General features: G+C 71.9%; 99 protein-coding genes and 1 tRNA gene. 59 read left to right on the top strand and 41 right to left on the bottom strand.

From position 1 onward, the window contains the following. Positions 1-99: 99 nt before the first annotated feature. Positions 100-648 carry a cysteine hydrolase family protein gene (locus AB0927_RS29640; RefSeq protein ID WP_366670828.1) on the bottom strand — a complete coding sequence of 183 codons (549 nt, stop codon included), beginning with the start codon at positions 646-648 and terminating at the stop codon, positions 100-102. Between the two features lie 58 nt (positions 649-706). Here AB0927_RS29640 and AB0927_RS29635 point away from each other — a divergent pair, with 58 nt between their 5' ends. Then, the gene (locus AB0927_RS29635) at positions 707-1,261 is read left to right on the top strand and encodes a GNAT family N-acetyltransferase (RefSeq protein WP_366670831.1); all 555 of its coding nucleotides are present in this window, start codon (positions 707-709) and stop codon (positions 1,259-1,261) included. Here the strand turns inward: AB0927_RS29635 and AB0927_RS29630 are convergent. From AB0927_RS29630 to AB0927_RS29595, 8 genes are all read right to left on the bottom strand, one after another. Further along, positions 1,250-2,800, bottom strand: a complete 1,551-nt coding sequence (locus AB0927_RS29630; protein ID WP_366670827.1) for a type IV secretory system conjugative DNA transfer family protein — start codon at positions 2,798-2,800, stop codon at positions 1,250-1,252. The two genes, AB0927_RS29635 and AB0927_RS29630, sit on opposite strands and share 12 nt — an antisense overlap. 14 nt (positions 2,801-2,814) lie before the next feature. Further along, entirely contained in the window at positions 2,815-4,227 is a 1,413-nt protein-coding gene (locus AB0927_RS29625) for an ATP-binding protein (protein WP_366670826.1), read from the bottom strand. A gap of 14 nt (positions 4,228-4,241) precedes the next feature. Further along, positions 4,242-5,801 (bottom strand): SCO6880 family protein, encoded by a 1,560-nt coding sequence (locus AB0927_RS29620; RefSeq protein WP_366670825.1) that lies wholly within the window; start codon positions 5,799-5,801, stop codon positions 4,242-4,244. Beyond that, positions 5,798-7,135 (bottom strand): hypothetical protein, encoded by a 1,338-nt coding sequence (locus AB0927_RS29615; protein ID WP_366670824.1) that lies wholly within the window; start codon positions 7,133-7,135, stop codon positions 5,798-5,800. Before AB0927_RS29615 ends, AB0927_RS29620 begins: the two co-directional genes overlap by 4 nt. Next, the gene (locus AB0927_RS29610) at positions 7,125-7,952 is read right to left on the bottom strand and encodes a hypothetical protein (protein ID WP_366670823.1); all 828 of its coding nucleotides are present in this window, start codon (positions 7,950-7,952) and stop codon (positions 7,125-7,127) included. Before AB0927_RS29610 ends, AB0927_RS29615 begins: the two co-directional genes overlap by 11 nt. Before the next feature lie 124 nt (positions 7,953-8,076). After that, the gene (locus AB0927_RS29605) at positions 8,077-8,385 is read right to left on the bottom strand and encodes a hypothetical protein (RefSeq protein WP_014673544.1); all 309 of its coding nucleotides are present in this window, start codon (positions 8,383-8,385) and stop codon (positions 8,077-8,079) included. A 329-nt stretch (positions 8,386-8,714) separates the two neighbouring features. Next, positions 8,715-10,013, bottom strand: a complete 1,299-nt coding sequence (locus tag AB0927_RS29600; protein WP_366670822.1) for a S53 family peptidase — start codon at positions 10,011-10,013, stop codon at positions 8,715-8,717. A 381-nt stretch (positions 10,014-10,394) separates the two neighbouring features. After that, positions 10,395-11,738 (bottom strand): S53 family peptidase, encoded by a 1,344-nt coding sequence (locus AB0927_RS29595; RefSeq protein ID WP_366670821.1) that lies wholly within the window; start codon positions 11,736-11,738, stop codon positions 10,395-10,397. 399 nt (positions 11,739-12,137) lie between these two features. Between AB0927_RS29595 and AB0927_RS29590 the strand changes: the two genes are divergently transcribed. The 5 genes from AB0927_RS29590 to AB0927_RS29570 all read left to right on the top strand — a co-directional run bounded on the left by AB0927_RS29590 (position 12,138) and on the right by AB0927_RS29570 (position 16,961). Further along, a complete protein-coding gene (locus AB0927_RS29590; protein ID WP_366670820.1) occupies positions 12,138-13,097 on the top strand; it encodes an oxidoreductase in 960 nt (319 codons plus the stop codon). 13 nt (positions 13,098-13,110) lie between these two features. Beyond that, on the top strand, positions 13,111-13,899 hold the full coding sequence (locus AB0927_RS29585) for an SDR family oxidoreductase (RefSeq protein ID WP_366670819.1): 789 nt from the start codon (positions 13,111-13,113) through the stop codon (positions 13,897-13,899). A 150-nt stretch (positions 13,900-14,049) separates the two neighbouring features. Beyond that, the gene (locus AB0927_RS29580; protein ID WP_366670818.1) at positions 14,050-14,820 is read left to right on the top strand and encodes a trypsin-like peptidase domain-containing protein; all 771 of its coding nucleotides are present in this window, start codon (positions 14,050-14,052) and stop codon (positions 14,818-14,820) included. Between the two features lie 253 nt (positions 14,821-15,073). After that, on the top strand, positions 15,074-16,081 hold the full coding sequence (locus AB0927_RS29575; RefSeq protein WP_366670830.1) for a bifunctional lytic transglycosylase/C40 family peptidase: 1,008 nt from the start codon (positions 15,074-15,076) through the stop codon (positions 16,079-16,081). 175 nt (positions 16,082-16,256) lie between these two features. Continuing rightward, entirely contained in the window at positions 16,257-16,961 is a 705-nt protein-coding gene (locus AB0927_RS29570; protein WP_366670817.1) for a phosphatase PAP2 family protein, read from the top strand. A 131-nt stretch (positions 16,962-17,092) separates the two neighbouring features. Here AB0927_RS29570 and AB0927_RS29565 read toward each other — a convergent pair whose 3' ends face one another. Continuing rightward, the gene (locus tag AB0927_RS29565; RefSeq protein WP_366670816.1) at positions 17,093-18,682 is read right to left on the bottom strand and encodes an FAD-binding oxidoreductase; all 1,590 of its coding nucleotides are present in this window, start codon (positions 18,680-18,682) and stop codon (positions 17,093-17,095) included. A gap of 328 nt (positions 18,683-19,010) precedes the next feature. Here AB0927_RS29565 and pstS point away from each other — a divergent pair, with 328 nt between their 5' ends. The 4 genes from pstS (at position 19,011) to pstB (ending at position 23,174) form a co-directional block, all read left to right on the top strand. Then, positions 19,011-20,144 carry a phosphate ABC transporter substrate-binding protein PstS gene (pstS, locus tag AB0927_RS29560; RefSeq protein ID WP_366670829.1) on the top strand — a complete coding sequence of 378 codons (1,134 nt, stop codon included), beginning with the start codon at positions 19,011-19,013 and terminating at the stop codon, positions 20,142-20,144. Positions 20,145-20,268: 124 nt separating this feature from the next. After that, positions 20,269-21,273, top strand: a complete 1,005-nt coding sequence (pstC, locus tag AB0927_RS29555) for a phosphate ABC transporter permease subunit PstC (protein ID WP_366670815.1) — start codon at positions 20,269-20,271, stop codon at positions 21,271-21,273. After that, complete coding sequence (gene pstA, locus AB0927_RS29550; RefSeq protein ID WP_366670814.1) at positions 21,270-22,322, top strand: phosphate ABC transporter permease PstA; 1,053 nt, start codon at positions 21,270-21,272, stop codon at positions 22,320-22,322. Before pstC ends, pstA begins: the two co-directional genes overlap by 4 nt. A 75-nt stretch (positions 22,323-22,397) precedes the next feature. Beyond that, a complete protein-coding gene (pstB, locus tag AB0927_RS29545) occupies positions 22,398-23,174 on the top strand; it encodes a phosphate ABC transporter ATP-binding protein PstB (protein WP_366670813.1) in 777 nt (258 codons plus the stop codon). A gap of 119 nt (positions 23,175-23,293) precedes the next feature. Here the strand turns inward: pstB and AB0927_RS29540 are convergent, their stop codons facing one another. Then, positions 23,294-24,292 carry an inorganic phosphate transporter gene (locus AB0927_RS29540; protein WP_366670812.1) on the bottom strand — a complete coding sequence of 333 codons (999 nt, stop codon included), beginning with the start codon at positions 24,290-24,292 and terminating at the stop codon, positions 23,294-23,296. A gap of 7 nt (positions 24,293-24,299) precedes the next feature. After that, entirely contained in the window at positions 24,300-24,920 is a 621-nt protein-coding gene (locus AB0927_RS29535; RefSeq protein WP_015493282.1) for a DUF47 family protein, read from the bottom strand. A gap of 233 nt (positions 24,921-25,153) precedes the next feature. On the opposite strand from AB0927_RS29535, the gene AB0927_RS29530 reads away from it, so the two are divergent. After that, positions 25,154-25,498, top strand: a complete 345-nt coding sequence (locus tag AB0927_RS29530; RefSeq protein WP_366670811.1) for a metal-sensitive transcriptional regulator — start codon at positions 25,154-25,156, stop codon at positions 25,496-25,498. Between the two features lie 36 nt (positions 25,499-25,534). On the opposite strand, the gene AB0927_RS29525 is transcribed toward AB0927_RS29530, so the two are convergent. Continuing rightward, positions 25,535-25,732 carry a hypothetical protein gene (locus AB0927_RS29525; protein WP_366670810.1) on the bottom strand — a complete coding sequence of 66 codons (198 nt, stop codon included), beginning with the start codon at positions 25,730-25,732 and terminating at the stop codon, positions 25,535-25,537. 121 nt (positions 25,733-25,853) lie between these two features. Then, complete coding sequence (locus tag AB0927_RS29520; protein ID WP_366670809.1) at positions 25,854-26,723, bottom strand: hypothetical protein; 870 nt, start codon at positions 26,721-26,723, stop codon at positions 25,854-25,856. A gap of 114 nt (positions 26,724-26,837) precedes the next feature. On the opposite strand from AB0927_RS29520, the gene AB0927_RS29515 reads away from it, so the two are divergent. Then, complete coding sequence (locus AB0927_RS29515) at positions 26,838-26,993, top strand: hypothetical protein (RefSeq protein ID WP_366670832.1); 156 nt, start codon at positions 26,838-26,840, stop codon at positions 26,991-26,993. A gap of 6 nt (positions 26,994-26,999) precedes the next feature. Here AB0927_RS29515 and AB0927_RS29510 read toward each other — a convergent pair whose 3' ends face one another. From AB0927_RS29510 to AB0927_RS29465, 10 genes are all read right to left on the bottom strand, one after another. Next, positions 27,000-27,419: an NUDIX hydrolase gene (locus tag AB0927_RS29510; RefSeq protein WP_366670807.1), complete on the bottom strand. Its 420-nt coding sequence runs from the start codon at positions 27,417-27,419 to the stop codon at positions 27,000-27,002. Next, positions 27,416-28,453 (bottom strand): CHAD domain-containing protein, encoded by a 1,038-nt coding sequence (locus AB0927_RS29505; protein ID WP_366670806.1) that lies wholly within the window; start codon positions 28,451-28,453, stop codon positions 27,416-27,418. The genes AB0927_RS29510 and AB0927_RS29505 overlap by 4 nt, the downstream gene beginning before the upstream one ends. Continuing rightward, entirely contained in the window at positions 28,434-30,665 is a 2,232-nt protein-coding gene (locus tag AB0927_RS29500) for an RNA degradosome polyphosphate kinase (protein ID WP_366670805.1), read from the bottom strand. Before AB0927_RS29500 ends, AB0927_RS29505 begins: the two co-directional genes overlap by 20 nt. Positions 30,666-31,024: 359 nt before the next feature. After that, positions 31,025-31,951 carry a mycothiol synthase gene (gene mshD / locus AB0927_RS29495; protein WP_366670804.1) on the bottom strand — a complete coding sequence of 309 codons (927 nt, stop codon included), beginning with the start codon at positions 31,949-31,951 and terminating at the stop codon, positions 31,025-31,027. A gap of 90 nt (positions 31,952-32,041) precedes the next feature. After that, the gene (locus tag AB0927_RS29490) at positions 32,042-33,523 is read right to left on the bottom strand and encodes a HAMP domain-containing sensor histidine kinase (protein ID WP_366670803.1); all 1,482 of its coding nucleotides are present in this window, start codon (positions 33,521-33,523) and stop codon (positions 32,042-32,044) included. Further along, positions 33,520-34,254, bottom strand: coding sequence for a response regulator transcription factor (locus AB0927_RS29485; protein ID WP_366670802.1), 735 nt, complete (start codon positions 34,252-34,254; stop codon positions 33,520-33,522). Before AB0927_RS29485 ends, AB0927_RS29490 begins: the two co-directional genes overlap by 4 nt. Positions 34,255-34,379: 125 nt before the next feature. Then, a complete protein-coding gene (locus AB0927_RS29480) occupies positions 34,380-34,622 on the bottom strand; it encodes a hypothetical protein (RefSeq protein WP_366670800.1) in 243 nt (80 codons plus the stop codon). A gap of 49 nt (positions 34,623-34,671) precedes the next feature. Continuing rightward, positions 34,672-35,742, bottom strand: a complete 1,071-nt coding sequence (locus AB0927_RS29475) for a trypsin-like peptidase domain-containing protein (RefSeq protein ID WP_366670799.1) — start codon at positions 35,740-35,742, stop codon at positions 34,672-34,674. 159 nt (positions 35,743-35,901) lie between these two features. Further along, positions 35,902-36,927 (bottom strand): LacI family DNA-binding transcriptional regulator, encoded by a 1,026-nt coding sequence (locus AB0927_RS29470; protein WP_366670798.1) that lies wholly within the window; start codon positions 36,925-36,927, stop codon positions 35,902-35,904. Between the two features lie 149 nt (positions 36,928-37,076). Continuing rightward, on the bottom strand, positions 37,077-37,856 hold the full coding sequence (locus AB0927_RS29465; RefSeq protein ID WP_366670797.1) for a response regulator transcription factor: 780 nt from the start codon (positions 37,854-37,856) through the stop codon (positions 37,077-37,079). Between the two features lie 179 nt (positions 37,857-38,035). Between AB0927_RS29465 and AB0927_RS29460 the strand changes: the two genes are divergently transcribed. The 4 genes from AB0927_RS29460 to AB0927_RS29445 all read left to right on the top strand — a co-directional run bounded on the left by AB0927_RS29460 (position 38,036) and on the right by AB0927_RS29445 (position 40,889). Then, positions 38,036-38,860 (top strand): alpha/beta fold hydrolase, encoded by an 825-nt coding sequence (locus AB0927_RS29460; protein ID WP_366670796.1) that lies wholly within the window; start codon positions 38,036-38,038, stop codon positions 38,858-38,860. A 50-nt stretch (positions 38,861-38,910) separates the two neighbouring features. Next, a complete protein-coding gene (locus AB0927_RS29455) occupies positions 38,911-39,165 on the top strand; it encodes a MoaD/ThiS family protein (RefSeq protein ID WP_366670795.1) in 255 nt (84 codons plus the stop codon). A 4-nt stretch (positions 39,166-39,169) separates the two neighbouring features. Continuing rightward, positions 39,170-40,435: a hypothetical protein gene (locus AB0927_RS29450; protein ID WP_366670794.1), complete on the top strand. Its 1,266-nt coding sequence runs from the start codon at positions 39,170-39,172 to the stop codon at positions 40,433-40,435. Between the two features lie 91 nt (positions 40,436-40,526). Then, entirely contained in the window at positions 40,527-40,889 is a 363-nt protein-coding gene (locus AB0927_RS29445; protein ID WP_366670792.1) for a DsrE family protein, read from the top strand. 6 nt (positions 40,890-40,895) lie between these two features. Here the strand turns inward: AB0927_RS29445 and AB0927_RS29440 are convergent, their stop codons facing one another. Then, positions 40,896-41,159 (bottom strand): DUF3099 domain-containing protein, encoded by a 264-nt coding sequence (locus AB0927_RS29440; RefSeq protein ID WP_366670790.1) that lies wholly within the window; start codon positions 41,157-41,159, stop codon positions 40,896-40,898. A 360-nt stretch (positions 41,160-41,519) separates the two neighbouring features. On the opposite strand from AB0927_RS29440, the gene AB0927_RS29435 reads away from it, so the two are divergent. The 10 genes from AB0927_RS29435 (at position 41,520) to AB0927_RS29390 (ending at position 48,825) form a co-directional block, all read left to right on the top strand. Next, positions 41,520-42,260 (top strand): DUF2993 domain-containing protein, encoded by a 741-nt coding sequence (locus tag AB0927_RS29435; protein ID WP_366670789.1) that lies wholly within the window; start codon positions 41,520-41,522, stop codon positions 42,258-42,260. A 206-nt stretch (positions 42,261-42,466) separates the two neighbouring features. After that, positions 42,467-42,547 carry an Ms5788A family Cys-rich leader peptide gene (locus AB0927_RS29430; protein WP_350751515.1) on the top strand — a complete coding sequence of 27 codons (81 nt, stop codon included), beginning with the start codon at positions 42,467-42,469 and terminating at the stop codon, positions 42,545-42,547. 125 nt (positions 42,548-42,672) lie between these two features. After that, positions 42,673-43,518 carry a sulfurtransferase gene (locus AB0927_RS29425; protein ID WP_366670788.1) on the top strand — a complete coding sequence of 282 codons (846 nt, stop codon included), beginning with the start codon at positions 42,673-42,675 and terminating at the stop codon, positions 43,516-43,518. 30 nt (positions 43,519-43,548) lie between these two features. Then, complete coding sequence (locus AB0927_RS29420) at positions 43,549-43,836, top strand: DUF1416 domain-containing protein (protein WP_366670787.1); 288 nt, start codon at positions 43,549-43,551, stop codon at positions 43,834-43,836. 186 nt (positions 43,837-44,022) lie between these two features. Continuing rightward, positions 44,023-44,847, top strand: coding sequence for a hypothetical protein (locus AB0927_RS29415; RefSeq protein WP_366670786.1), 825 nt, complete (start codon positions 44,023-44,025; stop codon positions 44,845-44,847). Continuing rightward, the gene (locus AB0927_RS29410; RefSeq protein ID WP_366670785.1) at positions 44,844-45,587 is read left to right on the top strand and encodes a hypothetical protein; all 744 of its coding nucleotides are present in this window, start codon (positions 44,844-44,846) and stop codon (positions 45,585-45,587) included. The genes AB0927_RS29415 and AB0927_RS29410 overlap by 4 nt, the downstream gene beginning before the upstream one ends. Further along, on the top strand, positions 45,584-46,549 hold the full coding sequence (locus tag AB0927_RS29405) for a hypothetical protein (protein WP_366670784.1): 966 nt from the start codon (positions 45,584-45,586) through the stop codon (positions 46,547-46,549). The genes AB0927_RS29410 and AB0927_RS29405 overlap by 4 nt, the downstream gene beginning before the upstream one ends. A 211-nt stretch (positions 46,550-46,760) precedes the next feature. After that, positions 46,761-47,336 (top strand): FABP family protein, encoded by a 576-nt coding sequence (locus AB0927_RS29400; RefSeq protein ID WP_366670783.1) that lies wholly within the window; start codon positions 46,761-46,763, stop codon positions 47,334-47,336. Positions 47,337-47,411: 75 nt separating this feature from the next. Further along, positions 47,412-47,849 (top strand): transcriptional repressor, encoded by a 438-nt coding sequence (locus tag AB0927_RS29395; RefSeq protein ID WP_366670782.1) that lies wholly within the window; start codon positions 47,412-47,414, stop codon positions 47,847-47,849. Positions 47,850-47,859: 10 nt separating this feature from the next. Continuing rightward, positions 47,860-48,825, top strand: a complete 966-nt coding sequence (locus tag AB0927_RS29390; RefSeq protein ID WP_366670781.1) for a folate-binding protein — start codon at positions 47,860-47,862, stop codon at positions 48,823-48,825. A 24-nt stretch (positions 48,826-48,849) separates the two neighbouring features. Here AB0927_RS29390 and dtd read toward each other — a convergent pair whose 3' ends face one another. Continuing rightward, positions 48,850-49,275, bottom strand: a complete 426-nt coding sequence (dtd, locus tag AB0927_RS29385; protein ID WP_366670780.1) for a D-aminoacyl-tRNA deacylase — start codon at positions 49,273-49,275, stop codon at positions 48,850-48,852. Between the two features lie 159 nt (positions 49,276-49,434). On the opposite strand from dtd, the gene AB0927_RS29380 reads away from it, so the two are divergent. From AB0927_RS29380 to AB0927_RS29370, 3 genes are all read left to right on the top strand, one after another. Next, entirely contained in the window at positions 49,435-50,025 is a 591-nt protein-coding gene (locus tag AB0927_RS29380) for an aerial mycelium formation protein (RefSeq protein WP_366670779.1), read from the top strand. 94 nt (positions 50,026-50,119) lie between these two features. Continuing rightward, the gene (locus tag AB0927_RS29375) at positions 50,120-51,355 is read left to right on the top strand and encodes a GNAT family N-acetyltransferase (protein WP_366670778.1); all 1,236 of its coding nucleotides are present in this window, start codon (positions 50,120-50,122) and stop codon (positions 51,353-51,355) included. Between the two features lie 363 nt (positions 51,356-51,718). Then, the gene (locus AB0927_RS29370; protein ID WP_366670777.1) at positions 51,719-52,624 is read left to right on the top strand and encodes a winged helix-turn-helix domain-containing protein; all 906 of its coding nucleotides are present in this window, start codon (positions 51,719-51,721) and stop codon (positions 52,622-52,624) included. A gap of 34 nt (positions 52,625-52,658) precedes the next feature. Here the strand turns inward: AB0927_RS29370 and AB0927_RS29365 are convergent, their stop codons facing one another. Further along, complete coding sequence (locus AB0927_RS29365) at positions 52,659-52,847, bottom strand: hypothetical protein (protein ID WP_366670775.1); 189 nt, start codon at positions 52,845-52,847, stop codon at positions 52,659-52,661. Between the two features lie 162 nt (positions 52,848-53,009). Between AB0927_RS29365 and AB0927_RS29360 the strand changes: the two genes are divergently transcribed. The 6 genes from AB0927_RS29360 (at position 53,010) to AB0927_RS29335 (ending at position 60,290) form a co-directional block, all read left to right on the top strand. Continuing rightward, positions 53,010-53,891 carry a winged helix-turn-helix domain-containing protein gene (locus AB0927_RS29360; protein ID WP_366670774.1) on the top strand — a complete coding sequence of 294 codons (882 nt, stop codon included), beginning with the start codon at positions 53,010-53,012 and terminating at the stop codon, positions 53,889-53,891. Further along, a complete protein-coding gene (locus AB0927_RS29355; RefSeq protein ID WP_366670773.1) occupies positions 53,891-54,628 on the top strand; it encodes an HAD family hydrolase in 738 nt (245 codons plus the stop codon). The genes AB0927_RS29360 and AB0927_RS29355 overlap by 1 nt, the downstream gene beginning before the upstream one ends. A 276-nt stretch (positions 54,629-54,904) precedes the next feature. Then, positions 54,905-57,010, top strand: coding sequence for a phosphotransferase (locus tag AB0927_RS29350; RefSeq protein ID WP_366670772.1), 2,106 nt, complete (start codon positions 54,905-54,907; stop codon positions 57,008-57,010). A gap of 20 nt (positions 57,011-57,030) precedes the next feature. Further along, positions 57,031-57,657 (top strand): TetR family transcriptional regulator, encoded by a 627-nt coding sequence (locus AB0927_RS29345; RefSeq protein WP_366670771.1) that lies wholly within the window; start codon positions 57,031-57,033, stop codon positions 57,655-57,657. Between the two features lie 50 nt (positions 57,658-57,707). Next, the gene (locus AB0927_RS29340) at positions 57,708-59,747 is read left to right on the top strand and encodes an AAA family ATPase (protein ID WP_366670770.1); all 2,040 of its coding nucleotides are present in this window, start codon (positions 57,708-57,710) and stop codon (positions 59,745-59,747) included. Positions 59,748-59,813: 66 nt separating this feature from the next. Further along, positions 59,814-60,290: an HAD domain-containing protein gene (locus AB0927_RS29335; protein WP_366670769.1), complete on the top strand. Its 477-nt coding sequence runs from the start codon at positions 59,814-59,816 to the stop codon at positions 60,288-60,290. Here AB0927_RS29335 and AB0927_RS29330 read toward each other — a convergent pair whose 3' ends face one another. After that, positions 60,291-62,660: an excinuclease ABC subunit UvrA gene (locus AB0927_RS29330; protein WP_366670768.1), complete on the bottom strand. Its 2,370-nt coding sequence runs from the start codon at positions 62,658-62,660 to the stop codon at positions 60,291-60,293. A 95-nt stretch (positions 62,661-62,755) separates the two neighbouring features. Between AB0927_RS29330 and AB0927_RS29325 the strand changes: the two genes are divergently transcribed. From AB0927_RS29325 to AB0927_RS29310, 4 genes are all read left to right on the top strand, one after another. Continuing rightward, on the top strand, positions 62,756-64,027 hold the full coding sequence (locus tag AB0927_RS29325) for an MFS transporter (RefSeq protein ID WP_366670767.1): 1,272 nt from the start codon (positions 62,756-62,758) through the stop codon (positions 64,025-64,027). 90 nt (positions 64,028-64,117) lie between these two features. Further along, complete coding sequence (locus AB0927_RS29320) at positions 64,118-64,546, top strand: helix-turn-helix transcriptional regulator (protein ID WP_366670766.1); 429 nt, start codon at positions 64,118-64,120, stop codon at positions 64,544-64,546. 78 nt (positions 64,547-64,624) lie between these two features. Then, positions 64,625-65,242 carry a hypothetical protein gene (locus AB0927_RS29315; RefSeq protein WP_366670765.1) on the top strand — a complete coding sequence of 206 codons (618 nt, stop codon included), beginning with the start codon at positions 64,625-64,627 and terminating at the stop codon, positions 65,240-65,242. Positions 65,243-65,354: 112 nt separating this feature from the next. After that, entirely contained in the window at positions 65,355-65,699 is a 345-nt protein-coding gene (locus AB0927_RS29310; RefSeq protein ID WP_366670764.1) for a DUF2516 family protein, read from the top strand. Between the two features lie 40 nt (positions 65,700-65,739). Here AB0927_RS29310 and AB0927_RS29305 read toward each other — a convergent pair whose 3' ends face one another. From AB0927_RS29305 to AB0927_RS29295, 3 genes are all read right to left on the bottom strand, one after another. Further along, a complete protein-coding gene (locus tag AB0927_RS29305) occupies positions 65,740-67,035 on the bottom strand; it encodes a fused response regulator/phosphatase (protein ID WP_366670763.1) in 1,296 nt (431 codons plus the stop codon). Between the two features lie 326 nt (positions 67,036-67,361). Next, entirely contained in the window at positions 67,362-68,447 is a 1,086-nt protein-coding gene (locus tag AB0927_RS29300; RefSeq protein ID WP_366670762.1) for an NlpC/P60 family protein, read from the bottom strand. 282 nt (positions 68,448-68,729) lie between these two features. Continuing rightward, positions 68,730-69,515 carry a class I SAM-dependent methyltransferase gene (locus AB0927_RS29295; RefSeq protein WP_366670761.1) on the bottom strand — a complete coding sequence of 262 codons (786 nt, stop codon included), beginning with the start codon at positions 69,513-69,515 and terminating at the stop codon, positions 68,730-68,732. Between the two features lie 234 nt (positions 69,516-69,749). Here AB0927_RS29295 and mshA point away from each other — a divergent pair, with 234 nt between their 5' ends. Together mshA and AB0927_RS29285 are read left to right on the top strand one after the other, a co-directional pair. Continuing rightward, on the top strand, positions 69,750-71,087 hold the full coding sequence (gene mshA / locus AB0927_RS29290; protein WP_366670760.1) for a D-inositol-3-phosphate glycosyltransferase: 1,338 nt from the start codon (positions 69,750-69,752) through the stop codon (positions 71,085-71,087). Further along, the gene (locus tag AB0927_RS29285; protein ID WP_366670759.1) at positions 71,080-71,580 is read left to right on the top strand and encodes a YbjN domain-containing protein; all 501 of its coding nucleotides are present in this window, start codon (positions 71,080-71,082) and stop codon (positions 71,578-71,580) included. The genes mshA and AB0927_RS29285 overlap by 8 nt, the downstream gene beginning before the upstream one ends. A 4-nt stretch (positions 71,581-71,584) precedes the next feature. Here the strand turns inward: AB0927_RS29285 and AB0927_RS29280 are convergent, their stop codons facing one another. Beyond that, the gene (locus tag AB0927_RS29280) at positions 71,585-72,415 is read right to left on the bottom strand and encodes an AraC family transcriptional regulator (RefSeq protein ID WP_366670758.1); all 831 of its coding nucleotides are present in this window, start codon (positions 72,413-72,415) and stop codon (positions 71,585-71,587) included. A 49-nt stretch (positions 72,416-72,464) separates the two neighbouring features. Here AB0927_RS29280 and AB0927_RS29275 point away from each other — a divergent pair, with 49 nt between their 5' ends. After that, positions 72,465-72,932, top strand: a complete 468-nt coding sequence (locus AB0927_RS29275; RefSeq protein ID WP_366670757.1) for a DUF2000 domain-containing protein — start codon at positions 72,465-72,467, stop codon at positions 72,930-72,932. A 909-nt stretch (positions 72,933-73,841) separates the two neighbouring features. On the opposite strand, the gene AB0927_RS29270 is transcribed toward AB0927_RS29275, so the two are convergent. Then, positions 73,842-74,315, bottom strand: coding sequence for a carboxymuconolactone decarboxylase family protein (locus AB0927_RS29270; RefSeq protein ID WP_366670756.1), 474 nt, complete (start codon positions 74,313-74,315; stop codon positions 73,842-73,844). A gap of 98 nt (positions 74,316-74,413) precedes the next feature. Continuing rightward, a complete protein-coding gene (locus tag AB0927_RS29265; RefSeq protein WP_366670755.1) occupies positions 74,414-75,706 on the bottom strand; it encodes an MFS transporter in 1,293 nt (430 codons plus the stop codon). Positions 75,707-75,860: 154 nt separating this feature from the next. Between AB0927_RS29265 and AB0927_RS29260 the strand changes: the two genes are divergently transcribed. From AB0927_RS29260 to AB0927_RS29235, 6 genes are all read left to right on the top strand, one after another. Then, complete coding sequence (locus AB0927_RS29260; protein WP_366670754.1) at positions 75,861-76,622, top strand: phosphoglyceromutase; 762 nt, start codon at positions 75,861-75,863, stop codon at positions 76,620-76,622. 240 nt (positions 76,623-76,862) lie between these two features. Then, the gene (locus tag AB0927_RS29255) at positions 76,863-77,687 is read left to right on the top strand and encodes a hypothetical protein (RefSeq protein WP_366670753.1); all 825 of its coding nucleotides are present in this window, start codon (positions 76,863-76,865) and stop codon (positions 77,685-77,687) included. Beyond that, entirely contained in the window at positions 77,684-78,127 is a 444-nt protein-coding gene (locus AB0927_RS29250) for an FAD-dependent oxidoreductase (RefSeq protein ID WP_366670752.1), read from the top strand. Before AB0927_RS29255 ends, AB0927_RS29250 begins: the two co-directional genes overlap by 4 nt. After that, complete coding sequence (locus tag AB0927_RS29245; protein WP_366670751.1) at positions 78,049-78,642, top strand: hypothetical protein; 594 nt, start codon at positions 78,049-78,051, stop codon at positions 78,640-78,642. The genes AB0927_RS29250 and AB0927_RS29245 overlap by 79 nt, the downstream gene beginning before the upstream one ends. Then, complete coding sequence (locus AB0927_RS29240) at positions 78,525-79,238, top strand: hypothetical protein (RefSeq protein WP_366670750.1); 714 nt, start codon at positions 78,525-78,527, stop codon at positions 79,236-79,238. The genes AB0927_RS29245 and AB0927_RS29240 overlap by 118 nt, the downstream gene beginning before the upstream one ends. A 145-nt stretch (positions 79,239-79,383) precedes the next feature. Next, positions 79,384-80,157: a GAF and ANTAR domain-containing protein gene (locus tag AB0927_RS29235; protein ID WP_366670749.1), complete on the top strand. Its 774-nt coding sequence runs from the start codon at positions 79,384-79,386 to the stop codon at positions 80,155-80,157. Between the two features lie 118 nt (positions 80,158-80,275). Here the strand turns inward: AB0927_RS29235 and AB0927_RS29230 are convergent, their stop codons facing one another. Then, positions 80,276-80,431 carry a hypothetical protein gene (locus AB0927_RS29230; protein ID WP_366670748.1) on the bottom strand — a complete coding sequence of 52 codons (156 nt, stop codon included), beginning with the start codon at positions 80,429-80,431 and terminating at the stop codon, positions 80,276-80,278. A gap of 152 nt (positions 80,432-80,583) precedes the next feature. Next, positions 80,584-81,273: a phosphate signaling complex protein PhoU gene (gene phoU, locus AB0927_RS29225; protein ID WP_366670747.1), complete on the bottom strand. Its 690-nt coding sequence runs from the start codon at positions 81,271-81,273 to the stop codon at positions 80,584-80,586. A gap of 225 nt (positions 81,274-81,498) precedes the next feature. On the opposite strand from phoU, the gene AB0927_RS29220 reads away from it, so the two are divergent. Continuing rightward, positions 81,499-82,803 (top strand): ATP-binding protein, encoded by a 1,305-nt coding sequence (locus tag AB0927_RS29220; RefSeq protein WP_366670746.1) that lies wholly within the window; start codon positions 81,499-81,501, stop codon positions 82,801-82,803. Next, positions 82,800-83,480, top strand: coding sequence for a response regulator transcription factor (locus AB0927_RS29215; protein WP_037653407.1), 681 nt, complete (start codon positions 82,800-82,802; stop codon positions 83,478-83,480). Before AB0927_RS29220 ends, AB0927_RS29215 begins: the two co-directional genes overlap by 4 nt. Before the next feature lie 90 nt (positions 83,481-83,570). On the opposite strand, the gene AB0927_RS29210 is transcribed toward AB0927_RS29215, so the two are convergent. Further along, entirely contained in the window at positions 83,571-84,275 is a 705-nt protein-coding gene (locus AB0927_RS29210; protein ID WP_366670745.1) for a DUF461 domain-containing protein, read from the bottom strand. Between the two features lie 615 nt (positions 84,276-84,890). On the opposite strand from AB0927_RS29210, the gene AB0927_RS29205 reads away from it, so the two are divergent. The 7 genes from AB0927_RS29205 to AB0927_RS29175 all read left to right on the top strand — a co-directional run bounded on the left by AB0927_RS29205 (position 84,891) and on the right by AB0927_RS29175 (position 91,912). Then, on the top strand, positions 84,891-85,373 hold the full coding sequence (locus AB0927_RS29205; protein ID WP_003953493.1) for a CarD family transcriptional regulator: 483 nt from the start codon (positions 84,891-84,893) through the stop codon (positions 85,371-85,373). Positions 85,374-85,740: 367 nt separating this feature from the next. Then, positions 85,741-86,514, top strand: coding sequence for a 2-C-methyl-D-erythritol 4-phosphate cytidylyltransferase (gene ispD, locus AB0927_RS29200; RefSeq protein WP_366670744.1), 774 nt, complete (start codon positions 85,741-85,743; stop codon positions 86,512-86,514). After that, positions 86,504-86,995: a 2-C-methyl-D-erythritol 2,4-cyclodiphosphate synthase gene (ispF, locus tag AB0927_RS29195; protein ID WP_366670743.1), complete on the top strand. Its 492-nt coding sequence runs from the start codon at positions 86,504-86,506 to the stop codon at positions 86,993-86,995. The genes ispD and ispF overlap by 11 nt, the downstream gene beginning before the upstream one ends. A gap of 86 nt (positions 86,996-87,081) precedes the next feature. Further along, the gene (locus tag AB0927_RS29190; RefSeq protein WP_366670742.1) at positions 87,082-87,486 is read left to right on the top strand and encodes a PPOX class F420-dependent oxidoreductase; all 405 of its coding nucleotides are present in this window, start codon (positions 87,082-87,084) and stop codon (positions 87,484-87,486) included. A 124-nt stretch (positions 87,487-87,610) separates the two neighbouring features. Then, positions 87,611-89,011, top strand: a complete 1,401-nt coding sequence (cysS, locus tag AB0927_RS29185; RefSeq protein WP_366670741.1) for a cysteine--tRNA ligase — start codon at positions 87,611-87,613, stop codon at positions 89,009-89,011. Positions 89,012-89,112: 101 nt separating this feature from the next. Next, positions 89,113-90,054 (top strand): 23S rRNA (guanosine(2251)-2'-O)-methyltransferase RlmB, encoded by a 942-nt coding sequence (rlmB, locus tag AB0927_RS29180; protein ID WP_366670740.1) that lies wholly within the window; start codon positions 89,113-89,115, stop codon positions 90,052-90,054. Between the two features lie 139 nt (positions 90,055-90,193). Then, entirely contained in the window at positions 90,194-91,912 is a 1,719-nt protein-coding gene (locus AB0927_RS29175) for a DoxX family membrane protein (protein ID WP_366670739.1), read from the top strand. A 141-nt stretch (positions 91,913-92,053) separates the two neighbouring features. On the opposite strand, the gene AB0927_RS29170 is transcribed toward AB0927_RS29175, so the two are convergent. The 3 genes from AB0927_RS29170 to ugpC all read right to left on the bottom strand — a co-directional run bounded on the left by AB0927_RS29170 (position 92,054) and on the right by ugpC (position 94,577). Next, on the bottom strand, positions 92,054-92,785 hold the full coding sequence (locus AB0927_RS29170) for a nucleotidyltransferase family protein (protein ID WP_366670738.1): 732 nt from the start codon (positions 92,783-92,785) through the stop codon (positions 92,054-92,056). 35 nt (positions 92,786-92,820) lie between these two features. Beyond that, positions 92,821-93,279, bottom strand: a complete 459-nt coding sequence (locus tag AB0927_RS29165; protein ID WP_366670737.1) for a hypothetical protein — start codon at positions 93,277-93,279, stop codon at positions 92,821-92,823. Between the two features lie 161 nt (positions 93,280-93,440). Then, positions 93,441-94,577: a sn-glycerol-3-phosphate ABC transporter ATP-binding protein UgpC gene (gene ugpC, locus AB0927_RS29160; protein WP_366670736.1), complete on the bottom strand. Its 1,137-nt coding sequence runs from the start codon at positions 94,575-94,577 to the stop codon at positions 93,441-93,443. 207 nt (positions 94,578-94,784) lie between these two features. Between ugpC and AB0927_RS29155 the strand changes: the two genes are divergently transcribed. Continuing rightward, positions 94,785-94,858 (top strand) — tRNA-Thr (locus AB0927_RS29155). Positions 94,859-95,030: 172 nt separating this feature from the next. Continuing rightward, positions 95,031-95,738 carry a carbon-nitrogen hydrolase family protein gene (locus tag AB0927_RS29150; protein ID WP_366670735.1) on the top strand — a complete coding sequence of 236 codons (708 nt, stop codon included), beginning with the start codon at positions 95,031-95,033 and terminating at the stop codon, positions 95,736-95,738. A gap of 82 nt (positions 95,739-95,820) precedes the next feature. Here AB0927_RS29150 and AB0927_RS29145 read toward each other — a convergent pair. Further along, the coding region (locus AB0927_RS29145; RefSeq protein WP_366670734.1) for an Ig-like domain repeat protein at positions 95,821-96,791 on the bottom strand (971 nt) is incomplete at its 5' end.

Here is a 96,791-nt window from a genome sequence, read left to right as displayed (position 1 = left end):
TGCAGGGGGGACCCTGTGGGAGAGTAGGACGCCGCCGAACAATTTTTGGGGAAACCCCCGCACCTCTGGTGCGGGGGTTTTCTGCGTTCAGGGGAAGTTTCAGAACGTGACGTCCGCCGTCTTCACCGTCCCGGCCTCGCGGCCGGGCGCGGACTGGTTGCTCCAGTACAGATTGGTGTGCGCGATCACCAGCTCCGGGGCCGGGGCACCGTACGCCGTGAGGTCCTCCGTGGTGTGGGCATCGGCGACCAGCGTCGCGTCGTAGCCGCGGACCAGGGCACCGTGCAGCGTGGAGCGGACGCAGCAGTCGGTCTGTGCGCCCGTGACCAGCAGCCGGCCCACCCCGTGCGCGGCGAGGACGGACTCCAGGTCGGTGTCCTCGAAGGAGTCCGGGTAGCCCTTGGCGACGAGGGGCTCGGAGTCGAGGCGCTTCAGTTCGGGGACGTACTCCCAGTCGTCGGTGCCGGGCACCAGGTCATCGTCCTGGTGCTGCACCCACACCACCGGAACACCCGCCGAGCGGGCCTTGTCGAGCAGGGTGTTGATGTTCGCAACGACGCCGTCGAGACCGTGGGAGCCGGTGACGACTCCGTTCTGGACGTCGATGACGAGCAGGGCGGTATGGGGTCGTTCCTGAAGGGTGGTCATGCGGTCAGATTATGGGATGCCGAGGGCGGAGCGCAGCACTACGGTGGCGGGCATGACCATGGTGACCAGCGAAGACTACGACGTACGGGCCATACGCCCCGAGGAGTGGGAGAAGGTGAAGGCGCTGCGGCTGGACGCGCTGCGGGATCCGGCCGCGCCGCTCGCCTTCCTTGAGGGGTACGAGGAGGCGGCCGCGAAGGCGGATCTCTTCTGGCAGGACCGGGCGACCGGTTCGGGCAAGGGGTCGGCGACGGCGCAGCAGTTCATCGCCGAGCTGCCCGACGGGTCGTGGGCCGGTTCGCTGACCGTGCTGATGGAGGAGGCCGGCACCCAGGACTGGGCCGGGTTCCCGGTCGAGCGGCGGCAGGGGCATGTGGTCGGTGTGTACGTGCGGCCCGAGCACCGGGGGAACGGGCTGATCAAGGCGCTGTTCGACGCGGGTGTGGCCTGGGCGTGGGGGCGCGGCGCCGAGCGGGTGCGGCTGCTGGTGCACGAGGCCAACGAGCGGGCCCAGGGCGCCTATCGCAAGGCGGGGTTCGCGCCGAGCGGGGTGCGGGTGCCGTTCGTGAAGGACGAGTCGCAGAGCGAGCTGGAGTTCGTCCTAGACCGTTAGCCCCGGAAGTCCGGGCAGGCCCGGCAGTTCCTGGTGCGGCCAGCGGGCGCGGGCCTGTTCGCGCGAGCGGAGCAGGGCGAGCGTCGGCAGTCCCTGATCGTCCCCGGTGGCCAGCAGGTCCGGGAGCTGGGGGAGGGGGGCGACGGCGGCGATGTCGTCCAGGACCAGGGTGAGTGGTGGGTCGAGCCGACCGGAGGATGACCGTTCGGCCATGCGCCAGCCGTGCTCGACCACGCTGGAGACGAGGGCCGTCAGGAGGGGCATGGCGCCGGGTGTGCTCCTCGGGTCCTCGATGGATTCACCGACTACGTAAAGCGTGCCCCCTTCGTCGGCAAAGGAATCCAAGGCGAGGGCATCGGTTCGGTTGGGGGTGCAGGCCTCGCGGATGTTGACCGTGGAGAGCGCGGCGAGCGCTCTGCCGATCAACTCCTGGGCGATGTCCCGGCGTTCCGGGTGCGCGGTGAGGGCGGCTTCGAGTTCACCGGCGGCTCCGGGGGCGGCCTTGGGGTGGGTGCGCAGGATGCGTACGGCGTCCTGCACCTGGGTGCCCTGGGCCCAGCGGTGGACGTGGCGGACGGTGCGGTTCTCCAGGGCGGCGGCGTGCAGACAGCTGCGCAGGAGGGTGGTCGCGGTGTCCGCCACGGCCTGGTCGATACGGGCGGTGGGGCGCACGGGGGCGAGGAGCGCGGTCGCGCGGTGCAGCGCGGTCTGCTTGTCCTCGCAGCCGGCCGCGGGGGTCCAGTGGAGGCGGGCCGGGGTGTCGCAGCGGTGGGTGGGGTCGTAGAGGTGGGTGGGGCCCAGTTTGGCCCTGGCGTCCTTGGTCTCCGCCCACAGGGACGGGTCCGAGGTGACGACGAGGACGGGGCCGGCCGCGTCCCGCACGGCCTGAACGGCGGCCGTGCGGCGGGTGTCCGCGGGCGCGATCAGGATCTTCTCCCGCCCGCCGAGTCGGGGGCCGTCGGCCGGGTGGTGCGCCGGCGGCTCCGGCGGTGCCGGCTGTTCGACCGCGGCCGCGACCGTGGCCGCGGCCCCGATCGGAGGCTGTGGCAGCTCGTGCCGCTGCACCGGAACCTCGTACCTCTGCGGGGTCTCCACCGGGGCCGGTGTCGGTACCGGGTTCTGCTGGTGTTCCTGCGTCGCCCGTGCCCGTGCTCTCGCTCGGCCCGCCCGCCAGCGGGCCACCGAGCCCAGGACGAACACGGTGAGCACGAACAGGACCATCAGCTGGGCGATGAACAGGCCCCAGAACAGGCCCCAGCCGGAGAGTCCGGCGGCGGGGGCCTCGGGCCAGGCGCCGGCGAGGTCGTGCGGCCGGCTGATCAGGTGGCGCATGGCCAGGGGGGTGCGCAGGAAGGTGACGCCCTGGGGCCAGGCGCCGTGGGCGAAGAGTGCCGCGAGGCCCGTGGCCGTCCACACCAGCACGGTGATGCCGAGGAGGAAGGCGAGGATGCCGAGCAGCAGCCCGTCGGGGATGCCGCCCTGGCCCTGGCTTTCCTGCGGCCGCCGGTTTTCCCGGGGTGCGCGAGCGTCCGGTCTCACCCGTCCGTGCCTCCCTACGCCACCGTCGACTCGGAGTCGCCGAGATGCTGTTCCACGAAGGCCGCGGCCCGCTGCTCCGCTTCCAGTTCGGCGGCGCGCAGGGCGTCGTCCACCGCGTGGTCGCTGGAGGACTCGGTCATCGCGCGGTCGGTGAAGACCAGCGGGCGTTCGGACTCGGTGATGAGGTGTTTGACCACCTGGACATTGCCGTTGACGTCCCAGACCGCGATGCCCGGGGTCAGCGTCGGGATGATCTCGACCGCCCAGCGGGGCAGGCCCAGGACGCGGCCGGTGGCCCGTGCCTCGTCGGCCTTCTGGGCGTAGATCGTCCTGGTGGAGGCCATCTTCAGGATCGCCGCCGCCTCCTTCGCGGCCGCGCCGTCCACCACGTCGGACAGGTGGTGGACGACCGCCACGAAGGACAGGCCGAGGCGTCGGCCGAACTTCAGCAGGCGCTGGAACAGCTGGGCCACGAACGGGCTGTTGATGATGTGCCAGGCCTCTTCGACCAGGAAGATGCGCTTCTTGCGGTCGGGCCGGATCCAGGTGTGCTCCAGCCACACGCCGACGATCGCCATCAGGATGGGCATGGCGATGGAGTTGCGGTCGATGTGCGAGAGGTCGAAGACGATGAGCGGGGCGTCGAGGTCGATGCCGACCGTGGTCGGGCCGTCGAACATGCCGCGCAGGTCACCGTCGACCAGCCGGTCCAGGACCAGGGCGACGTCCAGGCCCCAGGCCCGTACGTCGTCCAGGGCGACGTTCATCGCCTCGGCGGACTCCGGCTCGGGGTGCCGTAGCTGCTCGACGATGTCGGTGAGGACCGGCTGGCGGTCGATGATGGTCTCGTTGACGTAGGAGTGGGCGACCTTGAGGGCGAAGCCCGAGCGCTCGTCCAGGCCGTGGCCCAGCGCCACCTCGATGATGGTGCGCAGCAGCGCGAGCTGGCCGGTGGTGGTGATCGCCGGGTCCAGTGGGTTGAGGCGGATGCCGTGGTTCAGGGCGGCCGTGGGGTCCAGCCGGATCGGCGTTATGCCCAGCTCCTCGGCGATGAGGTTCCACTCGCCGACCCCGTCCTCGCCCTGCGCGTCCAGGACGACGACCTGGCGGTCGCGGAAGCGCAGCTGGCGCAGGACGTAGGTCTTCTCCAGCGCCGACTTGCCGTTGCCGGACTCGCCGAGGACCAGCCAGTGCGGGGCCGGGAGCTGCTGGCCGTAGAGCTGGAAGGGGTCGTAGATGTAGCCCTTGCCGGAGTAGACCTCGCGGCCGATGATGACGCCGGAGTCCCCGAGGCCGGGCGCGGCCGTGGGCAGGTAGACCGCCTGGGCCTGGCCCGTGGAGGTGCGCACCGGCAGCCGGGTCGTCTCCACCTTCCCGAAGAGGAAGGAGGTGAAGGCCTCGGTGAGGACGGACAGCGGATCCCGCATCGGCGAATCAGCCCCTACCTTCGGATGCCGGTGGCGAAAGGAAGTGTGTTCACGAAGGCGCGGTGGTGCTCCCGGTCGCACCACTCCAGCTTGAGGTACGACTTTCCGGCCGAGGCCCTGATCGTCCGCTTGTCGCGGGCGAGGGATTCGGGGGTGCGGGCGGAGACGGTGATGTAGCCGACGAGGTTGACGCCCGCGGCGCCGCTCGCGAGGTCCTCGCCGCGCTGGTCGAGGCGGTTGTGCGCGGCGATGTCGCGGGGGTCGACGGTGCGGTTCATCTTGGCCGCGCGGGAGGCCTCGGCCTCGTCGTTGGTCTTCTCGGTCAGCATGCGTTCGATGGCGACCTCGGTGGGTTCGAGGTCCATGGTGACCGCGACCGTGCGGATGACGTCCGGGGTGTGGACCAGGAGCGGCGCCAGGAAGTTCACGCCGACCGGGGTCATCGGCCACTCCTTGACCCAGGCGGTGGCGTGGCACCAGGGGGCGCGGGTGGTGGACTCGCGGGTCTTGGCCTGGAGGAACGTGGGCTCGGTGGCGTCCAGTTCGGCGGGCCACGCGTTGCGCCGGGTCATCGCCTGGATGTGGTCGATGGGGTGGTCCGGGTCGTACATGGAGTGGATCAGGGAGGCGAGCCGGCCCTGGCCGAGCGGCTGGCGGACGCGGATGTCGGCTTCCTGGAGGCGGGAGCAGATGTCGGTGAGCTCACGGGCCATGACGACGGCGAGCCCGGCGTCGCGGTCGAGCTTGCGGCCGGCCTGGGGGCTGGCGGCGCGGGCCATCGCCTGGGCCTCGGCGGCCAGTTCACGGCTGTAGTGCATGCAGGCGACGAGGTAGGCGCGGTGCTGCTCGCTGCTCGTGGACACCATCGACTGGAGCTGGTCGTAGGACCGCTGGAGCCAGGCCGGGGAGCGGTCGTCGCCGCGCTGGGCGACGTCCTTGGCGTGGGCGTCGGGGTCGGCGGGCAGGGTGCGGGCGAGCATCTGGATCCGGGTGACGAACCCGTCGCCGTTGGCGACGTGCTTGAGCAGGGTGCCGAACCGGTCGACCAGGGCCTCCTGGTCCTCGGAGTCGCGCAGGCCGACGCCGGGGCCCTCGATCTCGATGGCGGCGGTGACGGTCTTGCGGTCGGCGTGCAGCAGTACGGCGATCTCGTCCGGCCCGAAGGGGGCGGCGAGCCAGCTGATGCGGCCGATGCCCGGGGGCGGGCCGATCTCGACCTCCTGGCCGTCGATGCGGGTGCCGGCCTCCATGACGGCCGAGCGGTAGGTGGCGCCGCGCTTGACGGTGCGCTTGTAACTGCGGTTGATCTCGAACCACTTGTAGAAGGTGCGGCGCTTGTACGGCACGTACACCGCGGCGAGCGCGAGCAGCGGGAAGCCCATCAGCAGCACGATCCGCAGCGAGAGGGTCGGCACGAGGAGGCCGCACATCATGCCGAGGAACGCGCCCGCGATGATCAGGGCGATCTCGCCGGACTCGCGGTTGCGGCCGACGATCGCGTTCGGCCGGGCGCGGCCGATGAGATACGTACGGCGGGGCGCGACCGGATGGGACAGGTGGGACTCGGTCGTCAACGCCCTTCACCTCCCGTGCGGTTGTTGCGGTTGTTGCCTGCGTGCGGTGTGTTGACCGGGCTGGGTGCCCGGGGCGCGGGGGTGGCGGAGCCGCCGCTCCCGCCGGGGGTGCGGTTGCCGTGGGCGGTGACGCCGCCGGTGGCGGGGTTGGCCGGGCGGGGGGTGCTGGAGCCGCCGCCGCTCTGTGCCGCGTTGCTGTCGGCGCGGGTGCTGTGGGTCTTGATGCCCTGCGCGACGAGGGTGGCGGGGGAGCTGATGACGGCGGCGGCCTTGCCTTCGGCGCCCTGCATGATGCGGTTGTTGCGGCCGCTCGCGATCTCGTCGCCGAAGCCGGGGACGAAGCGGTAGATCGCGGCGCTGGCGAAGATGGCGAGCAGGATGATCGCGAGGCCGGAGACGACGGCGGAGAAGGCGTCGGGGCCGTTGCCGGAGGAGAGGGCGCCGGCGAGGCCGAGGACGATCACGATCACCGGTTTGACCAGGATCACGGCGATCATGATGCCTGCCCAGCGGCGTACGTGTCCCCACAGGTTCTTGTCGACCAGGCCCGCGTAGACGACGGTGCCGAGGAGGGCGCCGACGTAGAGGAGGGCGGCGCGGATGACCAGCTCCAGCCAGAGGACGCCGGCGGCGAGGATGCTGACCAGGGAGACCACGATCAGCATGATGGGGCCGCCGCCGATGTCGGTGCCCTTGTTCAGGGCGCCGGAGAAGGTGCCGAAGAAGGTGTCGGCCTGGTCGCCGGTGGCTTTCGCCAGTACGTCGGTCACGCTGTCCGTCGCGGAGACGACGGTGTACAGGATCAGGGGGGTGAACGCCGAGGCCATCACCGTCAGCCAGAGGAAGCCGACGGCCTCGGAGATGGCGGTCGTCAACGGCACGCCGCGGACCGCGCGCTTGGCGACCGCGAGGAGCCAGAGCAGGAGCGTGAGGATCGTGGAGGCGGCGAAGACGATGGCGTACTGCTGGAGGAACTTCTGATTGGTGAAGTCGACGTTGGCGGTGTCCTTGACGGCGACGCTGAGCTTCTTGACCGTCCAGGCAGCGGCTTCGGCACAGCCTTTGGCGAGCGAGGACAGGGGGTCCATGGTGGAGGTGTCCGGGACGCTTGCACCTCCCGATCCGCTGGGGGTGTTGCCGCGTTCGCAGTACTTCTTGGCGTCCCCGGTGATGACACCGCAGTTGTACTTGTGTCCCGAGGACGAGGGCGACGGGCTGCCCGAAGGATCGGGAGAGGGGGCGGCGACGGCGCGCGTGGCCAGCAGTACGGCCGTGGTCTGGACGGCTGCCACGATTCCGGCGAGCCTGAGCGCACGTTGCGGGTTACCGGGCATACGTGAACCCTCCGTACTCTTCGATGGCCTTGGAGATCTCGTCGGAGGTGGCGGCCGGGTCGTCGCCGGGCACGGGGGAAGGGCCGTCCTTCTGGGTGTCGGTGGCGATCTTCCAGTCGCCGTCGGACCATCGCAGGTCGAAGGTCCACGTCTTCCATGACGAGGTGACCGGATCGGTCGAGCTGTTGCCGGCCATGCCGATGAGTCCCACGCACCAGACGGCGACCTTGGCGTTGTCGTCCGTGTACTGCTGCACCGTCGCACCGATCGGGCTCACCCGGGAGACGAAGGTGCTGCCCTTGGGCGCGTTGCCGCCCGCGTCGAGGCCCATCTTGGCGAGGAAGTCCGCGGTGTAGGCCTGGTCCATCTCGTCCTGGAGGCGGGCCGCCGCATCCGGGACATACAGGAGTTGCAGCAGCGTGTGGCGGCTGTCCGTCTTGAACATGGCCGTCGACCCCAGCGCGACGGCGTAGTTCGAGGCAGCCGATTGTGCTCCCTGTTCCGAGTGGGCGAATCCCGTCGGCACGCCCATGGACTTCGTGTCCACCGGGCGGGTTCCACTGGCCGATGTCGGAGAAGTCGCAGGCTTGCCCGCCGCGCCGGCCGGCTTGTCGGCAGACGAGTGGTCTCCCCTGTTCGCGAACGCGATGGCTGCGATCAGGAGGACGACCACGCCGACGACCGTGATGAGGCCGCGGGAGGGGGAGCGGGTGGGGCGGCGGGGGGCGCCGCCGTAGGGGTCGTGGTCGGGGAGGCGGGTACGGGTGTGGCCCGTGTCGCCGTAGTCGGAGTAGCCCTGCTCGTCTCCGTGACTCATGCCGTGTACGCCCCCTCCGCCTCGTAGACATACGACGGTAGCCGTGCTGGTTCCCGCGCGGGGGCGGTGTGGTGACTCGACATCAGGGAGACGCAACCTCTAAGGGGAGGGGAACAGGGGTGCGCTAGACCGCCATGCCGTAGACGATGGTGAACAGCGTGCCCAGGGAACCGATGATGAAGACCCCGGTGAGGCCGGCGATGATGAGGCCCTTGCCCTGTTCCGCGCTGAAGGTGTCGCGTAGCGCCGTCGCCCCGATGCGCTGTTTGGCCGCACCCCAGACCGCGATGCCGAGGCAGAGCAGGATGGCCACCGCCATCACCACCTCGATCATCACCTTGGCCTCGTTGCCCAGGCTGCCGAAAGGCCCCCAGTCCGGAGCGATCCCGCCGATGATGGTGTTGATGTCTCCCTTGTCGGCCGCAAAGAGCATGTAAGTCACCGCCCCTGGTGGGTAGTTCCGCGAGCCCTCTGCGGTGTGCAGAGGTCAGGCCTCATTGTCGCCGACAACGTCGCCGTCGTATGTCGACTTGACGTCATTGACTGGCGGGTTTCGTACGAATACCTCGTACGGTCACTCTGTGTATCACGGCAGGTCACCCCGGGCAATGAGGTCCGACCGGAACCTGCCACGTGGTTCCGTCGTTGACCCCCTTTACGAGAAGCCGCTTCGATGGTCTCACGGGCCGGGGGTGGGAAAACGGCCGCAGGCCCCGGCGGCGGACGCCACCGGGACCTGCGGACATGCGGGTTGACGAGAGGTCAGCCGGTGAAGGCCGAGAGGCCCTCGGGGGTGCCGAGGCCGGTCGGGCCGTCGTAGCCCGCGCCGGCGGTGCACAGGTAGCTGGTGGTGCAGGAGCCGTTGCTGCCGCTGGTGACGTCGTTCAGCGCGGAGGTGCCGGCCGACTTGTACGGGAACTGGGCCGGGTAGCTGCTGCTGCTCGGGGTGCCCGCCAGGGCGTAGACACCGGCGATGATCGGCGAGCTGGCGCTGGTGCCGCCGAAGGTGTAGAAGCCGGCGGTGACGCCGTAGGAGTCGTACACCGAGACGCCGGTCGCGGGGTCGGCCACGGCGGAGACGTCCGAGATGGTGCGCTTGGCGCAGCCGGTGTCGGTCTGCCAGGTCGGCTTGGCGTCGTACGCGGAGCAGCCGGAGCCGGTGCCCTCGGTGCTGGAGGTGTTCCAGACCGACTCGGACCAGCCGCGGGTGGTGGAGCTCTTGGACAGGGCGGTGCCGCCGACCGAGGTCACGTACTGGGAGGCGGCCGGGTACTCGGCGCCGTAACCGGCGTCACCGGCGGAGACGGTGATGGCGACGCCCGGGTGGTTGAAGTACGAGGAGTCGTAGCTGGTGTCGGAGGAGGACTCCGAGCCGCCGTAGCTGTTGGAGACGAACTTGGCGCCCAGCTTCACGGCCTCGTTGACCGCGGTGCCGAGGTTGGCCATCGTCGGCGTCTTGGCCTCGACCAGCAGGATGTTGCAGTTCGGGCAGATCGCGGAGGCCATGTCGAGGTCGAGGGAGATCTCCTCGGACCAGCCGGCGTCGTTGGTGGGCAGCGAGGTGGTCGAGCCCGTCTGGCTGACCTGCTTGAAGCAGCCGCTCGCCTTGGTGCAGGCCGGAAGGCCGTAGTACGAGCGGTACTTGGCGAGGTCGGCCTCGGCGTTCGGGTCGTTGTAGGCGTCCACGATCGCTATGGTCTCGCCGGCGCCCTTGGAGGCGGCGGCGGAGGTGAGGCCGTACGCCGACTGGAGGTCGGAGGGGCCGTAGCCGGAGGGCGTCGCGGCCTTGGGGGTGATGCCGTCGGCGGCCTGCTGCTTCTGGAAGGCGGTGAGTCCACCGGTCACCCGAAGCGAGTTGCAGGTGAGTTCGCCCTGGTGCTTGGGGGTCGCACAGGGCGTCTTGGTCCAGGTCGCCTTGGCCGGGGCGGCGGTGGCCGCGTCGGCCTGGACGGCGGTGCCGAGCCCGGCGAGGGCCAGCGCGGCGGTGGCCGCGAAGGCGGTGCCGATGCGGCGCCGGCGGCCGGGGGTGACCGTGGGTCCGTCGGCGGGGGTCGTACGCATGTGCAGCCTCCTGGTGTTCCGGATGTGGGGAAGGAACGGCGATGTCGCTGGTGGGCGCGGTGGTACGACGAAGACGATGGCTTGTTGAGTACGCGACAACAAGAGGGGCAGGGCAACGCTTGGGAATCCTGGGATTCGCCTTACCGATCGTTGCCGAGGTTTTGGCCCAACTCACAGGTGGCGGAGGGGTAAACGGCAGGGTGAGGGGAAAGGCCCGGCGGATGGCGACGGGAGGGTGGCGCAACGGCCGGAGGGCGGATCGCGGCTGGGTGCCGCGATCCGCCCTCCTTCTTTCCCTGCCGCCGAGGGGACCCCACGTCCCCCTCTTTGTCGGCGGCGCCCCGTGACCCGACGGGGTGGTCACCTCCGCGGGTCGGCGGCTCAGCCCGTGAAGGCGGCCGTGCCCTCGGGGGTGCCCAGGCCGGTCGGGCCGTCGTAGCCCGTGCGGGCGGTGCAGAAGTAGCTCGTGGTGCAGGAGCCGTTGCTGCCGCTGGTGACGTCGTTCAGCGCGGTGGTGCCGGCCGACTTGTACGGGAACTGGGCCGGGTAGCTGGTGCTGCTCGGGGTGCCCGCCAGGGCGTAGACCGACGCGATGAGCGGGGAGCTGGCGCTGGTGCCGCCGTAGGTGTTCCAGCCGCTGGCGCCGTAGGTGTCGTAGACGGAGACGCCGGTGGCCGGGTCGGCCACGGCGGAGACGTCCGCGATCATGCGCTTGGCGCAGCCGGTGTCGGTCTGCCAGGTCGGCTTGGCGTCGTAGGCGGAGCAGCCGGAGCCGGTGCCCTCGGTGCTGGAGGTGTTCCAGACCGACTCGGACCAGCCGCGGGTGGTGGTGGCCTTCTTGAGGGCGGTGCCGCCGACGGCGGTCACGTACCGGGAGCCGGCCGGGTACTGGGCGCCGTAGCCGGAGTCGCCCGCGCTGGCCGTGATGACGACGCCCGGGTGGTTGAAGTACGAGGAGTCGTAGCTGGTGTCGGAGGAGGACTCCGAGCCGCCGTAGCTGTTGGAGACGAACTTGGCGCCCAGCTTCACGGCCTCGTTGACCGCGGTGCCGAGGTTGGCCATCGACGCGGTCTTGGCCTCGACCAGCAGGATGTTGCAGTTCGGGCAGGTCGCGCTGACCATGTCGAGGTCGAGCGAGATCTCACCGGCCCAGCCGCTGTCGGCGGCGGGCAGCGAGGTGGTGGAGCCCGTCTGGCTGACCTTCTTGAAGCAGCCGCTGGCCGCCGTGCAGGCGGGCAGGCCGTAGTACGAGCGGTACGCCGCGAGGTCGGAGGCGGCGTTCGGGTCGTCGTAGGCGTCCACGATCGCGACGGTCTCGCCGGCACCCTTGGAGGAGGCGGCGGAGGCGAGGCCGTACGCCGACTGGAGGTCCGAGGGGCCGTAGCCGGTCGGGGTGCTGGAGGTGGCGTCCGGGCTGATCGTCTGGGGCGCGACGCCCTTGATCGCGGCCTGCTTCTCCATGAAGGCGGTGGTGCCACCGGTCACGCGCAGCGCGTCACAGGCGGCGTAGCCCTTCTTCGGGCTCGTGGCACACGCGTTCGTGTACTGCACGTGGGCCTTGGCGACCTGGGTGGCGATCGTCTGGGCGCTGACCTTGTGGGGAGTGGCCGCGTCCGCCTGGGCGGCGGCGCCGAAGCCGGCGAGGGCGAGCGCGGCGGCGGCAGCGGCGGCCGAGCTGACGCGGCGCCATCTGCCCGATATGTGGGGGGTGTTGGTCGTACGCAAGGTACAGCCTCCTGAAAGTGATTGGGCCAGAGGCCTGATGTGGGGGACCACCAGCGTGTTCGCCGGTGGGGGCGGCGGCCCGCGACGACCATCGCTTGTTGAGTACGCGACAACAAGAGACTTTCGGAATCCTGACTTCCGCGTTACCCAAATGCGGCGCCCGGCTTACTGATCAATGACGGTGAGATGGCGCGGAGATGACTGAATCGGCAGGTCAAGTGGGGTCTGCGGAGCAGTGGTTGAGGTCGCTCGGGGCCGCTCGAAGCCCGGAGCCGGGCCGTGCGCCCCGGTGGGGGCGTGCTCCGGTCGCTCGTGCCCTCCTCCACCGCCAGGGCGCCGGTTCCCTCTCCCGCGGGGTTCACTCGGCGCTCTCGCGCGGGTGCTGCCTACATTGAGGTCATGGCTGAGACGACCGGCGCGCGCGGGGCGCGCAAGTGGAACGTGGACCGCATTCCCGACCAGACCGGCCGTACGGCCGTGATCACCGGCGCCAACAGCGGCCTCGGACTGATGACGGCCACGGCGCTGGCCCGGGCGGGCGCGCACGTGGTGTTCGCCGTACGGGACGTCGCGCGGGGCGGTGCCGCCGCGGCGCGGGTGGGCGGCAGCACCGAGGTGCGCCCCCTCGACCTCGCGGATCTGGACTCGGTGCGCGCCTTCGCCGCCGGCTGGGACCGCCCGCTGGACCTGCTGATCAACAACGCGGGCGTGATGATGCTGCCGGAGCAGCGCACCGCGCAGGGTTTCGAGCGGCAGTTCGGGACCAACCACCTCGGGCACTTCGCGCTGACGAACCTGCTGCTGCCGTACGTCACGGACCGCGTGGTCACGGTGGCCTCCTCCGCCCATCGCTGGGGTGATCAGCGCATCCACTTCGAGGACGTGAACCTGCGCGGCCGCTACACCCCGACCCGCGCCTATGCCCAGTCCAAGCTGGCGAACCTCCTGTTCACGCTGGAACTCCAGCGCCGCCTGGCCGAGGCCGGCTCCGGGGTACGGGCCCTCGCCGCCCACCCCGGCTACGCCGCCACCAACCTTCAGAGCCACCATGCGAGCGCCCTGGCCCGGGTCGGTATGGCGGTCGCCAACCGGCTCGTCGCGCAGAGCGACCGGGCGGGCGCCCTGCCCACGCTGTACGCGGCCACCCAGGACCTCCCCGGCGCGGCCTACGTCGGCCCCGACGGACTCGGCGAGGTCCGCGGCGCCCCGGCCCTGGTCGCCCGCAGTACGGCGGCGAGCGATCCGGAGGCGGCGCGGCGGCTGTGGACGCTGTCGGAGGAACTGACCGGGGTGACGTGGAAGGCGGGGACCGGGAACGGGACCGGGAAGGGGAACGGGATCGGGAAGGGGAACGGGTGAACGAGGTGGCCCGGTGAGCGGTGGCGGAGCCGTGAGCGGTGGCGGGCCCGTGACCTTCCGGATCGACGGCCGTACGGCCCTCGTGACGGGGTCGGCGCGCGGCCTGGGCCTGGAGATGGCGCGGGGTCTGGCCGGGGCCGGGGCGCGGGTGGTCCTCAACGGCCGTGACCCGGTGGCCCTCGCGGCGGCGGCCGGGCGGCTGCGGGCGGAGGGCGGGTACGCGGTCACGACCGCCGCGTTCGACGTCACGGACCGGGCGGCCGTGGAGGAGGCGGTCGAGGAGCTGGGCGCTCTCGACATCCTGGTCAACAACGTGGGGCACCGGGACCGGCGGGGCGTGGCGGAGATGACGCCGCAGGAGCTGAATGCGCTGCTCGACGTGGACCTGACCTCGGCGTACGCGCTGAGCCAGGCGATGGCCCGGGGGCTGGCCGCGCGCGGGGTGCCGGGCCGCATCATCAACGTGTCGTCGGTGGTGGGGCAGTTGGGCCGTACGGGTGATGTCGGTTACGCCACCGCGAAGGCGGGTCTCGACGGTCTGACGCGGGCGCTCGCGGCGGACCTCGGCCCGAGCGGTACGACCGTCAACTCGGTGGCGCCGGGCACCTTCGCCACCGAGATCAACGCCGAACTGGCGGCGGACCCCGGCTGGGAGCGCTGGCTGCGGACCCGTACGGCGCTGGGGCGCTGGGGCCGGCCGGAGGAGATCGCCGGGGTCGTGGTGTTCCTGGCGAGCGACGCGGCGTCGTTCATCACCGGGCAGACCATCGCGGTGGACGGCGGGATGACGACGACGTTCTGACGCGGGGTGACCGCGGGGAGGCGGGTGCGGCGGAGGGACAGTAGCGTGGTGCCCGCACCGGCACCGGCACCGGCCATCGGGAGGTTTCCGCAAGGATTCTCAGCGAAGCCGGGGCGGGTTTCTCACCTTCGTGGGACAGAGTGAGGGCTGATGAAGCGCATCTCACGTATCCCGCTCACCTCGCGTCCCGCGTTGCTCGGGGCCGTGGTGATGCTCGCCCTGACCTCCGCGTCCGTGGCCTCCGCCGATGACGGGCCGGGCCCGCTCGGGGTCACCGCGGACGTGGTCGCGTCCGTGCGCGAGGCGCGGGTCGGCGCGCTGTTCGGCGCGGACCGGGCGGGACGGCCGGCCGGATCCCACTTCTGCACGGCGTCGGTGGTGCACAGCCCGCGGGGCGATCTCATCGCCACCGCCGCGCACTGTATGACGGGCGTCGGCGGCGACCTGGTGTTCGTGCCGGGCTACCGCGACGGACGGGCGCCGTACGGGGTGTGGCGGGTGACCCGGCGCTTTCTGCCGGACAGCTGGGCGAGGGACCAGGACGAGGACGGCGACCTCGCGTTCGCGAGGGTGGCCGGGGCGCACGGGCGGACGGTCGAGCAGGTGGTCGGCGGCAACCGCTTCGTCACCGGCGCGACGACCGGTGCCACCGCGGTGACGGTCACCGGCTACCCCGACTCGCGTGAAGTCCCCATCCGCTGCACCAACAAACCCCGCCGCCAGAGCCCCACCCAACAGCGCATCTACTGCCCCTCCTTCACCAGCGGCACCAGCGGCAGCCCCTGGATCAACGGCGACCACCAGGTCGTCGGCGTCCTCGGCGGCCACGAGGAGGGGGGCTCGACGGACGACGTGTCCTACAGCGTGGTGCTGGGCAGGGAGGCGGGGGAGCTGTACCGGGACGCGACGACGGCGGGCTGACCGACGCGCTCGATTCCCGGCGCGCCGACAGGCGTTGGCGGCCTTGCGGGGCCCTCCCGTGCGCCTGTCCAGCGGCGGGCCCGGCCGGTTGCCCCGCCGCTGACGCATGCGCTCGCCTCGCCTGCCCGGCATGAACCTCTGCCTGCCGCGGTAGGGCCCATCCCGAACCGGGGAGGTTCGGACGGGCGTTCTCGTGCTGGGGCGTTGGGACTTCTACACTGCTGTCGGCGGACTGGCCGACGGCGAGGGGCGGTTGACGGTGCGTAAGGCGTGGATCGTCGGTGGTGCCGTCGTGGCGGGCGGGCTCGGGTTCGTCATGGTGCTCGTGGTCGGGGTCTATCTGGTCGCCGGGAACCTCGTGGGCGGCATGGCCGCGGGCGGGCGGGCGCTGGCCAAGGGCGCGGTGCCGGCGGCGTACCAGCAGTTGGTGCAGAAGTGGGGGAACCTGTGTCCCGCGCTGAGCCCCGCGTTGCTCGCCGCGCAGCTTTACCAGGAGAGCGGCTGGAACCCCACGGTGGTCAGCCCGGCCGACGCCCGCGGGATCGCGCAGTTCATCCCGAGCACGTGGGCGACCCACGGCATCGACGGCAACGGTGACGGCAAGCGGGACATCTGGGATCCGAACGACGCCATTCCGTCGGCGGCGTCGTACGACTGCGAACTGGCCAAGTACGTCAAGGACGTTCCGGGCGACGTCTCCGACAACATGCTCGCCGCGTACAACGCCGGGGCGTACCGGGTCATCCAGGCCGGCGGGGTTCCCGGCATCAGCGAGACGCAGAACTACGTGCGGCGCATCCGCAGCCTCGCGGAGAGCTTCGCCGCGCCGCCCAGCCGGCTCGACCCCACCCGGCAGGCCGCCGGCGCGATCGACTTCGCGCAGAAGAAGCTCGGCACCCCGTATCTGTGGGGCGGCGAGGGCACGGCCGCGCAGGGCGGGCGCTTCGACTGTTCGGGGCTGACCCAGGCGGCCTACGCGAGCGTCGGGATCACGCTGCCGCGCGTGGCCAACGACCAGTACAACGCCGGTCCGCACCCCTCGCGCAGCCAGCTGCTCCCGGGTGACCTGGTGTTCTTCTCCAACGATCTCGGCGACTCCCGGGCCATCCACCACGTGGGGATCTACGTCGGTGGCGGGTACATGATCGACGCGCCGCGCACGGGGGCCGTGATCCGGTTCGACCCGATCGACAGCGCCGATTATTTCGGTGCCACCCGAGTGACCGAAGATGGCGCAAAAGCGCTCCCCACGTCGGTGTAAACCGTGCCTGAACCTGCCGTCTGAACTGCGATGATGAGTCTCTCTTCGATAACGTCTGCGTGATCTTTCGGTGGAGAGCGGAACGCATTGGCGGTGTCCGTGCGTTCCTGTTGACGGGGGTCGGTGCGACGCACACGAGGTGCGTCCGGGAAGACGACGAAGGAGCCGCAGCACCATGGCTGTACTCGCCGAATCCGGATCGAACCCCGACGTCGAATTGCTCTATGACATCAACGGTCTGGCCAAGAGCGCGCCGCACTGGTTCGACCGGATCATGGAGTTCGCGGGCGAGTACGGGCTGCTGCTCGCGATGGTGCTGCTCGTGGTGTGGTGCTGGTGGTCCGTGCGGCGGCGGGGCGGGGAGGACGCGGCGACGTCCGTGGCCGCCCTGGTCTGGGCGCCGCTCGCGGCCGGGATCGCGGTGCTGGTGAACATCCCGATCCGGGGATTCGTGTCACGGCCGCGGCCCTTTGCCGACCATCAGGGGCTCGATGTCCTCGTTTCCGGCAAGAACGACTTCTCCTTTGTCAGCGATCACGCGACTTTGACGATGGCGCTCGGCGTGGGGCTGTTTGTCGCCAACCGCAAATTCGGGCTCGTGGGGATCGGCCTGGCCCTGTTGGAGGGGTTCTGCCGGGTCTATATGGGCGTGCACTATCCGACGGACGTGGTCGGGGGGTTCGCGCTCGGCACGGCGGTGGTACTGCTGCTCGCTCCCCTGGCCTCGGCATTGCTCACGCCGTTGACGAAGGCCGTGGAGAAGTCGCCGAGGGCGGGCTGGATCGTGCGGAGCCGGGCGGCGGCCGAGGTTCCCGTGGTGCCGGGGGCGCGCCGGGCCGTGGAGCCGGCGGATTCCGGGGAACGGGATCTGGCGGCCTGATCACCGGTTCGGCGGCGGCTCACCGGGGCGCGGGAAGCCGACCGAGCGGCCCACGGGATCTGGCGGCGTAACCGGCCGGGCGTTTCGCCAGGGGCGCGGGAAGCCGGCCGAGCGCCCGCGGGGCGCCGCCCCTACACCCCCTGCGCGTACGAGAAGAACCGCTCCGGGTCGTACTGCGCCTTCACCTTCTCCAGCCGCTCCGCCGCGTCCCCGTAGTACGCCTTCCGCCAGTTCGGCAGCGTCGGGTCCGTGTAGTTCTGGTACGCCGCGCCGGAGGCGTACGGCGCCATCGCGTTGTGGGCCGAGGTCAGCCAGGACTGTGCCGTGCCGCCGGTGCTTCCCGCGGGCCAGGAGGCGATGTACTGGGCCAGCATGCGGGACCGGCGGTGCACGAAGGCCGTCGCCGTCGGCGCGACCCGGTTCACCGCACCGCCGAGCGCGGTGAACGCGATGCTGCCCGACCCGCCCCGCACCGCCGCGATCTGCCGCAGCACCGTCTGGATGCCCGCCGCGGACAGTGAACGGTCGAAGAAGTCGGAGCGGGCGGCGTACGTCTCGCGCCCGAGGGCGCCCTGCGCGGAGCGGCCCGGTGTGCTGCCGGGCAGATGGCACTGGGCCGGGGCGGAGAAGGAGGAGCACCCGGCGTAGATCTCCATCGCCTGCTCGTAGCCCCGCCGGTGCAGGGAGACGGCAGAGGCGTCGGCGCCGGCCTGATGGGCGAGGCGGTCCACCGCGTTCTTCAGCTCGCCGTAGGTGCCCAGCGAGAAGCAGGAGACGGAGACGGACGGCGTCCGGCCCGGGGCGCACTCCAGGTGCAGGGACGACCAGATCTCGTCCGGCTGCGTCGGCCCCCACTCCTGCCACGCCCGGAGCACCGCCGCCGCCTTCGACCACGGCCAGGACAGGTACCCGGTGACCGCCTGCGGCGCCGGGTGGGTGCGGAAGCGCAGCTCGGTGACGACGCCGAAGTTGCCGTTGCCCGCGCCGCGCAGCGCCCAGAAGAGGTCGGCGTGGTCGGTGGCGTCGGCCGTGAGCTGCTTGCCGTCGGCCGTGATCAGGGTGGCCTGGGTGAGGCTGTCGCAGGTCAGGCCGTACGCGCGCGAGACGACCCCGTGGCCGCCGCCGAGCACCAGGCCGGAGATGCCGACCGTGGGGCAGGAGCCCGCCGGTATGGTCACGCCCTTCGCGGCCAGCCCCCGGTAGACGTCGATCAGCTTGGCGCCGCCGCCGACCACCGCTTCGTCGCCGCTCACCCGGATCCGGTCGAGGCGGGAGACGTCGACGACGAGGTGGTCGTCGCCGGAGGAGTAACCGGCGTAGGAGTGGCCGCCGTTGCGTATCGCCACCCGTATCCCGTGGGATCTCGCGTACGACAGGACGGTGCGGATGTCGGCGGCGTGCGCGACGTAGGCGACCGCGGCGGGCCGCAGGGCGTCGAAGCGGGTGTTGTAGAGCCGGTGGGCGGTCCCCCACTGGGCGTCGCCGGGCCGTACCAGGGTGCCGTCGAGGTCGCGGGCGAGGGCGCTCCAGTCGGCGGGGCCGCTCGCGTCGGTGCTCCTCATCGGCGTGAGCGACGACGGGGAAGCCCCGGACGTGCCCGAGGGACGCCCCGCCGGGTGCGTCGAGGCCGCGGCGGAGTGGCCCCCGCCCGAGCCGCACGCGGTCAGTGCCGTCGTCGTCAGCGCGGCCGCGCCGCCCGAGATGAACGTTCGCCGTTCCATGTCTCCGTCACCCTCCCGCGGCCCACGTGGCCGCCTGGGAACGAGACGACGGCGCGCCCGACCGGGTTCCCGCCACGGGCGCCGGACATCACCCACGTCCCTGTCCGCCCGGCTCGCCGGAATCGGAGCGTGCCCTCCCCGTGAGCGTTCCGTGACCTCACCGGGCTGACGGCAGGGGTTCACCCGCCGTTCACGTCCGACCTTCGGCGGCTTCACCTGATCTGCCTAATTTCGGCCTTACCCGGTGCGGAGTGCGGTTCGGATGCGCTCCCGTGCCACGACTTCGCACGCCGCCGACAGCGGCGGCTCCTGGAAGGAACTCCCGAACGTGAAGCTTCAGCGCAAGAACCGGCTGCGCGCCCTGACTCTCGGTGCTGTCGCCGTCTCCGGCGCCCTGGCCCTGACGGCGTGCGGCTCCGACGACAACGGTGGCGGTTCCAAGGCCTCGGGCAACCCGTCCTCGGCGACCAACGCTTCCTCCATCAAGTGCGACGGCGCCAAGGGTCAGCTGCTGTCGGACGGCTCTTCCGCGCAGAAGAACGCGATCGACGCCTGGGTCAAGAACTTCTCGCAGGCGTGCGGCGTGCAGATCAACTACAAGGCCGGCGGCTCCGGCGCGGGCGTGACCTCCTTCACCCAGGGCCAGATCCCGTGGGCGGGCTCCGACTCGGCGCTCAAGCCCGAAGAGGTCGCCGCGTCCAAGAAGGTCTGCTCCGGCGGCCAGGGCATCGACCTCCCGATGGTCGGCGGCCCGATCGCCATCGGCTTCAACCTGAACGGCGTGGACAACCTGGTCCTGGACGCCCCGACCCTCGCCAAGATCTTCGACGGCAAGATCACCAACTGGAACGACGCGGCGATCAAGAAGCTGAACCCCTCGGCGAAGCTTCCCGACCTGAAGATCCAGGCCTTCCACCGCTCGGACGACTCCGGCACCACGGACAACTTCACCAAGTACCTGAAGGCCGCCACCCCGGCGAACTGGAACTACTCGGGCGGCAAGACCTGGCAGGCCAAGGGCGGCCAGTCCGCCGCGCAGTCCTCCGGCGTGGCCCAGCAGGTCAAGCAGACCAACGGCGCCATCGGCTACTTCGAGCTGTCGTACGTCGGTGACGGCGTCAAGGCCGTGAGCATCGACACCGGTGCCGCCCAGCCGGTCGCCCCCAGCACCGACAGCGCCACCAAGGCCATCGCCGACGCCAAGGTCGTCGGCACCGGCAGCGACCTGTCGCTGCAGCTGAACTACAACACCAAGGCCGACGGCGCCTACCCGATCACCCTGGTGACGTACGAGATCGCCTGCGACAAGGGCAACAAGGCCGACACCCTGCCCACCGTCAAGGCGTTCCTGAACTACATGGCCTCCGAGGACGGCCAGAAGCTCCTCAGCGGCATCGACTACGCGCCGATGCCCGACACGATCATCGGCAAGGTCCGCACCACCATCGCGGGCCTGAGCTGACCTGATCCGAGAGTGCGGCCCGGACCCACGCCTCCCCGCGGGCCGGGCCGCACCGTCCGGTGCACCGCCGCCACGAGTCGCCCGCCCCCGCCGGGGCGAGCGGCTCCGCAGACCGGAGAACCCGATGGACATAACGAAGACAACCGACGCACCACCCCCCACCTCCCCGCCGGCCGCCGGCCCGGGGAAGAGCGTGAACCGCGGCGCCACCCGCGCCGGTGACCGCGTCTTCCTCGGTCTGTCCCGCGGTTCCGGCATCCTGCTGCTGGTGATCATGGCCGCCATCGCGGTCTTCCTCACCTACCGCGCCTGCCTCGCGATCAGCAAGGACCACGGCAACTTCCTGACCACCTTCGAGTGGAACACCAACCTGGTGCCGCCGTCCTTCGGCATCGCGGTCCTGGCTTTCGGCACGGTGGTCTCCTCGGTCATCGCCATGGTCCTGGCCGTGCCGGTCGCGGTCGCCATCGCGCTGTTCCTCACGCACTACGCCCCCCGCCGGATGAGCGGCCCGGTCGCCTACGTGATCGACCTGCTCGCCGCGGTGCCGTCCATCGTCTACGGCCTGTGGGGCGCCCTGATCCTCGTACCGCACCTGAACGGCCTGTTCGGGTGGCTCGACGAGTACCTCGGCTGGACCGGGATCTTCTCCTGGCAGGGCGGCGCGCCCCGCTCGATGCTCACCGTGGGCATCCTGCTCGCGATCATGATCCTGCCGATCATCACCAACGTGAGCCGCGAGGTCTTCCGCCAGGTTCCGCGGATGCACGAGGAGGCCGCGCTGGCCCTCGGCGCCACCCGCTGGGAGGTCATCCGCATGTCGGTGCTGCCCTTCGGGCGCTCCGGCGTGATCTCCGCCTCGATGCTCGGCCTCGGCCGCGCGCTCGGCGAGACGATGGCCGTGGCCACGGTCCTCTCGCCGACCTTCGACATCCAGACCAGCCTGCTCGACCCGGGCGGCGGCACCTTCGCCCAGAACATCGCCAGCAAGTTCGGCGAGGCGACGCAGGACGGCCGGGACGCGCTGATCGCCTCCGGCCTGGTCCTGTTCGTCATCACCCTGCTGGTCAACGGCGCGGCCCGCGCGATCATCGCCCGCCGCAAGGAGTACTCGGGGGCCAACGCATGAGCACCGCAGCCGTCACCGACAAGCGCGGCGGTTCGCTGCGCAGCGCCAGCCTGCCGAAGTGGTCGCCGTGGGCGATCGCCGCGGGCGCGATCGTGGTCGCGGTGGGCATCGGCGCGGGCGCCGGCCTGAGCAGCCACGTCCAGTGGGGCGTGATCGCCGCGCTGCTGTTCATCCTCGGCACCTACGTCATCGCCTCCGTGGTGGAGGGCCGGCGGCAGGCCAAGGACCGCGTCGCCACCTCGCTGGTGTGGGTCGCCTTCCTGCTCGCCGTGGTCCCGCTGGTCTCGCTGATCTGGACCACCGTCAAGCGCGGTGTGAAGGTCCTCGACCCCTACTTCCTGACGCACTCCATGGGCGTCGTCGCCGACTCCGAGCCGGGCGGCGGCATCTACCACGCGATCATCGGCAGCCTGGAGCAGGTCGGCCTCGCCACCCTGATCGGCGCGCCGGTCGGGGTGCTCACCGCGATCTACCTGGTGGAGTACGGCCGTGGCGGGCTCGCCCGCGCGGTCACCTTCTTCGTCGACGTGATGACGGGCATCCCGTCGATCGTCGCGGGCCTGTTCATCCTCAGCCTGATGCTGATGGCCGACATGCAGCCCTTCGGCTTCGCCGGCTCGCTGGCCCTGGCCATCCTGATGATGCCGGTCGTGGTCCGCTCCACGGAGGAGATGCTCAAGCTCGTACCGAACGAGCTGCGCGAGGCGTCCCTGGCGCTCGGTGTGCCCAAGTGGCGCACGATCCTGAAGGTGGTCCTGCCGACCTCCATCGGCGGCATCACCACGGGCATCATGCTGGCCATCGCCCGTATCGCGGGGGAGACGGCGCCGGTCCTGCTGCTGGTGTGGGGCAACTCCTTCATCAACAACAACCCGTTCTCGGGTGCCCAGCAGGCGCTGCCGCTGTACATCTACCAGCAGTACTCGCAGAGCTCCGGTTCCACGGCGGCGTACGACCGCGCCTGGGCGGCCTCGCTCACGCTGATCGCCTTCGTGATGATCCTCAACCTGGCGGCCCGCGGCATCGCCCGCTGGAAGGCCCCCCGCTGACAATGTGCGGCTATCGCCGCGTGACCGGTCGCTGACGGCGGCCTCCACAGCGACTGACGGAAGTGAAGTAAGACAATGGCCAAGCGAATCGACGTAAGCGGACTGACCGCCTACTACGGCTCCCACCGGGCGATCGAGGACATCTCGATGACCGTCGAGCCGCGCTCGGTGACGGCGTTCATCGGGCCCTCCGGCTGCGGCAAGTCGACGTTCCTGCGCACGCTGAACCGCATGCACGAGGTCACCCCGGGCGGCCGGGTCGAGGGCAAGGTGCTGCTGGACGACGAGGACCTGTACGGCACCGGGGTCGACCCGGTGTCGGTGCGGCGCGAGGTGGGCATGGTCTTCCAGCGCCCGAACCCCTTCCCCACGATGTCGATCTTCGACAACGTGGCGGCCGGTCTGCGTCTGAACGGCAACTACCGCAAGAGCGAGCTGAACGACATCGTCGAGAAGTCGCTCAAGGGCGCGAACCTCTGGAACGAGGTCAAGGACCGCCTGAACAAGCCGGGCGCCGGGCTCTCCGGTGGTCAGCAGCAGCGGCTCTGCATCGCCCGCGCGATCGCGGTCGAGCCGAAGGTGCTGCTCATGGACGAGCCGTGTTCCGCGCTCGACCCGATCTCGACGCTCGCGATCGAGGACCTGATCGGGGAGCTGAAGGAGCGGTTCACGATCGTCATCGTCACGCACAACATGCAGCAGGCGGCGCGTGTCTCCGACCGTACGGCGTTCTTCAACCTCGCGGCGGTCGGGCAGCCGGGCCGTCTGATCGAGATCGACGACACCGAGCGCATCTTCTCCAACCCGTCGGTCCAGGCGACGGAGGACTACATCTCCGGCCGCTTCGGCTGAGCCGAGGGACGAAGAACTCCTCGCGGTGCTGCATGGCGGTGCCACCACGAGGACCCAAGGGCCCGCCCCCACTCCGGGGGCGGGCCCACCGCATTCCCACGATCTCGGCGGCCTGAGGGTCAGAGGACGGTCAGTTTCACCAGGCCGAAGGCCAGGGCCGCGACCAGGGCGGCGGCCGGCATGGTGATGAACCAGCCCAGGACGATGTTCTTGGCCACGCCCCAGCGGACCGCGTTCAGGCGCTTCGTCGCGCCGACGCCCATGATGGCGGAGGTGATGACGTGGGTCGTGGAGATCGGCGCCTTGAAGAGGTACGCCGTGCCGAACATGATCGACGCGCCGGTCGCCTCCGCGGCGAACCCCTGCGGCGGGTCCAGCTCGATGATCTTGCGGCCCATGGTGCGCATGATCCGCCAGCCACCGGCGTACGTACCGAGCGACATCATGATGGCCGAGACCAGCTTCACCCAGACCGGGATCGGGTCACCGAAGGTCTCCTCGCCGGAGATGACCAGGGCCATCACCACGACACCCATCGTCTTCTGGGCGTCCTGGAGACCGTGGCCGAGCGCCATGCCCGCCGCGGAGACCGTCTGCGCGATGCGGAAGCCCCGCTTGGCCTTGTGCGGGTTGGTCCGCCGGAAGAGCCACATGATCAGCAGCATGACCAGGTAGCCGACGATCAGACCGACGACCGGGGACAGGAACATCGGGATGATGACCTTGTTCACCACGCCGTCCCAGTGGACCTGCGTACCGCCCGCGAGCGCCGCCCCCACCAGGCCGCCGAACAGCGCGTGCGAGGAGGACGAGGGCAGGCCGAAGTACCAGGTGACCAGGTTCCAGGCGATCGCGCCGAGGAGCGCGGAGAAGAGGATCCCCATCCCCGTGCCGCCCGACGGCGTCTCGATCAGTCCCTCGCTGACCGTCTTGGCGACCCCGGAGCCGAGGAACGCGCCGGCGAGGTTCATCACGGCGGCCATCGCCAGCGCCGCCCGCGGGGTCAGCGCCCGCGTGGAGACGGAGGTGGCGATCGCGTTCGCCGAGTCGTGGAAGCCGTTGGTGTACGTGAACAGGAGCGCGACCGCTACGGTCACGACCAGAGCCAGGGTGTCCATCGACGCCTCAGGACTCCTTGACGGCGATGGTCTCCACCGTGTTCGCCACGTGCTCGAACGCGTCCGCCGCCTCTTCCAGCACGTCCACGATCTGCTTGAGCTTCAGCACCTCGATCGCGTCGTACTTGCCGTTGAAGAGGTGCGCCAGCAGCTTGCGGTGGATCTGGTCGGCCTGGTTCTCCAGACGGTTGACCTCGATCCAGTACTCGGTGAGGTTGTCCATGGTGCGGAGGTTCGGCATCGCCTCCGCGGTCAGCTCGGCCGCGCGGGCCAGCACCTCGATCTGCTGCTCGACGCCCTTCGGCAGCTCCTCCACGTTGTAGAGGACGACGAGGTCGACGGCCTCCTCCATGAAGTCCATGATGTCGTCCAGGGAACCGGCGAGGGCGTAGATGTCCTCGCGGTCGAACGGCGTGATGAACGAGGAGTTCAGCTGGTGGAAGATCGCGTGCGTGGCGTCGTCACCTGCGTGTTCCGCTGCCCGCATGCGTTCCGCGATCTCGGCCCGGGCGGAGGAGTCCGCCCCGAGCAGTTCCATCAGGAGCTTCGAGCCGGTGACGATGTTGTCCGCGGATGCGGCGAACATGTCGTAGAAGCTCGTCTCCCTGGGGGTCAGACGAAAGCGCACGTGGGGTCCTCGGGGTGCTTCGGTTTCGGTCAGGCTGATGCTAGGCGCATCATCCGGCCACGGCTATCGGGCCGCCCTCCAGTGTCGCCCATCGAGCACGGCGATCACCACGGGGGCGTACCAAGGCCCCCATACCCAGCAAAATTCGGTACCATATACCCAGTAGGGGTATGCCGGGCGTTATGTCCCCCGGTATGTGATCGAGAACACCCGTCCCGAGATGGAGGCCCGCTATGACGACCACCGAGGCCGGCACGACGGCACCCTCCGAGCAGACGGAGTGCGGTGACCACGCCACGCACGGTTACCACAAGCAGAAGGACGAGCACCTCAAGCGGCTGCGCCGGATCGAGGGCCAGATCCGGGGCCTCCAGCGGATGGTGGACGAGGACACCTACTGCATCGACATACTCACCCAGGTCTCGGCCTCCACCAAGGCGCTGCAGTCCTTCGCGCTCCAGTTGCTGGAGGAGCACCTGCGGCACTGCGTGGCGGACGCGGCCCTCGCGGGCGGGAACCAGATCGACGAGAAGGTGGACGAGGCGACGAAGGCGATCGGGCGGCTGCTGCGCACCTGAGCCCCACCGCCGCCCGGAGCGGACCGCTCAGGTCGCTCAGGCCGTGTGGCCTGTTCGATCCGTCCGGTCCGGGCGTCGCTCGCGTTCCACCCGGAGCACCTGGTCGATGCTCTCCAGGCTGAGCCGGTCCTCGGCGGCCGAGGCCGCGATGATCAGCTCGCCGCACAGCTCGATCTCGGCGAGGGCCACGTGGTCCTGAACCGCCGTACCGCCGACCGCCGCCACCCGCCTCACCTCTTCCCTGACGTCACCGAACTCCTAGGGTAGGAGGCGGTTTACCTACCGCGCATGGCACGGACGGGCTACTTACCGGGTGGCGTCATGGGACTAGTGCCGGGCCGGGGCATGGCCGGATTCAGGCCCCGTCGGCACCTGTGTCCTCCGCGATGCGGCCGGCGTAGATGTCCCGCTCGGGCGGCAGATCGACGACGGCGGGGGTGCCGAAGTCGTACAGCAGGGTGGTGGAGGTGACGGCGACCGGTGTCTGCTGCCGGCCGTTGACGAAGCTGAAGCGCTGGCGCAGCTTGCGCAGGCGGCCCTGGTCGTCCAGGTAGGCGTCGAAGGGCACCTCTGCCGTGGCGAACCCTTTCGCCGCGGCCGCCAGGGAGTTCCTGACGTCGGCTGGGGCGTACCGGGCCGCGTGGGCCAGGTCCGCGGTGCCCCGGTAGTGCCGCACCGGAGTGCCGCCGACCTCGGTGCGGCCGACGTAGCTCGCCCGCCGGGTGCCGCGCAGCACCTCGGCGGCGACGTAGGGGTCGGTGACGCCGCCGGTGACGAGATTGCCGTCGGAGAGCGTGGCGGTCTCCACCCGCACCCACTTGTCGGCGGGCACCCCGGCCCCCCGGTTCTTCATGAACAGGGCGCCGGGCGCGAGGAGTTCGGTGAGCGGGCGGTGCTCGGCGGCGCCCGTCGGATCCGAGGGGAGCACGACGGTCAGCCGGCCGAGCCGGTGGACGTAGTCGTAGACCCCCTTGCCGCGGATGGTGACCCGGGTGCCGCCCGTGGCCATCTCCATGGCGGTGCCGGTCTTGGAGCTGCCCGCGTCGGTCAGGGCGCCGGCGGCGCCGGTCAGGACCCTGACCGGATCGCCCGCGCCGCTCTTGACGTCCTCGGCGGGGAGCCCGGGGAGCGAACAGCCGCCGGTGCCCGCCCCCAGTGCGAGCGTGAGACCCACCACGACGGCCGTTCTGCCCGGGTGCGCCTGCCTGTACTGCCGCCGTGCCATCGCCCTGCCTTCCCCCAGCCGGTACGTCCGTTACGGCCCCCCTGTCGCCGGGTTAACGACGAGTAGGGGACTGCCGTCACGCTCCACCCGCGGCCGCTCGGTACGGTGGACGGCGTGGCGGAGCAGGACGCGCGGGAACCGGACCATCTGACGACGACGACCGAACAGGGCCGCTTCTGCGTGGCCCGCTGCACCTGCGGCTGGCGCGGCCCGGCCCGCAGGGCCCGCAGCCAGGCCAGAACGGACGCCGCCGGGCACGCGAACGGGTGAGGCGGGCTAGCGCGGCGCTGTGCCGATGGCCGTGAGGGCCGGGGGGATCAGGTCCCTGTCCCGGGGGTGGGTCAGGCGGTCGTGGGCCTCGGCCGGGGGCAGCCAGAGCAGCTCGGTGACCTCGTCGTTGGGCACGAAGGCGCCGCCCGTCGACTCCGCCGCCCAGTAGGCGACTTCCTTCCCGCGGCCCGTGTGGTCGACGTAGCGGGCCGTCGGCAGGCGCGGGCCGAGCCGGCAGGTGTGGCCCGTCTCCTCCCGCACCTCGCGCAGCGCCGCCGCGCGGGCCTCCTCGCCGCGCTTCAGCTTCCCCTTGGGCCAGGACCAGTCGTGCCACTTGGGCCGGAAGACCAGGGCCAGTTCGATGCCCCCGGAGGGCGAACGGCGCCACAGCACACAGCCGGCGGCCAGCACGGGGGTGTCGGTCATACCGTCTCCACCGGGTCTCTCTGCCAGGCGCGCTGGAAGGCGAACCGGGCCGCCTCCACCTCGTGGCGCTGGTCGGCGTGGAGGACGCCGAGGGCGTAGGCCGTGGCGGGGGCGATGCGCGGGGTGCGGGCGGCCTGGGCCGCGGCGGCGGCCGCCTCCGAGGCGTCGCGGTGCCGGTCCAGACACTGGCCCGCCGTCAGCACCCGCGTGTCCGCGGCGGCGTCGGCGCCCAGCACCTCGCAGGCGTAGCGGTGCAGCCGCAGCAGCAGCCGTACCTGGTGCCAGGAGCCGTCCTGGGGGTGCGGGGCGGGATCCGGGGACAGGCCGTGGACCAGGGCCTGCGCGTTGTAGGGGTGGCCCGCGGTGACCAGCGGCAGCGCGGTGACGGCGTCGGTGAGCCGCTCCCGCGCGGCGCCGGCGAGGGGGCGCAGGTCGGTGGTGGGGGCGGTGGGGGTGAGGGGCACCTCGCTGGCGAGTAAGGCGACCTTGTCGGCGACGGCGTGGAAGCGGCTGGAGCCCAGGGCCTGGAGGGCGGTGGAGTGGGCGCGGGTCCGGGCGAGGGTGAGCTGGCGTTCGAGCAGGGCGCCCGCCTTCGCCGCGCCCACCGTGAGGTTGCCGCGGCCCGGCGGGGACGGTGCGGGGCCGCCGGGCACCGTCGCCTGCTCGGGAATCACCGCCGCCCCCGACAACCGGTGCAGCGCCTGCAACAGCCGCTCCAGCCGCGCCTCGTACGCGTGCTCGAGCGCCAGCGTGCCCGACAGCCAGGCCAGTTCGGGCCGCATCGACTCCGACCACGCCGCATCCAGCAGGGGACGGTAGGTGTGCAGGCTGCCGCTGATGCGCCGGGCCGAGCGGCGCAGGGCGCGGGCCGCGTCGACGGATTCCGGGCCGGTGCCCGTGGCGCCCCCGGTCTCCCGGTGCAGGCGCAGGGCGCGCAGGAACTCCGTGGCGTGGGTGCGCAGATAGCCCGCGAGGGCGTTCCCCGTCGCCACCTCGGCCGTGGGGTCCTTCGGGTCAAGGTGTCGCTGTGCCACGCCGGCGCCTCCGGGCGTCTATGAGCGTCTCCTGGATGTTGCGCAGGGGCTGGCCGTCCGCGTCGGTCGCGTGCCGCGTCCACTCGCCGTCCGGGCCGAGGTGCCAGGAGGCGGTGGTGTCGGACATGCCGGTGTCCAGCAGCCGGTTGAGGGCCGCGCGGTGGCCGGGGTCGACGACCCGTACCAGGGCCTCGATGCGCCGGTCGAGGTTGCGGTGCATCATGTCGGCGCTGCCGATCCACACCTCGGGCTCGCCGCCGTTGCCGAAGGCGAACACCCGCGAGTGTTCGAGGAAGCGGCCGAGTATGGAGCGGACCCGGATGTTCTCCGAGAGGCCGGCGACGCCGGGCCGGACGGCGCAGATGCCGCGGACCCAGATGTCCACCGGCACGCCCGCCTGGGAGGCCCGGTACAGGGCGTCGATGACGGCCTCGTCGACCATCGAGTTGACCTTGACGCGGATGAAGGCCGGGCGGCCCGCGCGATGGTGCTGGACCTCCTTGCCGATCCGCGATATCAGGCCGTCCCGCAGGGACTTGGGGGCGACCAGCAGGCGGCGGTAGGTCTCCCGGCGGGAGTACCCGGACAGCCGGTTGAACAGGTCGGAGAGGTCCGCGCCGACCTGCGGGTCCGCGGTGAGCAGGCCGAGGTCCTCGTAGAGCCGGGCGGTCTTCGGGTGGTAGTTGCCGGTGCCGACGTGGCTGTAGCGGCGCAGGGTCTCGCCCTCCTGGCGGACCACCAGCGACAGCTTGCAGTGCGTCTTCAGGCCGACCAGTCCGTAGACGACGTGGCAGCCGGCCTCCTCCAGCTTCTTCGCCCACTTGATGTTGGCGTGCTCGTCGAAGCGGGCCTTGATCTCCACCAGCACCAGGACCTGCTTGCCGGACTCGGCGGCGTCGATGAGCGCGTCCACGATGGGGGAGTCGCCCGAGGTGCGGTACAGGGTCTGCTTGATCGCGAGGACGTCCGGGTCGTCGGCGGCCTGCTGGAGGAAGGCCTGCACCGAGGTGGAGAAGCTGTCGTACGGGTGGTGCAGCAGCACGTCCCGCTGGCGCACCGCCGCGAAGATGTCGGGCGGGGACGCCGACTCGACCTCGGCGAGGTCGCGGTGGGTGCCCGCGACGAACTTGCGGTACTTCAGCTCGGACCGGTCCAGGCCGTGGATGCGGAACAGGCCGGTGAGGTCGAGCGGGCCGGGCAGCGGGTAGACCTCGGCCTCGGAGATCTTCAGCTCGCGCACCAGCAGGTCGAGGACCTCGCGGTCGATGGACTCCTCCACCTCCAGGCGCACCGGCGGCCCGAAGCGGCGCCGCATGAGCTCCTTCTCCAGGGCTTGCAGGAGGTTCTCGGCGTCGTCCTCCTCGACCTCCAGGTCCTCGTTGCGGGTGAGCCGGAAGGCGTGGTGCTCCAGCACCTCCATGCCGGGGAACAGCTCTTCGAGGTGCGCGGCGATGACGTCCTCGACGGGCACGTACCGGCCGGGGCTGGACTCCAGGAAGCGGGAGAGCAGCGGCGGCACCTTGACGCGCGCGAAGTGCTTGTGGCCGCTGACCGGGTTGCGCACGACGACGGCCAGGTTCAGGGACAGGCCGGAGATGTACGGGAACGGGTGCGCGGGGTCGACGGCCAGCGGGGTGAGGACCGGGAAGATCTGGTGCCGGAACAGCGTGAACAGGCGGGCCTGCTCCTTGTCCGTCAGCTCGCTCCAGCGGACCAGGTGGATGCCCTCCTCCGCGAGTGCGGGGGCGACGTCCTCGTGGTAGCAGGCGGCGTGCCGGGCCATCAGCTCGCGCGAGCGGGCCCAGATCATCTCCAGGACCTCGCGCGGCTGGAGCCCGGAGGCCGACCGGGTGGCCACGCCGGTGGCGATACGGCGCTTCAGGCCCGCGACCCGGACCATGAAGAACTCGTCCAGGTTGCTGGCGAAGATCGCGAGGAAGTTGGCCCGCTCCAGCAGGGGCGTGTTCGGGTCCTCGGCGAGTTCCAGGACGCGTTCGTTGAAGGCGAGCCAGCTGCGCTCCCGGTCGAGGAAGCGGCCCTGGGGCAGCGGGACACCGTCGGCCCGGGACTCCTCGTACACGTCGAGATCCGCGTCGAGGTCGGGTTCCAGGTCGGAGACCGTGGCGGCCACCGTGTGCGGGCGGCGCGCGGCGATGGAGCCCACGGGGGGCTGCGGGTGCTGTACCTCTGCCTGGGCGTCTTGCTGGCTCATGAACCCATTCTTCCGCGCGACCGGCGTAACGGGCGCGTCGGAACGTGCGGGCGGCAGCGTCAGGGTCCCGTTCCCCGCGGGCCCCTCGGGGGGCGGCGAAGGCTCTGGCACGACGGGTTTCATTGGCAGAGCCTCGCAAGCCCGTCTGAATCGATGGTTACGGAGACATGACGTGCGGGATAGCGCGGGGCGGCTCCCGGGGGTCCGTGCCGCGAAAGCGACGGATTCCGCGGCGGCCCGGGCACGGTCGTGGGAACGCGTATGAGACCGGGCCACGAGGACGGGTCCGCCCGAATTGTGGTCCTACCAGTCTTCGTCGGAGACGACCCGCCCCTGCCCGGTGCCCGGGGCGGTCGGCGTCACGTCTCGGTGCGGTACATCAGGTCCGTCTCGTAGGTGCGGAAGCCCAGCCGCTCGTACACCGACACCGCGGCCTTGTTGTCGGCGTCGACGTAGAGCATCGCGGTCGGCACGCCCTGTGCGGCGAGGTGGCGCAGGCCGATGGTGGTCAGGGCCTTGCCGAGGCCGCCGCCCTGCTCGCCGGGGCGGACCCCGAGCACGTAGACCTCGCCGAGGCCCTCCTCGGCGTGCACCTTGGTCCAGTGGAAGCCGATCAGTTCCCCGCGCCGCTCGGCGAGGAAGAACCCGGCCGGGTCGAACCACGGCTGGGCCTTGCGGTCGTCCAGGTCGCGCTGGGTCAGCGAGCCCTGCTCGGGGTGATGGGCGAACGCGCCCGCGTTGACCGCGAGCCACGCGCCGTCGTCCGCGCCGGGCTCGAAGGTGCGCACGCTCACCCCCTCGGGGAGGTGCGGCTCGGGCAGCTCAAGACCGGTCAACGCCCGCCGCATCTGGCGCAGTTCGCGGAACAGGGTCAGGCCGAGCACCTGGGCGAGATGGCGGGCGGCCGGATGTCCGCCGTGCGCCCACACCCGAAGCCGCTTGCCGGAGGCGGCGAGCAGGGCGGAGCCGAGCGCGCGCCCGTGTCCGTGCCCGCGGTGCGCGGGGTGGATGACGAGTTCGGCGGCCGGCGCCTCCACCGGGTCGGTGTCCTCCAGCTGGGCGTAGCCGACGAGTTGGCCGTCGAGGTGCAGCAGCAGATGTGAGACGCCCGCGCGGGCTCCTCCGCGCAGTTGCAGGCGGCCCTGTTCGGACACCGGCTGCTGGCCGTCGACCCGCGCGGCCTCGCCGAGCAGGGTGAGCACGGCCTCGGCCTGCTCCGGGGTGAGCGCGGAAAGGGTCTCGATGGAGCGGGCGGGAAAGGCCCGTACGGTGTCGTCGCTGCTCATGCGTATGAGGGTACGGGGCGCACGGGGAACGCGGGCGGCGGCGCCCGGCCTCGGCCGGTACCGCACCCCCGTGTGCAGCAGCCGGTACGGCTACCCCGTCACCTCGGCGGCGGCCGTCTCCGGCGGCGGCACCGGCGCCCCCGGAAGCCGTACGGTCGCCACCGAGCCGCCGCCCGGCGCCGGGGTCAGGGCGACCTCGCCGCCCGACTGCTGGACCGTGCGCGCGACGATGGACAGGCCGAGGCCGGAGCCCGGGAGGGCGCGGGCGCTGGGAGAGCGCCAGAACCGGTCGAAGACGTGCGGGAGTTCGTCCTCGGGGACCCCGGGGCCGTGGTCGCGCACGGTGAGCACGCCGTCGGCCAGCCGGACCTCGACGGTGCCGCCCTCGGGGCTGAACTTCACCGCGTTGTCGAGGATGTTGACCACCGCGCGCTCCAGTGCGGACGGTTCCCCGACCACGAACCAGGGCTCCAGGTCCGCCGTGATCGTCAGCTCCGGGCCGCGCAGCCGGGCCCGGCGCAGCGCCGCCTCCACGGTGTCCCGGAAGGGCACCACCTGCACCCGCTCGCCGTGCTGGCCCTCCGAGCGCGACAGCTCCTGGAGGTCGCCGATCAGGGAGGCCAGTTCCGTCATCTGCGCCTTCACCGAGGACAGCAGCGCCTTGCGGTCCTCCGGCGGCAGCGGGCGGCCGGTCTCCTCGCTGCGGGTGAGCAGTTCGATGTTGGTGCGCAGCGAGGTCAGCGGGGTGCGCAGCTCGTGCCCGGCGTCCGCGATCAGCCGCTGCTGGAGCTCGCGGGAGCCGGCCAGCGAGGCCGTCATGGAGTTGAAGGAGCGCGACAGGCGGGCCACCTCGTCCTCGCTGTCGTCCTCCACCGGGATCCGGATGGTCAGGTCCTCGGTGCGGGAGATGTGCTCCACCGCCTCCGTGAGCTTGTCCACCGGACGCAGCCCGGCCCGGGCCACCGCGAGGCCCGCCGCCCCGGCGCCCAGGACGCCCACCCCGGACACCAGCAGCAGGATGAGCGCCAGGTCGTTGAGGGTGGTCTCGGTGTTCTTCAGCGGGACGGCGATCATCATGGCCGCGCCGGGGTAGAGCTGGGGGCCCACGTTGGTGTCGATCACCAGCGGCATGGTGAGCACCCGCACGTCGTTGCCGTCGGTGTCCGTGCCGTTGCGCAGGATGCCGCTGCTGCGGGTGCCGGCGTCGCGCACCACGGCGCGGTCGGCGCCGGTGGTCTTCACCGTGCCCGGCGAGTCGGAGGGCACACAGGCCGTGCCGTCCGGCTTGACCAGTTGCGAGTAGACGGTCTCGTGGGTGCGCAGGCCCCCGTAGGGGGAGGTCTCCGTCGGCTTCTGCGGGCACGTGGAGAGCAGCTTGTACACGGTGTCCGCGGCGGGGCGCGGCGCCGATCTCTGGAGGTCGTTGTCGATCTGCTCGTACAGCTTGCCCTGCACGATGAACCAGCAGGTCACGGAGACCGCCGCCACCGCGAACGCCACCGCCGCCGCGACCAGCACGGCCAGTCTGGCCCGGATCGGCAGCGAGCGGTAGCGCCGTACCAGCTTCCTCACTCGGCGCCGCCCTGCCGCAGCACGTAGCCGACGCCCCGCACGGTGTGCACGAGCCGGGGCTCCCCGCCCGCCTCGGTCTTGCGCCGCAGGTACATCACGTACACGTCGAGCGAGTTGGAGGAGGGCTCGAAGTCGAAGCCCCAGACCGCCTTGAGGATCTGCTCCCGGGTGAGGACCTGGCGCGGGTGCGCCATGAACATCTCCAGGAGCGTGAACTCGGTGCGGGTCAGCTCCACCTGCCGCCCGCCCCGGGTGACCTCCCGGGTCGCGAGGTCCATGCGCAGGTCGGCGAAGGAGAGGGCCTCGTCCGCCTGAGCCGCGGGGGAGACGGCCGCGGCGTAGGAGCTGCGGCGCAGCAGGGCGCGGATCCGGGCGAACAACTCGTCCAGTTCGAAGGGCTTGACCAGGTAGTCGTCGGCGCCCGCGTCCAGGCCGGTCACCCGGTCGCCGACCGTGTCGCGGGCGGTGAGCATGAGGATGGGCAGGGTGTCCCCGCCGCCGCGGATGCGGCGGGCCGCCGTCAGGCCGTCCATCCGGGGCATCTGGATGTCCAGGACGATCAGGTCCGGCCGGTACGCCGCCGCCTTCTCCAGCGCGTCCGCGCCGTCGACGGCGACCTCGGTGCCGTACCCCTCGAAGGCGAGACTGCGCTGGAGCGCCTCGCGTACGGCCGGCTCGTCGTCGACGATCAGGATGCGCTGGGTGTCACGGTCGCCTTCGGCGGGGCTCATGCTCGTGATTCCTTGTGGGTGGGTCTTCTGGTGGAGTATGTCCGCGTTCGCGTGGTTCGGGTGTCTTGGTGAAGGTGTCCTACAGCCTCCCATGGTGCCGGGCCGGGGGGCGTGGACGCCAAGGGTCAGGCGCTGAGGGCCGCGAGGTTGCGCATCGCGGTGAGCCGGTGCAGCGGCACCTTGCGGCGGTGGTGCCGGTCGGCGGAGCTGCGGCGCAGCCCCATCAACTGAGGGACGTGCGCCGGGATGATCTCCGCGGCGCGGGGCTCGGGGGCGGCCGGCGCGTGCAGCCGGCGCGCGATGGCGAGGGCGAGGGAGACGTCGGCCGGGCCGCGGCCCGCTTCCTGGTGGAAGGCCTGCTGGATCATGATGTTCCTCCAGACACTGCGAGTAACGCTGAAAGGCCCTGGTGAGAAGCTAGTTCTGGCCGCCCGACCGCAGCTTGGCCAGGTCGGACTTGACCGTGTCGATGGGGATCGCGAAGCCGAGGCCGATGCTGCCCGCGTCCGAGGACGAGGACGCCTGCTGGCTCGACGAGTACATCGCGGAGTTGATGCCGATGATGTTCCCGGCCGCGTCGATCAGCGCGCCGCCGGAGTTGCCGGGGTTGAGGGAGGCGTCCGTCTGGATCGCCTTGTACGTGGTGGTGGAGGAGCCGGTGTCGCCGTTGAACTGGCGGCCGCCGAACTGGAACGGCCAGCTTCCGTCGCCGCCGCCCTGGCCCTGCGCCTGGCTCTCGTCGGTGGGCACGGTGACGTCCCGGGCGAGCGCGGAGACGATGCCGCTGGTCACGGTGCCGGTCAGGCCCTCGGGCGAGCCGATCGCCACGACCGAGTCGCCGACCTGCACCGCGCCGGAGTTGCCGAGGCTCGCCGCCTTCAGGCCCGAGGCGCCCTCCACCTTGATCAGCGCGAGGTCCTTGGAGCTGTCGGTGCCCACGACGTCGGCGGTGTAGGCGTGCCCGTCGCTGGTGCGCACCTTGACCGACTCCGCGCCCGCGATGACGTGGTTGTTGGTGACGATCTCACCGCCGGACGAGATGATCACGCCGGAACCGGTGGAGGAGCCGTTGGCGAGGGTGGCGTTGATCTCCACCACGCTCGGGCTGACCGCGGCCGCGATGGCGGCGACGTCGCCCTTCTTGCCGGCCGGCACCACGGCGGTGCTGGTCCCGGTGGCGGCGACGTCGTCCTTGCCGGTCAGTTCCTGGAAGCCGTAGGCGGTGGCGCCGCCGACCGCCGCCGCGACGATCGCGACCGCCGCGAGGAGGGCGACGGAACCCCGGGTGCGCTTGCGCCCCGGCGCCGGCTCCGGCGCCGCCTGCGGCCCATCGGCCGGCAGGGGGGCGGTGGCGGTCGCCGCCGGCTCGTACGACGGCGGGGGCGGCCACTCCGGGTTCACGGGAGCGGAGTAGCCGTACTGCTGACTGTACGGACCCTGTGGATCGTCGTAGTCGTACTCGCCGCTGCGGTGGAGGCTCTCGGTCATGCAAGAAGCGTCCCCGGTGACCATGAGAGCTTCCTGAGTGCTCGCTGAGAAGCCCGGCAGAACCTCGTTTGCCCGATATAAAGGCGCCTCTCGGCGGTTGGCCACGGCTCTCACGGGCCTCTCAGACCGCGACGCCGGGACGCCGCGGCGACGGCGTCGTCAGATCCCGCAGCCGCAGGAGGGGCGCACCACCAGCCGGGAGGGGAACGTCTTCAGCCGCTCGCGCCGGGACCCGGCCACCCGCAGCCCGTCGTCCAGCACCAGGTCGACCGCCGCCCGAGCCATCGCCTGGCGGTCGGAGGCGACCGTGGTCAGCGGCGGGTCGGCGAACGCGGCCTCCTTGATGTCGTCGAAGCCCGCCACGGCCAGCTCCCCGGGCACGTCGAGGCGCAGCTCGCGGGCCGCCCGCAGCACGCCGATCGCCTGGTCGTCGGTGGAGCAGAACATCGCCGGCGGCCGCCTGGGCCCGGACAGGATGTCCAGGGCGACGCGGTAGGCGTCGTACCGGTTGTACGGCGCCTCGAACAGCCGGCCCTCGGTGCTCAGGCCCGCCTCGGCCATGGCCCGCTTCCAGCCCTCCACGTGGTCGGAGACCGGGTCGCCGATGGCCGGGGTGTCCTCCGTGCCGCCCATGCAGGCGACGTACGGGTGGCCGTGCTCCAGTAGATGGCGCACGGCGAGCTGGGCGCCGCCGAGGTCGTCCGTCACCACGGCGACGTCGTCGATGGCCTCGGGCCGCTCGTGCAGCAGCACCACGCGGGCGTCCCAGGCGTCGATCTCGGCCGCGGCGAGGTCGTTGAGCGCGTGGCTGACCAGGATCAGACCGGACACGCGCATGCCGAGGAAGGCCCGCAGATAGTGGACCTCGCGCTCGGCGATGTAGTCGGTGTTGCCGACGAGCACCATCTTGCCGCGCTCGGAGGCGGCCTGTTCCACGGCGTGCGCCATCTCCCCGAAGAAGGGCTGGCGGGCGTCCGGGATGATCAGGCCTATGAGGTCGGTGCGCCGGGAGGCCATCGCCTGCGCGACCCGGTCGGGGCGGTAACCCAGCTCCTTGATCGCGGCGAGGACACGCTCGCGCGTGGCCGGGGCGACCGGCCGGGGTCCGTTGTTGATGACATAACTGACGACGGCGGTGGAGGTCCCCGCCAGCCGCGCCACATCATCCCGAGTCACCTTGGCCACGCGCGGAGTCTACGCGGATTGACCCAGTGCGGGCAGGGCGTTCCACATCCTCGCGATGGACAGGCGATGCCCGGGGACGACGCTTTCCATACCCGGGCCGCATGTTTCACGCACGGAACTGGCGAGAAATCGCCGGAACACGTGGCGGATCAAGCGTCCGCGTGGACCTCGGCCTCGATCGGGGCATCGGTCGCGTCCGCGTTGTCCGCCTTGGACTGGTTCGCCTTGGCCTTGGTCTCTTCCCCGGTCCGCTCGGCCTTCTCCGGGGTAACGAATCGATAACCGACGTTCCGTACGGTGCCGATCAGCGACTCGTGCTCCGGGCCGAGCTTGGCCCGCAGCCGCCGCACGTGCACGTCGACCGTCCGGGTGCCGCCGAAGTAGTCGTAGCCCCACACCTCCTGGAGCAGCTGGGCGCGGGTGAAGACGCGGCCCGGGTGCTGGGCGAGGTACTTCAGCAGCTCGAACTCCTTGAAGGTCAGGTCGAGGACCCGGCCCTTGAGCTTGGCGGAGTACGTCGCCTCGTCCACGGAGAGGTCGCCGTTGCGGATCTCCATCGGCGAGTCGTCGTGCGTGAGCTGCTGGCGCCCCATGGCGAGCCGCAGCCGCGCCTCGACCTCCGCGGGTCCCGCGGTGTCGAGGAGCACGTCGTCGACGCCCCAGTCGGCGGTGACGGCGGCGAGGCCGCCCTCGGTGACCACGAGCAGCAGGGGGCAGCCGGGACCGGTGGAGCGCAGCAGCTGGCACAGGCTGCGCACCTGTGGCAGGTCGCGGCGGCCGTCGACCAGGATGACGTCGGCGCCGGGGGTGTCGACCAGGGCGGGGCCCTCGGCGGGGGCGACCCGCACGTTGTGCAGGAGCAGGCCGAGGGCCGGCAGGACCTCCGTCGACGGCTGGAGGGCGTTGGTCAGGAGCAGCAGAGAACTCATACGTATGGTTCCTCCTCGGTCCCTGCGAGAACTGTGCGAACGGGCACTGCTCTGCGTTCCCGAAGGCCCGTACACCGGCGGACACCCGGGGAGGTCCGCTCCGTATACAACGCTTCCGAAAGCACAAAAGGACCCGGTGGCTACGCTGCCCGAGTCCTCTGCCCAGCAGAATAGCCCACATGAACAACCGTCCGGCAGGTCATGTGGCAGCTTCCACCGTACGTCCGAATGGCGAGACAGGCAGATCAGGACCCGTCAGGACATTCCTGCGCACAGTGGACGGCGTTCCGGTGGAGGTCGTATACGACCCGGGCGCGGCCGTATACGACCCCGGCGCCCCGGTCCTCGTGATGGCGCACGGCTTCACGGGGGACGTGGACCGGCCGCACGTACGAAGGGTGGCGGCGGGGCTCGCCCGGTACGGCGCGGTCGTGACCCTCTCCTTCCGGGGCCACGGGCGCTCGGGCGGCCGCTCCACGGTCGGCGACAAGGAGGTCCTCGACCTGGCCGCCGCGGTCGAGTGGGCCCGCGGCTTCGGGCACGAGCGCGCGGTGACCGTCGGCTTCTCCATGGGCGCCTCGGTGGTCCTGCGGCACGCGGCCCTGTACCCGGGCACGGTGGACGCGGTGGTCTCGGTCAGCTCGCCCGCACGCTGGTACTACCGGGGCACCGCCCCCATGCGCCGGCTGCACTGGCTGGTCACCCGCCCCGAGGGCCGCCTGGTCGGCCGCTACGGCCTGCGCACCCGCATCCACCACCGCGACTGGGACCCGATACCGCTCTCCCCCGTCGAGGCGGTCCCGCGGATCACCCCCACCCCCCTGCTGATCGTGCACGGCGACCGCGACGCCTACTTCCCGCTCGACCACCCGCGCATGCTCGCCGACGCCTCCGCCGGCCACGCCGAACTGTGGCTGGAGCCGGGCATGGCCCACGCCGAGCACGCCACGGACGACACCCTGGTGGCACGCATCGGGGACTGGGCCGCCCGCCGGTCCGGCTAGCCTGGCCCCGTTACTTACTCAGTTTTTCCAGCCGTCGATTGAGGAACCCGATGCCCAAGGTCACGGTGCGCTACTGGGCCGCCGCCAAGGCCGCGGCCGGTGTCGCCGAGGAGCCGTACGACGCGGCCACCCTCGCCGAGGCGCTCACCGCCGTGCGCGCCCGGCACCCCGGTGAACTCACCCGAGTGCTCCAGCGCTGCTCCTACCTGATCGACGGCGACCCCGTCGGCACCCGCGCGCATGAGACGGTACGGCTGGCCGAGGGCGGCACGGTCGAGGTGCTCCCGCCGTTCGCAGGAGGGTGAGTCGATGACCGACCAGCCGTATCAGGGCGGCCCGTACGAGGGCTACGACGCGTATCAGCAGGGCGCCGCGGGGGGTTACGACCCCCAGCAGACCCAGCAGTGGCAGGGCCAGACCTGGGAGACCCGGACGCACGCACCGGTGCAGGCGGCGGAGGCGACGGCGTATATGCCGCCGGTGACGGACTATCCGCAGCAGGGGTACCAGCAGAGCTACCAGGGCGGCTATCAGGACGGCACGCACGGTCAGGGCTTCGCGGGCCCGCAGCCGCAGCACCAGCAGGTGGCTCAGCCGCAGATGCAGATGGGCCAGCCGCAGCCGCAGCCGGAGCCGATGGCGCAGATGCCGCAGCCTCATCCGATGCCGCAGCCGTACCCGACGGCGGGACCCGCCTCGCAGGCCGCCCCGCCCGCAGGCTCGGCCGCCGCACCCGCCGCCGCGCCGGTCTCCGCGCCCGAGTCCCCGGCCGGTGACGGCCCCGGCTACGGCCCCGCGACGCTCGCCGGCAACTCCCGGATCACCGACGCGCAGCGGGCCCGCCTGGAGGGCCGTTCGCCGATCATCGAGCCCGGGATGCAGCCGGCGCTGCTCACCGCGCTGCTGGGCCTGCTCCTGGCGGGGGCGGCGGGCTTGGGCTCGTACGCCCTGGTCGTTCCGCTGGTGCTGCTCCAGGCGGTGACGGCGGCGGGCTGGTTCCGGCTGAACGGCATGTGGCCGGCCCGGCAGGGCATCGCGCTGGCGTTCCTGGGCGGTCTCGCGGCCGACGTGGGGGTCCTGGCCGCGGGCCGCGACAACGCCCCCGCCGCGATCCTGGGCACCCTCGGCGTCTGGGTCCTGCTCTCCCTGGTCCTCCAGCTCCGCTCGCACGCCTCGCCGGACGAGCGGATGTACGGCCTGATGGCGACAGTCGCCTCCGCGGCCCTGGCGATCCTGGCCACCGGCTACCTGGGCGCCGACCCGCACGCCACCTCGGTGGGCGCCGCCGCGGTGGCCGTCGCCGCGCTGGCCCGCGCGCTGCCCCTGCCGACCCCCGCGTCGGTCGTGGTCTCGCTGCTCGCCGCGGTGGGCGCCGGCATCGCGGTGGGCGGCATGACCGGCCTCGGCACCAAGGGCGCCCTGCTCGGCCTCCTGGCCGGCGTCTGCGCCCTGATCGGCCACCGCGTCGCCGCCTACGACTACCCCTCCCGCTTCGTCCACTTCACGGCCGGCGTCGCCCTGCCACTGTCGGCGGCGGCACCGGTGGTGTGGGCGCTGGGGAGGGTGCTGGGGTAGCCACTGCCGGGTCGTCCAAGATCGCCCCGGTTGCGGGCGGCCCCGCTGGTGGCGTTCTGAGCGTGGTCGTACGGCGGGCTAGGCTTCCCGCATGGCGAAGAAGCTCGTGATCAAGGTGACGGCCGGGGCCGATGCCCCCGAGCGCTGCTCTCAGGCGTTCACGGTGGCGGCGGTGGCCGTGGCCAGCGGGGTCGACGTCTCGCTGTGGCTGACCGGTGAGTCGTCCTGGTTCGCGCTGCCGGGGCGGGCCGCCGAGTTCGAGCTGCCGCACGCGGCCCCGCTGCCCGACCTGCTCGACTCCCTCCTCGCGGCCGGCCGCGTCACGCTGTGCACCCAGTGCGCGGCCCGGCGAGAGATCACGGAGAAGGACGTCATCGAGGGCGTACGCATCGCCGGTGCGCAGGTCTTCGTCCAGGAGTCGCTGGCCGACGACACCCAGGCGCTCGTCTACTGACACCCGTTACCGGCGCGGGCGCTTCTTGCCGTCCAGCTCGTCCCACCACTCGTCGGACTGGGGATCGCCTGAGGGGTCGTCCCACCAGCGGTCCTCCGGCCCCCGCCGGTTCGCGATCATCGCGGCGACCGGCGGGATCACCATGGCGACGACACACATGCCGACGGCCGCCGGGACGGACCAGATCCGCACGACCCCCCACGCCAGGACGAAGAGGCCGATACAGATCCCCATCATGGCGAAGTACACGTGACGTCGCCGTGCGTACATGCTTCCAGGGTAGGACCGGGTGTGCCGTTCGGCGCCATGGTGGGTGGCGGCTCGTCGGGGGAAGGTGTCGGGCGTGGAGGCCGTGTGGCACGCGGGTGCGGAGAGGCGGCGGGCGGAGTCCGGCGCAGCGGCTCCGAAGCCTGCGAAGCAGTGCGAGGGCCGCGTCAGGGAGGGGTCACGTGACGTCGCCGTGCGTACATGCTTCCAGAGTAGGACCGGGTGTCCGGCTCGGCGCCATCGGTGTAAGTGGCCGCAGCGACCCCGTCCCTGTCACAGGTGATCGACAATTCCGCTCGCCGAAGCCGCGCGGCGTTACCGTGGCGTAGCCGTGACCTACGTCGACCCAGGGGGAAACACCACATGCGCGCCCTGCGAATACTGCTGATCATCGTCGTGATCCTGGGCGGGCTGTTCGTGATCGTGGACCGGGTGGCGGTGCACTTCGCGGAGGGGCAGGCCGCGGACAAGCTGAAGTCGTCGCAGGGGCTGGCGTCGACACCGGACGTGAACATCAAGGGTTTCCCGTTCCTCACCCAGGTCGCCGGCGGCTCGCTGGACGACGTCGAGGTCGGCATCAAGAGCTACGACGCGGCCACCGGTGAGGCCGGGAAGACGATCCGCATCGAGGACCTGAAGGCCGACATGAAGGGCGTCTCCTTCTCCGGCGACTACAGCTCGGCCACCGCCTCCAGCGCCACCGGCACCGCGACCGTCTCCTACGACGAGCTGATGAAGACCGCCAAGTCGCAGCCCACCGACATCGGCCTCGGCGTGCAGGCCAAGGTCGTCGGCCTCTCCGACGGCGGCAACGGCAAGATCAAGGTCGCGGTCAAGGTGAGCGGCACCGTCGCCGGCGCCGTCCCCGTCGACCGCACGGTCTCCGTCCTGAGCACCGTCAGCGTCGTGAACAACAAGGTCGAGGTGCACGCCGACTCCCTCCCCTCGGTCGCCGGGCTCGCCGAGGACCGGGTCCGTACGATCACCGACTTCCAGCAGGTCATCGACCAACTGCCCGGCGGCATCAAGCTGGACAAGGTGGAGGCCGCCGAGGACGGTGTGAAGATCACCGTGAAGGGTTCGGACGTCAAGCTGGCGGGGTAAGAGCCGCGAAGCGGCACGGATGGGCGCCGTTCGTCCGAGGGGCGAGACGGTGACGTCCGTACCGCAGATGTGAGGGCGCGTCCGAGCGCCCGGAGGCCCCCGCGACGGCCGCCGGGCGCTCTTCTTGTCCCGCCATTCGGACGATCGTGTCTCGACATACGACATGCCGGTGACACGCCCGCCCTCACATCCCTACGATCGACGGCATGAAGCGACAGGCGGATCTCACGAAGCGGCGGGCAGTCGACCTGTGCCGCGTTGCCGCCATGCTCTGTCGCCCCTTCTGAGCGGAAGTTCCGCTTCCGCGTCTTCACCCCCTGCCCTGCTGGGCACCCGTGCGCCGCCCGCATTCCGGACGCGCGCCCCTTCGCACTCGCACGCCCCGCCGTAACTGCCCCGGAGGAGAAAGAGCATGAGTCGCAGCGACGTCCTGGTCGACGCCGACTGGCTGCAGGAGCACCTGGACGACCCGACCATCGCGATCGTCGAGGTGGACGAGGACACGTCCGCCTACGAGAAGAACCACATCAAGAACGCGATCCGCATCGACTGGACCAAGGACCTCCAGGACCCGGTGCGCCGTGACTTCGTCGACCAGGAGGGCTTCGAGAAGCTCCTGTCGGAGAAGGGCATCGCCAACGACCACACGGTGGTCCTCTACGGCGGCAACAACAACTGGTTCGCCTCGTACGCCTACTGGTACTTCAAGCTGTACGGCCACGAGAACGTCAAGCTCCTCGACGGCGGCCGCAAGAAGTGGGAGCTGGACGCCCGCGAGCTGGTCGCCGGCGACGAGGTCCCGAAGCGCGCGAGGACCGAGTACTCGGCCAAGCCGCAGAACTCCGCGATCCGCGCCTTCCGCGACGACGTCGTGAAGGCGATCGGCGTCCAGAACCTGGTCGACGTCCGTTCCCCCGACGAGTTCTCCGGCAAGCTGCTCGCCCCGGCCCACCTGCCGCAGGAGCAGTCGCAGCGTCCGGGCCACGTCCCGAGCGCGCGCAACATCCCGTGGTCGAAGAACGCCAACGACGACGGCACCTTCAAGTCGGACGACGAGCTCAAGGAGCTCTACGCCGCGGAGAAGGTGGACCTCGCCAAGGACACGATCGCCTACTGCCGCATCGGCGAGCGCTCGGCCCTGACCTGGTTCGTGCTGCACGAGCTGCTCGGCGTGGAGAACGTCAAGAACTACGACGGCTCCTGGACCGAGTACGGCTCCCTCGTCGGCGTGCCGATCGAGCTCGGCGCCAACAAGTAAGCGACCCCAAGCGACCTCTGGAGAATCAGCATGTGCGGAGCGAAGGCAGGCGGCCCCGACGCCTCGACGATCAAGCCCGGTGAGACCACCATCCAGGGTCAGGTGACCCGCGACGGCGAGCCGGTGACGGGCTACGTCCGGCTGCTGGACTCGACCGGCGAGTTCACCGCGGAGGTTCCGACCTCGGCGACCGGTCAGTTCCGCTTCTACGCGGCCGAGGGCAAGTGGACCGTGCGCGCGCTGGTGCCGGGCGGCACCGCCGACCGTACGGTCGTCGCGCAGCAGGGCGGGCTCGCGGAGGTGGCCATCGCCGTCTGACGGCACCGCGGAAGGGCCGTACCCCTGGGTTGGACGCCAGGTGGGGTACGGCCCTTCGGCGTGTCCGGGGCACCTCCGCGCTTTCCCGAATCGTGACCATCTCCCCTGCAACTCCATGCACATGTCATGAGTCTGCTGTGCGTGCGCGGTTCTCCGGATCCGTGTGCCGTACAGGGAGGGGATGTCTTGGAAGCGCTGGAAGTGCCGGAACCGGAAGCCGGGCCGGCGGAGCCTGAAGCGGAGCCGGAGGACGGACCGGCGGAGCCGGAAGCGGAGGCGGGGGAGACGGAGGGGCCCGTGCCCCCGGTGCGGCGGCGCGGTCGTACCGCCGGGCTGATCGCCGGGGCCGTCGCCCTCGGGGTCGTCGCGGGCGGCTGTGTCGGGTACGTGGTGCAGGCCGGCCGGGCGCCCACGAAGCTGCCCCCGCTGTCGCAGCCGGTGCTGCGGCAGGGCAAGGGGACGGTCCCGGTCCTGACGGCGGCCGAGGACCGGCGGGTCAGGACCGACGGGGATCTGCGCAAGCTGCTGCTGCCGAAGCCGCGCGGGGCGCGGGACAGCGTTCTCGAAGAGGGCGTGGACGGCTGGCTGGACCTCCCGGAGTACGCGGGGAGCTTCAAGGACCCCGCGGGCGCGTTCCAGGGGCTGCTGTCGGACGAGCTGCGGCGCGTCGCCGTCACCAGCTGGCGGATCGACAGCACGTACGACGTCGAGATCCGGCTCGTGCAGTACCGCCAGGAGACGACTCTCGGCGCGCACGAGCACGCGACGGGCCAGCAGTCCTGGTGGGAGCAGGAGCCGGACACCGACAGCCAGTCGGTACCCGGCACCGGGGACGGGGTGGCGTTCACGCATGCCCGGCCGCACACCGAACCCGGGTATCTGCCGCAGTACGAGGCCGAGGCCACCGCCTCGCGCGGCGACATAGACATGGAGGTCTGGGTCGTCGGAACGAAACCGGTCCCGATGAAGAAGGTCATGGATCTGGCGAAGCGGCAGATGGGGCGGCTGTGAACAGGACAGTGGGCAAGCGGATAGCGGGGGGCGCGCTCGCCCTCGCGGTCGTCGCCGGAGTCGCGGTCACCGCCGTGATCGTCTCGGAGGCCGACCGGGATCCGGGCGCGCCCGGATGGAAGTTTCCCCCGGCGGTCTCCGCGAAGGGGAGCGGGCAGGAGACGTCCGGGCTCCGGGGCATGCTGCTGCCGTACACGGAGGGCGCGGGGGGATACAGCCGGGGGCCGGACGTCGAGGGGTACGGCTCGGACGTCGAGCTCAGCGGACGTGAGGCCACCGCGCTGCGCAAGCAGGCGATCACCGGTCTGCCGCCGGCCACCCGGCGCAAGATGGACGACCTGATCGACAAGGCGCACATCAGCGGCATGGCCATGCGCAGCTACGCGAGCATCGACTCCTGGTCGGTGGACGGGAAGCACACCTTCACTGTCGACTTCCAGCTGGTGCGGATGGGCGACCTGGACACCGTGCGTGCGCAGGCAGCCGGTCAGAAGTCGCTGTTCTCCGGCTTCGGCGTCTTCCGCAAGGGGCCCGCGATCAAGGGCCACAAGGAGGCCGGCTGCTTCCTGACGCCCAAGGACACGAAGGAGAAGATCGACGAGATGTTCTGCTCCGCCGCCGAAGGCGATGTCCTGGTCGACGTCGAGGTCGCCGGGCACCAGCCCCTCGACCGCAACGCCATCGCGCTCTTCATCGAGCGCCAGCTCGACCGCATCAAGGAACCGGGGAAGGCCGTATGAGCGAGCAGAACGACACGGCGGAAACCGCCGGGGAGACGGCCGCGGAGGGCGTGACCGAGCCGGGCACGGAGACGGAGGGCATGGCCGAGCCGGGCACGGAGACGGAAGTCGCGGCCGAGTCGGGCACGGAGGTCGCGGCCGAGCCCGCCGGGGACTCCGCGGCCGGGCAGCCGTCTGCGTCGGCGGCGCCCCCGGCCCCCCGGGCCACCCGCTCGCTGCGCGGAGCGCTCCGCTGGGTCGCCGCCGTCGCCGTCTTCGCGGTCTGCGGTGCCGGGACGGCCTACGGCGTCACGCGGGTCGAGCGCACCGACGTGCCCGGTCTCGCCACCCTCTCGGACGGCCGCTGGGACTACCCGGAGCTGGTCCGCCCGCCGCTGCCCGCCGGCCGCCCGGCGCCCTTCGCCGACTCCAACAAGGCCGCCGCTCACTACGCCGACCTGCGACAACTGGTGCTGCCCGCGCCGAACGGCGCCACGGTGGACGAGGCACTCGCCAAGGACAACGGATGGGTGAAGCCGGGGACGTTTCTCGCGGAGTACGCGGCCAAGGAGGACCGGGACACCCTCGCCGGCACGTTCACCGACCGGGGCCTTCGGCACATCGCCGCCCGCGGCTGGACCACGCCGGACGGCACCCGCACCCGGATCTATCTGCTCCAGTTCGACACCGGCGCGGTCGCCGGGGACGTCCAGCAGAGAAACTTCTTCGGCTACGACCAGGCGCCGTACCCCCTGCGCGGGGCGCCCAGCACGGTGGCGGACAGCTTCCCGGCGCGCGCCAAGGTGCCGAACGTGTCGGAGGAGGTGTACGTGGAGACCAAGCCCTACGGCGCCGAGCACGTCCGGCAGGCGTACCTGGTCGCCGGGGACGTGATCGGGCTCGTCGTACAGTCGAGGAAGGGCGGCACGAAGGCCGTGCCGTTCCAGCAGACGGTCGTGCTCCAGGAGCAGCTGCTCGGCTGAGGCCCACCTCGTAGGGAGAGCCGGGGCCCGGCCGCGTAAGCTGGGCTCCGGCTCTGTCGTATGCCCACCCTCGCTCAAGGAGCACCTGTGGAGATCTTCTTCGAAACCCTGCTGGTCCTGGTCTGCGTCGGCGTGCTCGCCTTCGCCTACCTGACCGTGAAGAAGCTGTACCAGGGCCAGCGCTGACCCTCCCACCAGGAAAGCTCCGCTCATGATCGAGATCCCGTCCGACCTGCACAAGGACCTCGTCCCGCTCGCCTTCCTCCTCGGCGACTGGGCCGGCGCCGGCGTGCACGACTTCCCGGGCTCCGAGAAGTGCAACTTCGGCCAGGAAGTCACCTTCAGCCACGACGGCCGGGACTTCCTGGAGTACCACTCCCACACCTGGGTCCTGGACAACGACGGCAACAAGGTCCGGCCGCTGGAGTCCGAGTCCGGCTTCTGGCGGATCGACGCCGACCGCAAGGTCGAGGTCACGATGACCCGCGATGACGGCACCATCGAGATCTGGTACGGCGAGATGGCCGACAAGAAGCCCCAGATCGACCTGGTCACCGACGCCGTCGCCCGGACCGCCGCCGCCCGCCCGTACACCGGCGGCAAGCGGCTGTACGGCTATGTGAAGAGCGACCTCATGTGGGTCGGCGAGAAGCAGACCCCCGAGGTCGAGCTGCGCCCCTACATGTCCGCCCACCTGAAGAAGGTCGTCACCGCCGAGGACGTCGAACGCTGGGCCAAGGCCCTCCCGGACGACATGCCGGACGACGGCATCGCCTTCTTCAAGTAGGACACCTCAAGGGCGACCGGACGCGAAAACCGGACAAGGCCCCGGCGCGACGGGCGTGGTTCTAGACTCGTCGGTGTGGTGAGCACCGACTGGAAGAGCGACCTCAGGCAGCGCGGCTACCGGCTGACGCCGCAACGGCAGCTTGTCCTCGAAGCCGTGGACACCCTTGAACACGCGACCCCCGACGACATCCTCGTGGAAGTGAGGAAGACGGCGTCGGGGGTCAACATTTCCACCGTCTACCGCACGCTGGAGCTGCTGGAGGAGCTGGGCCTGGTCAGCCACGCCCATCTGGGGCACGGTGCGCCGACGTACCACCTCGCCGACCGGCACCACCATCTGCACCTGGTGTGCCGGGACTGCGAGAACGTCATCGAGGCGGACGTGAGCGTGGCGGCGGAGTTCACCGACAAGCTGCGGCGGCAGTTCGGGTTCGACACCGACATGAAGCACTTCGCGATCTTCGGCCGCTGCAAGGACTGCACACTGAAGAGTTCAAGTACCACGTCGTAGGCTTGCGCGTATGAAGAGCCCCCTGCTGTCCCTGTCCGGCGCCGTCCCCGCCGAGGGTGTGGACGAAGGCGTCGCCGCCCACTACGGCGACCTGTTCCGCGAGCAGCGCGCACTCGCCGACGGCACCGGATTCGTCGACCTCTCGCACCGCGGCGTGCTCACCGTCAGCGGCGAGGACCGGCTGAGCTGGCTGCACCTGCTGCTCACCCAGCACGTCAGCGAACTGCCCGTCGGGCAGGCCACCGAGGCGCTGATCCTCTCGGCGAACGGGCACATCGAGCACGCGCTGTACCTGGTGGACGACGGCACCACGGTCTGGGCGCACGTGGAGCCGGGCACGCGGGACGCCCTGCTCGCGTACCTGGAGTCGATGAAGTTCTTCTACCGGGTGGAAGTCGCCGACCGCACCGACGAGTTCGCGGTCGTGCACCTGCCCGCCGGGTCCATCGCCGAGGTGCCCGAGGGCGTCGTCGTACGCGAGACCCCGTACGGCCGTGATCTCTTCCTGCCGCGCGAGGACCTGGAGTCCTTCGCGGCGACGCACGGGCCGGCCGCCGGGCTGCTCGCGTACGAGGCGCTGCGGATCGAGCAGCACCGGCCGCGGCTCGGGTTCGAGACGGACCACCGTACGATCCCGCACGAGCTGGGCTGGATCGGGACGGCCGTGCATCTGCAGAAGGGCTGCTACCGGGGGCAGGAGACCGTCGCCCGCGTGCAGAACCTCGGCAAGCCGCCGCGCCGGCTCGTCTTCCTCCACCTCGACGGCAGCGACGTGCACCTGCCGGGGCCGGGCACGGAGCTGCGCCTCGCGGACGAGGGGCCCGACGGCCGCAAAATCGGGTTCGTCACCTCGTCCGCGCGCCACCACGAGCTGGGGCCGGTGGCGCTCGCCCTGGTCAAGCGGAACGTGCCGGTCGACGCGCCGCTCCTGGCCGGGGACACGGCCGCGGCGCAGGAGGTCGTGGTCGAGCCGTAGTGCCCTCGGGGGGCGGGGGTGCGGCTACATCTCCAGCAGCACCGTGAACGGTCCGTCGTTCGTCAGCGACACCCGCATCTTCGCCCCGAACCGCCCGGTCGCCACCGTCGCCCCCAGTGCCCGCAGTTGGCCCACGACCTCCTCCACCAGCGGCTCGGCGACGTCGCCGGGGGCCGCCGCGTTCCAGGTGGGGCGGCGGCCCTTGCGGGCGTCGCCGTAGAGGGTGAACTGGCTGATGACGAGCAGCGGGGCGTCGATGTCGCTGCACGAGCGTTCCTCGGACAGCATCCGGACCGACCAGAGCTTGCGGGCCAGCTGGGCCGCCTTCTCCTTGGTGTCGTCATGGGTCACGCCGACGAGGACGCACAGGCCCTCGCCCTCGATCGCGCCCACCGTCTCGCCGTCCACGACGACGCTCGCGCCGTCCACTCTCTGCACCACCGCTCGCATGCGGACCATGATGCCGGGTCCGGGGAAAGCGGTCACAGGCGGGCCCTTATGGTTCCCTTACCGCCCATCCGGGGCTGTTCGGGGGCACTCGGTCACATACTGTGCGCCGGGGGTGGCACGATGCTGTCACACGCCGGTCGAGGGGACGGTTCGAACCACATGAGCACTTCCAGCACCAGTGAGCTGCCGGCCCCGCAGGGGACGTCGTACCGGCCGCCCGTGCAGCGGTCCGACGAGCCCAGGGGCGCGGCGGTGCCGCCCGGGCTGTCCCGGCTGAGCCTGTCCGAACTGCGCGCGCTGCGCCGCGACGCCCAGCGCGACGAGGCCGATCTCAGCTATGTGCGGCGGCTGTTGCAGGGCCGGATCGACATCCTGCACGCGGAGCTGGCGCGGCGCGGCCGGGCGGCCGTGCCCGCGCCGAAGGACGCCTCCGTGGTCGAGCGGCTCGCGGAGATCCTGCGCGACGCCCCGGCCCGCCAGCGCTCCTCGGCCCGCCATGTCACCGTCGGCACCCCGCGGGGCGAGGAGGTGCGACGGCTCGCCGCCGAGATGCTCGGCGAGGTGGAGCTGAGTGACCTCACCGCCCGCACCGACCTCGAACTGACCGCCGCCATGTGCCGGTTGGTGGGGTACGAGCAGGAGGTGTCGCGGCGGCGGCAGCGGCTCCAGCACACCGCCGACGGCTGCGGCGGCGAGATCGCCCGCCGGTACCGGGTGGGCGAGGCGCAGGTGGACGATCTGCTGGTGTGACCGTAGTAGGGCCGCAGGGTCGTAGGGCCCTGCATGGCGTTGACGAGCGGAAATCCGGAGGACACCCGGCGGGACGCGTGCCTACGGTGGGCGTATGAACGACGTGCGTACCGCCACCGAAGCAGACCTCGACGACTGGCAGCGCGCCCTGGCCGTGGGGTTCACCCAGTCCCCGGCCCTGGCCCGTGAGCAACTCGACGCCCGTGGCAGGAGCTTCGAGCCGGGCCGGTATCTGGGTGCCGTCGACGGCGGTCGCTGGGTGGCCACGTTCCGCTCCTTCGACCAGGAGCTGACCACGGTGGGCGGCGGTGTGGTCCCCGCCGACGCCATCAGCAGCGTGACCGTCAGCCCGACGCACCGCCGCCGCGGCCTGCTGAGCCGCATGATGGCCCAGGACCTCGCGGCGGCGCGGGAGCGCGGTGACGTCGTGGCCACGCTGACCGCCGCCGAGTACCCGATCTACGGCCGGTTCGGCTTCGGCCCGGCCGCCTGGGTCTCCCGGTGGCTCGTCGACGTCCCGCGGGCCGGCCTCGATCCCCGCTGGTCGGGCCCGGACGACGGCGGCCGGATCGAGCTGCTGGACGGCGCGGACGTGCGCAAGCTGGGCCCGGAGCTGTTCGACCGGTTCCGCCGCGCCCAGCCCGGCGCGGTCAGCCGGGACGAGCTGTGGTGGGAGCGGTTCACCGGCGTGCTGCGGGCCCACGCCGACTACGTCGAGCCGACGCACGCCCTGTACCGCTCGGCCTCCGGGGAGCCCCAGGGCCTGGTGTCGTACCGGTGCGACGACACCTGGACCGGCATGCAACCCGACCAGACCGCGCGTGTCGTCAGGCTCTTCGGCACGACCCCGGCGGCGCAGCGCGCCCTGTGGCACTACCTGTGCTCCATCGACTGGGTCACCAAGGTCGACAGCGGCGGCCGCGGCCCCGACGACCTGCTCCCGTTCTTCCTGCCCGACCCGCGCGCCGCCCGGATCACCGACCACGCGGACCTGCTGTGGGTGCGGATCCTCGATGTCGTCCGGGCCCTGGAGGCGCGCACGTACGACCGCGAGGGCGCGCTGGTGCTGGAGGTCGTGGACGACGGGGGGTACGCCGCGGGGCGGTACCGGCTGGAGGTCTCGCCCCAGGGCGCGTCCTGTACGGCCACCACCGCGAGCGCCGATGTGACGCTGGGCGTCCAGGAGCTGGCGTCCGTGTGGCTCGGCGGGGAGTCGCTGCTGCGGCTCGCCGCGCTGGGGCGGGTGCGGGAAGAGCGAGAGGGCGCCGCCCGGCTGGCCGACGCCCTGTTCCGCTCGCCCGGGCGCCCCTGGTGCCCGGACGACTTCTGACCGCTCCCCTCGTCGGCGGTTTCGAACTGTTCATCCGTAGCGAGCTGTTCAGTTGTGGCTGTGCGGTCTTCAGTTGTGCGCGTCTTCAGTTGTGCGTGTCTTCGGTTGTGCCGGTGTTCAGTTGTGGCTGTGCGCGGCGTGTTCAGTTGTCGGCGTCTTCAGTTGTGACTGTGCGCTTCACGGGCCGTCCCCGGTCCGGGCCCCGGCTCCCCTCCGGATCGGTGCCCGGTACGGCCAACCACTGGGAAGCTCGACCATGTCAGCCGAGTTGGCTGCCAACTTATCTCTACTTATCTCCGTTGGAAGGCGTCTCATAACCAGCTGTCGGTGAACTGCCCTAAGTTGGCGGGAAGTTGTAGGGTTTTGTCCGTGGACCCGGAGCACGCCTCCGTCAGGGGACCCCGCGCGTCCCGCGCGTCCCACGGGGAGATCGCCGACGAGCTGCGCAGCCGGATCAGATCCGGTGAACTGCGCCCTGGGCAGCGCATGCCCACCCAGGCCGAGCTGGCCGAGGAGTTCGGTGTGGAGCGCGGCGCCGTGCGCGAGGCCCTGAGCGCCTTGCGGTCGGAGCGGCTGCTCACCGGCGCGGCCAAGGGCAGCCCGGCCAGGGTGGCCGAGGGGGCCTGGCCGCCGTGGCCGGCCGTCGCGCCGCCCCGGCCCACCATGGTGGGGCTCGGGCCGCGTGTCGCGGCCGCCTTCGCCGCCCCGCACGTGCGGATCGACGCGCTCTGCCTGACCTCCGTGTCGCTCACGCTGGCCGTCGGCGAGCAGCTGCGGCTGATCCACGCGGGGGCGCTGGAACCGGCCAAGATCGACGTGCGGGTGCTGCTGCCCAGTCGCCGGATCGAGCTGGCCTTCCCGACGCCGGTGGACCCGGTGGACACGGGCGGCGGCGGGCTGCTGCACGACCGCTGGCTGGCCGTGCGCAACGCCCAGGGCATGGTGCTGCGGCAGAACCTGCTGGCCCTGCGCACCACGCACGGCATCGACGTCCGGCTGACCTTCCGCGCGCTGCCGTTCACGCCCCCGGTCAAGCTGTACCTGCTCAACGAGGCCGAGGCGCTGTTCGCGTACTACACCCTGGGGCGCCGGGAGCGGGAGTTCGGACAGGAGCCGCTCCAGCTGTACGACGCCGACGGCACGCGCTCGATGCTGTTCGCCTTCGGGCCGGGCGCGGGAGCGCGGGACGCCGCCTTCGTGGCGGAGTCCCGGCGGTGGTTCGACGCGCTGTGGGGGACGATCAGCTCCGATCTGGAGCTGACGTCGTAGGGCCTTCGGTGGCCGGTCCCGGGCCCTTTCGGACTCAGAGCGCGGGGCCCGTCAGGAGCACCGCGAGCAGGACCGCGCCGGCGGAGCTGACCGCCGGTTTCCCGGCCTCGCGGCCGACGGTCAGCAGGAGCAGGCCGAGGGCGCCGGCGGCGCCGTACCTCCACTGCACGAGCTGTTCGAAGCCGAGGACGAGGAGGGCGGAGAGGAGGGCGAGAGCGGGCACGGCGAATCCCCCTTCGGGTGCCGGTGGAGAAACGGGCGGGAGGAAGAACTTCCGCCAACTCGGAAAAGTTGGCTACCAACTCTGTTTAAGTTGTCCCCAGTTGGTGGCAGTACATAAACAACTTTTCATCAACTCCCTTCAGATAGAGGGAAGTTGTAACGTTTGGTGGTGACCCAGGAGCACATGGCAGTCAACGGCAGCAGCAGACGCAGCCCCCAGGAGATCGCAGGCGTCCTGCGCGAGCGCATGCGCGCCGGGATCCTGCGGCCGGGCGAGCGGCTGCCCACCCAGGCCGAGCTGGCCGAGGAGTTCGGCGTCGAGCGCGGCGCGGTACGCCAGGCCCTGCGGGTGCTTCAGCAGGACGGCCTGCTCACCGGCGTCACCAAGGGCAGTCCGCCGCGGGTCGCCGAGCCGCAGTCCGGGCCCGAGGAGCCCCAGCCGACCATGGTGGCCCTCGCCCCCCGGCTGACCGACGCGTTCGCGGCGCCGCACGTGCGCATCGACGCCGTCTGCCTCACCGCGCAGAGCCTGATCCCGGCCCTCGGCGAACCGTTGCGCCTGATCCACGAGGGCAGGCTGCGCCCGGAGCGGATCGACGTCCGCATCCTGCTGCCGTCGCGGGACATCAGCCTCGCCTTCCCGGTCTCGGTCGACGCCGGGAGCGCGGAGGACGACGCGGTGCACCAGCGCTGGCTGGCCATGCGCAACGCCCAGGGCCAGGTGCTCCAGTACAACCTCCAGGCCCTGCGCGCCACCCACGACATCGACGTCCACGTCACCTTCAGGGCCCTGCCGTTCACCCCACCGGTGAAGCTCTACCTGCTCAACGGGTCCGAGGCCCTCTTCGCCCACTACATGATCACGCGCCGCGCCGAGCCCACCGACAGCGGGACGCTGGAGATGTACGACGCGGTCGGCTCCGAGTCCCTGCTCTTCTCCTTCGAGCTGCGCGCCGGGCAGCGGGACGCGGCGTTCGTGGAGGAATCGCAGAAGTGGTTCGACGCCCTCTGGGAAACGATCTCCACGGACCTGACACTCTCCTAGTGACTTCTGATACGACTTCTGATGCGAGCGAGATCGAGAAGCTTCGTGTACTGATCACTTCCGCCCGGGTCGTGCTGTGGGACTTCGACGGCCCCATCTGCCGGCTGTTCGCCACCCACAAGGCCGAGCGGATAGCCGCCGACCTGGTGGCCTGGCTGGCGCGGCAGGGCCTGCACGGCCTGCTCACCCCGGCCGAACGGGAGACGCTGGACCCCCAGGTGGTGCTGCGCGCGGTGGGCCGCCGCCGTCCCGGCAGCGACCTCGTCACCGGCCTGGAGGAACGCCTCACCCAGGAGGAGCTGCGCGCCGCCTCCTCCGCACTGCCCACCGCCTGGGCCGATCCGCTGATCCGCACCTGGACGGCCGTCGGCGCCAGGCTCGCCGTCACCACCGACAACTCGCCCCGCGTGGTGCGCAGCTACCTGGAGACCAGGGGCCTGACCGCCTGCTTCGCCCCCCATCTGTACGGCCGTACCGAACACCTGCACCACCTCAAGCCGGACCCGCACTGCCTGCTGCGCGCCCTCGGTGCCATGGGCGCCGCCCCCGCCGCCGCCCTGATGATCGGCGACAGCCCCTCCGACCTCGCCGCCGCCCGCGACGCCGGGGTCCCCTTCCTGGGCTATGCCCGCAACGAGGCGAAGGAGAAGCCACTGCGCGCGGCCGGCGCCGAGCACGTCGTACGGTCGCTGGAACCGCTGTTGTGCCTGCTGAGGGGAGGTCGCGGGGTCGGTTAGCCTGCGGACGCGGCCGGGTCACCCTCGGTCGCGGACGTACGCGGGCACAGGGAGTGGCGAGGCGCCGGTCCCGGCCGCCGGACCGGCACAGCCGGGCGGCGGCCACCCGTTGGGCTACTTCACCGCGTTCGGCGGCCGTACCGGTCGCCACGGGGGAATAGCGTTTCCCCGGACCTGTCGTCCGACATGTCCTCCCCCGTGAGCGATCGACCCCCGGAGCGGCCAGTGGGCGCACCGTCAGTTCCCCCTACCGTGGCGGGGGAGCGCGCCGGAACCATGCGGACGGACGCCGTCTGCCGCGCGTTCGCGGCCCGCGCCGCCGCCGAGGGGGAGACCCGCGAGGGCCCGCGCCACCGCGACCACGTGCTGCCGCTGACCGAACCGCTCGCCGGCCTGCTCGGCCGGGCCCCGGGCACGCCGGTGACCGTGCGGCTGCCCCGGCCGGACGCGGCGCCGGCGATCCGCACCTGGGACGGCGAGGCGGAGATCCTGCGCGCGGTCCACCGGGTGCTGCCGCGGGCGCCGGAGTGCCTGGCGGCCGGGGACGGTTACCTCATCCACAGCCATGTGGACGGCCGGGTGCCGGCCGGCGGACCGCCGCCGCGGGACGTCGCCGGGCTGCTCGCCGCCATCGCTCAGGTGCGCGGTGCCGCGCTGCCGCCCCTGCCCCCGCACTGGCCGCGCAACCACACCGACTCCCAGGGCTTCCTGCGCACCCTCGCCCACCTCGCCGACCGCCGGATCCGGCGCCCCGACTGGCGGGAGTACGGCGGTCTGTTCACCGCCCTCGGTGTTCCCGAGGACGCGCTCACCCGGTTCGCCGACCGGGTGCCCGCGCTGACCCGCCGCCCCTACGGACTGCTTCACAGCGACCTACATAGCGCCCAACTGGCCGTGTCCGCCGAGGGCCTGTGCTGCACGGGCTGGGAACTGGCGAGCTACGGCGACCCGTTGTACGACCTCGCCGTCCACCTCGTGCGGTCGCGGTACCCGGAGCAGCGGCGGGCGGCGGTCGTGCGCGCCTGGGCCGACGCGATGGCCCGAGCCCGGCCCGCCGCCGTCGCCGGGCTCGGCAAGGACCTGCCGCACTACCTCGCCTTCGAGCGGGCCCAGTCCCTCTACGCCGACGTCATCGGGGCCGCTCGCGCCCTGGACCGCTCCTTCGAGGCGGAGTCCCTGGAGCGGGCCACCGCCACCGTGGGCGACGCCCTGCGCGCGGCCACCGAACCGCTGCGGCTCGGCCGGGTGCCGGGCGAGCGCGAGATCGAGCGGATCCTCTTCAGGCGCGGCGCAGCCCGGCCCGGCCGGCGCCCCCGCGGCATCGGCTGGACGCCGGACCGGCGCGTGCCCGAACACCCCGACTTCCCGCACGACGCGGTCGCCGACGCCCTCTTCCTGGAGGGCGCCGCCCCGGCCGAGCGCGTGTTCAAGGGCGCCGCCCACCTCACCACCGTGCTCCGGGTGCCCGGCACCGGCTTCCCCGTGGTCGTGCGCCGCGAGGTGACCGTCGTCCTGCGCCGCGAGCGCAGCTTCCTCAGCGAGCACGCCGTCCTCGCCGCCATCGAACGCTCCGGGGTGCCGGTCGCCGCCCCCCGCGTCCTCGCCCTGGGCACCAGCCACGCCACCGACCCCGCCCACCGCTACCGCGCCGACCGCTTCGCCGTGCACACCTACGAGGGCGCCCGCGACCTGGGCCGCCGCCCCGACCACCCGGTCGACGGGCTGCGCCCGCACGAGGCGGACCACCTGGTGGACCAGTTGGCCGCGCTGACCGGCGTCGACCCCGCCGGCATCGACCCGCTCGGCGGCCGGCCCGGTTTCTACGGCTGGCTCAGCGAGCAACTGGTCGCGCTGGTCGGGGCACTGCCGAGGGAGTCCCAGCAGGCGGCCCGCTTCCTCGGCCTGCCGGACGCGCCCCGGCTGCGCGAGATCCTCGCCCGCCACCACGTCACCGACCGCGCCCCCGCCCTGCTGCACGGCGACCTCAACCCCTGGAACCTGGTGCGCCGCGACGACGGCCCCGCCCTCACCCTGATCGACTGGGAGATGGCCCTGGTGGGGGACCCGCTGTACGAGCTGGTCCGGCACATGCACCTCACCCCGACCCGGCCGGAGATCCGGGACCGCATGTTCCGCCGCTGGGAGGCGCGGCTGGAGGGGCGGTTCACCCGGAACTGGCGCGAGGACTGGCGGGTCTACCGCTGGATCGAGCTGGTCCGCTCGGCCTACGTCGACCTCGACCGCCTGGTCACCGGATCGAGCCTGGACGCGCCCAACGTACGGCGGGCGGTGGCGTCGTACGGTATGACGCTCGCGGCGGCGACGGCCTCGCTCGGGCTGTCGGGGCGTCCGCGCGGGTTGCCCCGGCTGGGGCTGGGCTGAGTACTGCGTAGGCTCGCCCCATGGGTGAGTCGGAGCCGCGCGAGCGGGAGATGGGTCTGCGGGAGCGCAAGCGGCGGCGGACGTACCAGGAGGTGTCGGACACCGCGGTACGGCTGTTCCTGGAGCGGGGCTTCGACGCGGTGTCGGTGGCGGAGGTGGCGGCGGCCGCCGGGATCTCCAAGCCGACCCTCTTCCGGTACTTCCCGGCCAAGGAGGACCTGGTCCTGCACCGGATCGCGGACCACGAGGGCGAGGCCGCGCGGGTGGTCGCGGGCGAGCCGGACCCGGTGGACGCGCTGCGCCGGCACTTCCTCGCCGGCCTCGACCGGCGCGACCCGGTCACCGGGCTCAACGACCACCCCCAGGTGCTCGCCTTCCACACCCTGCTCTACGGCACCCCGTCCCTGGTCGCGCGGGCCTACCGGCACCAGGAGCGCGCGGAGGCGGCGCTGGCCGAGGCGCTCGGCGGCGGCCTGGACGCGCGGCTCGCGGCCGGCCAGATCATCGCCGTCCAGCGGATCCTCGCCCTGGACAACTGGCGGCGGATCGCGGCGGGGGAGACGGTGGCGGACGTGGCACCGGAGGCGGTGCGGGCGGCGGAGCGGGCGTTCGGGCGGCTGGCGGCGGCGCTGGCCGAGCCTTGCTGAGAGTGGGTTAAAAATGTAACTGAGTAACGTCTTGTCGTACGCTGGTCGGCATGACGTCACGCCCCGCCCTCACCGACGCCCTCCGCGCCGAGCGCGACCACCACGACGACTGCCGGGCCGCCCTCGCCGCGATGGTCGAGGGCGCCGCCGAGCAGGTCGTCATCGGCGAGGACGTCTCCGCCTCCGGCGCCGACGCGGAGGTCCTCGGGTACCGGCTGCGCAGCCAGGCCAAGGCGCTGCGCGAACTCCCGCCGGGGCCCCTGTTCTTCGGCCGCCTCGACTTCGCCGACGACCACCCCGAGCACGGCGGGCAGCCCTTCCACCTCGGGCGGCTGCGCATCACCGAGTGCCCCGCCGCCCCGCCCCTCGTGGTCGACTGGCGGGCCCCCGTCGCCCGCGCCTTCTACCAGGCGAGCGCCCGCGATCCGCAGGGGGTGGCGGTACGGCGGCGGTTCGGCTGGGCGCCTGGCAGCACGGGGGCGACGGTGGACCTCACGGGCCTGGAGGACGAGCACCTCGGACACGGCGAAGCCACCGGGGAGCCGCGGCCCGGCGGCATCGTCGCCCGCGAGCTGGAGCGCCCCCGCGTCGGCCCCATGCGGGACATCGCCGCCACCATCCAGCCCGAGCAGGACGACCTCGTGCGCGCCGCCCTCGCCGACTCGGTGTGCGTGCAGGGCGCCCCCGGCACCGGCAAGACCGCCGTCGGCCTGCACCGCGCCGCGTACCTGCTCTACACCCACCCCAGGCGGCTCCAGCGCTCCGGCCTGCTGATCCTCGGCCCCAACCGCACCTTCCTCGCCTACATCTCCGAGGTGCTGCCCGCGCTCGGCGAGAGCGGCGTACGCCAGTCCACCCTCCTGGACGAGATCGCCCGCCACCCGGTCACCGGCACCGACCCGGTGCCCACCGCCGCCCTCAAGCACGACCCCCGGATGGCCGAGGTGCTGCGCCGGGCGCTGTACGCGCACGTGACCACGGACGGCGTCACCGACCTCGCCGTGCCGGACGGCTCCTACCGGTGGCGGGTGCGCGCCGCCGAACTCGCCGCGATCGTGCGGGAGGTGCGCGCGGAGGAGCCGCCGTACGCCGTCGGCCGCGAGCGGGTGCGCACCCGGGTGGTACGACGGCTGCGCGAGCGCGCCGAGCGGCGCTCCGGGGTGCTGCCCGCCGCCTGGGTGCGCCGCATGGAGCACGCCCGGCCGCTCACCGCCCAGCTCGACCTGGTGTGGCCGAAGGTCCGCCCGGAGGAGGTGCTGGCCCGGCTCCTCACCGACCCGGAGGCGCTGGCGCGGGCCGCGGCGGGACTCTTGGAGAGCGGCGAACAGGAGGCGCTGCGCTGGGCGCGCCCGCCGCGCTCGTACAAGTCCGCCCGCTGGTCGGCCGCCGACCTGGTCCTCCTGGACGAGCTGTCCGGGCTGATCGAACACCCCGAGGGCTACGGCCACATCGTGGTGGACGAGGCGCAGGACCTCTCGCCGATGGAGTGCCGGGCCATCGCCCGCCGCGCCGCCTTCGGTTCGCTGACCGTCCTCGGCGACCTCGCCCAGGGCACCGCGCCGTGGGCCGCCCGCGACTGGTCCACGCAACTGCGCCACCTCGGCCGGCCGGACGCCGCGGTGGTGTCGCTGACCACCGGGTTCCGGGTGCCGGCGGCGGTCGTGGCCCTGGCCAACCGGCTGCTGGCCCGCCTGTCGGTGGCGGTCCCGGCCGCCCGGTCCCTGCGCACCGACGGCGAGCTGACCCTCCACCCGGCCGAGGACGTGCTCGCCACCACGGTGACCGCCGCCCGCCGCGCCCTGACCAGGGAGGGCTCGGTCGGCGTGATCGCGGCCGACGCGGACGTGCCCGCCGTGGGCCGGGCACTCACCGCGGCGGGCCTCGCGCCGGCCGCCCCCGACGCCCTCGGCGCTCGGCTGACCCTCGTCCCCGCGAGCCTGGCCAAGGGCCTGGAGTACGACCACGTCATCGCGGTGGAACCGGCCGCCGTGACGGAGGCGGAGGAGCGGGGCGCGCACCGGCTGTACGTGGTGCTGACCCGCGCGGTGTCCCGCCTGGACGTGGTGCACGCGCGGCCCCTGCCGTTCTGAGGTCCCGCGCCGGCTCGGCGTTCAGCACCTGTGCCCCGGCCGCTTCGGGAGCCATCCTGGACGGTGATGCTGCTCTTCCTCGACGTCGACGGCCCGCTCATCCCGTTCGGGGCGGCGGACCGCGCGTATCCGGTGTACGACGGCCCGCCGGTGTCCGCCGACGACCACCCCCTGCTCACCCGCGTCGATCCGGCGCTCGGCCGCCGCCTCACGGCCCTGGGCTGCGAGCTGGTGTGGGCCACCACCTGGATGGACGAGGCCAACGCCGTCCTCGCGCCCTGGCTGGGCCTGCCCGCGCTGCCGGTCGTGCGGTGGCCGGACCAGGACGAGCCGCCCGACCTGCTCCACTGGAAGACCCGCCCGCTGGTCGACTGGGCGGCGGGCCGGCCCTTCCTGTGGGTGGACGACGAGATCACCGAGGCCGACCGCGCCTGGACCGCCGTCCACCACCCGGGGCCCGCACTCCTCCACCGGGTGGACCACCGGTACGGCCTGACGGAGGCCGACTTCCGGATCCTCGCCGACTGGGCGGCGAGGGCGTGATCAGGCGCCCACGTACGCCGCCAGGTGCTCACCGGTGAGCGTAGAGCGGGCCGCGACCAGCTCGGCCGGGGTGCCCTCGAAGACGACCCGTCCGCCGTCGTGCCCGGCGCCGGGACCGAGGTCGATGATCCAGTCGGCGTGGGCCATGACCGCCTGGTGGTGTTCCACGACGATGACCGACTTGCCCGAGTCCACCAACCGGTCGAGCAGGGCGAGGAGATGGGCGACGTCGGCCAGGTGCAGGCCGGCGGTCGGCTCGTCCAGGACGTAGACGCCGCCCTTGTCGGCCATGTGCGTGGCCAGCTTCAGGCGCTGCCGCTCGCCGCCGGACAGGGTGGTGAGCGGCTGGCCGAGGGTGAGGTAGCCGAGGCCGACGTCGGCCAGCCGGCCGAGGATCCGGTGGGCCGCCGGGGTGTGTGCCTCGCCCGCCCCGAAGAACTCCGCCGCCTCGGCCACCGGCATCGCCAGCACCTCGCTGATGTCCCGCCCGCCGAGCCGGTAGCGCAGCACCGACGCCTCGAACCGCCTGCCCTCGCACTCCTCGCACGTCGTGGCGACCCCGGCCATCATCGCGAGGTCGGTGTACACGACGCCCGCGCCGCCGCAGTTGGGGCAGGCGCCCTCCGAATTGGCGCTGAACAGCGCGGGCTTGACCCCGTTGGCCTTGGCGAACGCCTTGCGGATCGGGTCCAGCAGGCCCGTGTACGTCGCCGGGTTGCTGCGCCGCGAGCCGCGGATCGGCGCCTGGTCGACCGACACGACACCCTCGCCGGCCGGGATCGACCCGTGCACCAGCGAGCTCTTGCCGGACCCGGCCACCCCGGTGATCACGGTCAGCACCCCGAGCGGGATGTCCACGTCGACCCCGCGCAGGTTGTGCGTCGTGGCGCCGCGGATCTCCAACGCGCCGGCGGGCTCGCGCACCGTCTCCTTCAGCGTGGCCCGGTCGTCCAGATGGCGTCCGGTGAGGGTGCCCGCGGCCCGCAGCCCCGCGAGGTCCCCCTCGTAGCAGACCGTGCCGCCCGCGCTGCCCGCGCCGGGGCCGAGGTCCACCACGTGGTCGGCGATCGCGATCACCTCGGGCTTGTGCTCCACGACGAGCACCGTGTTGCCCTTGTCGCGCAGCCGCCGCAGCAGCCCGTTCATCCGCTGCACGTCGTGCGGGTGCAGGCCGACGGATGGCTCGTCGAAGACGTACGTCACATCGGTGAGCGAGGAGCCGAGGTGCCGGATCATCTTCACGCGCTGCGCCTCGCCGCCCGACAGCGTGCCCGTGGGCCGGTCCAGCGAGAGGTAACCGAGGCCGATCTCCACGAACGAGTCGAGGGTGCCGCGCAGCGAGTCCAGCAGCGGGGCGACGGACGGCTCGGCCAACTCCCGTACCCACGCGGCCAGATCGCTGATCTGCATCGCGCACGCGTCGGCGATGCTCACCCCGGCGATCTTGGCGGACCGGGCCGCCTCGGTCAGCCGGGTGCCCGCGCAGTCCGGGCAGACGGTGAAGGTGACCGCCCGGTCCACGAACTCCCGGATGTGCGGCTGCATCCCCTCCCGGTCCTTGGCCAGCATCGACCGCTGGATGCGCGGGATCAGACCCTCGTAGGTCATGTTGATCCCCGCGATCTTCATCCGGGTCGGCTCGCGGTGCAGGAAATCGGCCAGTTCCCGCTCGGTGTACGAGCCGATCGGCTTGTCGGGGTCGACGAGGCCGGACTCGGCGTACAGCCGGTAGTTCCAGCCGCCCGCCTTGTACCCGGGCACGGTCAGCGCGCCCTCGTGCAGCGACTTGCCGGCGTCGAAGAGCTGCGTGAGGTCGAGGTCGGTGACGGTGCCCCGGCCCTCGCAGCGCGGGCACATGCCGCCCGTGATGCTGAAGCTGCGCCGCTCCTTCACCTGCTTGCCGCCGCGCTCCACGGTGACCGCGCCGGCCCCGCTGATCGAGGCCACGTTGAAGGAGAACGCCTTGGGCGAGCCGACGTACGGCGTCCCGAGCCGGCTGAAGAGGATGCGCAGCATGGCGCCCGCGTCGGTGGCCGTGCCGACCGTGGAGCGCGGGTCGGCGCCCAGCCGCCGCTGGTCCACGATGATCGCGGTGGTCAGCCCGTCCAGGACGTCCACCTCGGGCCGGGCGAGCGTGGGCATGAAGCCCTGCACGAACGCGCTGTACGTCTCGTTGATCAGCCGCTGCGACTCCGCGGCGATCGTGTCGAACACCAGCGAGCTCTTGCCGGAACCGGACACGCCGGTGAACACGGTCAGTCGGCGCTTGGGTATCTCGACACTGACGTCCTTGAGATTGTTCTCGCGGGCTCCGTGCACGCGGATCAGGTCGTGGCTGTCGGCGGCGGGTGCGTCGGTGGCGGCGTCCATGCGGGCCACGGTAGCCGGGGGCGCCGGGGGCCCGCTTCTTCGATTCTGACCGATTCCGGGGTGTGCTCTTCCGACCGCTTCTAAGCTGCGCGCCCGTGACGCTGTCTTCGAGCAAGACCAAGGCCATCCCGGACGGAACCGTTGCCCCTCTGTGGCGGGAGGGCCGCTTCGTCCTCCTCTTCGCCGCGCGGACCGTCTCCGTGCTGGGCAACGGCTTCGCGCGCGTGGCGCTCGCCTTCGCGGTGCTCGCGCTGCCGGGCGCGGGTCCGGGGCGGCTGTCGCTGGTCCTGGCCTGCCAGGCGCTGCCGCAGCTGCTGTTCGTGCTGGTGGGCGGGGTGATCGCGGACCGGATGTCACGCTCGGCGCTGATGGCCCTGGCGGACGTGCTGGGCGCGGGGGCGTACGGCGCGCTGGCCGCGATGGTGCTGACGGGCGCGGCCCCGCTGCCCGCGATGTGCGTCCTCGCCGTCCTCGCCGGCACGGCGACGGCCCTGTTCGCCCCCGCCTCCGAGGGTCTCGTCCCCCTCCTCGTCCCCAAGGACCGCCTCCAGCGCGCCAACGGCCTGCTGCGCATGGGCACCAACACCTCCCTGCTGCTGGGCCTGGCCCTGTCCGGCGTGACCGTGGCGGCGGTGGGCGCGGGCTGGGCGCTCGCCCTGAACGCGGCGTCCTTCGTGGTCAGCGCGGCCCTGACGGCCCGGCTGCGGGTGCCCGCGCGTCCCCGTGGCCGCACCTCCGGCTGGACCGAACTGCGGGAGGGCTGGCGGGAGTTCGCCTCGCGGCAGTGGCTGTGGGTGGTGGTCGCGCAGTACGCCGTCGTGGTCGCCGCGCTCAACGCCAACGCGGGGGTCCTCGGCCCCTTGATGGCCTCGCGGCACCTGGGCGGGGCACGGGCCTGGTCGGTCATCGTGGCCGCCCAGGCGATCGGCACCATCGCGGGCGCGGGCCTGGCCGCCCGGGTACGGGTCGCGCGCCCGCTCCTCGTCGCCGTCCTGTGCACCTTCCCGGCCGCCGCCCCGATCGCGCTGCTCGCGCTCGCGGTCCCCGTCTGGCTGACCGCCTCGGCCATGTTCGCCTCGGGCGTCGCGAGCGACGTCTTCGGCGTCCTGTGGACCACCACCATCCAGCGCGAAGTCCCCGAACGCGCCCTCTCCCGCGTCAGCTCCTACGACTGGTTCGGCTCCCTCTCCTGCGCCCCGCTCGGTCTCCTCCTGGCGGGCCCCACGGCGACGGCGGTGGGCCCGGCGAAGGCGCTGGCGGGCTGCGCGGCGCTGGTCACCCTGGCCACCGCGGCGGCCCTGCTGTCCCCCCAGGTCCGCAACCTGCGCGACCCGGAGGCGGAGCGACGCGAGCCGGGGACGGACTGACGCGAGCCCGAGACGGACCGGCGCGACACGGAGGCGCACTCTTGCAAGCGGCTGCTTGCAATTGTTAGCAGGGAGGGGCATGGTGGAGGCATGGCATCGCTGAACGTCGGCAATCTCGGTGAGTACCTGCGCGAGCAGCGGCGAAACGCCCAGCTCTCGCTGAGGCAGCTCGCCGAGGCGGCCGGGGTGTCCAATCCGTACCTGAGCCAGATCGAGCGCGGGCTGCGCAAGCCGAGCGCGGAGGTGTTGCAGCAGGTCGCCAAGGCCCTGCGCATCTCCGCCGAGACGCTGTACGTCCGCGCCGGCATCCTCGACGCCGAGCGGGACCGGGACGAGGTGGAGACGCGCGCCGTCATCCTCGCCGACCCCTCGCTCAACGAGCGGCAGAAGCAGGTGCTGCTCCAGATCTACGAGTCCTTCCGCAAGGAGAACGGATTCGGGACCGGCGAAACCGCGGACGAGGACGGCACGGAGCGGGCAGCGGACGACGATGCCGGCTCGCGGCGGACGGCCGGCTGACGCCGGACCAGGGCACCGGGCGCCCACCGCGAACCACACCACCTCAGCCGAACGCGAATCCGGGAGGACCTGATCACCATGGCCATCACCGACGACCTGCGCAAGACCCTCAGCGACCCGACCCCGCTCTACTTCGCCGCCGGCACCGCCGACCTCGCCCTCCAGCAGGCCAAGAAGGTGCCCGCCCTGGTCGAGCAGCTGCGTGCCGAGGCCCCGGCCCGGATCGAGAAGGTGCGCGGCACCGACCCGAAGACCGTGCAGGAGAAGGCCACGGCCCGGGCCAAGGAGGCCCAGGAGACCCTCCAGACCAAGGTCACCGAGCTGATCGGGAGCTTCGACGTCGACCTGAAGAAGCTCGGCGAGCAGGCCCAGGACCTCGCCCTGCGCAGCGTGGGCGTCGCCGCCGAGTACGCCGTCAAGGCCCGCGAGACCTACGAGAAGGTCGCCGAGCACGGCGAGCAGACCGTGAAGCACTGGCGCGGCGAGGCCGCCGAGGACATCGAGGACCTGGCCATCGCCGTCGAGGGCAAGCCCGAGCCCGGCGAGGTCAAGGAGGAGCCCGCGCAGCCCAAGGTCGTCACGCCCGAGGCCGCCGCGGAGAAGAAGGCCGCGGCCAGGAAGGCCGCCGCCAAGAAGACGACGCCGGTCGCTCGCAAGACCACCCCCACGAAGAAGCCGACCCCGCCGGCCAAGTGACCGCGCGGGCACCAGCGGGCCGGGCATCTTTGGGGTGTCCGGTCCGTTCCCGCCGTTCTATGGGTACGGTGGCGGCGTAGGGACCGATGGCAGATCACGGGCGGTGGCAAGCATGCTGATGTTGGGCTTCGCGGGATTCATGGGGATCCTGAAGATCGTCCTCATGGCCCTGGCAGCGTTCGCGCTCGTCGACGCGGCGGTGCGGCGCGAGGACGCCTTCCGCGCGGCCGACAAGCAGAACAAGGTCTTCTGGCTGATCATCCTGGGCATCGCCCTGGTCGTCAGCATCCTCTTCTCGATCCTGTCCATCCTGCCGATCGCCGGCGCGGTGGCCAGCATCGTCTACATCGTGGACGTCCGCCCCGCCCTCAGGCACGTCACGGGCGGAGGCGGCTACGGCCGCCGCCGCGGCAGCAGCAGCGACGGCCCGTACGGCCCCTACAACGGCGGCCGCTGACACCTCCGGGCGGGCCCGCCCGCGTGCGCTTCGGACCGGGCTACGCCGTCCGGTCCAGCAAGACCACCGCCACGTCGTCCGTCAGCTCGCCCCCGTTGAGGCGGCGGACCTCCTGCACCGCGGCCCGCAGCAGCTCCTCGCCCCGCAGCCCCTCGGCGAGCTGCCGGCGGATCATCTCCACCATGCCCTCCTGGCCGAGCCGCTCCCCGCCGGCCCCGACGCGGCCCTCTATCAGCCCGTCGGTGTACAGCATCAGGCTCCACTCGGCGCCCAGCTCCACCTGCATCCGCGACCAGCGGGCCCCGGGCAGCATCCCGAGCGCGGGACCGTTGTTGTCGTACGGCAGCAGCCGCGCCGGGTGGCCGGGGCGGACCAGCAGGGGTGCCGGATGGCCGGCCAGGCACAGGCCCGCGTGACGGCCGTCGGGCGCGATGTCCACCGTGCACAGCGTCGCGAAGATCTCCTCGTCCGCCCGCTCGTGCTCCAGGACCTCCTGGAGCGTGCCCAGCAGCTCGTCCCCGCACAGCCCCGCGAGGGTGAGCGCCCGCCAGGCGATGCGCAGCTCCACGCCGAGCGCCGCCTCGTCCGGGCCGTGCCCGCAGACGTCGCCGATCATGGCGTGCACCGTGCCGTCGGGGGTGCGCACGGCGTCGTAGAAGTCGCCGCCGAGCAGTGCCCGGGAGCGGCCCGGACGGTACCGCGCCGCGAACCGCAGCGAGGAGCCGTCGAGCAGCGGCGTGGGCAGCAGACCCCGCTCCAGGCGCCGGTTCTCCTGCGCCCGCAGCCGGCTCTCGGTGAGCCGGCGCTCCGCGGTGTCGGAACGCTTCCGCTCCACCGCGTACCGGATGGCGCGGCTGAGCAGCCGGCTGTCCAGTTCGTCCCGGAAGAGGTAGTCCTGCGCGCCGACGCGCACCGCCTCCGCGCCGCGCTCGGCGTCGCCGGAGCCGGTCAGGGCCAGTACGGCGTGCCGGGGCGCGAGCTGGAGGACGTGGTGGAGCACGGCCAGCTCGTCGTCGGTGTCGCTGCCGCCCGGCGCGGGCAGCGCCAGGTCCAGCAGGATGCAGTGGACGTCGTCGGTGAGCAGCCGCTCGGCCTCGGTGAGGTTGCGGGCGGTGCGCACCCGGACCGGCTTGCCGGCCGAGTCCAGCAGTTCGGGCACGATCGGCGAGCCGACCGGGTCGTCCTCGATCAGCAGCAGGGTGAGAGTGGCGCCGCTCGTGGGCGCGGCGTCGCGGTGGGCCTCTTCCTTGAGGGGGCCGCCGGCGGCGCCGGTGGCCTGCGCCTGACCACTCTCCACGGCCGGGATCGCTCTCTGCCGCGGCACGGGTACGGGCATCGTCCTGGGTTCCTTCCCTCCCCCCGAGGGCACGGCGGTGTCGAGGGGTCTCGACCCACCGACGGGTGACCATAGCGGGTCGGGCCACCCCGATGGAATGGTGTGAGCCGCGTCGCTCCGGCTCAGGCCGCTGTCATATGCCGCTTTCTGTACCGCAGTTGGACAGCGAACCGGGCCTTGGGGGATGACGAAGCTCACGTCCTGCCCCGGTTTGAACGGGGGTTGGCGGTGGAGTGGGTCACATGGCCTGCGTCACCGGGGCGAAAGCCGTATAACGCGGCTCACGCGACGCCCCTCGCACCCCCGCCCCCGGCAGGCCGGCGGCGTCACGCGTCCGGTCGTACGACCCCCAGGATCGGCATCGAACCCGCGCCCGCGACCGTCACCGTACGGCCCGGTCGCGGGGCCTGGATGACCGCGCCGTCGCCTATGTACAGGGCGACATGGCTGGCGTCGTCGAAGTAGATGACGAGGTCGCCGGGCCGCATGTCCTTGACGTCGATGTGCTTGAGCCGTCTCCACTGCTCCTGGGAGGTGCGCGGGATGGGCCGGCCGGCCGCGGCCCAGGCCTTGGAGGTCAGGCCCGAGCAGTCGAAGGAGTCCGGCCCCGCGGCGCCCCACACATACGGCTTGCCGAGCTGGTCGGCGGCGAACGCCACGGCCTTCTCGCCCGCCGCCGAGGCCTTGCCGTGGATCTTCTGGAGGATGCCGGTGTCCAGCCAGGCGGCCTGCGCCTGCAGCGCGGCCTTCTGTTCCAGCTGGGCGAGCCGCTGCCGCTGCGTCTCCTCCAGTGAGGACTCCAGCTTCCGCGCGGCGTCTATCTGCTGCTGGATCTTCTTCTTGGCGCTCGCCTTGGCCTTGCGGTCGGCGTCCAGCTTCTTCCCCTGGGCGGCCGCGTCGGAGGCGTAGTCCTGCAACTGCTTCTGGGTGGCGGACCGTTCGCTGATCAGGTGGTTGGCCGCCTGCTGGCTCTGGAGGACCAGCCCGGCGCCGTCCAGCACCCGGCCCGGGTCGTCGCTGAGCAGGAACTGGGCGGTGGGCGGCATCCCCCCGGTGCGGTACTGCTCCCGCGCCGTCGCGCCCGCTTCGTCCTTGAGCTGGGCGAGCTTGTGCTCCCCGGCCGTGATCTCCTTGTTCAGCGAGGCGATCTCGGCGGACTGCTTCTTCGCCTTCTCCTCGGCCGCGTTGTACGCGTCGGTGGCCACGGCCGCGTCGTGGTAGAGCTTGTCCAGCTTCGCGCGGACCTGCTCAAGGTCCTTGTCCCGCAGGGGTGCCGGGCTCGGAGCCGGTCCGGAGCCGGTGCCCGGCGGGGGTGCCGGGGCGGCGAGCGCCGTCCCGGGCGCCGCGAGCACGGCCACCGCGCAGACCACGGTCAGGGCGGCCGCGAGCAGACCGCGCTTGCCCGTACCCATATCTACCCCCCAGCTGATTTACCGTCAGTAACTTGTTGGCGCCTGAGGGATCGTGCCATGGCCGCGTGCAAAGCGACAGAGGCCGTGAGGAAAGTCCGATTTCCCCCACACCCGGCCATGCCGACGATCACCTCGCCCGTCTGACGAACGGCGCGCGGCGATCGTTCCGTTGGCCGCCCACCCGAAAGGGTGGTTTCAAACGCGGAGGCGCTGGGGTTCAGATCCGAGGGGCCGCGGTGCAGTTCCGAGGGGGCTGCGGTTCAGTGCCGAAGAGGCCGCGGTTCAGTTCCGGGGCGCCAAAGCCGCCCACGCCACGGTCACTTCGCCCTGCCGCCAGCGGCCCGGCGCGTCCGTCACCGGCCAGTCCGCGGTGAGGGAACGGACCGTGCGCAGCCAGCGCTGCCGGGCGCCGTAGGAGGCGTAGGGCGCGGCGGCCGCCCAGGCGCGGTCGAAGTCGCGCAGGAAGGCGTGCACCGGCTCGCCCGGGACATTGCGGTGGATCAGCGCCTTCGGCAGCCGTTCCGCGAGGTCGGAGGGGCGGTCGAGGGAGCCGAGGCGGGTGGCGAAGGTGACGGTCCGCGGCCCCTCGGGGCCGAGCGCCACCCACACGTGCCGCCGCCCGATCTCGTCGCACGTCCCCTCCACCAGCAGCCCCCCGCGCGAACCGCCGCCCGCGGGGGCCAGCCGCGCGCACAGCCGCTCCCAGACGCCGGCGACCTCGCTCTCGTCGTACTGGCGCAGCACGTTCGCGGCGCGGATCAGCAGCGGGCGGCCGGGCACCGGGACCTCGAAGCCGCCGTGCCGGAAGACCAGGCCGTCGCGCTCGTACGGGCGGGCCGAGGCGACCCGTTCCGGTTCGATCTCGATGCCGACGACGCGGGCGCGGGGGGCGGCGGTGCGGAGCCTGCCGAGCAGTTCCACGGCGGTCCAGGGGGCGGCGCCGTAGCCGAGGTCGACGGCGACCGGCTCGGCGGCGCGGCGCAGCTCGGCGCCGTGGGCCGCCGCGATCCAGCGGTCCATGCGGCGCAGCCGGTTGGGGTTGGTGGTGCCGCGCGTCACGGTCCCCACGACGGGGGTCCCCCCGCTCGAACGAAGCCGAGCGTGGGGGAGGGTCGATGCGCGGGATGCCATGAATACGAGGGTAAGGGGAACGAGGTGGGGGCGAGGTTGAGCCAACCAAGGTAATGATTAGGTAAAGCAGCTTGCTTCGGAAATGGCCGGCCCCCCGCGCGCTGTTGCACCCCTTTGGAGGGCACAGGCGAGTCCTCCGACCGGCATGCCCGCAGCAAGGAGGACCGCTACGTGAGCCAGTACGCCAGCAGGCTCGGGCGCCGCTCCCCGTCCGCCGCGCCCCGCCTACGGCTGCTCCGCAGGCCCCGCAGGGTCGCGATGCTCTCCGTCCACACCTCACCTCTGCACCAGCCCGGCACCGGCGACGCGGGCGGCATGAACGTCTACATCGTGGAGCTGGCCCAGCGCCTCGCCGATCTGGGCATCGAGGTGGAGGTCTTCACCCGGGCCACCGCGGGCGACCTGCCGCCCACCGTCCAGCTCGCCTCCGGCGTCCTGGTCCGGCACGTCGACGCGGGACCCTACGAGGGCCTCGCCAAGGAAGAGCTGCCCGCCCAGCTGTGCGCCTTCACGCACGGCGTGATGCAGGCCTGGGCCGGCCACCGCCCCGGCTACTACGACCTGGTCCACTCCCACTACTGGCTCTCCGGCCACGTCGGCTGGCTCGCCGCCCAGCGCTGGGGCGTGCCCCTCGTGCACGCCATGCACACCATGGCCAAGGTCAAGAACGCCAACCTGGCCACCGGCGACCGCCCCGAACCCGCCGCCCGGGTCATCGGCGAGACCCAGATCGTCGCCGCCGCCGACCGGCTGATCGCCAACACCGCCGAAGAGGCCGACGAACTCGTCCGGCACTACGAGGCCGACGCCGAGTCGGTCGCCGTCGTCCATCCCGGCGTCAACCTGGAGCGCTTCCGCCCCGCCGACGGCCGGGCCGCCGCCCGCGCCCGCCTCGGCCTGCCGCAGGACGCCCTGATCCCCCTCTTCGCGGGCCGCATACAGCCCCTGAAGGCCCCGGACGTGCTGCTGCGCGCGGTGGCCGTCCTCCTCGACGAGCGCCCCGACCTGCGCTCCGAGATCCTCGTCCCGGTCGTCGGCGGCCCCAGCGGCAGCGGCCTCGCCAAGCCCGAGGGCCTCCAGAAACTCGCCGCCCGGCTCGGCATAGCGGACGTCGTACGGTTCCACCCGCCCGTCGGCCAGGAGCAGCTCGCGGACTGGTTCCGGGCCGCGTCCGTGCTGGTCATGCCGTCCTACAGCGAGTCCTTCGGGCTGGTCGCCATCGAGGCGCAGGCGGCCGGCACCCCGGTGCTCGCCGCCTCGGTCGGCGGCCTGCCGGTGGCGGTGCGCGACGGCGAGACCGGCATCCTGGTCGAGGGACACGAACCGGCCGACTACGCGCGCGTCCTCGCCCGCTTCGCCGACGAGCAGGCCCTCACCGCGCGGATGGGCGACGCCGCCGCCCGGCACGCCCGGTGCTTCGGCTGGGACACGGCGGCCGCGGCGACCGCCGACGTCTACACGGCCGCGATCCAGTCGTACCGCCGTCGCGTACGCTCCCACCATGGGTGATGTCGAGCAGGCAGGGCAGGTCCTGGAGGCCGTCTTCCAGGACGCCGAACTGGAGTGGGAGAACCCCGAGCCCGGGAACTACGTGGTCCGGCTGCCCGGCACGCACAAGCTGTCCACGACCGTCTCCTTCCTCGCCGGCCGGCACTCCCTCTCCCTCAACGCCTTCGTCGTCCGCCACCCCGACGAGAACGAGGCGGGCGTCCACCGCTGGCTCCTGGAGCGCAACCTCAAGCTGTACGGCGTGAGTTACGCCGTCGACCGCCTCGGCGACGTCTACGTCACCGCCCGCCTCCCGCTCGCCGCCGTCACCCCCGACGAGATCGACCGCCTCCTCGGCCAGGTCCTGGAAGCGGCCGACGGCGCCTTCAACTCCCTGCTGGAGCTGGGCTTCGCCACCTCCATCCGCAAGGAGTACGCCTGGCGCGTCTCCCGCGGCGAGTCCACGCGCAACCTGGACGCCTTCAAGCACCTCATCGAGCGCCCGGCCGAGTGACGCCTCACGACGCCCGGCGCGCCCCGCGCCGGTAACGGCCCGGCGGCACCCCGACCAACTTCCGGAAGTGCCGGGTGAGATGGGCCTGGTCGTAGAACCCGGTCAGGGCCGCCACCTCGCCCGGCGGCAGCCCGTCCAGCAGCAGCCGGCGGGCCCGGCCGACCCGGCGTGACATCAGGTACTGGTGCGGGGCGATGCCGTACGCACCGCTGAACGCCCTTACCAGATGGGCCGGATGGGCGTGCAGCAGCCCGGCGGCCTCCGCGAGCGAGATGCCCTCGGCGAGCCGGGCGTCCAGCAACTCCCGCAGCTTCCGGGCCAGTTTGGGATCCCGGCGAAGCCCCGGCGGCTCGGGGCGCCGCCGCAGATGCGCCCGCAGCCGCTCCCCGACGAGGGTCAGCCTGCTCTCCGCCTCCAGCTCGTCGCCGGGACGGGCGAGGGCCGCGTGCAACTGCCCGACGCGCAGCCGCAGCACCGGGTCGCGCAGATCGGGCCCGTCGACCGCCGCCCCGATCAGCTCCTCGCCCAGCCGGCTGCTGTCGAGGTAGACGACCCGCTTGCGGAAGCCGCCGGGGGTCGCGGGGGAGCCGTTGTGCGGCACGTGCGGGGGCAGCAGGCTGACCGTGTCGAGCGGGGTGCCGTGCTCGTGCCGGTCGAGGTCGTAGCGGACCGCGCCGTCGTCCACGATGAGCAGCGTCCACGCGTCGTGGACGTGCATCGGATAGGCGTACTCGGTGAAATGGGCGTGGAACACCTCGGTGACGCCCGGCACCCGGGGACGCCACGCGTTCACTTCCTCCCCCGGGGCCCCGCGCGCGGCCCTGCTCACGGCCATGCAAACAACGTACAAGACGGCGCCGGGCGGCGATCGGCAGTCTCATCCCATGAACGCCCCGACCTCCGGACTCCTCCGTTCCGAGACTTCCGAGACCCCCGAACCCGTCCGTTTCGACACCAAGATCGCCGTGCTGCTGCGCGCGGACCTGGCCCCCTGGCAGCGGCTGAACGTCACCGCGTTCCTGGTCAGCGGCCTGGGCGCGACGTCGCCCGAGGTGGTCGGCGAGCCGTACGAGGACGCGGACGGGACGCGGTACCTGCCCATGTTCCGGCAGCCGGTGCTGGTCTTCGAGGGCGAGAAGGAGACCCTGCGCGCGGCCCACGAACGCGCGCTCGGCCGGTCCCTGCCCTGCGCGGTGTTCACCGCGGACCTGTTCGCCACGGGCAATGACCGCGACAACCGCGCGGCCGTCCGCGCCGTACCGACGGCCGGCCTGGACCTGGTCGGGCTCGCGGTGTACGGCCCGCGCAACGGGGTGGACAAGGTGCTGAAGGGTGCGCGGATGCATCCGTGACGGGCCCGGGGGGCGGGGGCCTGGCCGGCCCCCGTGCCAGCTCGGTTGGGGCCCGGTGCCGGGCTCGGCCGGACCCTCGTACCGGCCGGGTCGGGCTCCCGTACCTGCCGGGCCGGACTCCCGTATCGGCCGGTAAGGGCCTCGTTTCGGCGGGGCGCCCGGCCCCGTCTCGGTTGGGCCGGGCCCGGTACTGGCCGGGTCGGACCCCGTTTCGACGGGCGCCGGGCCCTTTCTCGGTTGGGCCGGAATCCCGTATCGGCCGGGGCTGGACCTCGTATCGGCGGGCGCCGGGTGCCGGCTCAGCCGGCCCCGTACGTGGCCGGGCCGGATCCCGTGCCGACCCGGTTGGGCCCCCGGTCCCGGGCAGCCGGACCCCGTGCCGGCACCCGGCCCGGTTGGGCCCCTCACCGGCCAGCCGGATCCCCGTGCCAACCCGGTTGGGCCCCCGGTCCCGGGCAGCCGGACCCCGTGCCGGCACCCGGCCCGGTTGGGCCCCTCACCGGCCAGCCGGATCCCCGTGCCGACCCGGTTGGGCCCCCGGTCCCGGGCAGCCGGACCCCGTGCCGGCACCCGGCCCGGTTGGGCCCCTCACCGGCTCAGCCGGACCCCCGTACCGGCCCGGTTGAGGCCCCGGAGCCGGATTCAGCCGGCCCCCGACCGGCGGGTCGAACCCCGTATTGGCTCGGCTCGGCCTCGAATCACTGGGTCGTCGGGCCCCCGTCTCGGCCGGGCGCCAGCCCCCCGGTACCGACCAGCCGGACACCCGTACATGGCCGGACCGGCCCCCCGGTACCCGGTTGGGCCCCCCAGGGCCCGGTACGCCCCGGTACCGGCCGACTCAGCCGGACCCCCGCACCAGCCGGGCCGCACCCCCGTTCCAGCCGGGCCGTTGCCCCGGCGGTGTGCCGGTCAGCCGAACATGCCGGGCTGGTAGTCGCCCGCGGGCTGGCGGACGATGACGTTCACGCGGTTGTACAGGTTGATGACGGCGATCAGGCCCACGAGGGCGGCGAGCTGCTCCTCGTCGTAGTGCCGGGCGGCCTCCGCCCAGGCCTCGTCGGTGACCCCGCCGGCCGCGTCCGCGATCCGGGTGCCCTGCTCGGTCAGCTCCAGCGCGGCCCGCTCGGCCTCCGTGAACACCGTGGCCTCGCGCCAGGCGGCGACCAGGTGCAGCCGCTGCGCGCTCTCCCCGGCGGCCGCGGCGTCCTTGCTGTGCATGTCGGTGCAGAACCCGCAGCCGTTGATCTGGCTGGCCCGGAGCTTCACCAGCTCCTGCGTCGCGGCCGGGAGGCTGGATTCCGACAGCACCTTCCCGGCCGAGTTCACGTGCTTGAGGACCTTGCCGGCGAGGGGGCTGGTCATCAGGTTCAGACGGGCGTCCATGGCGATGCGCTCCTGTGTGGTCGTGTTGCTCGCTGCTGGCTACACCTCCTTGACGGAGCGGGCCCCGGGGAATGTGACAGCGGCGAACGTGACCCGCGTCACGCGGTGGGGGAGTGCTCCGCGGCGGTCACGGCCGGGCCGGACCCGTCCGCCGTGCGGCCCCGGCCCCGGCCCGGGCCCTCGCCCCCCGCTCCCCGGTCCCGCAGCCCTCGCATGAGCAGCCCGTACCCGAGCCCCGCCACCGTCCCCACCACGGCGCACGTCGCCCACAGCCACGTCGCCCCGAACCGGTCGATGACCTGGCCGGCCATCAGGGGAGCGACCAGGGCGGCGACGGACCAGGACAGCGAGTACATGCCCTGGTACCGGCCGCGCCCGTGGACGGGGGAGAGGCGGACGACGAGGCCGGTCTGGGTCGGCGCGTTGACGATCTCGGCGAGGGTCCACACGCACACGGTGGCCATGAAGGCGCCGACGGATCCGGCGAAGGCGGTGAGCCCGAAGCCGTACCCCGCGAGGACCGAGGAGACGACGAGCAGGGTGCGCGGGTCGCGGTGTTCGATGAACCGGGTGACGGGGATCTGGAGGGCGACGATCAGGATGCCGTTGACGGCGATGGCGAGGCCGTAGTCGGCGGGCGTGAACCCGGCGCGGCCCATGGCGACCGGCAGGGCGACCGAGCCCTGCTGGAAGATCAGGGCGACGAGGAAGGACAGGCCGACGACGGCCATGTAGCGCCCGTCGCGCAGCACGGTGCCGAGGCCGACCTGCGGCTCGTCCTTCCTGGCCGGGGCGGCGGGCCGGGACTCGGGGACCTTCAGGAAGACGACGAGGGCGCACACGGCCGTCATGCCGGCCTCGATCAGGAAACCGGCGAGATAGCTGAACTCGGCGATGAAGCCGGCGGCCGCGGAGGAGACGGCGAAACCGAGGTTGATGGCCCAGTAGTTGAGCGAGAAGGCCCGCACCCGGTCCTCGGGCCGCACGATGTCGGCCATCATCGCCTGCACGGCGGGACGGGAGGCGTTGGCGGACATGCCGACGAGGAAGGCCACGCCGGCGATGGCGACGGGGTCGGTCATGAACCCGAGCAGCGCGACGGAGACGGCGGTGGCCGACTGGGCGAGGAGCAGCGTGGGCCGCCGCCCGACGCGGTCGGCCATGACCCCGCCACCGAGGGCGGAGACGACCCCGCCCAGGCCGTGCAGGGAGGCGACGAGCCCGGCGTAGGAGGCGGAGTAGCCGCGGTCGAGGGTGAGGTACAGGGCCATGAAGGTGGCCACGAAGGCGCCGAGCCGGTTGACGAGGGTGCTGGTCCACAGCCACCAGAACTCACGGGGGAGCCCGGAGACGGCTTCCCGGGCGGCACGGCCGAGACGGGCGGCGGGCATGAGGGGGACCCCCTGGGGCTGTAAGTGGCATGACGCGCATGCACAACTTACACAGGGGGTTTGACGTCGAACAAAGGATTAACAGACGCCCTCACCGTTCCGCCCCTCGGTCGGCCGCGTCGGCGGCCGGGGGCGGTGGATTACGCTCTGCCGTATGGCCGACGCACCGTACAAGCTGATCCTCCTCCGCCACGGCGAGAGCGAGTGGAACGCGAAGAACCTGTTCACCGGCTGGGTGGACGTCAACCTGAACGAGAAGGGCGAGAAGGAGGCAGTCCGCGGTGGCGAGCTCCTGAAGGACGCCGACCTGCTGCCCGACGTGGTCCACACGTCCCTCCAGAAGCGCGCGATCCGCACCGCCCAGCTGGCTCTCGAGGCCGCCGACCGCCACTGGGTCCCGGTCCACCGCAGCTGGCGCCTGAACGAGCGCCACTACGGCGCCCTCCAGGGCAAGGACAAGGCGGCGACGCTGGCCGAGTTCGGCGAGGAGCAGTTCATGCTCTGGCGCCGCTCGTACGACGTCCCGCCGCCCCCGCTGTCCGACGACTCGGAGTTCTCCCAGTTCGCCGACGCGCGCTACGCGACCCTCCCGCCGGAGCTGCGCCCCAGGACCGAGTGCCTGAAGGACGTCGTCTTCCGGATGCTCCCTTACTGGTACGACGCGATCGTCCCGGACCTCCTCTCCGGCCGCACGGTCCTCGTCGCCGCCCACGGCAACTCCCTGCGCGCCCTGGTCAAGCACCTGGATGGCATCTCCGACGCCGACATCGCGGGCCTGAACATCCCCACGGGCATCCCCTTGACCTACGAACTCGACTCCGACTTCAAGCCCCTCACCCCGGGCGGCAAGTACCTCGACCCCGAGGCGGCCGCAGCGGCGATCGAGGCGGTCAAGAACCAGGGCAAGAAGAAGTAAGCGCCTACGAACAGGCCCCCTACCTGCGGGTTTTCCGCCGGTAGGGGGCTTCTCCATGGGCCTGGGCCGCCGCTGGGCCCTCGAAGCTGAACGAGGCGGACGGTCGTACGGACGGACACGATGACGAGGTACGCGACCGCAGCAGGCGGCTAGGCTCACGATCTTGGCATGGATCTGCCATCCGTCTGGGGGGTTGTGGGAATGTCCGTCCTTGTTTCTGTACCACGCAGAGTGACGAGCGTGGCGTTCGTGGCCGTACTGCTCGCAGGGGGATCGGTTGCCTGCGGAGGGGGCGCCAAGGGTGATTCAGCGGTTGCGGGCCGAGCCGAAGTGAGTCCTGCGGCGGCCGTGGCGAGGGCGGAGAAGAACGCCAAGGACATCACGTCGCTCCGCTATCGGATCAGCGGGAGCGTGCCGGGGAGAGGCCGTCTGGAGGCCGAGGCCTCCATGAACACACAACCGCTGGCCATGAGTATGAAGATGACCACTGCGGCCGAGCAGGGTGGGAACGGCAACCGTAGGCAAGGCCAGTTGGAGATCCGGTTCGCCGGCAAGGTGATGTACGTCGGCGGGAGTGCGGTGCGTCCCGAGAAGCTGAAAGGCAAGAGCTGGCTCAGCGCTGCACCGGCCATATGGGGACGCGGCGCAATGGACAACCAGTCCTACGGCGTACTGCCCAGCCAGCTGCAGGCAAACCCAACTGAGCAGTCCACGCTTCTGACCGGGTCCAAGGATCTGCGTCTGATCGGCACCGAGACGGTCGACGGCGCCAAGACCGCGCACTACAGGGGGACGGTCAACAACAAGGATCTGAACCGAGAGCGCCTCGATCAGTTCACAATGCTGGAAGTCTTCGACCCGCTCACCATGGACCTGTGGATAGACGGCGACGACCGCACCAAACAGTTCCGTCTGCGGGCCGAGCACAGCGTCCTGCCTGACGGCACCGGAGACGGGCCGCTCGACCTGACCATCACCTTCCACGGCATCAATCAGCCCATGGCCATCAAAGCCCCGCCGACCAGTGACGTCACCCCACTGGCGGACGACGCCCAGGGAGGATGAGCGACACCTGGGCAGAGGAGAACGTCCGAGACGGTGGCCCCGTCTCAGTTTCCGTCTTGCGTCCAGCCGCGTTCACGGCCGTTGAGGCGAGACCCGGAGCCGTCCCCGCACTCGCAGCTGGCGAGGAGCGCGCTCTCCCTCGCGAGTGGTGGCTCGTTCGCGGCAGAGGAGTGCTGATGGCACGTACCTTCGACGCGGTCGTGATCGGTTCTGGCGTGAACGGCTTGGTCGCCGCCGCTCAGCTGGCCAAGGGCGGCTGGTCGGTGGCGCTCATCGAAGGAAGCGACCGGCTGGGCGGCTTCATCGCCACCGAGGAGCCGGCTACCTGCATGACACGTACTCCTCGTGGCACTCGCTGTTCGTGTCCGGCGGGGCCTACGCCGCCCTGGGGCAGGACCTGCACCGGCACGGTCTGGAGTACCGCAACACCGACGGACTGATCACGGGCACCGTCACCGACGAAGGACGCGTGGTCCTCGCCCACCGCGACCCCGCGGCCACCGCCGAGATGTTCGCCCACTCCGAGGACCGCACCGCCTACCTCGCCCTGTTGCAGAGGTTCCTCGACAACGCCGACGCGCTCGGCGGCATCCTGGGCGGTGAGCCACGCTCGCCCCGGGTGCTCCGGCATGTGCTGAAACTGCTGCGCCGCGAGCGCTTCAGCGGCACCGAGCAGTGGTTGCGGGCCGCCGTGACCAGCGGCCGTTCCTACTGCCGCGGCACCTTCCGCGGCGCCTGTCATGGCGGCGACCCTGCACGGTTTCGGCATGCCCGTGGTGGCGGGCGGGCGCCCGCAACTCCGTCCGCGCCTTCGAGGCACTGCTCGGCGAGCTCGGGGTGCACGTCTCCACGGGGCGGTCGGCGGAGCGGCTGCTCCTCGCGGGCGGCCGGGTCATGGGCGTCGCCACCGATGGCGAGACCGTCCGGGCCCGCCACGCCGTCCTGGTCTCGGTGACCCCGACCGCGCTGTACGGCGAGCTCCTGCCCCGGGACGCGCCCGTCCCGCCCGCCATCCGTGACGAGGCCCTGCGCTACCGGTACGGACGCGCCGCGATGCAGCTCCACGTCGCCCTCTCCGCCCCGCTCGGCTGGCGCGACACGCGCCTGGCCGGCGTACCGCTGGTCCATCTCAGCGACGGGTCCGCGAGCACCGCGATCGCGTGCGCGGAGGCCGAGGCGGGGCTGCTGCCGCGCAGGCCCACCCTGGTCGTCGGCCGGCAGTACGTGCTGGACCCCTCACGCGTGCCGGACGGTGCGGCGACCTTGTGGATCCAGCTCCAGGAACTGCTCGCCTGGGACGCCGTCACACCGTCGGACCTGAGGGCGCACAACCCGAACGCGGTCCACGGCGACCCCTACGGCGGCTCGGCCGAACTCGACCAGGCCCTGCTGTGGCGCCCCCTGCCGGGCGCGGCCCGGCACGCCACACCCGTACCCGGCCTGTGGCACATCGGCGCCTCGACCCACCCCGGCCCCGGCCTCGGCGCCGGGTCGGGACACCTCGTGGCCCAGCACCTCAGCCGCGCCAGGCGCCGGAACCGCCGCGGCTGACAGCCTGCCTGTCAGGCGGAGGCGGCCGGCTGCCGCGCCACCGGGATGTCCGAACCGGCCCCCGCCCGGGCCGGTTCCCGAACCGGCGAGTGCCTTCGCCGGTTGGGGAACCCGGCAGGGGAGGGCGACGGCGGAGGTGGTGAGGATGCTGCCGGAGGAGCAGGGGGCGGAGGTGCGGACGCGGGGCGGGGAGGCGCTGGCCGCGGCCGCGCGGGGGGCCGCCGAGCCGCGGCGGGTGCCGGGCGTGCTCTGCGAGGCGTGTGTGCGGCTGCTGCCGGTCACCGGGGCGTCCGTGTCGATCTCCGGCGGCAAGGGGGTGCGGGTCATCTGGTGCGCCAGCGACCGGTCGGCCGTGCGGCTGGCCGAGTTGCAGTACACGGTGGGGGACGGCCCCTGCCAGACCGCGCTCGACCAGGGCACCCCGGTGCTCGCGGCCGACCTGACCCAGGGCCGTGACGCCCGCCGTTGGCCGATCTTCGCGCACGAGGCCGTGGAACTCGGGACCCGCGCGGTGTTCTCCCTGCCGCTCGGCGCCGGCGGCGCCGTCATCGGCACCCTCGACCTCTACAACGACACCGCGGGCGCCCTCGCGGAGCCCGATCTGCGGACCGCGCTGTGGGTGCGGGACGCCGTGACCCGCGCCCTCATGCGCGTGCAGTCCGCCGAGGCCCGCGGCGGACCCGGAGACGGCAGCCAGGACGAGGCACCCTCCTGGGTGACCGCGTCGGAGGCCGACCACACCGAGGTCCACCAGGCGGTCGGCATGGTGATGGTGCAGCTCGAAGTGGGCCCCGAACACGCCCTGGACCGGTTGCGGGCCCGCGCGTACGCCGACGGCCGCACCGTCAGCCACGTCGCCCGGGACGTACTCGCCCGCAGGCTCCGCTTCCGGCCGGACACGAACGGCGAGGGCCCCTGAACAGCGGACGCGGCCGTCGACGCGGCCGTCCCGTAGCCCGTGCGAGAAGGGCCGGTGCATCCGTGCGAGAAGGGCCGGTGCGAAGCGAGTTCACACCGGCCCTACGACGGTCCTGCCGTCAGCCGCACTGGCAGGGCGCGCCCGACTGGCAGCCGCAGCCGCAGCCGGAGCCGCAGCCGCACGCGGCGACCAGCGGCAGGCTCCTGATCTCGGTGGGCTGCTCGGTCTCGTGCTCCTGCGCGGGGTCGGGGGTGGTGCTGGGGGAGTCGGCCATGGGTCCCTCCTAGACGCCGGGCCTAGTTGCCGGGGCAGGCATGCCCTCACCCATTGCATGCCCGGCCGGCCGGGCGCATCAACGGCGCACGGAGGCGCCGCGCCCGGCCCCGCCACGGCTCGCGCCCCCCGACGGGATCCGCGAGGAAGGCCCTACGCGCCCTCGGCCCCAGTCACCGGCTGGATGTCCGGCTGGATCTCGTCCGCGTGCTCGCCGGTGACCAGGTAGACGACGCGCTTGGCGACGGCGACGGCGTGGTCGGCGTACCGCTCGTAGTAGCGGCCGAGCAGGGTGACGTCGACGGCCGTCTCGATGCCGTGCTTCCAGCGGTCGTCGATGAGGTGCTGGAAGAGGGTGCGGTGCAGCAGGTCCATCTCGTCGTCGTCCTGCTCCAGCTGGAGCGCGAGGTCGACGTCCTTGGTCACGATGACCTCGGCGGCCTTGGCCATCAGACGCTGCGCGAGCTGGCCCATCTCCAGGATGGTCGCGTGCAGGTCCTGCGGGACGGCCCGCTCCGGGAAGCGCAGCCGGGTCAGCTTCGCCACGTGCTGGGCGAGGTCGCCGGAGCGCTCCAGGTCGGCCGACATCCGCAGGGAGGTGACGACGATGCGCAGGTCCGTCGCCACCGGCTGCTGCCGGGCCAGCAGGGCTATCGCCCGGGCCTCCAGGTCGTGCTGGAGCTCGTCGACCTTCTGGTCCGCCTCGATCACGCTCTCGGCGAGCTTCAGGTCGGCGTCCAGCATGGCGGTCGTGGCGCGTCCGATCGCCGAGCCGGCCAGCCGGGCCATCTCCACCAGGCCGTCGCCGATCGAGTCCAGTTCCTCGTGGTACGCGTCCCGCATCAGGGTTCCCTCTCGTATACGTGCTTCCGGGGGGTCGGTGTCCGGGGGCCCGGCGGCAGAACCGGCGGTGCGAACCCCACGCTCTCACGTTCCGCTCCGTACGCGTCCGTTTCCGGCTTCCCGAATGAACCGGTACTGGCTCCAAGGTGAACTCTGGGCGACGAGTGTTCGAGGTCGCACCCTGACGGCTGGGGTCATGTCGTACCCCATGCCTAACCTGGACGCATGGACGTGAACGCGGCGGTCGCCGCAGCGGCAGCGATCGCCGGGGTGCTCACCGGTGTCATCGCCATGCTGGCGTTCCGCTGGAGCGAACGCGACCAGAAGCGACCGACCAGGACTTCCTTGCACACCGATCCCGTACTCCCGCCCGGCGTGGACACCGTTCTCTCGGTGCTCCGCTCCTCCGCCGTCGTCCTCGACGAGGCCGACGCCGTCGTCAAGGCCAGTTCCGCCGCCTACGCCCTCGGCCTGGTGCGCGGCGGCAGACTCTCCATCGAACCCATGCTCCAGATGGCCCGCGACACCCGGCGGGACGGCGAGATACGCCAGGTCGAGCTGGATCTGCCCCGGCGCGGCAGCGGCCGCGGCGAGGCCCTCGCCGTCTCCGCGCGGGTCGCGCCGCTCGGCTCCCGCCTCGTCCTGCTGCTGGTCGAGGACCTGACCGAGGCCCGCCGGATCGAGGCCGTACGACGCGACTTCGTGGCGAACGTGAGCCATGAGCTGAAGACCCCGGTCGGCGCCCTCTCCCTGCTGTCGGAGGCCGTCATGGACGCCTCGGACGACCCCGAGGCCGTGGAGCGCTTCGCGGGTCGCATGCAGATCGAGGCGACCCGGCTGACCAACCTGGTGCAGGAGCTGATCGACCTGTCCCGGGTGCAGAACGACGACCCCCTGGAGGACGCCGAGCCCGTCCGGGTGGACGAGCTGGTCGCCGAGGCCGTCGACCGCTGCCGCCACCAGGCGGGCACCAAGCAGATCACCATGGCCACGAACGTGGCTGTGCCCGAAGGGCTCGACCGGGGGGCCGGCGGGCGCCGGGCGGGCACCGCCGGCCTGTATGTCTGGGGCAACCGGGGCCAGTTGGCCGCCGCCCTCGGCAACCTGGTCGAGAACGCGGTGAACTACTCCCCGGCCCGCACCCGGGTGGGCATCGCCGTCCGCCAGGTGAACGCCCCCGGCGGCGACATGATCGAGCTGGCGGTGACGGACCAGGGCATCGGCATCTCGGACCGGGACAAGGAGCGCATCTTCGAGCGCTTCTACCGCGTGGACCCGGCCCGTTCCCGGGCGACCGGCGGCACCGGTCTGGGTCTCGCCATCGTCAAGCACGTGGTCGCCTCGCACGGCGGGGAGGTCACGGTCTGGAGCGCCGAAGGCCAGGGCTCCACTTTCACCCTCAGGCTGCCGGAGGCGGGCGCGGCCCGCGACCGCGCGCCGCAGCATCAGGACCCCGGCCTCGACGACGAGGCCGGCCCCATCGAGCCATCCCCGTACGAACCGCTTCCCTCCCCGGAGGTCCTTCCGTGACCCGAGTGCTCGTCGTCGAGGACGAGGAGTCCTTCTCCGACGCTCTGTCCTACATGCTGCGCAAGGAGGGCTTCGAGGTGGCCGTGGCGGCCACCGGCCCCGACGGCCTCGACGAGTTCGAGCGCAACGGCGCCGACCTCGTCCTCCTCGACCTGATGCTGCCGGGCCTGCCCGGCACCGAGGTCTGCCGCCAGCTGCGCGGCCGCTCGAACGTCCCCGTGATCATGGTGACCGCGAAGGACAGCGAGATCGACAAGGTCGTCGGGCTGGAGATAGGAGCCGACGACTACGTCACCAAGCCCTTCTCCTCCCGCGAGCTGGTCGCCCGCATCCGCGCGGTGCTGCGCCGCCGCGGCGAGCCGGAGGAGGTCACCCCGGCCGCCCTGGAGGCCGGTCCGGTGCGCATGGACGTCGACCGGCACGTGGTGACCGTCGGCGGCGCCAAGGTCGACCTGCCGCTCAAGGAGTTCGACCTGCTGGAGATGCTGCTGCGCAACGCCGGCCGGGTGCTGACCCGGATGCAGCTCATCGACCGCGTCTGGGGCGCCGACTACGTGGGCGACACCAAGACCCTGGACGTCCACGTCAAGCGCCTGCGGGCCAAGATCGAGCCGGACCCGGGCGCGCCGCGCTACCTGGTGACGGTGCGCGGCCTGGGCTACAAGTTCGAGCCGTAGACCGTAGGCCCCGCGTGAAAAGGGCGGCATCCCCGAGAGGGTGCCGCCCTTTTCACGCGTGCGAGGTGTACGAGGCTGTCGTACGACCGCTCACTGGCCCGCGCCGGCCGACTGCGACGCCGAGTCGCTCGGGGCCGCGCCGGTGCCTGTGGTGCCCGTGGTGGCCGTGGCGGTGCCGCCCGCGCTCGCGCTCGACGAGGGGTTCGCGCCGTCCTGCTTGCCCGGCTTGGCGCTGCCGGAGGCGGTGGCGCCGGGGGCCGGGGAGCCGGCGGGGGCGGTCGGGGCCTTGGCCGGGCCCCACTTGTCGAAGTAGCTGGTGGCCGGCACCACGAAGGCGTTCAGGCTGACCTGGCCGGTCTTGCTGAAGGTGAAGGTGACCTTCTGGGCGTTGCCGTCCTGCACGGCCTGGTGGCCGCCGGGGATCTCGGCGGAGGCGTTGTTCGGGCCGCCCAGGACCAGCGAGCCGTGCGCCGGGACGGTCAGGCTGCCGCCCTTGGCGGGGGTCAGCTTCGCGGTGGCGCTGGTGCCCGGGATGCTGACCGACTGGAGGGTCTGGTCGTCGGCGCCCGTGTTGAACAGCGTCGCGGAGACCACGGCCGGGCCGGTCGACTTCAGGTCGGGCTGGGTGATGACCAGCGCGTTCTGGACCTTGATGTCGCCGACGCTGGTCGCCGCGTTGTCCGGCTTGACCTGGAGGGTCTGCGAGTCGTTGCCGGCGCCGCAGGCGGCGAGCGAGGCGATCGAGAAGGCAATGGCGGAAGCGGCGAGGGCGCCGCGTCGAAGGCTGCTGCTCATCGCGGCGGCAACTCCTTGAACGCAGGGGCGGCTTCCTTGTAAAGCCACCCTAAGTGTCTGTCGGCGGCTTCAGGTTACCGAGCCGTTCCCGCGTGACCGAACCCGACCCTCCTCCTGGAGCGGGGCTTCCCGCCAGGTGGGGGTACGCGCGCGCCCGTCGGCACGCAGGTCACAGTGGTCACAAGCGCCTCTTCAGCCACTTTGCCGAGGTCGCGTACGCCATTCGCATAACCGCGCGCAAAATTTCCGTGAAGGAATGCGCGGCCGTCCCGATATTGATCACCGGATCACCCGTCCGGCCGTGGCTGATCAATTCCGGAATCGGCTCGCATCGGGCCCGCGGCCTCCGAACGGAGTAGCGGAAGTCGTACGCTAGGAAGTGGACAAATCGGGACGTTCATCCACTTGGAGTGCGGCCTTGAGGTGTGTAACGTACGCGTTTCACCCTGTCCGGACAGCCCCTCCGACCTGCGAATTCCCGCCCCCGAGGGCTCCTCGCAGCACGTTCCGGTTGCTGTTGTCAAGCCCCGAGATATGCCCTGACCTGCGAAAACGCCATTCAGAAGACGCCGTATCCGTGTTACCCTGGATAGCCACGGAAGGGGTACCTGTCACATGACGTTCAAGGTTGGCGACACCGTGGTCTATCCCCATCACGGGGCCGCGCTGATCGAGGCCATCGAAACTCGCCAGATCAAAGGCGTGGACAAGACCTACTTGGTGTTGAAGGTCGCCCAGGGTGACCTCACAGTGCGTGTGCCTGCGGACAATGCGGAGTTCGTGGGTGTGCGTGATGTGGTCGGTCAGGACGGACTGGACCGGGTCTTCGAGGTGCTGCGCGCGCCGTACGCCGAGGAGCCCACGAACTGGTCCCGTCGCTACAAGGCAAACCTGGAGAAGCTCGCCTCCGGCGATGTCATCAAGGTCGCGGAAGTCGTGCGTGACCTGTGGCGTCGCGAGCGCGAGCGCGGACTGTCCGCCGGTGAGAAGCGCATGCTCGCCAAGGCCCGCCAGATCCTGGTGAGCGAGCTCGCTCTCGCGGAGAACACGAACGAGGACAAGGCCGAGGCCCTGCTCGACGAGGTGCTCGCCTCCTGACGTGCCCATGCCGTGGGTGGCGTCCCCGGCGAACGGCTGATTAACCGATCGGTCCTGCCCCTCGCCCCCACTCCCCGCACGCTCAGCATCAGTGCTGCCGCACGCTCTCAGCACAGCGAAAATGCCGCGGTGCCCGATGACACTCAACCTGTCGCCGGGCGCTGCGGCATCTTCGTCCCCGCGGCGCCGTCTGTGGCGTACCCCCCGGGAAGCCCCCGAAAACGACAGCGGGCCCCCGATACTCGAGGTGCCGGGCCCGGTGGACGGCTCGACCAGGGTCACGGAAAGGGTCCGGTCAGGGCGTCGCGCCCGGCACTCCTCCAGGCCATACCCAACTAGGTCGAGCACACAAACCTGACAGGAACCGATGTCTGACGAATCGCGTCCCTCGCCCGCGCAGCCGCCCCTGGCACCCGCGGGAACCGCCGTCGCCGCCGTGATTCCCGCCGCCGGCCGGGGCGTACGGCTCGGGCCGGGCGCCCCCAAGGCGCTCCGCGCGCTCAGCGGCACGCCCATGCTCATCCACGCGGTGCACGCCCTGGCCGCCTCCCGCCACGTCTCCCTCGTGATCGTGGTCGCCCCGCCGGACGGCCCCGGCGAGGTCAAGTCCCTGCTCGACGCGCACGCGCTGCCCGAGCGCACCGACTTCCTGGTCGTCCCGGGCGGCGAGACCCGCCAGGAGTCGGTCGCGCTCGGCCTCGCGGCCGTACCGCCCGAGTACGGCGTCGTCCTCGTCCACGACGCGGCCCGCCCGCTGGTCCCGGTGGACACCGTGGACGCCGTCATCGAGGCCGTGCGCGACGGGGCCCCGGCGGTCGTCCCGGCGCTGCCGCTGGCCGACACGGTCAAGGAGGTCGAACCGGCCACCGAGCCCGGCGCGCCGGAACCGGTCGTCGCCACGCCCGAGCGGGCCCGGCTGCGGGCCGTGCAGACGCCCCAGGGCTTCGACCGCGCGACGCTGCTGCGCGCGCACGAGACGGTGACCGAGGACGTCACGGACGACGCGAGCATGGTGGAGCAGCTCGGTCTGCCCGTGGTGACGGTTCCCGGCCACGAGGAGGCGTTCAAGGTGACCCGCCCGCTCGACCTGGTCCTCGCCGAGGCGGTCCTGGCCCGCAGGAGGCTGAACGATGGCTACTGAGACGGTGCTTCCCCAGGTCGGCATCGGCACCGACATCCACGCCTTCGAGGAGGGCCGCGAGCTGTGGTGCGCCGGCCTGAAGTGGGAGGGCGAGGGGCCGGGACTGGCCGGGCACTCCGACGCGGACGTGGTCGCGCACGCCGCCTGCAACGCGTTGTTCTCCGCGGCCGGGCTCGGTGACCTCGGGCAGCACTTCGGCACCGGGCGGCCCGAGTGGTCCGGCGCGTCCGGGGTCACGCTGCTCACCGAGGCCGCCCGGATCGTGCGCGCGGCGGGCTTCACCATCGGCAATGTCGCGGTGCAGGTGATCGGCCCCCGGCCGAAGATCGGCAAGCGGCGGGACGAGGCGCAGAAGATCCTCTCCGAGGCGGCCGGCGCGCCGGTGTCCGTCTCCGGCGCCACGACCGACGGCCTCGGCTTCCCGGGGCGCGACGAGGGGCTGATGGCGGTGGCGACGGCGCTGGTGGCGCGGGTGGCCTGAACCCGTGCCTCCTGGTGCGGGTGAGCCCAGAGCGTGCGAGGGTACCCGGAGAGTCACCGCTGACCATGGCCTCCGGGAGGTTCCCCATGTCCGCCGCCCTGTCCGACCGGCTCAAGTCCCTGCTCGACGGCAAGGTGTTCATCGTCGTCGGCACCATCCAGTCCGACGGCAGCCCGCAGATGTCCCCGGTCTGGGTGAAGCGGGACGGCGAGGACATCCTCTTCTCCACCACGGCCGACCGCCGCAAGAAGCTGAACCTCGACCGTGACCCCCGCGTCACCGTCGTCGTCATGAACCCGGACCAGCCCTACGAGTACGCCGAGATCCGCGGCACCGCCGAACTGACCACCGACGGCGGCCAGTCCCTCATCGACGAACTGAGCCTCAAGTACACGGGCAAGAAGTACGCCGAGTTCAACCCGGAGGCGGCGAAGGACGCGGAGCGGGTCGTCGTGCGGATCACGCCGCGCAAGGTCGTCGGACGGCTCTGAGACCCCGCGCGCGATTCGCGGCGGGCCCGGGCGGAGGGTACGAACCCGGCGCGCCGGGCGAAACGGTCGCCGTAAAGAGGGGAAGGGGCGTGAGGCACCGGGTCGCGCCCACTACTCTGGAGTGGTGACCATTCGCCTGTACGACACCAGCGCCCGGCAGATCCGTGACTTCGACCCGGTCAAGCCGGGCTGTGTCTCGATCTACCTGTGTGGTGCCACCGTGCAGGCGGCCCCGCACATCGGGCACATCCGCTCGGGCCTCAACTTCGACATCATGCGCCGCTGGTTCGAATACCGCGGCTACGAGGTGACGTTCGTCCGGAACGTGACGGACATCGACGACAAGATCATCACCAAGGCCGGGGAACAGGGCCGCCCGTGGTGGTCCATCGGCTACGAGAACGAGCGGGCGTTCAACGACGGCTACACCGCCCTCGGCTGCCTCCCCCCGACCTACGAGCCTCGCGCCACCGGCCATGTCACCGAGATGGTCGAGATGATGCGCACCCTCATCGAGCGCGGGCACGCCTACGAGGCCGACGGCAGCGTCTACTTCGACGTGCGCTCCTGGCCCTCCTACCTGGAGCTGTCCAAGCAGGACCTGGACGAGATGCGCCAGCCCTCCGAGGAGGGCATCACCGGCAAGCGCGACTCCCGCGACTTCGCCATGTGGAAGGCCACCAAGCCCGGCGAGCCCGACTGGGAGACCCCGTGGGGCCGCGGCCGCCCCGGCTGGCACCTGGAGTGCTCGGCGATGGCCCACAAGTACCTGGGCTCCGCCTTCGACATCCACGGCGGCGGCCTGGACCTGATCTTCCCGCACCACGAGAACGAGATCGCGCAGGCCAAGGCCTTCGGCGACGACTTCGCCCGGTACTGGGTGCACAACGCCTGGGTCACCATGAGCGGCGAGAAGATGTCCAAGTCGCTCGGCAACAGCGTGCTGGTCTCCGAGATGGTCAAGCAGTGGCGCCCCATCGTGCTCCGCTACTACCTGGGCACCCCGCACTACCGCTCGACCATCGAGTACAGCCAGGAGGCGCTGCGCGAGGCCGAGTCCGCCTTCGCGCGCATCGAGGGCTTCATCCAGCGCGTGACCGAGCTGGCCGGCAAGACCGTCGAGCCCGCCGCCGAGGTCCCGCCCGCCTTCGCCGAGGCGATGGACGACGACCTGGGCGTCCCCGGCGCCCTCGCCGTGGTGCACACCACCGTCCGCCAGGGCAACAGCGCGCTCGCCGCCGACGACAAGGACACCGCGGTCGCCCGCCTCGCCGAGGTGCGCGCCATGCTCGGCGTCCTCGGCCTCGACCCGCTGGACGAGCAGTGGTCCGGCGAGTCCGGCCAGAGCGAGGATCTGAACGGCGTGGTCGACAGCCTCGTACGGCTCGTCCTCGACCAGCGCGAGTCCGCCCGGGCCCGCAAGGACTGGGCCACCGCCGACGCCATCCGCGACCAGCTCGCGCAGGCCGGGCTGGCCATCGAGGACAGCCCGCAGGGCCCGCGCTGGACCCTGGCCTCGCGCTAGCCGCACCGGGCCCGGCCCTTGATCGATTGTGCCGCCCGGCCCCCCGGGCGGCACACTGCATAAGACGTACGTACGAACAAAGCTCACGGAACAGGTGACTCATGGCCGCGAACAACCGCCGCATGTCCGGCAAGAAGGGCGCGCAGGTCGGCAGCGGCGGCCAGCGGCGCCGGGGCCTGGAGGGCAAGGGCCCGACCCCGCCCGCCGAGATGCGCAAGGGGCACGTCAAGCAGCGCGCCGCCGCCGCGAAGGTCCGCCGCGCGCAGGGCCGCCCGCCGCAGCGCCGGGGCGGTGGCCGGTCGACGTCCGAGCTGGTCGTCGGCCGTAACCCGGTGGTCGAGGCGCTGCGCGAGGGCGTGCCCGCGTCGACCCTCTACGTGCAGCAGTTCATCGACAACGACGAGCGCGTCCGCGAGGCCCTCCAGCTCGCCGCCGAGCGGGGCGGCATCAACCTCATGGAGGCCCCGCGCCCCGAGCTGGACCGCATGACCAACGGCCTCAACCACCAGGGCCTGGTCCTCCAGGTCCCGCCGTACGAGTACGCGCACCCCGAGGACCTGCTCGACGCCGCCGCCGACGAGGGGGCGGACCCGCTGGTCGTCGCGCTCGACGGGGTCACCGACCCGCGCAACCTCGGTGCGGTCGTCCGCTCGGTCTCCGCGTTCGGCGGCCACGGCGTGATCGTGCCCGAGCGCCGCTCGGCCGGCATGACCGCCGGTGCCTGGAAGACCTCCGCCGGCGCGGCCGCCCGTACCCCGGTGGCCCGCGCCACCAACCTCACCCGGGTGCTGGAGCAGTACAAGAAGGCGGGCGTCACGGTCGTCGGCCTGGCCGCGGACGGCGAGGCCGCGCTCGGCGACCTGGAGGCCCTCCAGGGCCCGGTCGTGATCGTGGTCGGCAGCGAGGGCAAGGGCCTGTCCCGGCTGGTCGGCGAGACCTGTGACGTCCGGGTGCGCATCCCGATGCCGGGCGGCACCGAGTCCCTCAACGCCGGTGTGGCCGCGGGCATCGTGCTGTACGAGGCGTCCCGCAGGCGGAGCTGACCGCGGGCGGAACACCCGTCCGCAAGTTCACCCTTGCGAGGGAATTCCGGCGTCCATATGGCGTTGGACGCTGCTTTGACGGGGCCCGGACACATCCGGCCGGTCAAAGCAGTGTCCTAACTCCACGTCACTCGGTTAGATGAGTGTGGACACCAGAACACCCCGCACACCCACGGGGGACCGCTCGTCGGGATTCGACGACGACGCTCCCGCGCTGAGCATGGTGAAGGTGCCGAGCGATCCGGCGCAGGTCATCGTCAACCACGCCAGCTTCCGCGTGCAGTTGGGCGCGTCGGCCGGGCGCACCCGGTCCGCCCGGATCGCCCGCCATCTCAGCGCCTCCGTCGACACCGCCCGGATGCCCGTCGCGGGCCAGGCGGGCGGGGCCGGCACCGGCCGTCGCCGGCCCGTCGTGTGGAGCGGCCGGTCCGCGCCCGACGACACCGGCGCCCACCGGCTCCTCCAGGCCGCGCGGGGCAGCATCGTCCGCCACACCGACGAGCCCGACACCGGCGCCACCCGGGTCATCCCGCGCGCCGGCACCACCGGCTACGACGAGGCGTACGACACGCTGGACCAGACCGTCGAGACCCCCGCGGTCGGTCACCAGCGCACCGCCGGGGACGACGGGGGCACCCGCCTGCTGCCGCACATGCGCAGCGGGTCGTACGACCAACGGCCGTACCCGCGACCGGACTTCGGCCGCGACGACGAGTACGGCGACGGTTCCGCGGAGTCGTACCCGCCGTACCCCCCGGACTACGACGACCCGGACTACGACGACCAGGACTACGACGACGACGACCCCGACGCCCCGCGCTCCGCCAAGCGGCGCGGGGACGACCCGGCCCGGCACGCCTACTACCCCGGCCGCCGGATGAACCTCGGCGTGGTGCTGCTCCCGCTGCGCGTCTTCCTGGGCTTCATCTCGATCTACACCGGCATGGGCAAGCTGTGCGACCCCGTCTACTTCGACGGCGGCAAACGCGGCTCCATGGTCACCTGGCTCAACACCCTGCACCCGTGGGCCGTCGCCGAGCCGCTGCGCCAGTTCGCGCTGCACCACCCGGTCGGCTCGGGGCTCGTGATCGCCTTCCTCCAGGTCGTGGTGGGCGTGCTGACGATCCTCGGCTGCTGGCAGCGGGTGGCCGCGGTGGTCGGCGTGCTGCTGTCGGCCGCGCTGATCGTCACGGTCAGCTGGAAGACGGTCCCGGCGTACGACACCCCGGACATCATCTACCTGGCCGCCTGGTCCCCGCTGATCATCGCCGGTGCCCCCGTCTACTCGGTGGACGGCCGTCTCGCGGGCAGCGCCTGGCGGCGCCTCGGTCCCCGCTCGGACCTCTGGGAACTGCGCCGCTACGTGCTGCGCCGCGGCGCCCTGATCACGGCGGTGACCGTCGGACTCACCCTGCTCGTCGGCTCCCTGCTCGGCGGCGCGGTCCGCGACTCCAGCCGCGTGGTCGTGCCCGGCCCCGGCGAGGCGCCCCGCAACAACGTCCCGGGCTCCCCGCTGCCGGGCAAGCCCGGCACCCGGCCCCGGCACACCCCCTCGGCCCCGACCTCCCCCTCGGGCGGCGCCACGGCCGGCGCGAGCCCCTCCGGCGCGGCCACGACACCGGGCGCGAGCCACACCGCGGGCGGTACGGCCACCACCCCCGGCGCGACCCAGGGCACCAGTGGCCGGCTCCCCGTCCGCCGGTCCGCCCCCACGGGCGGCGCCCCCAGCACCACGGCGGGCCCGACCAGCACCGGCGGCACCGCCACCTCCGGCGGCTCCTCCCCGGGCGGCACCTCCACCTCGGGCGGCGGCGCCTCCACGGGCCAGCCGGGCGTGCTGGGCGGCCTGCTGGGCTGACGGAGCGGGCAGGAAGGAGAGGAGCCCCCGTACCGGAGAGGTACGGGGGCTCCTCGCGTTGTGCGGCTTGTGCTGTGCGGTGCCTTCGGGCGACCGGCGGTGCCTTCGCGTGACCGGCGACCGGCGACCAGCGGCTGGCGACTACCGCCCCAGCCCGGCCAGTTCCCTGGCCGCTTCCGTCAGGTCCTTCGCCGTGTCGATGGCCCGCCAGTACGCCCCCTGCGGCAGCGGGAACCCCGCGAGCTTCCGCTCCCGGGCGAGCCCCGGAAACGTGGTGCGCTCATGGTCGCCGCGCTCGGGCAGCAGGGAGGTGAACTCCGGGGAGAAGACGTACACACCGGCGTTGATCTCGAACGTGGACGGCGGGGCCTCGATGAAGTCGGTGATGTGCCCGAAGCCGTCGGTCTGCACCGCGCCCCAGGGAATCCGCGGCCGGGCCAGCGCCAGCGTCGCCACGGCGTCCCGCTCGGTGTGGAAGTCGGCCATGTCCCGCAGCGAGAAGCGGGTCCAGATGTCGCCGTTGGTGGCGTACCAGGGCCGGTCGGGGTGGAGGAGGTGCGCCGCGGCGAACTTGAGACCGCCGCCGCGGCCGAGGGGCTCGGTCTCCACGACGGTGTGGACGGAGACCGGAAGCTGGGCCGAGTCCAGCCAGTCCTGGAGGACCTCGGCGAGGTGGCCGCAGGAGACCACCACGTCCGTCACACCCTCTTCGGCGAGCCAGGTGAGCTGGTGGCCGATGATCGGAGTGCCCGTGCCGGGGATCTCGACCATCGGCTTGGGCCGGTCGTCGGTGTACGGACGCAAGCGCGAGCCCTGGCCACCGGCCAGGATCACGGCTTGAGTGGGGCGCGACGCGGCGTTCGGATGGGTCATGACCCGCACTGTACGTGGCGCCCCCCGGCCCGGCTTCAGGCGTGTGCGGCCAGCACCCCGGTGGCGAAGGAGGTGTCGCACACCGGGCGGGCGTACGACTGCGCGCGCGAGGCGCCGTAGATGCGCACCGCGGCGCGGCCGAGGGAGCGGGCGATGGAGGTGCAGTGCCGGGCGAGCGACGGGTGGCCGTTGACGGCCTCCTGGAGGTGGGTGAGGACCACGCCGGGGTTCTCTTCGCGCAGCTCGCTCATCAGGCGGTCGCGCAGCACGTCCTCGGGGGCGTGGGCGGCCGCCTTGGGGGCGACCTCCGACGAGGTGATGTCGGAGGCGGTGAGCACCGAGCCGGCGGGGCTTCCCGTCCAGTTGACCAGGGTGACCGCGAGGGTTCCCGAGAGCACCAGGACGACGGGCAGGACGAGGGCGAGGGAGCGGCCGATCCGGCGGGCAGGGCCCCGGTGGCTGCGTCGCGTCTGAAGGGTGGTGGAGTGCTTCACGCGTGTGAGGGTAGCGGCCGGTAATGACGCGAGAACATTCCGTCACTCTTACGGGGGATGAGAAAGTGCGGTTTTCGGGGTAGGGGGTTGACGGCCCGGCCGGAACGATCATGCGAAGAGGGCCCCGCGGCGTACCGCGGGGCCCTCTCTCGGGACGGTGCTCAGTCGGACAGGCGCTCGCCCGTGGACGTGGAGAACACGTGGGTCTCGCCGGGCCGCGGCACGACGTGCAGCGTGGCGCCCTTCTCCGGCACCTGGCGGCCGTTCACGCGCACGACCAGGTCGTTCAGGGTGCCGTCGATGTCGGCGCTGCCGTAGACGTAGCCGTCGGCGCCCAGCTCCTCGACGACGTTCACCGAGACGGCGAGGCCGGCCGGGGCGTCGGCGGCGTCCTTGGTCAGGGAGGCCGCGGCGGCGCCGCCGTGCTCCACGACGTCGAAGTGCTCCGGGCGCACGCCCACGGTCACCGTGCGGTCACCCTTGTCGGTGGCGGCCTTGAGGGCGTCGCGGTTGACGGGCACCACGCTGTTGCCGAACTTCACGCCGCCGTCGGTGATCGGGACCTCGACCAGGTTCATGGCCGGGGAGCCGATGAAGCCGGCGACGAAGAGGTTGGCGGGCTTGTCGTACATGTTGCGCGGGGTGTCGATCTGCTGGAGCAGACCGTCCTTGAGGACCGCCACGCGGTCGCCCATCGTCATGGCCTCGACCTGGTCGTGGGTGACGTAGACGGTGGTGATGCCGAGCCGGCGCTGGAGCGAGGCGATCTGGGTGCGGGTGGAGACGCGGAGCTTGGCGTCCAGGTTGGACAGCGGCTCGTCCATGAGGAAGACCTGGGGCTCGCGCACGATCGCGCGGCCCATCGCGACGCGCTGGCGCTGACCGCCGGACAGGGCCTTCGGCTTGCGGTCGAGGTACTCGGTGAGGTCGAGGATCTTCGCGGCCTCCTCGACCTTCTGCCGGATCTCCGCCTTGTTGACGCCGGCGATCTTGAGCGCGAAGCCCATGTTGTCGGCGACCGTCATGTGCGGGTAGAGCGCGTAGTTCTGGAACACCATGGCGATGTCCCGGTCCTTGGGCGGCAGGTGGGTGACGTCGCGGTCGCCGATGCGGATGGCGCCGCCGTTGACGTCCTCCAGGCCCGCGAGCATCCGCAGCGAGGTGGACTTGCCGCAGCCGGACGGGCCGACCAGGACGAGGAACTCGCCGTCCTCGATCGCGATGTCGAGCTTGTCGACGGCGGGCTTGGTGGAACCCGGGTAGATCCGGGTCGCCTGGTCGAACGTGACAGTGGCCATGGTGATGGGCCCCCTTCTACCGGCAGGAACGTGCCGGACGATCCGTTGTAGGAAGGTGGTTGCGTAGTCCACGCGAGTGAACCGATCGAGACGGTACCTGGCGTTCACTCGATCTGTCAGTACATGAGCGACTGTGAACTTCACGGAAATTCTCGCGGGGCCCGCCCTGTGACGTGGGTACACTGCACAGGCGCGTCCGCGCAGCACGCCTCCTTAGCTCAGCTGGTCAGAGCGCCGCTCTTGTAAAGCGAAGGTCGTCGGTTCGAATCCGACAGGGGGCTCTTCGAAACACCGTGTTGACCTGGGGTCCCTCCCCAGGGAGGCGCTTTACTCGGCCTCGGCCCCGGACTCCGTGGCCGGGGCCGATTGGGTGAGTGGTGCGGGAGCGGGCGCGGGATCATGACCTGCATAGACTGATCTGCGTGTCGCCTTGCCCACTGACCTGGAGTGCCGGTGCCTGAACCGTTGACCGTCGCCGTCTGTCAGCCCGGCTGTGTCGACCTGGATGTCGCCGCTAACGCCGCTCTGCACGCGGAGGCCGTGTTGAGGGCGGAGGCGCGTCTGGTGGTCTTCCCGGAGCTCTCGCTCACGGGCTACGACCTGGCCGCCCCGGCGGTGGCCGTGGACGACCCCCGGCTCGGTGTACTCGTCGAGGCGTGCCGCCGAACGGGAGCGATGGCGTTGGTCGGTGCTCCACTGCGGAGCGAGGACGGGCGTGAGCACATCGCGACCCTGGCCGTCACGGGCCAGGGTGCGGCGGGGACGTACGCGAAGATGCATCTGCACGGAGACGAAGGGATCCGCTTCACCCCGGGTGAGAAACCAGCAGTGCTGGAGATCGACGGGTGGCGGTTGGGACTCGCCGTGTGCCGCGATGCGGCGGTGCCGCAACACGCGGCGGAGACAGCGGCCCTGGGCATTGACGCATATGTGGCGAGCACGCTCTACGGCGCGGGCCCAGAGCAGTCGGCTCGCCGGGACGGGCACATGCAGGAGCGGGCAGCGGCGCACGGCGTATGGGTGGTGTTGTCGACCGCGGCGGGATCGAGCGGCGAGTACCGGGAGACCTCCGGCGGCTCCGGGATGTGGGCGCCCGACGGCACACTGGTGGCCCAGGCCGGACCCGAGGTCGGTGCCGTGGTGACCGAAACCCTCCGCTGACCGTTCGTGGCCGCCTCCCTGGTCTGTGGGAGAACCCCGCTCCGAGGGCTCCGGAGCGGGGTTCACGGTGGGGGGTTGAGGGTCAGGGCTTGACGGAGGTCTTCGCCTTTCCGTAGCCCTTGCCGTGGCCGCCGTGTTGCTTGCAGCAGTCGTCGTGCTTGCCGGCGGTCACCTGGATGGTGGCCGTGGCCTGGTTGCTGGTGACCTGGTTGCCGTCGGGGTCGGTCGCCGTCGCATGGGCGGTGTTGGTGACCTGGCAGCACACGCCCTTGCCGTTGCCGTAGCCGCCGCCCTTGGTGGTCTTCTTGCACGGGATGAGGTCGGTCTTGGTGACCGTGTAGGTGCCGTGGCAGGTGGTGCTCTCACCCGGTGCGAGGGTGGTCGTGGCGCAGGTGACGTGGGTGACGAGGTTGTCGGTCACGGTCACGTTGTGCAGGGTGGTGCCGCCGGTGTTGGTCACCGTGTACGCGTACTCGACCCGGTCCCCGACCTTGAACGGGCCGCGGGAGACGACCCGTTTGGCCAGGGTCAGTTCGGCGGCCGGCTGCTGTTGCTGGACGGTGATGGTGGCGGTGGCCTGGTCGCTGGCGACCTCCGGGCCGCTGGGATCGAAGGCCGTGGCCTGTGCCAGGTTGGTGAGTGTGCAGCCTCCGGTGGCCGGCTGGCAGGGGGTGATGTCGGCCTGGCTGATGGTGTGGCTGCCGTGGCAGGGGGTGCTCTGGCCGGGGAAGAGGACGGTCGTGTCGCAGGTGACGGCGGCGACCAGGTTGTCGTTGACCGTCACGTTGTACAGGAGGGTGTTACCGGTGTTGGTGACGGTGTAGGTGTACCGGACGGTGTCCCCGACCTGGAACGGACCGGCGGACTCCACCTGCTTGGTCAGGGTGAGGGACGCCTGCGGGGCCTCCTCGACGACCACCACGACCACCTCCGAGACCGAGGGCGGACAATCTTCGCTGCCCTGGTAGTGGGCGGTGATCTGGTGTGCGCCCAGGGGGAGGCTGGTGGTGGTGAGGGTGGCGGTGCCGTCGGCGTTGAGGGTGGCGGTGCCGA

The organism is Streptomyces sp. NPDC048106, assembly GCF_040706415.1.
GTDB lineage: Bacteria > Actinomycetota > Actinomycetes > Streptomycetales > Streptomycetaceae > Streptomyces.
The sequence above is the reverse complement of the archived record's forward strand: the minus strand, read 5'-3'. Positions and strand labels throughout refer to the sequence as shown.

Excerpts from the sequence above, each read along its gene's own strand:
- AB0927_RS29640 (WP_366670828.1), bottom strand. The coding sequence starts at position 648 with ATGACCACCCTTCAGGAACGACCCCATACCGCCCTGCTCGTCATCGAC.
- AB0927_RS29635 (WP_366670831.1), top strand. The coding sequence starts at position 707 with ATGGTGACCAGCGAAGACTACGACGTACGGGCCATACGCCCCGAGGAG.
- AB0927_RS29625 (WP_366670826.1), bottom strand. The coding sequence starts at position 4,227 with ATGCGGGATCCGCTGTCCGTCCTCACCGAGGCCTTCACCTCCTTCCTC.
- AB0927_RS29615 (WP_366670824.1), bottom strand. The coding sequence starts at position 7,135 with ATGCCCGGTAACCCGCAACGTGCGCTCAGGCTCGCCGGAATCGTGGCA.
- AB0927_RS29610 (WP_366670823.1), bottom strand. The coding sequence starts at position 7,952 with ATGAGTCACGGAGACGAGCAGGGCTACTCCGACTACGGCGACACGGGC.
- AB0927_RS29605 (WP_014673544.1), bottom strand. The coding sequence starts at position 8,385 with ATGCTCTTTGCGGCCGACAAGGGAGACATCAACACCATCATCGGCGGG.
- AB0927_RS29600 (WP_366670822.1), bottom strand. The coding sequence starts at position 10,013 with ATGCGTACGACCCCCGCCGACGGACCCACGGTCACCCCCGGCCGCCGG.
- AB0927_RS29590 (WP_366670820.1), top strand. The coding sequence starts at position 12,138 with ATGGCTGAGACGACCGGCGCGCGCGGGGCGCGCAAGTGGAACGTGGAC.
- AB0927_RS29580 (WP_366670818.1), top strand. The coding sequence starts at position 14,050 with ATGAAGCGCATCTCACGTATCCCGCTCACCTCGCGTCCCGCGTTGCTC.
- AB0927_RS29570 (WP_366670817.1), top strand. The coding sequence starts at position 16,257 with ATGGCTGTACTCGCCGAATCCGGATCGAACCCCGACGTCGAATTGCTC.
- AB0927_RS29565 (WP_366670816.1), bottom strand. The coding sequence starts at position 18,682 with ATGGAACGGCGAACGTTCATCTCGGGCGGCGCGGCCGCGCTGACGACG.
- pstC (WP_366670815.1), top strand. The coding sequence starts at position 20,269 with ATGGACATAACGAAGACAACCGACGCACCACCCCCCACCTCCCCGCCG.
- pstA (WP_366670814.1), top strand. The coding sequence starts at position 21,270 with ATGAGCACCGCAGCCGTCACCGACAAGCGCGGCGGTTCGCTGCGCAGC.
- pstB (WP_366670813.1), top strand. The coding sequence starts at position 22,398 with ATGGCCAAGCGAATCGACGTAAGCGGACTGACCGCCTACTACGGCTCC.
- AB0927_RS29540 (WP_366670812.1), bottom strand. The coding sequence starts at position 24,292 with ATGGACACCCTGGCTCTGGTCGTGACCGTAGCGGTCGCGCTCCTGTTC.
- AB0927_RS29530 (WP_366670811.1), top strand. The coding sequence starts at position 25,154 with ATGACGACCACCGAGGCCGGCACGACGGCACCCTCCGAGCAGACGGAG.
- AB0927_RS29520 (WP_366670809.1), bottom strand. The coding sequence starts at position 26,723 with ATGGCACGGCGGCAGTACAGGCAGGCGCACCCGGGCAGAACGGCCGTC.
- AB0927_RS29510 (WP_366670807.1), bottom strand. The coding sequence starts at position 27,419 with ATGACCGACACCCCCGTGCTGGCCGCCGGCTGTGTGCTGTGGCGCCGT.
- AB0927_RS29500 (WP_366670805.1), bottom strand. The coding sequence starts at position 30,665 with ATGAGCCAGCAAGACGCCCAGGCAGAGGTACAGCACCCGCAGCCCCCC.
- mshD (WP_366670804.1), bottom strand. The coding sequence starts at position 31,951 with ATGAGCAGCGACGACACCGTACGGGCCTTTCCCGCCCGCTCCATCGAG.
- AB0927_RS29485 (WP_366670802.1), bottom strand. The coding sequence starts at position 34,254 with ATGAGCCCCGCCGAAGGCGACCGTGACACCCAGCGCATCCTGATCGTC.
- AB0927_RS29480 (WP_366670800.1), bottom strand. The coding sequence starts at position 34,622 with ATGATCCAGCAGGCCTTCCACCAGGAAGCGGGCCGCGGCCCGGCCGAC.
- AB0927_RS29475 (WP_366670799.1), bottom strand. The coding sequence starts at position 35,742 with ATGACCGAGAGCCTCCACCGCAGCGGCGAGTACGACTACGACGATCCA.
- AB0927_RS29465 (WP_366670797.1), bottom strand. The coding sequence starts at position 37,856 with ATGAGTTCTCTGCTGCTCCTGACCAACGCCCTCCAGCCGTCGACGGAG.
- AB0927_RS29460 (WP_366670796.1), top strand. The coding sequence starts at position 38,036 with ATGAACAACCGTCCGGCAGGTCATGTGGCAGCTTCCACCGTACGTCCG.
- AB0927_RS29455 (WP_366670795.1), top strand. The coding sequence starts at position 38,911 with ATGCCCAAGGTCACGGTGCGCTACTGGGCCGCCGCCAAGGCCGCGGCC.
- AB0927_RS29450 (WP_366670794.1), top strand. The coding sequence starts at position 39,170 with ATGACCGACCAGCCGTATCAGGGCGGCCCGTACGAGGGCTACGACGCG.
- AB0927_RS29445 (WP_366670792.1), top strand. The coding sequence starts at position 40,527 with ATGGCGAAGAAGCTCGTGATCAAGGTGACGGCCGGGGCCGATGCCCCC.
- AB0927_RS29440 (WP_366670790.1), bottom strand. The coding sequence starts at position 41,159 with ATGTACGCACGGCGACGTCACGTGTACTTCGCCATGATGGGGATCTGT.
- AB0927_RS29435 (WP_366670789.1), top strand. The coding sequence starts at position 41,520 with ATGCGCGCCCTGCGAATACTGCTGATCATCGTCGTGATCCTGGGCGGG.
- AB0927_RS29430 (WP_350751515.1), top strand. The coding sequence starts at position 42,467 with ATGAAGCGACAGGCGGATCTCACGAAGCGGCGGGCAGTCGACCTGTGC.
- AB0927_RS29425 (WP_366670788.1), top strand. The coding sequence starts at position 42,673 with ATGAGTCGCAGCGACGTCCTGGTCGACGCCGACTGGCTGCAGGAGCAC.
- AB0927_RS29420 (WP_366670787.1), top strand. The coding sequence starts at position 43,549 with ATGTGCGGAGCGAAGGCAGGCGGCCCCGACGCCTCGACGATCAAGCCC.
- AB0927_RS29405 (WP_366670784.1), top strand. The coding sequence starts at position 45,584 with ATGAGCGAGCAGAACGACACGGCGGAAACCGCCGGGGAGACGGCCGCG.
- AB0927_RS29400 (WP_366670783.1), top strand. The coding sequence starts at position 46,761 with ATGATCGAGATCCCGTCCGACCTGCACAAGGACCTCGTCCCGCTCGCC.
- AB0927_RS29390 (WP_366670781.1), top strand. The coding sequence starts at position 47,860 with ATGAAGAGCCCCCTGCTGTCCCTGTCCGGCGCCGTCCCCGCCGAGGGT.
- dtd (WP_366670780.1), bottom strand. The coding sequence starts at position 49,275 with ATGCGAGCGGTGGTGCAGAGAGTGGACGGCGCGAGCGTCGTCGTGGAC.
- AB0927_RS29380 (WP_366670779.1), top strand. The coding sequence starts at position 49,435 with ATGAGCACTTCCAGCACCAGTGAGCTGCCGGCCCCGCAGGGGACGTCG.
- AB0927_RS29375 (WP_366670778.1), top strand. The coding sequence starts at position 50,120 with ATGAACGACGTGCGTACCGCCACCGAAGCAGACCTCGACGACTGGCAG.
- AB0927_RS29350 (WP_366670772.1), top strand. The coding sequence starts at position 54,905 with ATGCGGACGGACGCCGTCTGCCGCGCGTTCGCGGCCCGCGCCGCCGCC.
- AB0927_RS29345 (WP_366670771.1), top strand. The coding sequence starts at position 57,031 with ATGGGTGAGTCGGAGCCGCGCGAGCGGGAGATGGGTCTGCGGGAGCGC.
- AB0927_RS29340 (WP_366670770.1), top strand. The coding sequence starts at position 57,708 with ATGACGTCACGCCCCGCCCTCACCGACGCCCTCCGCGCCGAGCGCGAC.
- AB0927_RS29335 (WP_366670769.1), top strand. The coding sequence starts at position 59,814 with ATGCTGCTCTTCCTCGACGTCGACGGCCCGCTCATCCCGTTCGGGGCG.
- AB0927_RS29330 (WP_366670768.1), bottom strand. The coding sequence starts at position 62,660 with ATGGACGCCGCCACCGACGCACCCGCCGCCGACAGCCACGACCTGATC.
- AB0927_RS29320 (WP_366670766.1), top strand. The coding sequence starts at position 64,118 with ATGGCATCGCTGAACGTCGGCAATCTCGGTGAGTACCTGCGCGAGCAG.
- AB0927_RS29315 (WP_366670765.1), top strand. The coding sequence starts at position 64,625 with ATGGCCATCACCGACGACCTGCGCAAGACCCTCAGCGACCCGACCCCG.
- AB0927_RS29310 (WP_366670764.1), top strand. The coding sequence starts at position 65,355 with ATGCTGATGTTGGGCTTCGCGGGATTCATGGGGATCCTGAAGATCGTC.
- AB0927_RS29305 (WP_366670763.1), bottom strand. The coding sequence starts at position 67,035 with ATGCCCGTACCCGTGCCGCGGCAGAGAGCGATCCCGGCCGTGGAGAGT.
- AB0927_RS29300 (WP_366670762.1), bottom strand. The coding sequence starts at position 68,447 with ATGGGTACGGGCAAGCGCGGTCTGCTCGCGGCCGCCCTGACCGTGGTC.
- AB0927_RS29285 (WP_366670759.1), top strand. The coding sequence starts at position 71,080 with ATGGGTGATGTCGAGCAGGCAGGGCAGGTCCTGGAGGCCGTCTTCCAG.
- AB0927_RS29280 (WP_366670758.1), bottom strand. The coding sequence starts at position 72,415 with ATGGCCGTGAGCAGGGCCGCGCGCGGGGCCCCGGGGGAGGAAGTGAAC.
- AB0927_RS29275 (WP_366670757.1), top strand. The coding sequence starts at position 72,465 with ATGAACGCCCCGACCTCCGGACTCCTCCGTTCCGAGACTTCCGAGACC.
- AB0927_RS29270 (WP_366670756.1), bottom strand. The coding sequence starts at position 74,315 with ATGGACGCCCGTCTGAACCTGATGACCAGCCCCCTCGCCGGCAAGGTC.
- AB0927_RS29265 (WP_366670755.1), bottom strand. The coding sequence starts at position 75,706 with ATGCCCGCCGCCCGTCTCGGCCGTGCCGCCCGGGAAGCCGTCTCCGGG.
- AB0927_RS29260 (WP_366670754.1), top strand. The coding sequence starts at position 75,861 with ATGGCCGACGCACCGTACAAGCTGATCCTCCTCCGCCACGGCGAGAGC.
- AB0927_RS29250 (WP_366670752.1), top strand. The coding sequence starts at position 77,684 with ATGAGCGACACCTGGGCAGAGGAGAACGTCCGAGACGGTGGCCCCGTC.
- AB0927_RS29235 (WP_366670749.1), top strand. The coding sequence starts at position 79,384 with ATGCTGCCGGAGGAGCAGGGGGCGGAGGTGCGGACGCGGGGCGGGGAG.
- AB0927_RS29230 (WP_366670748.1), bottom strand. The coding sequence starts at position 80,431 with ATGGCCGACTCCCCCAGCACCACCCCCGACCCCGCGCAGGAGCACGAG.
- phoU (WP_366670747.1), bottom strand. The coding sequence starts at position 81,273 with ATGCGGGACGCGTACCACGAGGAACTGGACTCGATCGGCGACGGCCTG.
- AB0927_RS29220 (WP_366670746.1), top strand. The coding sequence starts at position 81,499 with ATGGACGTGAACGCGGCGGTCGCCGCAGCGGCAGCGATCGCCGGGGTG.
- AB0927_RS29210 (WP_366670745.1), bottom strand. The coding sequence starts at position 84,275 with ATGAGCAGCAGCCTTCGACGCGGCGCCCTCGCCGCTTCCGCCATTGCC.
- AB0927_RS29205 (WP_003953493.1), top strand. The coding sequence starts at position 84,891 with ATGACGTTCAAGGTTGGCGACACCGTGGTCTATCCCCATCACGGGGCC.
- ispD (WP_366670744.1), top strand. The coding sequence starts at position 85,741 with ATGTCTGACGAATCGCGTCCCTCGCCCGCGCAGCCGCCCCTGGCACCC.
- ispF (WP_366670743.1), top strand. The coding sequence starts at position 86,504 with ATGGCTACTGAGACGGTGCTTCCCCAGGTCGGCATCGGCACCGACATC.
- AB0927_RS29190 (WP_366670742.1), top strand. The coding sequence starts at position 87,082 with ATGTCCGCCGCCCTGTCCGACCGGCTCAAGTCCCTGCTCGACGGCAAG.
- rlmB (WP_366670740.1), top strand. The coding sequence starts at position 89,113 with ATGGCCGCGAACAACCGCCGCATGTCCGGCAAGAAGGGCGCGCAGGTC.
- AB0927_RS29175 (WP_366670739.1), top strand. The coding sequence starts at position 90,194 with ATGAGTGTGGACACCAGAACACCCCGCACACCCACGGGGGACCGCTCG.
- AB0927_RS29170 (WP_366670738.1), bottom strand. The coding sequence starts at position 92,785 with ATGACCCATCCGAACGCCGCGTCGCGCCCCACTCAAGCCGTGATCCTG.
- ugpC (WP_366670736.1), bottom strand. The coding sequence starts at position 94,577 with ATGGCCACTGTCACGTTCGACCAGGCGACCCGGATCTACCCGGGTTCC.